General features: G+C 69.9%; 103 protein-coding genes and 2 tRNA genes (1 of these 105 running past the window's edge). 65 read left to right on the top strand and 40 right to left on the bottom strand.

The features are described 5' to 3' along the window. A protein-coding gene (locus tag NDW01_RS31435; RefSeq protein ID WP_252827973.1) for an FAD-dependent oxidoreductase crosses the window boundary here: on the bottom strand, positions 1 to 204 show its 5' end (the start). Its footprint begins 1455 nt before the window's first position; only the first 204 of its 1659 coding nucleotides appear in the window; its start codon is at positions 202 to 204; the stop codon falls past the left edge of the window. A 333-nt stretch (positions 205 to 537) separates the two neighbouring features. On the opposite strand from NDW01_RS31435, the gene NDW01_RS31430 reads away from it, so the two are divergent. From NDW01_RS31430 to NDW01_RS31400, 7 genes are all read left to right on the top strand, one after another. After that, positions 538 to 1377, top strand: coding sequence for a L,D-transpeptidase (locus NDW01_RS31430; RefSeq protein ID WP_252827972.1), 840 nt, complete (start codon positions 538 to 540; stop codon positions 1375 to 1377). Between the two features lie 30 nt (positions 1378 to 1407). After that, positions 1408 to 2064, top strand: coding sequence for a choice-of-anchor P family protein (locus NDW01_RS31425; RefSeq protein ID WP_252777820.1), 657 nt, complete (start codon positions 1408 to 1410; stop codon positions 2062 to 2064). 301 nt (positions 2065 to 2365) lie between these two features. Further along, complete coding sequence (locus NDW01_RS31420) at positions 2366 to 3910, top strand: ATP-binding protein (RefSeq protein WP_252827971.1); 1545 nt, start codon at positions 2366 to 2368, stop codon at positions 3908 to 3910. A 101-nt stretch (positions 3911 to 4011) separates the two neighbouring features. Continuing rightward, positions 4012 to 4431 (top strand): roadblock/LC7 domain-containing protein, encoded by a 420-nt coding sequence (locus NDW01_RS31415; protein ID WP_252777818.1) that lies wholly within the window; start codon positions 4012 to 4014, stop codon positions 4429 to 4431. Further along, the gene (locus NDW01_RS31410) at positions 4428 to 4787 is read left to right on the top strand and encodes a DUF742 domain-containing protein (RefSeq protein WP_252777817.1); all 360 of its coding nucleotides are present in this window, start codon (positions 4428 to 4430) and stop codon (positions 4785 to 4787) included. The genes NDW01_RS31415 and NDW01_RS31410 overlap by 4 nt, the downstream gene beginning before the upstream one ends. Further along, on the top strand, positions 4768 to 5373 hold the full coding sequence (locus NDW01_RS31405) for a GTP-binding protein (RefSeq protein ID WP_252827970.1): 606 nt from the start codon (positions 4768 to 4770) through the stop codon (positions 5371 to 5373). Before NDW01_RS31410 ends, NDW01_RS31405 begins: the two co-directional genes overlap by 20 nt. 87 nt (positions 5374 to 5460) lie before the next feature. Further along, entirely contained in the window at positions 5461 to 6726 is a 1266-nt protein-coding gene (locus tag NDW01_RS31400; protein WP_252827969.1) for a cytochrome P450, read from the top strand. An 18-nt stretch (positions 6727 to 6744) separates the two neighbouring features. Here NDW01_RS31400 and NDW01_RS31395 read toward each other — a convergent pair whose 3' ends face one another. After that, positions 6745 to 7899 carry an ADP-ribosylglycohydrolase family protein gene (locus NDW01_RS31395; protein WP_252827968.1) on the bottom strand — a complete coding sequence of 385 codons (1155 nt, stop codon included), beginning with the start codon at positions 7897 to 7899 and terminating at the stop codon, positions 6745 to 6747. Positions 7900 to 8090: 191 nt separating this feature from the next. Between NDW01_RS31395 and NDW01_RS31390 the strand changes: the two genes are divergently transcribed. Both NDW01_RS31390 and NDW01_RS31385 read left to right on the top strand, forming a co-directional pair. Further along, positions 8091 to 8486: a hypothetical protein gene (locus tag NDW01_RS31390; protein ID WP_252827967.1), complete on the top strand. Its 396-nt coding sequence runs from the start codon at positions 8091 to 8093 to the stop codon at positions 8484 to 8486. A gap of 87 nt (positions 8487 to 8573) precedes the next feature. Continuing rightward, a complete protein-coding gene (locus tag NDW01_RS31385; protein ID WP_252827966.1) occupies positions 8574 to 9632 on the top strand; it encodes a M15 family metallopeptidase in 1059 nt (352 codons plus the stop codon). An 84-nt stretch (positions 9633 to 9716) separates the two neighbouring features. Here the strand turns inward: NDW01_RS31385 and NDW01_RS31380 are convergent, their stop codons facing one another. Further along, positions 9717 to 10289, bottom strand: coding sequence for an SAF domain-containing protein (locus NDW01_RS31380; protein WP_252827965.1), 573 nt, complete (start codon positions 10287 to 10289; stop codon positions 9717 to 9719). 157 nt (positions 10290 to 10446) lie between these two features. Continuing rightward, positions 10447 to 11244 carry an S-methyl-5'-thioadenosine phosphorylase gene (locus tag NDW01_RS31375; RefSeq protein WP_252827964.1) on the bottom strand — a complete coding sequence of 266 codons (798 nt, stop codon included), beginning with the start codon at positions 11242 to 11244 and terminating at the stop codon, positions 10447 to 10449. Positions 11245 to 11418: 174 nt separating this feature from the next. Here NDW01_RS31375 and NDW01_RS31370 point away from each other — a divergent pair, with 174 nt between their 5' ends. Beyond that, entirely contained in the window at positions 11419 to 13512 is a 2094-nt protein-coding gene (locus NDW01_RS31370) for an MMPL family transporter (RefSeq protein ID WP_252827963.1), read from the top strand. 299 nt (positions 13513 to 13811) lie between these two features. Here NDW01_RS31370 and NDW01_RS31365 read toward each other — a convergent pair whose 3' ends face one another. The 4 genes from NDW01_RS31365 to NDW01_RS31350 all read right to left on the bottom strand — a co-directional run bounded on the left by NDW01_RS31365 (position 13812) and on the right by NDW01_RS31350 (position 17493). Continuing rightward, positions 13812 to 14141, bottom strand: a complete 330-nt coding sequence (locus NDW01_RS31365) for an FmdB family zinc ribbon protein (RefSeq protein WP_252827962.1) — start codon at positions 14139 to 14141, stop codon at positions 13812 to 13814. A 95-nt stretch (positions 14142 to 14236) separates the two neighbouring features. After that, positions 14237 to 15757: a potassium/proton antiporter gene (locus tag NDW01_RS31360; RefSeq protein WP_252827961.1), complete on the bottom strand. Its 1521-nt coding sequence runs from the start codon at positions 15755 to 15757 to the stop codon at positions 14237 to 14239. Positions 15758 to 15889: 132 nt separating this feature from the next. Continuing rightward, positions 15890 to 16900, bottom strand: coding sequence for an NAD(P)-dependent oxidoreductase (locus NDW01_RS31355; RefSeq protein WP_252827960.1), 1011 nt, complete (start codon positions 16898 to 16900; stop codon positions 15890 to 15892). After that, positions 16897 to 17493 carry a 5-formyltetrahydrofolate cyclo-ligase gene (locus tag NDW01_RS31350; RefSeq protein WP_252827959.1) on the bottom strand — a complete coding sequence of 199 codons (597 nt, stop codon included), beginning with the start codon at positions 17491 to 17493 and terminating at the stop codon, positions 16897 to 16899. Before NDW01_RS31350 ends, NDW01_RS31355 begins: the two co-directional genes overlap by 4 nt. Positions 17494 to 17595: 102 nt before the next feature. Between NDW01_RS31350 and galU the strand changes: the two genes are divergently transcribed. The 7 genes from galU to NDW01_RS31315 all read left to right on the top strand — a co-directional run bounded on the left by galU (position 17596) and on the right by NDW01_RS31315 (position 22608). Then, the gene (galU, locus tag NDW01_RS31345; protein ID WP_252827958.1) at positions 17596 to 18510 is read left to right on the top strand and encodes a UTP--glucose-1-phosphate uridylyltransferase GalU; all 915 of its coding nucleotides are present in this window, start codon (positions 17596 to 17598) and stop codon (positions 18508 to 18510) included. Beyond that, positions 18494 to 19708 (top strand): molybdotransferase-like divisome protein Glp, encoded by a 1215-nt coding sequence (glp, locus tag NDW01_RS31340; protein WP_252827957.1) that lies wholly within the window; start codon positions 18494 to 18496, stop codon positions 19706 to 19708. The genes galU and glp overlap by 17 nt, the downstream gene beginning before the upstream one ends. After that, the gene (moaC, locus tag NDW01_RS31335; protein WP_252827956.1) at positions 19705 to 20175 is read left to right on the top strand and encodes a cyclic pyranopterin monophosphate synthase MoaC; all 471 of its coding nucleotides are present in this window, start codon (positions 19705 to 19707) and stop codon (positions 20173 to 20175) included. The genes glp and moaC overlap by 4 nt, the downstream gene beginning before the upstream one ends. A 14-nt stretch (positions 20176 to 20189) precedes the next feature. Beyond that, positions 20190 to 20660 carry a MogA/MoaB family molybdenum cofactor biosynthesis protein gene (locus tag NDW01_RS31330; protein WP_252827955.1) on the top strand — a complete coding sequence of 157 codons (471 nt, stop codon included), beginning with the start codon at positions 20190 to 20192 and terminating at the stop codon, positions 20658 to 20660. A gap of 50 nt (positions 20661 to 20710) precedes the next feature. Continuing rightward, on the top strand, positions 20711 to 21325 hold the full coding sequence (locus NDW01_RS31325; protein ID WP_252827954.1) for a GNAT family N-acetyltransferase: 615 nt from the start codon (positions 20711 to 20713) through the stop codon (positions 21323 to 21325). Between the two features lie 341 nt (positions 21326 to 21666). After that, on the top strand, positions 21667 to 22263 hold the full coding sequence (gene sepX, locus NDW01_RS31320) for a divisome protein SepX/GlpR (protein WP_252827953.1): 597 nt from the start codon (positions 21667 to 21669) through the stop codon (positions 22261 to 22263). 271 nt (positions 22264 to 22534) lie between these two features. Then, positions 22535 to 22608 (top strand) — tRNA-Ala (locus NDW01_RS31315). A gap of 162 nt (positions 22609 to 22770) precedes the next feature. Here NDW01_RS31315 and NDW01_RS31310 read toward each other — a convergent pair. Further along, complete coding sequence (locus NDW01_RS31310; protein WP_252827952.1) at positions 22771 to 22908, bottom strand: hypothetical protein; 138 nt, start codon at positions 22906 to 22908, stop codon at positions 22771 to 22773. Positions 22909 to 23291: 383 nt separating this feature from the next. Here NDW01_RS31310 and NDW01_RS31305 point away from each other — a divergent pair, with 383 nt between their 5' ends. Then, positions 23292 to 23867 carry a GNAT family N-acetyltransferase gene (locus NDW01_RS31305; protein ID WP_252827951.1) on the top strand — a complete coding sequence of 192 codons (576 nt, stop codon included), beginning with the start codon at positions 23292 to 23294 and terminating at the stop codon, positions 23865 to 23867. 327 nt (positions 23868 to 24194) lie between these two features. On the opposite strand, the gene NDW01_RS31300 is transcribed toward NDW01_RS31305, so the two are convergent. The 4 genes from NDW01_RS31300 to NDW01_RS31285 form a co-directional block, all read right to left on the bottom strand. Beyond that, positions 24195 to 24773: a DUF3885 domain-containing protein gene (locus NDW01_RS31300; protein ID WP_252827950.1), complete on the bottom strand. Its 579-nt coding sequence runs from the start codon at positions 24771 to 24773 to the stop codon at positions 24195 to 24197. Positions 24774 to 24871: 98 nt separating this feature from the next. Continuing rightward, the gene (locus NDW01_RS31295) at positions 24872 to 25636 is read right to left on the bottom strand and encodes a maleylpyruvate isomerase family mycothiol-dependent enzyme (protein ID WP_252827949.1); all 765 of its coding nucleotides are present in this window, start codon (positions 25634 to 25636) and stop codon (positions 24872 to 24874) included. A gap of 57 nt (positions 25637 to 25693) precedes the next feature. After that, positions 25694 to 26647 carry a hydroxymethylbilane synthase gene (gene hemC, locus NDW01_RS31290; RefSeq protein WP_252827948.1) on the bottom strand — a complete coding sequence of 318 codons (954 nt, stop codon included), beginning with the start codon at positions 26645 to 26647 and terminating at the stop codon, positions 25694 to 25696. 345 nt (positions 26648 to 26992) lie between these two features. Next, positions 26993 to 27280: a hypothetical protein gene (locus NDW01_RS31285; RefSeq protein WP_252827947.1), complete on the bottom strand. Its 288-nt coding sequence runs from the start codon at positions 27278 to 27280 to the stop codon at positions 26993 to 26995. Between the two features lie 301 nt (positions 27281 to 27581). Here NDW01_RS31285 and NDW01_RS31280 point away from each other — a divergent pair, with 301 nt between their 5' ends. The 3 genes from NDW01_RS31280 to NDW01_RS31270 all read left to right on the top strand — a co-directional run bounded on the left by NDW01_RS31280 (position 27582) and on the right by NDW01_RS31270 (position 30783). Continuing rightward, positions 27582 to 28670, top strand: coding sequence for a hypothetical protein (locus NDW01_RS31280; RefSeq protein WP_252827946.1), 1089 nt, complete (start codon positions 27582 to 27584; stop codon positions 28668 to 28670). Positions 28671 to 28731: 61 nt separating this feature from the next. Continuing rightward, positions 28732 to 29820, top strand: a complete 1089-nt coding sequence (locus NDW01_RS31275) for a hypothetical protein (protein WP_252827945.1) — start codon at positions 28732 to 28734, stop codon at positions 29818 to 29820. Between the two features lie 423 nt (positions 29821 to 30243). Then, positions 30244 to 30783, top strand: coding sequence for a hypothetical protein (locus NDW01_RS31270; protein WP_252827944.1), 540 nt, complete (start codon positions 30244 to 30246; stop codon positions 30781 to 30783). A gap of 712 nt (positions 30784 to 31495) precedes the next feature. On the opposite strand, the gene NDW01_RS31265 is transcribed toward NDW01_RS31270, so the two are convergent. From NDW01_RS31265 to NDW01_RS31220, 10 genes are all read right to left on the bottom strand, one after another. Further along, entirely contained in the window at positions 31496 to 32419 is a 924-nt protein-coding gene (locus NDW01_RS31265; RefSeq protein ID WP_252827943.1) for a hypothetical protein, read from the bottom strand. A 374-nt stretch (positions 32420 to 32793) separates the two neighbouring features. Further along, positions 32794 to 33609 carry a DeoR/GlpR family DNA-binding transcription regulator gene (locus NDW01_RS31260; RefSeq protein ID WP_252827942.1) on the bottom strand — a complete coding sequence of 272 codons (816 nt, stop codon included), beginning with the start codon at positions 33607 to 33609 and terminating at the stop codon, positions 32794 to 32796. Then, the gene (locus NDW01_RS31255; RefSeq protein WP_252827941.1) at positions 33606 to 34925 is read right to left on the bottom strand and encodes a family 4 glycosyl hydrolase; all 1320 of its coding nucleotides are present in this window, start codon (positions 34923 to 34925) and stop codon (positions 33606 to 33608) included. Before NDW01_RS31255 ends, NDW01_RS31260 begins: the two co-directional genes overlap by 4 nt. A 116-nt stretch (positions 34926 to 35041) precedes the next feature. Next, positions 35042 to 37015, bottom strand: coding sequence for a DUF4832 domain-containing protein (locus NDW01_RS44035; RefSeq protein WP_252827940.1), 1974 nt, complete (start codon positions 37013 to 37015; stop codon positions 35042 to 35044). Positions 37016 to 37143: 128 nt separating this feature from the next. Beyond that, positions 37144 to 38631, bottom strand: coding sequence for a glycoside hydrolase family 36 protein (locus NDW01_RS31245; RefSeq protein ID WP_252827939.1), 1488 nt, complete (start codon positions 38629 to 38631; stop codon positions 37144 to 37146). Between the two features lie 132 nt (positions 38632 to 38763). Then, complete coding sequence (locus NDW01_RS31240; protein ID WP_252827938.1) at positions 38764 to 40119, bottom strand: ABC transporter substrate-binding protein; 1356 nt, start codon at positions 40117 to 40119, stop codon at positions 38764 to 38766. A gap of 42 nt (positions 40120 to 40161) precedes the next feature. Next, the gene (locus tag NDW01_RS31235; RefSeq protein ID WP_252827937.1) at positions 40162 to 41058 is read right to left on the bottom strand and encodes a carbohydrate ABC transporter permease; all 897 of its coding nucleotides are present in this window, start codon (positions 41056 to 41058) and stop codon (positions 40162 to 40164) included. Between the two features lie 10 nt (positions 41059 to 41068). Next, positions 41069 to 42040, bottom strand: coding sequence for a carbohydrate ABC transporter permease (locus tag NDW01_RS31230; protein ID WP_252827936.1), 972 nt, complete (start codon positions 42038 to 42040; stop codon positions 41069 to 41071). A gap of 244 nt (positions 42041 to 42284) precedes the next feature. Then, the gene (locus NDW01_RS31225) at positions 42285 to 43535 is read right to left on the bottom strand and encodes a Gfo/Idh/MocA family protein (protein ID WP_252827935.1); all 1251 of its coding nucleotides are present in this window, start codon (positions 43533 to 43535) and stop codon (positions 42285 to 42287) included. A gap of 120 nt (positions 43536 to 43655) precedes the next feature. After that, a complete protein-coding gene (locus NDW01_RS31220) occupies positions 43656 to 45752 on the bottom strand; it encodes a hypothetical protein (RefSeq protein WP_252827934.1) in 2097 nt (698 codons plus the stop codon). Between the two features lie 312 nt (positions 45753 to 46064). Here NDW01_RS31220 and NDW01_RS31215 point away from each other — a divergent pair, with 312 nt between their 5' ends. The 5 genes from NDW01_RS31215 to NDW01_RS31195 all read left to right on the top strand — a co-directional run bounded on the left by NDW01_RS31215 (position 46065) and on the right by NDW01_RS31195 (position 53631). Further along, positions 46065 to 46268: an EF-hand domain-containing protein gene (locus tag NDW01_RS31215; protein WP_252827933.1), complete on the top strand. Its 204-nt coding sequence runs from the start codon at positions 46065 to 46067 to the stop codon at positions 46266 to 46268. Between the two features lie 500 nt (positions 46269 to 46768). Next, entirely contained in the window at positions 46769 to 48910 is a 2142-nt protein-coding gene (locus NDW01_RS31210) for an LCP family protein (RefSeq protein WP_252827932.1), read from the top strand. A 257-nt stretch (positions 48911 to 49167) separates the two neighbouring features. Continuing rightward, complete coding sequence (locus NDW01_RS31205; protein ID WP_252827931.1) at positions 49168 to 50646, top strand: LCP family protein; 1479 nt, start codon at positions 49168 to 49170, stop codon at positions 50644 to 50646. 145 nt (positions 50647 to 50791) lie between these two features. Next, positions 50792 to 52288, top strand: coding sequence for an LCP family protein (locus NDW01_RS31200; RefSeq protein ID WP_252827930.1), 1497 nt, complete (start codon positions 50792 to 50794; stop codon positions 52286 to 52288). Between the two features lie 71 nt (positions 52289 to 52359). Further along, the gene (locus NDW01_RS31195; RefSeq protein WP_252827929.1) at positions 52360 to 53631 is read left to right on the top strand and encodes a sensor histidine kinase; all 1272 of its coding nucleotides are present in this window, start codon (positions 52360 to 52362) and stop codon (positions 53629 to 53631) included. Between the two features lie 150 nt (positions 53632 to 53781). Here NDW01_RS31195 and NDW01_RS31190 read toward each other — a convergent pair whose 3' ends face one another. Together NDW01_RS31190 and NDW01_RS44490 are read right to left on the bottom strand one after the other, a co-directional pair. Then, positions 53782 to 54471 carry a response regulator transcription factor gene (locus tag NDW01_RS31190; RefSeq protein WP_252827928.1) on the bottom strand — a complete coding sequence of 230 codons (690 nt, stop codon included), beginning with the start codon at positions 54469 to 54471 and terminating at the stop codon, positions 53782 to 53784. 106 nt (positions 54472 to 54577) lie between these two features. Beyond that, on the bottom strand, positions 54578 to 55525 hold the full coding sequence (locus tag NDW01_RS44490) for a luciferase domain-containing protein (protein ID WP_406567776.1): 948 nt from the start codon (positions 55523 to 55525) through the stop codon (positions 54578 to 54580). Between the two features lie 149 nt (positions 55526 to 55674). Between NDW01_RS44490 and NDW01_RS31185 the strand changes: the two genes are divergently transcribed. Together NDW01_RS31185 and NDW01_RS31180 are read left to right on the top strand one after the other, a co-directional pair. Next, a complete protein-coding gene (locus NDW01_RS31185) occupies positions 55675 to 56616 on the top strand; it encodes a threonine/serine dehydratase (RefSeq protein WP_252827927.1) in 942 nt (313 codons plus the stop codon). Positions 56617 to 56676: 60 nt separating this feature from the next. Further along, on the top strand, positions 56677 to 57273 hold the full coding sequence (locus NDW01_RS31180; RefSeq protein WP_252828059.1) for a Uma2 family endonuclease: 597 nt from the start codon (positions 56677 to 56679) through the stop codon (positions 57271 to 57273). A 6-nt stretch (positions 57274 to 57279) separates the two neighbouring features. Here the strand turns inward: NDW01_RS31180 and NDW01_RS31175 are convergent, their stop codons facing one another. Both NDW01_RS31175 and NDW01_RS31170 read right to left on the bottom strand, forming a co-directional pair. Continuing rightward, on the bottom strand, positions 57280 to 58257 hold the full coding sequence (locus NDW01_RS31175) for a magnesium transporter CorA family protein (protein WP_252827926.1): 978 nt from the start codon (positions 58255 to 58257) through the stop codon (positions 57280 to 57282). Continuing rightward, a complete protein-coding gene (locus tag NDW01_RS31170; RefSeq protein WP_252828058.1) occupies positions 58248 to 59807 on the bottom strand; it encodes a dolichyl-phosphate-mannose--protein mannosyltransferase in 1560 nt (519 codons plus the stop codon). Before NDW01_RS31170 ends, NDW01_RS31175 begins: the two co-directional genes overlap by 10 nt. 150 nt (positions 59808 to 59957) lie before the next feature. On the opposite strand from NDW01_RS31170, the gene rsmI reads away from it, so the two are divergent. Continuing rightward, positions 59958 to 60794 (top strand): 16S rRNA (cytidine(1402)-2'-O)-methyltransferase, encoded by an 837-nt coding sequence (rsmI, locus tag NDW01_RS31165; protein WP_252828057.1) that lies wholly within the window; start codon positions 59958 to 59960, stop codon positions 60792 to 60794. A 116-nt stretch (positions 60795 to 60910) separates the two neighbouring features. Then, entirely contained in the window at positions 60911 to 61210 is a 300-nt protein-coding gene (locus tag NDW01_RS31160) for a hypothetical protein (RefSeq protein ID WP_252827925.1), read from the top strand. A 46-nt stretch (positions 61211 to 61256) separates the two neighbouring features. Here the strand turns inward: NDW01_RS31160 and NDW01_RS31155 are convergent, their stop codons facing one another. After that, positions 61257 to 62759, bottom strand: a complete 1503-nt coding sequence (locus NDW01_RS31155; RefSeq protein ID WP_252827924.1) for a hypothetical protein — start codon at positions 62757 to 62759, stop codon at positions 61257 to 61259. A 304-nt stretch (positions 62760 to 63063) separates the two neighbouring features. Here NDW01_RS31155 and NDW01_RS31150 point away from each other — a divergent pair, with 304 nt between their 5' ends. From NDW01_RS31150 to NDW01_RS31075, 16 genes are all read left to right on the top strand, one after another. After that, entirely contained in the window at positions 63064 to 64455 is a 1392-nt protein-coding gene (locus NDW01_RS31150) for a glycosyltransferase family 2 protein (protein ID WP_252827923.1), read from the top strand. Positions 64456 to 64644: 189 nt separating this feature from the next. Then, the gene (locus tag NDW01_RS31145; RefSeq protein ID WP_252827922.1) at positions 64645 to 66057 is read left to right on the top strand and encodes a hypothetical protein; all 1413 of its coding nucleotides are present in this window, start codon (positions 64645 to 64647) and stop codon (positions 66055 to 66057) included. A 139-nt stretch (positions 66058 to 66196) separates the two neighbouring features. Continuing rightward, the gene (gene metG / locus NDW01_RS31140; protein ID WP_252827921.1) at positions 66197 to 67987 is read left to right on the top strand and encodes a methionine--tRNA ligase; all 1791 of its coding nucleotides are present in this window, start codon (positions 66197 to 66199) and stop codon (positions 67985 to 67987) included. Positions 67988 to 68030: 43 nt separating this feature from the next. After that, positions 68031 to 68867 (top strand): TatD family hydrolase, encoded by an 837-nt coding sequence (locus NDW01_RS31135; RefSeq protein ID WP_252827920.1) that lies wholly within the window; start codon positions 68031 to 68033, stop codon positions 68865 to 68867. Positions 68868 to 69211: 344 nt separating this feature from the next. Next, entirely contained in the window at positions 69212 to 69517 is a 306-nt protein-coding gene (locus tag NDW01_RS31130; protein ID WP_252827919.1) for a plasmid mobilization protein, read from the top strand. A gap of 91 nt (positions 69518 to 69608) precedes the next feature. Further along, positions 69609 to 70472 (top strand): 16S rRNA (adenine(1518)-N(6)/adenine(1519)-N(6))-dimethyltransferase RsmA, encoded by an 864-nt coding sequence (rsmA, locus tag NDW01_RS31125; RefSeq protein ID WP_252827918.1) that lies wholly within the window; start codon positions 69609 to 69611, stop codon positions 70470 to 70472. Positions 70473 to 70483: 11 nt separating this feature from the next. Beyond that, complete coding sequence (locus tag NDW01_RS31120; protein ID WP_252828056.1) at positions 70484 to 71371, top strand: 4-(cytidine 5'-diphospho)-2-C-methyl-D-erythritol kinase; 888 nt, start codon at positions 70484 to 70486, stop codon at positions 71369 to 71371. Between the two features lie 240 nt (positions 71372 to 71611). Beyond that, positions 71612 to 72100, top strand: a complete 489-nt coding sequence (locus tag NDW01_RS31115; RefSeq protein WP_252827917.1) for a hypothetical protein — start codon at positions 71612 to 71614, stop codon at positions 72098 to 72100. 1 nt (position 72101) lies between these two features. Beyond that, a complete protein-coding gene (locus NDW01_RS31110) occupies positions 72102 to 73469 on the top strand; it encodes a hypothetical protein (protein WP_252827916.1) in 1368 nt (455 codons plus the stop codon). Then, complete coding sequence (locus NDW01_RS31105; protein WP_252827915.1) at positions 73466 to 74728, top strand: S8 family serine peptidase; 1263 nt, start codon at positions 73466 to 73468, stop codon at positions 74726 to 74728. Before NDW01_RS31110 ends, NDW01_RS31105 begins: the two co-directional genes overlap by 4 nt. 189 nt (positions 74729 to 74917) lie before the next feature. After that, positions 74918 to 75157, top strand: a complete 240-nt coding sequence (locus NDW01_RS31100) for a hypothetical protein (RefSeq protein ID WP_252827914.1) — start codon at positions 74918 to 74920, stop codon at positions 75155 to 75157. Further along, positions 75154 to 75453: a DUF6317 family protein gene (locus tag NDW01_RS31095; RefSeq protein ID WP_252827913.1), complete on the top strand. Its 300-nt coding sequence runs from the start codon at positions 75154 to 75156 to the stop codon at positions 75451 to 75453. The genes NDW01_RS31100 and NDW01_RS31095 overlap by 4 nt, the downstream gene beginning before the upstream one ends. Positions 75454 to 75468: 15 nt before the next feature. Next, a complete protein-coding gene (locus NDW01_RS31090; RefSeq protein WP_252827912.1) occupies positions 75469 to 76320 on the top strand; it encodes a hypothetical protein in 852 nt (283 codons plus the stop codon). 837 nt (positions 76321 to 77157) lie between these two features. Further along, the gene (locus tag NDW01_RS31085; RefSeq protein ID WP_252827911.1) at positions 77158 to 77595 is read left to right on the top strand and encodes a hypothetical protein; all 438 of its coding nucleotides are present in this window, start codon (positions 77158 to 77160) and stop codon (positions 77593 to 77595) included. 518 nt (positions 77596 to 78113) lie between these two features. Then, entirely contained in the window at positions 78114 to 79853 is a 1740-nt protein-coding gene (locus NDW01_RS31080) for an ABC-F family ATP-binding cassette domain-containing protein (protein ID WP_252827910.1), read from the top strand. Positions 79854 to 79917: 64 nt separating this feature from the next. After that, positions 79918 to 81030 carry an amidase gene (locus tag NDW01_RS31075; protein ID WP_252827909.1) on the top strand — a complete coding sequence of 371 codons (1113 nt, stop codon included), beginning with the start codon at positions 79918 to 79920 and terminating at the stop codon, positions 81028 to 81030. Between the two features lie 52 nt (positions 81031 to 81082). Here the strand turns inward: NDW01_RS31075 and NDW01_RS31070 are convergent, their stop codons facing one another. After that, the gene (locus NDW01_RS31070; protein ID WP_252827908.1) at positions 81083 to 81658 is read right to left on the bottom strand and encodes a GNAT family N-acetyltransferase; all 576 of its coding nucleotides are present in this window, start codon (positions 81656 to 81658) and stop codon (positions 81083 to 81085) included. 128 nt (positions 81659 to 81786) lie between these two features. Between NDW01_RS31070 and NDW01_RS31065 the strand changes: the two genes are divergently transcribed. Both NDW01_RS31065 and NDW01_RS31060 read left to right on the top strand, forming a co-directional pair. Then, positions 81787 to 82902: an amidase gene (locus NDW01_RS31065; protein WP_252827907.1), complete on the top strand. Its 1116-nt coding sequence runs from the start codon at positions 81787 to 81789 to the stop codon at positions 82900 to 82902. Beyond that, positions 82902 to 83672 (top strand): DUF488 domain-containing protein, encoded by a 771-nt coding sequence (locus NDW01_RS31060; protein WP_252827906.1) that lies wholly within the window; start codon positions 82902 to 82904, stop codon positions 83670 to 83672. The genes NDW01_RS31065 and NDW01_RS31060 overlap by 1 nt, the downstream gene beginning before the upstream one ends. Positions 83673 to 83822: 150 nt before the next feature. Here the strand turns inward: NDW01_RS31060 and NDW01_RS31050 are convergent, their stop codons facing one another. Then, entirely contained in the window at positions 83823 to 84323 is a 501-nt protein-coding gene (locus tag NDW01_RS31050) for a MarR family winged helix-turn-helix transcriptional regulator (protein WP_252777745.1), read from the bottom strand. A 120-nt stretch (positions 84324 to 84443) separates the two neighbouring features. On the opposite strand from NDW01_RS31050, the gene NDW01_RS31045 reads away from it, so the two are divergent. Beyond that, on the top strand, positions 84444 to 84818 hold the full coding sequence (locus NDW01_RS31045) for a VOC family protein (RefSeq protein ID WP_252827905.1): 375 nt from the start codon (positions 84444 to 84446) through the stop codon (positions 84816 to 84818). 191 nt (positions 84819 to 85009) lie between these two features. Here the strand turns inward: NDW01_RS31045 and NDW01_RS31040 are convergent, their stop codons facing one another. The 3 genes from NDW01_RS31040 to NDW01_RS31030 all read right to left on the bottom strand — a co-directional run bounded on the left by NDW01_RS31040 (position 85010) and on the right by NDW01_RS31030 (position 87239). After that, positions 85010 to 85318, bottom strand: coding sequence for a hypothetical protein (locus tag NDW01_RS31040; protein ID WP_252827904.1), 309 nt, complete (start codon positions 85316 to 85318; stop codon positions 85010 to 85012). Between the two features lie 131 nt (positions 85319 to 85449). Continuing rightward, complete coding sequence (locus tag NDW01_RS31035) at positions 85450 to 86151, bottom strand: TetR/AcrR family transcriptional regulator (RefSeq protein WP_252827903.1); 702 nt, start codon at positions 86149 to 86151, stop codon at positions 85450 to 85452. A 146-nt stretch (positions 86152 to 86297) separates the two neighbouring features. Then, the gene (locus tag NDW01_RS31030) at positions 86298 to 87239 is read right to left on the bottom strand and encodes an acyl-CoA desaturase (protein WP_252827902.1); all 942 of its coding nucleotides are present in this window, start codon (positions 87237 to 87239) and stop codon (positions 86298 to 86300) included. A 290-nt stretch (positions 87240 to 87529) separates the two neighbouring features. Here NDW01_RS31030 and NDW01_RS31025 point away from each other — a divergent pair. The 9 genes from NDW01_RS31025 (at position 87530) to cysN (ending at position 96835) form a co-directional block, all read left to right on the top strand. After that, positions 87530 to 87601, top strand: a tRNA-Gln gene (locus tag NDW01_RS31025). Between the two features lie 303 nt (positions 87602 to 87904). Further along, positions 87905 to 89353: a bifunctional UDP-N-acetylglucosamine diphosphorylase/glucosamine-1-phosphate N-acetyltransferase GlmU gene (glmU, locus tag NDW01_RS31020; protein ID WP_252827901.1), complete on the top strand. Its 1449-nt coding sequence runs from the start codon at positions 87905 to 87907 to the stop codon at positions 89351 to 89353. A gap of 13 nt (positions 89354 to 89366) precedes the next feature. Then, positions 89367 to 90347, top strand: coding sequence for a ribose-phosphate diphosphokinase (locus tag NDW01_RS31015; protein WP_308211825.1), 981 nt, complete (start codon positions 89367 to 89369; stop codon positions 90345 to 90347). A 296-nt stretch (positions 90348 to 90643) separates the two neighbouring features. Further along, the gene (locus NDW01_RS31010; protein ID WP_252827900.1) at positions 90644 to 91282 is read left to right on the top strand and encodes a 50S ribosomal protein L25/general stress protein Ctc; all 639 of its coding nucleotides are present in this window, start codon (positions 90644 to 90646) and stop codon (positions 91280 to 91282) included. A gap of 220 nt (positions 91283 to 91502) precedes the next feature. Beyond that, positions 91503 to 92090 (top strand): aminoacyl-tRNA hydrolase, encoded by a 588-nt coding sequence (pth, locus tag NDW01_RS31005; RefSeq protein ID WP_252827899.1) that lies wholly within the window; start codon positions 91503 to 91505, stop codon positions 92088 to 92090. A 263-nt stretch (positions 92091 to 92353) separates the two neighbouring features. Beyond that, complete coding sequence (locus NDW01_RS31000) at positions 92354 to 93832, top strand: sugar transferase (RefSeq protein WP_252827898.1); 1479 nt, start codon at positions 92354 to 92356, stop codon at positions 93830 to 93832. Between the two features lie 17 nt (positions 93833 to 93849). Beyond that, complete coding sequence (locus NDW01_RS30995; protein WP_252827897.1) at positions 93850 to 94620, top strand: 3'(2'),5'-bisphosphate nucleotidase CysQ; 771 nt, start codon at positions 93850 to 93852, stop codon at positions 94618 to 94620. Positions 94621 to 94642: 22 nt separating this feature from the next. Continuing rightward, on the top strand, positions 94643 to 95572 hold the full coding sequence (gene cysD / locus NDW01_RS30990; protein WP_252827896.1) for a sulfate adenylyltransferase subunit CysD: 930 nt from the start codon (positions 94643 to 94645) through the stop codon (positions 95570 to 95572). Next, a complete protein-coding gene (gene cysN, locus NDW01_RS30985) occupies positions 95573 to 96835 on the top strand; it encodes a sulfate adenylyltransferase subunit CysN (RefSeq protein WP_252827895.1) in 1263 nt (420 codons plus the stop codon). Between the two features lie 56 nt (positions 96836 to 96891). On the opposite strand, the gene NDW01_RS30980 is transcribed toward cysN, so the two are convergent. Further along, on the bottom strand, positions 96892 to 97353 hold the full coding sequence (locus NDW01_RS30980) for a PPOX class F420-dependent oxidoreductase (protein ID WP_252827894.1): 462 nt from the start codon (positions 97351 to 97353) through the stop codon (positions 96892 to 96894). Between the two features lie 59 nt (positions 97354 to 97412). Between NDW01_RS30980 and NDW01_RS30975 the strand changes: the two genes are divergently transcribed. Beyond that, positions 97413 to 98309 carry a glycosyltransferase family 2 protein gene (locus NDW01_RS30975; protein WP_252827893.1) on the top strand — a complete coding sequence of 299 codons (897 nt, stop codon included), beginning with the start codon at positions 97413 to 97415 and terminating at the stop codon, positions 98307 to 98309. Positions 98310 to 98484: 175 nt separating this feature from the next. Here the strand turns inward: NDW01_RS30975 and NDW01_RS30970 are convergent, their stop codons facing one another. Together NDW01_RS30970 and NDW01_RS30965 are read right to left on the bottom strand one after the other, a co-directional pair. After that, positions 98485 to 100455: a Wzz/FepE/Etk N-terminal domain-containing protein gene (locus NDW01_RS30970; protein WP_252827892.1), complete on the bottom strand. Its 1971-nt coding sequence runs from the start codon at positions 100453 to 100455 to the stop codon at positions 98485 to 98487. Between the two features lie 158 nt (positions 100456 to 100613). Next, complete coding sequence (locus NDW01_RS30965; RefSeq protein ID WP_252827891.1) at positions 100614 to 101684, bottom strand: hypothetical protein; 1071 nt, start codon at positions 101682 to 101684, stop codon at positions 100614 to 100616. Positions 101685 to 101876: 192 nt separating this feature from the next. Here NDW01_RS30965 and NDW01_RS30960 point away from each other — a divergent pair, with 192 nt between their 5' ends. The 6 genes from NDW01_RS30960 to NDW01_RS30935 all read left to right on the top strand — a co-directional run bounded on the left by NDW01_RS30960 (position 101877) and on the right by NDW01_RS30935 (position 109772). After that, on the top strand, positions 101877 to 103304 hold the full coding sequence (locus tag NDW01_RS30960; RefSeq protein ID WP_252827890.1) for an O-antigen ligase family protein: 1428 nt from the start codon (positions 101877 to 101879) through the stop codon (positions 103302 to 103304). Beyond that, positions 103301 to 105013: a lipopolysaccharide biosynthesis protein gene (locus tag NDW01_RS30955; protein WP_252827889.1), complete on the top strand. Its 1713-nt coding sequence runs from the start codon at positions 103301 to 103303 to the stop codon at positions 105011 to 105013. The genes NDW01_RS30960 and NDW01_RS30955 overlap by 4 nt, the downstream gene beginning before the upstream one ends. Position 105014: 1 nt before the next feature. Further along, the gene (locus tag NDW01_RS30950) at positions 105015 to 105917 is read left to right on the top strand and encodes a sulfotransferase domain-containing protein (protein WP_252827888.1); all 903 of its coding nucleotides are present in this window, start codon (positions 105015 to 105017) and stop codon (positions 105915 to 105917) included. A 220-nt stretch (positions 105918 to 106137) separates the two neighbouring features. Next, the gene (locus NDW01_RS30945; protein WP_252827887.1) at positions 106138 to 108213 is read left to right on the top strand and encodes a fibrinogen-like YCDxxxxGGGW domain-containing protein; all 2076 of its coding nucleotides are present in this window, start codon (positions 106138 to 106140) and stop codon (positions 108211 to 108213) included. Positions 108214 to 108311: 98 nt separating this feature from the next. Then, positions 108312 to 109406 (top strand): glycoside hydrolase family 26 protein, encoded by a 1095-nt coding sequence (locus NDW01_RS30940; RefSeq protein ID WP_252827886.1) that lies wholly within the window; start codon positions 108312 to 108314, stop codon positions 109404 to 109406. A 9-nt stretch (positions 109407 to 109415) separates the two neighbouring features. Next, positions 109416 to 109772 (top strand): DUF6204 family protein, encoded by a 357-nt coding sequence (locus NDW01_RS30935; RefSeq protein WP_252827885.1) that lies wholly within the window; start codon positions 109416 to 109418, stop codon positions 109770 to 109772. 470 nt (positions 109773 to 110242) lie between these two features. Here NDW01_RS30935 and NDW01_RS30930 read toward each other — a convergent pair whose 3' ends face one another. The 4 genes from NDW01_RS30930 to NDW01_RS30915 all read right to left on the bottom strand — a co-directional run bounded on the left by NDW01_RS30930 (position 110243) and on the right by NDW01_RS30915 (position 114730). Beyond that, complete coding sequence (locus NDW01_RS30930; protein WP_252827884.1) at positions 110243 to 110497, bottom strand: hypothetical protein; 255 nt, start codon at positions 110495 to 110497, stop codon at positions 110243 to 110245. A gap of 16 nt (positions 110498 to 110513) precedes the next feature. Next, the gene (locus tag NDW01_RS30925; RefSeq protein ID WP_252827883.1) at positions 110514 to 111938 is read right to left on the bottom strand and encodes an amidase; all 1425 of its coding nucleotides are present in this window, start codon (positions 111936 to 111938) and stop codon (positions 110514 to 110516) included. A gap of 193 nt (positions 111939 to 112131) precedes the next feature. Continuing rightward, a complete protein-coding gene (locus tag NDW01_RS30920; protein ID WP_252827882.1) occupies positions 112132 to 112911 on the bottom strand; it encodes a GntR family transcriptional regulator in 780 nt (259 codons plus the stop codon). Between the two features lie 145 nt (positions 112912 to 113056). Continuing rightward, positions 113057 to 114730, bottom strand: a complete 1674-nt coding sequence (locus NDW01_RS30915) for a purine-cytosine permease family protein (RefSeq protein WP_252827881.1) — start codon at positions 114728 to 114730, stop codon at positions 113057 to 113059. Positions 114731 to 115343 lie beyond the last annotated feature (613 nt).

Below are 115343 nucleotides of genomic sequence, written 5' to 3'. Positions count from 1 at the left end.
CATGTTCGGCATCCGGTAGTCGGCCAGGATCGCGGCGACGGCCTCACCGCGCAGCTTGATCTCGCGCAGCGCGTCGAGCGCGTCGGCGCCTGAGTCGGCCCGTACGACGCGGTAGTCGTTCCCGTACCGCCGCCGCAGGTCACGGGCGACGGCGCGGGACACCGACGGGTCGTCGTCGACCGTCATCAGGATCGGCATGCTCATGGGACGAATCATTCCAGTTCGCGGCCGTCCGGGGGAGGGCCGGTCCGCCCGCGCGCACCGGCGCGGCCGTTGCCGTACGCCGGGTGGCGGACACCGCGCCCGGAGCGCGGAACCTGGAGCGGGTTCCCGGGGTGAGGGGTTTGTCACCGTCCGGTGACGGTGCCGATATCCAGCGTTATCTCCGCACGTCGGCATCTGTTGTCAAACGATCTCCGAGAGTTACTGACGGGCGCATGGTTACCTGTGGTAGTTATGTGGCTTCCCTCCGAGATCAACGGTCTCGCGAGATGTTCGCTCGCCTCCCCCCCTGTAACACGATCTTCGGGAGTATTCGTGACCGATCGTTTCAACCGCGTTCGCCGTGACCGTGCGGCGACGGCGCACCCGCCGGTGCGCGCGCGCCGCCTGACCGCGGCCGCCGCGGTCACGGTGGCCGTCGCGCTGTCGGTGACCGGCTGCGGCGGCAAGAGCCACAAGCCGGCCCCGGCCGGCGACGCGCCCGCCGCGAAGTCCATCGGGAAGCTGCCGCAGGCGACGACGTACACGACGCTGAAGGGCCTCGGGCAGGACGCCTCCGACGCGATGGCCGACGGCACGGTCGTGCACCCGAAGGCCGCCGTGCCCGTGTCCGCGACGGCCGGGGGGCCGGCGGTGGCCGCGCTGCCGAGCACCCAGCTCGGCAGCCCCACCTGGGTGCCGGTCGTGGAGACCAAGCCGGGGTGGGACCGCGTCCTGCTGCCCAGCCGGCCGAACCACTCGACCGGCTGGATCCCCACGGAGACGGTCGGCCTGGACACCGCCCACAGCCCGTACCAGATCGCGGTGGACACCTCGGCGCGCCGGCTGACGCTCACCAGGTCCGGCCACAAGCTCGGCACCTGGACCGTCGCGGTCGGGGCGGCGAAGACGCCGACCCCCGTCGGGCGGACCTTCCTGCTGGCCTCCCTGGCTCCGGCCAAGAAGACCTACAGCCCGCTCATCCTGCCGGTGGGCGCGCACTCCGAGACGCTCGACACGTTCGGCGGCGGTCCCGGCACGGTCGCGTTCCACGGCTGGCCGAGCGCGTCCGTCTTCGGCAAGGCGGTCACGCACGGCTGCGTCCGGGTGCCCGCCGACGCGCTGAAGAAGTTGTCCGAAGTCCCCCTCGGCACCCCGGTCGTCGTCACGGCCTAGGGGCCTCCATCCACTTTCAAGGAGTTCGCAATGCGTTCGACACGTCTGGCCGCCTGCGCGGTGGCCGCCGGTGCGCTGGCCGCGCCGCTGGCCCTGGCCCTGACCGGTACGGCCTCGGCCACGACCGGGACCGGCTCCGCCTACGGCCTGGCCGCCAGCGGCCTGGTCGCCATCCCCGCCACCCCGGCCGTCGCCGACACCGCCGACCGGAGCCTGCTGCACCTGCCGGCCAACCCCCTCATCGACGTCAAGGTCCTGCACGTCACGGCCAAGCCCGCCTTCGCGCGGGCCAGCGTCACCGACCTGAGCGTCGCCAAGGCGGCCCTCACCGCGCACCTGGTCACCGCCACCTGCACCGCAGGCACCGGCGCCAGCCGCCTGGCGAACGCCTCCCTCGCCGGGCACCGCCTGGCCGCCGTCGCCGCGCCGAACAGCGCGCTCAGGATTCCCGTCCAGGGGCTCGGCACCGCCTCCGTCACCCTGAACAAGCAGACGCGGAACGCCGACGGCAGCCTGACCGTCACCGCCATCCAGGTGACGCTGCCCCTCGGCCCCGGCCGTACCCAGACCCTCAGCGTCTCCTCCGCCACCTGCTCCGGCGTCCGCGAGGAGCCGCCTGGCCAGGAGCCGCCCGGCCAGGCGCCGAAGCCCAAGCCGGTGCCCAGCGACCTGCCCGTCACCGGCTGAGCGGATCCACGACACGACGGCCCCCGGGCGCATCGCCCGGGGGCCGTCGTGTTGTGTTTTGCGGCTGTTCGTGAAGGGCAAAAGCGACAAACAGTTCCGTAGCAACTACTGAACCACTACTATTTCCGTCCCATACGCGGCTTGGTTCCTACCAGGGACTTCGCCGTCCGCGCCCCGTACGACACTTGCATAGCGAATTATCGGCCATTCCCCACTGCGGTCGTGCGCCCCCGCGGGGACGGCCCGCCCACGGCTCCGGATGACCCCGTCTTCTGCTCCAACCGCGACGAGGACCTGATTGATGTCAGCACACGTTCCTACCCACCAGCGGGTCGAGCGCCCGCCGATGGACCGGGCCCTGCTCGTCCTGCTGGCCGCGGTGGTCGTCACCGGCGGCGTCTGCCTGGTGGTGACGGCCTCGGTCCCCGCCGCGGATCGCGGGCTCGTCGCCGCCTGCACCGGGATCGCGGCGCTCGCCCTGTGCGCCGCGCTGTCGGCCGCGGCCTACGGGTTCCAGAGCGCCCGTGTCCTGCGTGAGCGCGTCGAGACGATGGAGGCGCAGACCGCCCGCCTCGCCGACGAGACCCTGCCGGCGGTCGTGAAGCGGCTGCGCGACGGGGCGTCCGGCGCCACGGCGATGGCCTCGATCGAACAGCCCGCCGCCGCCGAGCACCGGCGGATCCTGCGCGCCATCGTCGACGAGATCGCCCGCGGAGAGCGCATGCGCGCCGCCGCCATGTCGGTCTGCGCGAACGCCGCCGGCCGCGTCCAGGCCCTCGCCACCAGCATGCTCGCCGACCTGCGCGAGATGGAGAACCGCCACGACGAGGAGGTCCTCGGCGACCTGCTCAAGCTCGACCACACGACCGCGCAGGCCGGCCGTCTCGCCGACAGCATCGCCGTGCTCACCGGCGCCCGATCCGGACGGCGCTGGACCAAGCCGATCGTGATGGAGAGCATCCTGCGCGGCGCGGTGGGCCGGATCAGCGCCTACCAGCGCGTCCGGGTGCACTCCACCAGCACCGTCGCGGTCGCGGGCTACGCCGCCGAAGGCGTCATGCACGCCCTCGCCGAGCTGATGGACAACGCGACGAGCTTCTCCCCGCCGTCCGAAGAGGTGCACGTCTACGTCGAAGAGGTGCACGCGGGCGTCGTGGTCACGATCGAGGACGGCGGCCTGGCCATGAGCGCCGCCGCGCTGGAGCGCGCCGAGCGGGCCGTCTCGGCGGAGACGCTGGACCTGACCACCCTCTCCGGTACCCGGCTGGGCCTCGCGGTGGTGGGCTGCCTCGCCCGCAAGCACGGCCTCACGGTCTCCTTCCGGCCCTCCTCCCGCGGCGGCACCGGAGTCGTGGTCCTGGTCCCGAGGTCGCTGATCACGCAGCCGGCGCCGGGCGCCGAACCGAGCGGGTCCCGCGTCGTCGGCCTCGGCGCCCGCCGTACCGAAGGCGCCACGGCCGGGCCGGACACCGCGGCCGCGCCCGCCCGGCCGGTCGCGCTCGCCGAGCCGCCCGCGCCCTTCGCCGCCGCGAACACCTCCGGCACGACGGCGGAGGCCACGGCCGTGACGCCCGCCGGCGAACGCACCGACCCGGCGACCGGGCCGCAGGAGATCATCGACATCGCGAACAAGACCATCCCCGACGGCGCCGGCACGGTCGCCGGGCTGCCACGGCGCCGCAAGGGCCAGACACTGGCCGCGGCCGCCAAGGCGTCCGAGGCGCCGAAACCCCGCGTCGACAAACCCACGACCGACCCCGGAGCGCGGTTCAGCGCCTTCCGGGAGGCCGGTCGCCGCAGGCGCACGAGCGGTGACGCGCCCGCGCCGAAGACGGATCAGAGCTGAACGCTCGGCTCACCCTGCCAGGCCGGAAAGACACGACAACAGATAGGAGGCAGGGGACGAGTCTCCGGTGCCCGCACCCGGATCACCGCCCCGCACCACCCATGAAGACCACAGACCGCGACCTCGACTGGCTGCTGGAGAACCTCCTCGAGCGGACCCCCGAGAGCCGGCACGCCATCGTGCTGTCCAAGGACGGGCTGAAGCTCTGCCACACGTACGGGCTGAGCACCGACCAGGCCGACCAGCTCGCCGCCATCGCCTCGGGCATCCAGAGCCTGTCCTACGGCGCCTCGGCGGAGTTCGGCGACGGCACCGGCGGGCTCCGCCAGTCCATGACCGAGTTCCACGGCGGGCTGCTGTTCATCGTCGAGGCGGGGGAGGGCGCCCACCTGGCCCTCATCGCCGGCGAGGAGGCCGACGTGGGCGTGATCGGGCACAACATGCACGAGCTGGTCGAGCAGCTCGGCGAGTACCTGGTCGCCCAGCCGCGGCGTTCGCAGCAGGGCAGCGCCGCCCGATGACGTCCCGGTCAGTCGACAGGGAGGACCCGGACCGGCTGTACATCGTCACCGGCGGCCGGAGCCGGGTCGATGAGGACTCGATCGACATCGTCTCTCTGATCGTCAGCGAGTGCGATCCCACGCCGGGCATGCAGTCCGAGCACGTGAAGATCCTGCGCATGTGCACGAACCCGATGGCGGTCGTGGAGATCGCCGCCGAGCTCGGGCTGCCGGTCAGCGTGGTGAAGATCCTGCTGTGCGACCTGCTCGACACGGGCCGGATCACGGCGCGTCATCCGACGGCGGCACCCGCCAAGACCAAACTCCCCGAACCCGCCATCCTGAAGCAGGTGCTCCTTGGACTTGAAAACCTCTGACCGGGTCACCGCGCCGCTGCGGAGCACCGCGAGCAACGGACTCAAGATCGTCATCGTCGGCGGCTTCGGCGTCGGCAAGACGACCATGGTCCGCTCGGTCAGCGAGATCCGCCCCCTCAGCACCGAGGAGGTCATGACCCGGGCCGGCGTCGGCATCGACGACGCGGCCGGCGTACGGGACAAGACGACCACGACGGTGGCGTTCGACTTCGGGCGGATCAGTCTGAACGACCAGATGGTGCTGTACCTGTTCGGCGCGCCGGGGCAGCAGCGGTTCTGGTTCCTGTGGGACCGGCTGTTCTCCGGCACCCTGGGGGCGGTCGTGCTCGTGGACACCCGGCGGGTCGAGGACTCCTGGTACGCCATCGACCGGCTCGAGCACCACGGCATGCCGTTCATCGTCGCCCGCAACGACTTCGGCGGCCCCGCCTACCGGCTGGAGGACATCCGGAAGGCGCTGGACCTCTCCGAGGACATCCCGCTGATCGACTGCGACGCCCGCGAGCGCGACTCGTCCAAGAAGGTGCTGATCACGCTGGTCAACCACCTCTACTCCCTGTCGACGGCCCAGACCGGCGGCCGCTGAGCACTCGGGGAGGTCACCCGGTCCCGCTCCCGGGCGAAATCTCCCCGGTGCCCGTCACATGATCATGATCCGTGGCATCCTCGGCACATGATCGAGCCCGAGCCGACGATCCGGCCCCTCGGCCCACCGTCGCCGATCCCGCCCGACTCCGTCCCCCTGTACGGGCCGCGCTACGACAAGGAGAACCCCGCCCGGCTCTACGGCGAGCTGCGGAGCCGGAACGGTGAGGTGCTGCCCATCCTGCTCGAAGGCGACGTGCCGGCCTGGCTGATCCTCGGCTACCGCGAGGTCCACCAGGTGCTCAGCGACTCGACGCTGTTCGCCCGCGACTCGCGCCGCTGGAACCAGTGGGAGAACATCCCTCCGGACTGGCCCCTCATGGCCCTCGTCGGGTACCAGCCCGGATCGATCCTGTTCAGCGAGGGCGCCGCCCACCAGCGGCGGGCCCAGGCGATGACCGAGGCCATGGCGGAGGTCGACCGGTTCGAGCTGCGGGCCCGGTGCGAGCGGATCGCCGACGGCCTCATCGACGAGTTCTGCGGCGGCGACGGCGCCGAGCTGATGGTCCAGTACGCGAGCCGGATCCCGGCGCTCGCGCTCGCCGGGATGTTCGGCCTGCCCGAGTCCGAGGCGTGGAGCATCGCGGAGGACGTGATGGCCGTCCTGGACGGCGGCGAGGGCGCGCTGGAGGCGTACCAGCGGTTCGCGGGCGCGATGGGGCGCCTGCTGGAGACCAAGCGCGCCGAGCCGGGCCCGGACGTCGCCTCCCGGATGCTGCGGCACCCCGCGGAGCTCACGGAGGAGGAGCTCACCCAGGACCTCCTCATCATGATGATCGCGGGCCAGGACCCGACGGCCAACTGGATCGGCAACACGCTGCGGCTGATGCTGATCGACGACCGGTTCTCCCTGACCCTCGCGGGCGGGCGCCGCAGCGTCGGACAGGCGATGAACGAGGTGCTGTGGGAGGAGTCGCCCGCCCAGAACACCTTCCGCTGGGCCACCCGCGACACCCGGCTGGGCGGCCGCCGCATCCGGGCCGGCGACGCCGTCGTCATCTGCCTGGCCGGCGCGAACTCCGACCCGCTCGTACGGACGGCGCCCGGCACCGGGGCGCGGGCCAACCACGCCCACTTCTCCTTCGGCCACGGCGACCACGGCTGCCCCTTCCCGGCGCCGGAGCTCGGCGAGATCATCGCGGAGACCGCCGTCGAGGTGCTCCTGGACCGTCTTCCGGACGTACGGCTGGCGGTGCCGCCGAACGAGCTCGAATGGCGACCGGCCTTCCGGGTGCGCGCGCTGACCGCGCTGCCGGTGAAGTTCTCCCCGGCCCCGGTCAGGGCGATGGCCTGAACCGATCGCTCCCGCCGGTCAGGAGCGGGCGTGCCAGCTCATCGGCACGTCACCGGTCCGCGGGTCGGCCGGCGCGTTCGGGCCGAACTCCAGGGCGGCGTCGGCGGCGATCTGCACGATGACGCGCCGCAGCTCGACCCCGGCCACCCAGTGGCCGGGCAGCGCCGCCGTGCCGTACCGCGCGCCCAGCAGGTTGCCGCAGATCGAGCCGGTGGAGTCGCTGTCCCCGGAGTGGTTGACCGCGAGCCGCAGCGCCCGCCGTACGACGTCGACGGGCGCGCCGTCCCGTACGGAGAGCGCGGCGCACACGCCGATGGCCAGGGCCTCCTCGCCGGTCCAGCCGCCGCCGAGCGTCTCCAACCGCTCGGGGGTGAGCGCGTCGCCCTCCCGGGCCAGCGCCACCGCCGCGTCGAGCGACGCCGAGGTCTCCTCGTGATCCGTGTACGACTCCAGCACCGTACGGGCGGCGTCGAGCGCGTCGGCCAGGTCCGCGCCGCGCAGCAGGCCCCAGACCGTCGCGGCCAGCACCCCGGCCGACAGGTACCCGCTCGGGTGGCCGTGGGTCAGGGCGGCGGACGTGGCCCCCATCGCGAACGCGGCGCGGCGGCAGCCGGCCGCCCCGTCCGGGACGCGCGGGGAGAAGGGGAACCCCGCCGGCGCCGCCCGCATGACGCCGCCGCAGCCCTTCGAGTCGTTGATGGGCTCCTCGACGCTCCCCAGCGGGACGTACGGGCGCCGCCGCGCGGCGATCGTGTGCAGGGCGCTCAGGCAGGTCTGGCCGGGCCCCCGCCGCTCATGCATCTCCGGCTGGGCGAACAGCCAGCCTCCGCCGAAATCCTGATCGGGGAGGTCCTCGCCCTGCGTGCGCAGCCACTGCAGGTACGCGGCCTGCAGCAGGCCGGGCGCGGCCCCGCCGATGCCCTTGCCCCGCTCGCGGACGGACGCCCGGATCAGCGCGTCGGCGGTGAACAGCGACATCTGGGTGTCGTCGGTGACGGCGCCCGCCCGCACCCGCGCGTCGCTGTACTCGGTCAGCCCCGCCGGGCCGTGCTTCGCCCGGATCTCCGCGATCGGCCGGCCTTCGATCGGCGCGCCGAGCGCGTCCCCGATGGCTCCGCCCAGCAGGCAGCCCAGCATGCGGTCAGGGTCCGGAAAAGTCATGCGATCGCCCACGCCGGTAAGTCTGCCAGGGGCCTGTTCCGGACGCGGAGGCCACATGTCGCCCGGTTCCGACTACTCGGAGCGTCCCTTGTCGCTACTCTGCTCCCGTGAATGGCCTATTTGAGGACGCAACGGACAAGCCGCGTGCTACCGTCGCGAGCCGCCTGGTGGGTTGGTTGGAGCTGTTGCCGTTCCGTCGCGGCGTGACGCTGATCGCCGTCCTCATCATCGTGCCGGCCTTCATCATCGGCGGGCTGTTCGCCGTCCGAGGTGGCGGCGGGCACGACGACCCCTCGCGGTCCCAGGCGGCCGCCGCGACGCCGTCGGCGCGGGCGCACGGCGACTCGGGCACCGTCGCACAGACCGAGCGGGCGTTCGGCGAGATCGTCGCCTCCCGCAGCGTCCACCCCACGGCGCGGTCCTCCGCGTCGGCCTCCCCCTCGCACACACCGACCCGCGGCACGACCTCCCGGACGCGCCCGACCCCGAGCACGCGTCCGTCCCCGTCCGCGAACACCAAGTGCCCGCCGGAGCTGAAGAAGTGGCCGTGGATGTGGGACCTGTGCAAACACCGGCGCGGCGGCCACACGACCCCATGAGGTCACGGGCAGAGCACGAAGCACGCCGTCACCTGTAGTACCGTCAACCCGCCGCACATCTTCGCCAGTCCCCCGGAGGATCTCCGCGTGCCAAGCACTCGGTCAGCGGCGCTGATCGCGGCGATCACGGCGGTCATGCTCCTGCTGACGCTCGACGCCGCGAGTGAGTCGTCGGCCGCCCCATCGCCGTCGGCCGACAGCGTCAAGGCCCTTCGCAAGCAGGCCGACCAGGCCAAGAACGAGCTGTCCCAGGCCACCAAGGCCTGGGAGGCGCGCAAGAAGCAGCTCAACGCCTCCGAGGACAAGCTCAAGAGCACCCTCGCCGACCTCGGCACCGCCGACGCGGAGCTCAACAAGATCCGCGAGCCGCTGGCCCAGCTGGCCGCCAGCGCGTACAAGGAGCCGGGGGTCATGGGCATCCCGGCCGTGATCGGGGGCAACGACCCCGACCGGGCGCTGGCCGCCGCGACCGACCTGACGATGCTGACCAACGACCAGAAGGCCCTCATCGACAAGGCGAACCGCCTGCAGAGGCAGCGCGAGCAGCTGGCCGCGTCGGCGCAGGAGCTGCAGTCGAACAACGCGGTCGAGGAGGCGAAGCTCCAGCAGCAGATGAACTCCCTGAAGCAGCGCGCCGGCCGCATCACCGCCCAGCTGACCGCCGCCCTGAAGAAGCTCGACCCGAGCACCCGCCTGCAGATGTCCTGCCAGCGGAGCCTGGTCGCCGAGGCGCGGAAGTTCCCCAACGGGCTCATCCCCGCGCGGTACCTCTGCCCGCTGCCGCAGCCGGGCCGGGAGCTCCGCCCCGACGCGGCACTGGCCTTCTACAAGCTGAACGCCGCCTACAAGGCGCACTTCGGCACGCAGATGTGCCTCACCGACTCCTACCGGCCGCTCGCCGAGCAGCAGCGGATCTACGCGAACCGGCCCGGCATGGCGGCCGTGCCGGGGCACAGCAACCACGGCTGGGGCACCGCCGTCGACCTGTGCGGCGGCGTGCAGAGCCAGGGCTCGGCGCAGTTCAACTGGCTCCAGGCGAATTCGAAGACGTACGACTTCTTCCACCCGGCGTGGGCCTACAGCAGCCCCTTCGAGCCGTGGCACTGGGAGTACACCAAGGAGAACACCCCGGACTCCAGCGACTGACCCCTGCCGCTCGCGGCCGCGGGCCGCGGGCCGCGGATCGCCGTCCGCAGTCGGCCGCCCGCCGGTCATGCGGGCAGCGTGGGGCTAACCGACGATGGTGACCGACAGGCGGGAGTCGACGGCGGCGCGGGCGATGGCCGCCGCCTGAGCGCGGTCCGTGCGCAGCACGACGAGCGCCCCGTCGTCGGTGTCGGGGCCGGGCCGGGGCACCGCGACGACCGGGACCGCGGCGGCGACCGTGCGCGCCGGCAGCGGCCCCTCGGCCCGCGCGGCCAGCAGGTCCACGCGGTCGCCGGCGTGCAGGAGCCGCACGACCGCGGCGTCGGCGAGGCGGACCGGCGTCGCCACGGAGCCCGGCTCCGCGTCGTCGAGCAGCGTGCCGCCGCGCAGCCGTACGTCGGTCAGCGGCTCACCCCGGCGCACCGGCCCGGCCAGCGTGCGCCCGTCCGCCCGGCGGACGGCCCCCGCGGGCACGGCGCGGGCGGGCAGGGCGCGGATCGCGACGTCGGCGGAGCGCAGGGTCGCGCCGCCGGGCAGGTCGCGGGCGGCGATGAGGACCGGCACCCCACGCTGGTGAGGCCGGGCGGCGGCGAGACCGAACGCCGCCGCCGCTGCCGCCAGCACGGCGGCGAGCAGCCGGCGGTGTCGGCTGAGCATCGCTCTCATCGCGGCTTCCGCAGCCGGGTGGGGGCGGTCAGGGCGGCTGGATGAGCACGCCGAGGCCGTCCGGGGACCGCGGGCGTGGCCGGGCCGGTCATGGGAGCTCGGTGAGTTCGGCGAGCCCGCCGGGGAGTCGCGGGCGGGGCCGGCGTGGTCATGGGAGCTCGATGGGCACGTCGAGGCCGTCCAGGGCGTGGGGGCAGGGGCAGTCGCGCTCGGCGGGCAGCGCGCCGATGATGTCGATGACGAGGTCGCGCAGCCGGTCGACGTTCTGCGCGAAGACGCGGAGCACCTCCTCGTGGGTGACGCCCTCGCCCTCCTCGATGCCGGCGTCGAGGTCGGTGACGAGGCAGGCCGGGATGTAGCAGAGGGCGAGCTCGCGGGCGAGGACCGCCTCGGGGTGCCCGGTCATGCCGACGAGGGTCCAGCCCTGGGCGGCGTACCAACGGGACTCGGCGCGCGTGGAGAAGCGCGGCCCCTCGATGACGACGAGCGTGCCGCCGTCGACCGGCTCCCAGTCCGCCGCGCGGGCGGTCTCCAGCGCGGTGCGGCGGCCGCGTGGGCAGTAGGGGTCGGCGAAGGAGAGGTGCACGGCGCCGTCGTCGTAGTAGGTCTGCGCGCGGCCGCTGGTGCGGTCGACGAGCTGGTCGGGGACGGCGAGGGTGCCGGGGCCGTACGCCGGGAGGAGCGAGCCGACGGCGCTGGGCGCGACGACCTGGCGAACCCCGAGGGAGCGCAGAGCCCAGAGGTTCGCCCGATAGGGGATCTTGTGCGGCGGGTAGCGGTGGTCGCGGCCGTGCCGGGGGAGGAACGCGACGCGGCGGCCGGCCACCGTGGTCAGGGCGATGGTGTCGCTGGGCGGGCCGTAGGGGGTGTCCACCTCGATCTCCTCGACGTCGTCGAGGAAGGAGTAGAAGCCGGAACCGCCGATCACGCCGATCTCTGCATGCATGAGCCGGACCCTAGCCGCCCGTCGCGCCGGGCGGCGAGACGGTCTCCCCATCCTGTGGATAACCCGCGTCCGTGGACCGATGCCGGATTCGCGATATGTCTTGTCACGAGGACGTACGCGTAATATCTTCTCGCCGATAGAGAAGACATGTCGCGTTCCCCGGGAAGGTGAACCATGCCCAGCCGACTGGCCGGTGTCCCCGCCGGCCGCCGTACCAAGTGGGTCGTCCTCGTCGCCTGGCTGATCCTGCTCATGGTCGGCGGCGCACTCGGAGGCAGGCTGCAGGGCGTCACGAAGAACAGCGCCGACGCCTACCTGCCCGGCGCGGCCGAGGCGACCAAGGTCATCAAGCTGCAGAAGAGGCTGCACCACGAGGACGGGACCGTCACGCTCGTGTCGTACGAGCGGCGCGGCGGCGTCACGCCGCAGGACGTGGCGTTCGCGCGGTCGGCGGCCGCGGAGCTGAAGGGCGTCTCGCACGTGACGTCGGTGACGGGCCCGATCACCTCGGAGGACGGCCGGGCGATGCAGCTCGTCGTGCCGGTCGGCGGTGACGGGGACGTCGTCCTCAAGACGATCAACGATCTCCGTAAGGTCGTCGAACGCGGACCGCCGGCCGGCCTCGACGTCCGCGTGACCGGCCCGGGCGGCACGATGTCCGACCTGATCGGCGTCTTCATGTCGATCGACGGCACGCTGCTGCTCGTCACCCTGGCCGTCGTGATCGTCATGCTGCTGCTGACGTACCGCAGCCCGTTCCTGTGGGTCGTGCCGCTGCTGTCGGCCGGCTCGGCGTACATGCTGTCCCAGGGCCTGGTCTACCTGCTGGCCAAGGCGGGTCTCACGGTCAACAGCCAGAGCACCGCGATCCTGGCGGTGCTGGTGTTCGGCGCGGGCACGGACTACGCGCTGCTGCTGATCGCCCGGTACCGGGAGGAACTGCACCGGCACGAGGACAAGCACGAGGCCATGCGGATCGCGCTGCGCCGCGCGGGGCCCGCCGTCCTCGCCAGCGCCGCGACCGTGACGATCGCCCTGCTGTGCCTGCTCGTCGCCGAGCTCAACTCCACCAGCGGCCTCGGCCCGGTCGCGGCGGTCGGCATCGTCTGCGCCCTGGCCGCCATGACCACGCTCCTGCCCGCCCTGCTCGTGGCGCTGCCGCGCGGAGTCTTCTGGCCGGTCGTGCCGCGGTTCGACGCCCGGTACGTCGACGAGCCCGACGCGCTGGAGAAGGAGCACGGCGTCTGGGCCGCCGTCGCGCGCTTCGTCAGCGCCCGGCCGCGGATCATCTCGGTCGGCGGCGTGCTGGTGCTGGCCGCCCTGGCCTGCGGGATCCTGTCGCTGAAGACCGGGCCGATCTCCAACGCCGGTCAGTTCGTCGGCACGCCCGACTCGGTGGTGGGCGAGCGCGTCCTGGCGCGGCACTTCCCGGCCGGGACGGGCAGCCCGGCGGTCGTCATCGGCCCGGCGAATCCCGGCCTGCGCGCCACGATCGCCCGTACGCCCGGCGTGTCCGGCGTGAGCGGCCCGGTGGTCGCGGGCGGCTACGAGCAGTACGAGGCGACGCTGTCCAGCGAGGCGGACACCCGCGCGGCCCGTGACACGGTGGACCGGCTGCGCGCCGCCGTGCACCCGCTGGGGGCGAAGGTCGGCGGGAACACCGCGGTCAACCTCGACACCCAGCGCGCCGCCGCGCACGACAACAAGGTGATCATCCCGATCGTCCTGGGCGTCGTGCTCGTCATCCTGGTCCTGCTCTTGCGGGCCCTCGTCGCGCCGCTGCTGCTGATGGCCACGGTGGTGCTGTCGTTCGGCGCGTCGCTCGGCGTCTGCGGGCTGGTGTTCACGCACCTGTTCGGCTTCGAGGGCGCCGACTCCGGGTTCCCGCTGGAGATCTTCATCTTCCTGGTCGCGCTCGGCGTCGACTACAACATCTTCCTCATGACGCGGGTGCGTGAGGAGTCGCAGCGGCTCGGCACGCGCCGCGGCGTGCTGCGCGGGCTCACCGTCACCGGAGGCGTGATCACCTCGGCCGGGGTCGTGCTGGCCGCGACGTTCGCGGGGCTGGCGACCCTGCCGGTGACGGGAACCGTGGAGATGGCGTTCGCGGTGGCGTTCGGCGTGCTGCTCGACAGCCTGCTGATCCGGTCGCTGCTCGTCCCCGCCCTGGCGTACGACGTCGGGCGGCGGATCTGGCTGCCGGGCCGCCTCGCGGGGGACGAGTCCCCCGCCTCGGGGAACCGGCCGATGCCGCAGACCGTGCGCTGATCACGGCGTGAGCGGGCTCCCCGACCGGGCGGGGAGCCCGCTCACGCGCCCTCCTTCGTCGGAGGAGTGACCAGAGGCGCTGTGCTCATGGCTCGCTCGCTGCGCTCGCTCACGCGCCCTCCTTCGTCGGAGGAGTGACCAGAGGCGCCGTGCTCATGGCTCGCTCGCTGCGCTCGCTCACGCGCCCTCCTTCGTCGGAGGAGTGACCAGAGGCGCCGTGCTCATGGCTCGCTCGCTGCGCTCGCTCACGCGGGCGTCTGGAGGACCGGGCGCTCGACGGATCCGCCGCGTGCGGTGGGTCAGGCGACCTTCTCGGAGGAGCCGGAAGAGCCGGACGAAGAACCGGAAGAGGAGTCGGACGAAGACGAGGACGAGGAGGAGGACTCCTTCTTCGCCTCGGTCTTGGCGGGCTCGCTCTTCTTCGCCGAGCTGCTCGACGAGGTGGTCGCCCCGCTGCGGCTGTCGGTGCGGTAGAAGCCCGATCCCTTGAACACGATCGCCGCCGCGGAGAACACCTTGCGCAGGCGCCCGCCGCATGCGGGGCACTCGGTCAGCGGGTCGTCGCTGAACTTCTGCACGACCTCCAGAGGCTCACCGCATTCGGTGCACGCGTACTGATACGTCGGCACGAGTTCCTCCTAGCTGTACACAACCCTCGGGGGCTGGCACTCTCACTCAGTGACTGCTAATGCTACCGGGCGCCGATTGATTCCCGTCGCCCCGTTCACTGATAGCCGTGCTCGCCGTACCAGCCGGCCAGCTTCCCGCGCCGGCTGACGGCGCGCAGGCGGCGTTCGGCCGCCGGCCGGGCGGCGCTGGTCGCCACGACCAGCAGCTCGTCGCCCGCCAGCAGGGCGGTGTCGGGGCCCGGCACGAAGCTGCGGCCCTCCCGCACGATCAGGGTGATCACCGCCCCTTCGGGCAGCCGCAGCTCGAAGATCTCCACGTTGTCGAGCCGGGAGTCCGGCGGAATCCGGATGTCCAGCAAATCGGCGTGCAACTCCTCCAGCGGCGCGGCCTCGACGTCGATCTCCCGGGCGCGATCGGCGACCGCCACCCGCAGCAGGCGTGCGACGAAGGGCAACGTCGGGCCCTGCAGCAGGGTGAACACCACCACGATGATGAACACCTGCGCGAACAGCTCCCGCGCGCCGGGCAGCCCGGCCGTCACCGGGATCGTGGCCAGCACGATCGGCACCGCCCCGCGCAGCCCGGCCCACGACAGGAACGCCTTCGCGCGCAGGCCGAGCCCGAAGAACGGCGTCGACGCCAGCACCGACAGCGGCCGCGCCACCAGGACCAGCGCGAACCCGCAGATCAGCGCCGGACCGACCTGCGCCGGCAGCTCGTGCGGCGACGCCAGCAGCCCGAGCGTGATGAACAGCCCGATCTGGGCCAGCGTGGCCAGTCCCTCGGCGAACCCGCGGGTGGCCGGGCGGTGCGGCAGCGGGCTGTTGCCCAGCACGAGGGCCGCCAGGTAGGTCGCGAGGAACCCGCTGGCGTGCGCCATGGACGCCGCGCCGTACGCGCCGACGGCGAGCGCCAGCACCGCGATCGGGTACAGACCGGACGCGGGCAGCGCCGCCCTGCGCAGGCCGTGCGCGCCGAGCCACCCGACCAGGAGGCCGATCGCCGCCCCGGCGACCAGTTCGTAGACCAGTTCGACCGCCATGAGCACCGGTGACTCGACGTGTCTCGCGCTGAGGGCGACGACGAGGATGACCACCGGCGCGTCGTTGAACCCCGACTCGGCCTCCAGGATGCCGGTCAGGCGCGCGGGCAGCGGCAGCCGCCGCAGCACCGAGAACACCGCGGCGGCGTCCGTCGGGGCGAGCACCGCGCCCAGCAGCAGGGCCGGGCGCCACTCGATGCCGACCAGCCAGTGCGCCGCCGCCGCGACCACCGCGATGCTGACCGCGGTGCCGACGATGGACAGCGAGAGCGCGGCCGGGATCGCGTCCCGTACGCTCGCCCAGCGGGTGGTAAGCCCGCCTTCGGCCAGGATGAGGACCAGCGCCGCCAGGCCCAGCGTCTCGGCGACCAGCATGTCGTTGAACCGGATGCCGATTCCGGACTCGCCCAGGATCAGGCCGAGCGCCAAGTACAGGAGCAGACTGGGCAGCCCGCTTCGATGGGCCAGCCGGACCGCCACGATCGCCGTGATGACCACGATCGAGCCGAGCAACAGCCACAGGTCGAGTTTCACCCACACCCCCTTGAACAGGACTTTCTCACAGTGCGTCACCGATGGCAGCGGAGCGCCGCCGTACGGGACGGGAAGTGCCGACCGGGCGCGCGGATGCGAGAGCGACCGCGACGACGGATCGGCGGTGATGGATCCGCGTCGGCGGATCAGCGATGGATCAGCGTTGGTGGATCAGCGGTGACGGATCAGCGGGTCGAGGCCGTTGACGACGTTCGCCACCGGACGGCCCTCGATCACCGCGCGGACGTTGTCCACGACGGCGGTGATGATGTTCAGCTGCGACTGCCGGGTCGCGCCGGCCGCGTGCGGCGAGAGCAGGACGCCCTCGTGCCGCCGGAGCGGGTGGTCGGCGGGCAGCGGCTCGTCCTCGAACACGTCGAGCGCGGCCCCGGCCAGCCCTCCGCCGTCCAGCGCGGCGAGCACGGCGTCGTCCGGCGCGATGCCGCCGCGCGCGACGTTGATGAGGAACGCGCCCTTCGGCAGCAGCGCCAGCCGCCGCGCGTCCAGCAGCCCGACGGTCTCCGGCGTGCGCGGCAGGCAGACGACGAGAACGTCGGAGCAGGCCAGCAGCTCGTCCAGCTCCAGGTGGACGCCGGTGTCCCGGCGCCGCCGTGACCAGTACGCGACCCGGCAGCCCAGCGCCTCGAACAGCCGCATGACCTCCGCGCCGATCGCACCCATGCCGAGCACGCCGACGCGGCGGTTCGCCAGCTCGTCCGCGCCGCGGGCGGCCGTCTCCAGCTGCGGCCAGCCGCCCTCCCGCATGCGCCGGTCCGCCCACGACAGCTGCCGGGACAGGTCCAGCGCGGCGGCCAGGGCCCACTCGGCCACCGACCGGGCGTTCGCGCCGGCCGTGTTGGCCACCGCCACTCCGGCCGCGGTCAGCGCGTCCAGGTCGAGGCTGTCCACCCCGACCGACGGCATCTGCACGAACGCCAGCCGCGGCGCCGCCGCGACCGCGGCCGCGTCGAGAGTGAGCTCGCCGGTGAAGTCGCCGACGACCAGCTCCGCGCCGGTCAGCGCCGCGTGCAGGGCGTCGCGGCTCCGCTCGGCGGGCACGACGACCTCCGCGCCGAGCGGATCGAACACCTGGTGGATCAGGTCCGCGCCGAGTGGCGGCAGCGCGAGCAGCCGCCAGCCCCGGCCGTCGAGGTCCCGGCCGTTCGCGTCGTGGCCGCTCACGTCGTGGCCCCGGCGAATCTGACCAGGCCGCCCGACGGGGTGACCGCCGCCCGTACGGGAAGATCGTGCGGCTCGGCGGGCAGGGACGCGACCAGCTCGGTGTCGTACACCGGCGCGATCGTGAGGATGGAGGAGGCGACGCGGGTCAGCGCCCGGTCGTACGAGCCGCCGCCGCGCCCGAGGCGCACGCCGGTGGACGACACCGCCAGCGCGGGCACGATGACGAGGTCGGCGCTGCGGATCGCCTCCGGGCCGCGCGCCGGCTCGGTGGGCTCCAGCAGGCCGTACGGCCCGGGCCGCAGCGAGTCGGGGCCCTCGTAGGACGCCCAGTCGAGGTCGCGGTCCGGCAGCAGCCGGGGAACGAGGACGTACGTGCCGCGCTTCCACAGCGCGAACAGCAGGCTCTGGGTGGCCGGCTCCGAGCCGACCGAGACGTACGCGGCGACGGTGCCGGCCATCTCCGCCTCCGGCAGCGTCAGTACGGTGTCGCGCAACAGCCGCCCGGCGGCGGTGCGTTCGTCCGGGGTGAGGCGGGCGCGGGCCGCCAGCAGGTCCGAACGCAGGGCCGTCTTCTCTCCGGTGATGTCGCGCACGCGTCCATTGTCGCGTGAAATCTGCGTGACATATCCCTGAGAACGCACGCTGGAAGGGGGACCGTTCGCAGAACCACCGCGATCGGCGGTTAGGGTCTTGTCATGGCCGACCATGTACCCGTCACCAAGGCGGTCGTTCCCGCTGCCGGCCTTGGCACGCGATTCCTGCCCGCGACCAAGGCGACCCCCAAGGAAATGCTGCCGATCGTCGACAAGCCGGCGATCCAGTACGTCGTCGAGGAGGCCGTCTCGGCCGGGCTGGACGACATCCTGCTGATCACCGGGCGGGGCAAGCGCCCGATCGAGGACCACTTCGACCGCGCGTACGAGCTGGAGGAGGCGCTCCGCGCCAAGGAGGACCCCGAGCGGCTGCACTCGGTCCGGGAGTCCGCCGAGCTCGCCGACGTCCACTACGTCCGCCAGGGCGAGCCCAAGGGCCTCGGCCACGCCGTCCACTGCGCCCGCCGGCACGTCGGCGACGAGCCGTTCGCCGTGCTGCTCGGCGACGACCTGATCGACGAGCGCGACGCGCTGCTGCAGCGCATGCTCGAGGTCCGCGAGACGTACGGCGGCAGCGTGGTGGCGCTGATGGAGGTCGAGCCCGAGCAGGTGTCGCTGTACGGCTGCGCCGCGATCGAGCCGACCGACGAGGACGACGTCGTCCGCGTCACCGACCTCGTCGAGAAGCCGGTGCCCGGCGAGGCGCCGAGCCGGTGGATCATCATCGGCCGGTACGTCTGCGACCCGGCCGTGTTCGACGTCCTGGAGAAGACCCCGCCGGGCCGGGGCGGCGAGATCCAGCTCACGGACGCGCTGCTCACGCTGGCCAAGCGGGACCGCTCCGAGGGCGGCCCGGTGCACGGCGTGCTGTTCCGCGGCCGTCGCTACGACACCGGCAACAAGCTGGACTACCTGCGCACGGTCGTGCAGTTCGCGGCCGACCGGCCGGAGCTGGCCGACGAGTTCCTGCCGTGGCTCCGAGAGTTCGTGGCGAAGCACGATGAAGCGGGTAGATGAGCATCTGGCGGACATCCTGGGGTCGGTACGGGAGCTTCCGCCCCTGGAGCTGGCCCTGCCGGAGTCACTCGGCGGGGTCCTCGGCGAGCCCGTCACCGCGCCCGTCGACCTGCCACCGTTCGACAACTCCGCCATGGACGGCTACGCGGTGCTGGCCGCGGACGTCGCGGCCGCGTCCGAGACATCACCCGTGAGCCTGTCGGTCGTCGGCGACATCGCCGCCGGCGACCAGGGCGCGTACGACATCACCCCGGGGCGGTGCGCCCGCATCATGACGGGCGCGCCGCTGCCCGCGGGCGCGGACGCCATCGTCCCGGTCGAGTGGACCGACGGCGGCGCCGCGAAGGTGACGATCCGCCGGCCCGCGACGCCCGGCCACTACATCCGGCGCGCGGGCGAGGACGTCACCGCGGGGCAGACCGTCCTGCCGGCCGGCACCCGGCTCGGCGCCGCCCAGATCGGCATGCTCGCCGCGGTCGGCCGGGCCCGCGTCCTCGTACGCCCCCGGCCCCGCGTCGCCGTGCTGTCCACCGGCAGCGAGCTCGTCGAGCCCGGCAACGCGGTGGGGCCCGGCCAGATCTGGGACTCCAACAGCTTCGCGCTGACCGCCGCCGTCACCGAGGCGGGCGGCGTGGGGTTCCGGGCGGGCTCGGTCGGCGACGACCCGCGCGAGGTCCTCGCCACGATCCAGGAGCAGCTCGCGTCCGCCGACGTGATCATCACGTCGGGCGGGGTGAGCATGGGCGCCTACGACGTCGTCAAGGAGGTGCTGTCCGGGCTCGGCACGATGCGGTTCGAGAAGGTCGCGATGCGGCCCGGCAAGCCCCAGGGCTTCGGCCTGCTCGACGACCGCGTGCCCGTCTTCACGCTGCCCGGCAACCCGGTCAGCGCGTTCGTCTCCTTCCAGGTGTTCGTCCGCCCGGCGCTGCGCGCGCTGCAGGGCCTGCCGCCCGCGCCGCCGCGCACCGTACGGGCCCCCCTCCGTGTGCCGATCGACTCCTCGCCGGAGGGACTGCGGCACTACCTTCGCGCGAACCTCGGGGAAGACGAGGGTGGGGATCTGTGGGTGGCCCCGGCGGAGGCGCAGGGCTCCCACCAGGTGTTCGCGCTGTCGTCCTCGAACGCCCTGATCGTCGTCCCCGAGGACGTCACCTCGCTGCAGGCAGGGCAGACCGTCGACGTGCTGGAGCTGCCATGAGTGGTTTTTCCCACCTGGACGAGTCCGGAGCGGCCCGGATGGTGGACGTGTCCGCCAAGGAGGTTTCCGCCCGTACGGCCACCGCCACCGGCTTCGTACGGCTGTCCGCGGAGTGCGTCGCGGCCCTCCGCGCCGGGAACGTCCCCAAGGGCGACGCGCTCGCCGTCGCCCGCATCGCGGGCATCCAGGCGGCCAAGCGCACCCCCGACCTCGTCCCGCTGTGCCACCCCATCGCCATCCACGGCGTCACCGTCGACCTGACCGTACGGGACGACGGCGTCGCCATCATGGCGCAGGTGCGCACCGCCGACCGTACGGGCGTGGAGATGGAGGCGCTGACCTGTGTGTCCGTCGCCGGGCTCGCCCTCATCGACATGGTCAAGGCGGTCGACCCGGCCGCCGTGATCACGGACGTGCGCGTCGAGGAGAAGACCGGCGGCAAGACCGGCGTCTGGCGGCGGCCATGACGACGATCAGGGCCATGGCGGTCACCGTGTCCAACCGGGCCTCCGCGGGCGTGTACGAGGACACCTCCGGGCCGGTCCTCGTCCGCCTCCTGCGCGACCTGGGCTGCGAGGTCGACGGTCCGGTCGTCGTCCCCGACGGCGAGCCGGTCGAGGAGGTCCTGCGCGAGGCCGTCGCGCAGGGCTACGACGCCGTCGTCACCAGCGGCGGCACCGGGCTCACCCCGACCGACCGGACCCCGGAGATGACCCGGCGCGTCATCGAGCGCGAGATTCCCGGAATCGCCGAGGCCATCCGGATCGCCGGTCAACGGAAGGTTCCGGCCGCGATCCTGTCCCGTGGTCTCGCCGGCGTCGCCGGCCGTACGCTCATCGTCAACCTGCCCGGCTCCACGGGCGGGGTGCGCGACGGGATGGCCGTGCTCGGCGAGGTGCTGCGACACGCCGTCGACCAGATCGGCGGCGGCGATCACCCACGCACTGCCTGACGAGGATGGCGTAGGACCCGTCACAGGGGAATCATGTGAGTGTGGCAAGCATGCGGGGTTGGCCGGTCAACCTGAACGAGGGGCCGGTCGGGCTGCGGCCCTTGCGGCTGCGCGACGCGCGGACCTGGCGGGATGTGCGGATTCGCAACGCCGAATGGCTGCGCCCCTGGGAGCCGACGAATCCCGAGACGCCGCTGTTCCGCACGGGCCTCGGCCCCTACCTCAGCATGGTGCAGACCATGCGCCGCGAGGCCCGGCACGGCCTGGCCCTCCCATGGGTCGTGACGTACGAGGGGGAGTTCGTCGGCCAGCTCACGATCGGCGCCATCGTCTGGGGCTCGGCCCGGTCGGCGCAGATCGGCTACTGGGTCGACAAGGCCGTCGCCGGTCGCGGCGTCATGCCGACCGCCGTCGCGCTCGCCGTCGACCACGCGTTCTTCAACGTCGGCCTGCACCGCGTCGAGGCGAACATCCGCCCGGAGAACACCGCGAGCCGCCGCGTCGTCGACAAACTCGGCTTCCGCGAAGAGGGCGTCCGACGGCGTCACTTGCACATCGACGGCGCCTGGCGTGACCACATCTGTTATGCGCTGACCACCGAGGACGTTCCCGGCGGCCTGATGACGCGCTGGCGCGCCAGCACCCGCCAGACTTTCCCCCGCTGACGGGAATTCACCGTCCCGTCACCGGGCGGCCGGACCCTAGACGTGGGCGACGGTTGCGGTGGTGGGGGAGCCACGCGCCGAAGGCGGACAGTGGTATGAAAGATGCCTAAATGTGATGTTTGCGAAACCATACTCCGGATAACCGAGAGTTGCGGGTGCCGTACGTCGTGATCATGGTGCCTGGAAACTTTCGGTCAGCAAAGTTTCAGGAAGGATCCGATCTCGCGACACACCGCCCCTAATACTCGTCAACCACTGACGGTGGGTCTTAGCGTGCGGGACGTGAGCGAGCGCGTCTGCCAGGTCAGCCTGCGGCCTGGACGCGCCTACGAGGAGGGCTGATGAGCAGCGCACTCCTCTATCTCGCCATCGTTGTCGTCTGGGGCATCGTCCTGGTCCCCATGTGGCTCCGCCGCGACGGATCCCGCACCCGCAACCGCCGCCTCGACGAGGACACCGACACGTCCGTCGAGGCCGTCGACGGCGCCGAGAGCGTCGAGGACGGCCTGCACGAGGACGACGTCGTCCCGACGGCGGCCCCGGCCCGCGCGGCCCGCCACGCCGCCAACCGGCGCGCGAGCCGCGCCGCCGTGATCGCCCGGCGCCGCCGCCGCACCGTCGGCCTCATCCTCCTCCAGCTGACGGCCGTCGCCGTCGTTGTCGCCGGCGTCACCCCGTGGTGGTTCACCGTGCCCCCGGCCGTCCTGCTCGTCGGCCACCTCACGCTCCTGCGCAGCGCCGTCAGAATGGACGCCGAACGCCGCGCCCGCCACCTGGCCCGGATGCGCGCCATCGAGGCCGACCGCCGCGCCCGCGCGGAGGAAGAGGCCCGCCTCGCCCGCGAGGCCCAGCGGACCGCCGAGATCATCTCCATGCCCGAACGCCCGGAGGAGCAGGTGTACGACCAGTACACCGACCAACGCGCCGTCGGCGACTGACAGCCCCTCCCCGGCTCCGCCGGCCGGTCGGAGCCGACCGGGTCCCTGCGAGAACCGCGGGAATCCAGCGCGTGATCGCTCAGGCGCCACTGGGGGGTGGGTGTTCTCTTCCAGAGGTGTCTACTGAGACGAGCGGTTTTCTCCTCTCAGGAGACACCTCAGGACGAACACCCAGGCTGCTGTTCGCCCCGACCCGACCTGCTGTGATCCGGAACACCGGGGAATCGATGCGCGAGGAGTGCCGAATGTTTGCTAGCCTTACAGCGTCCTTGGGGCTGTAGCGCAGTCCGGTAGCGCACCTCGTTCGCATCGAGGGGGTCAGGGGTTCAAATCCCCTCAGCTCCACTTCGGACCTGGGACCAGTGTGGTCGAGAGCTTCGCTCTCTTCCCGCTGGTCCTTCGTCGTTTCCTCCGGGGGACACCCCCGGGCCCCCGATGGTCAAAGGCCGGTCCCGATCACGGAACCGGCCTTTTTCGATCTCGTACAGCAGCGAAGTACAGCAACGGCTACGAATCGAGCCGCTTGCCGAGCCGCTTGAGCGCCTTCCGCGTGGCGTCCGAGGAGACCTCGCTGTAGACGTTCATCGTGACCGAGATCTGGCTGTGCCGCAGGTTCTGCATCGCCACCCTCGTGTGAACGTCCATCGCGGCCAGGATCGAGGCGCACGTCTGCGCGTCGCGTGAACCGGGATCTTCCGGACGCCGGCCTTCGCGCACGCGGTGGCGAAGCTCCGGTTGAAGTTACGCGGCTCGATCGGCTGCCCGCCCGCTCACCCCCGGCAGCGTCGCGGGCCGCCGTCTGGTCCTTCTCACGCTCGCGGAGCGCGGTGGCGCAGATGTCGACGAGGGCCACGGCGCAGCACCGCCGGTCATCCGGCGCCGACGAGGGAGTCACGGCGGACCGGATGGCGGGGAGCCGAGTCATAGCGGTCTGTCAGTTCCTGTAGGGCGATCGCCGCATCGTTGCTGGGACGTCGCCCGCATTAATCCGTTTCATGTGTCACCACGGCTCTGTCAGCATGAAGCCCATGCGCCACCCTCTTGACACGCTGGACTGGCCGATTTCCACCGGCCGACTGCTGTTGCGCCGGGCTGCCCCCGACGACCTGGACGCGACCTGGGCCTACCGGCAACTACCGGAGACTCACGAATGGGTCCGGGCCGCCACGGTGACGTACGACGACTACCGTGAGCGTTTTCTCCGCGATGAGCAGCTCGCAGACCTGCTCATCGTCGAACTGGACGGCCAGGTGATCGGCGATCTGACGCTGCAGATCCAAGACGCTTGGGCCCAGGAGGAGGTCGCTGACCAGGCGAAAGGCGTCCAAGGAGAGCTCGGGTGGACGTTGGATCCCTCCTACGGAGGCAAGGGCTATGCCACCGAAGCGGTACGCGCCCTCATCGACGTCGCCTTCGGGAGCCTTGGCCTGCGCCGTCTGCACGCGGACTGTTTCTACGACAACGAGCCTTCGTGGCGGCTCATGGAGCGGGTTGGGATGCGCCGCGAACAGCACACGGTGAAAGACTCTCTCCACCGCACCAAGGGATGGATCGACGGTCTCTCATACGCGATCCTGGCCGAGGAATGGCCCGCTTCCGAGTGATGGATCACCCCGCTGTCCGGTTTCACACATCAAGATCGCCGGATCTGGCCAATGCAGGTCAACCCGTCGCGGTCTGGTCGGGCGTGACTCTCCTGCCGTGGTGAATTCGCAGGACCCGGCGGCCCGTCTCCGTACGGGATGTTGCTAACGCCGGTGCTAACAACGGTTCCGAATGATCTTGGACGGTTTGTGCCGACGAGCAGCGCGAAGCGCTCATCACCCTCAACGCCGGCATGCCGAGATGTCTCGGCGGCGAAGACCACCAGGTCCACCAGCCCGGCGCGGCCGGGAACGTCTCAGTCCGAGTTGCTTGAGCTGGATCTTGGTCTAGAGCCCCAATGGGTGGCTCGACAGCCAGGCGCTGTGTCGCTGCTTGAACGCATCGCGTTCTTGGACTGTGGAGGTGATGAGGTCTGCGCCCCCGTCGTAGGGGTGATACAGCCAGCGCAGATCACTTGGGGCGAGGATCACGAAACCGAGTTGGTCATCCGCGACGGCCCGCAGCAGCGGATCCAGCAGAGCCGACTCGTACGGCATCCAGCTCGCGCGAAGTTCGATCTCCGTCGTAGGCCCGAAGTCCGGGTCCTCTTCCGGCGTCAGCGTGTACCACAGCACCGCATCCGGGTGCAGGCTGCTGTCCGGCCGCCAGCGCCACTCAGGCCCGTGGTAGGAGTCGGCGATGACATACAGGCCTTCTGCGGCGCCGAGCTCCCGGAGGATGGTGTGGTGCCGCCCGAGCACGACTTCGAGCTCTTCTTCGGTATCGGGGTACCGCTTCGAACCGGGAAGGCTGTGGAACCTCACCCACCTGTCCCGGAATCGATATTTCAGCCTGTAGGCGGACGGTGTCCCACCCCACCGGTCATTCCACAATGCCGTCAGGGCATCGAGCTGCTTCTGATCCAAAGCCCTCTCCAGGCATCCATGGACGCTCGCAAGCCATCCACTCGCGAAAGTCGGTGACCGGCGCGGGATGGATCATAGAGGCCGACGGCTGGCACGTTTCATGCGAACGGGAAGTATTCGGGCAGCCGTAGGGCGGTTTCAGGGTCGGTGGCGTTCTTGACCTGGATTCCGTGAGCGCCACGCCCAAGCAGCCAGGCCAGCAATTGCCCACCCGCGGCCGATATCTCGGCGTCGGCCGGTCCGTGACCGTGAGCGAGAGAGTCCCGAGTGATGCGCCAGGCCGCTCCGCTGGTTTCATCGTGTAGGCGCCATCGGTAGCCATCCGGTGCGTCCCGGGCACGAGTGGGCAGGCTGCAGATGGCGCGTAGCAGGAACACGGCGACGAACTCCTCCGGCCAGTCTGCGGGCCGGTACCCGGCGGCCAGGTCGACGTGGCGCACCTCGACCTCTCGCCAGCGGGCACGAACTCCATCGCGAAGGGCTTGATGCGTCCGCAACGTGGTGGTCATCAGGTGCCACGCGTGCTCGGGCATGGCCTGCCAGTCGTGTTCCAGCGAAGCCGTAGCGGAGCGAAGATCAGCGAGAAGTTCGGACGCTCGACGGTACGCGCCTTCCTCGATCTCTCGTTCCCGGCCGGATGCGCCTCCGGGATATTGCTGGACCTGCCGCCCGGCGATCGCTCCAGCGAGCATGCGGCGTTGAGCGTCGGCATGGCGCGCCAGATGGGTCAGGACGTGCCCGCGGCTCCACCCAGGAAGGAGCGAAGGACCTCGTACGTCTGCGTCGGTGAGGGACGCGACGCTGTCGAGCAGGCGTCTGGTAGCGAGCCTCACATATTCGAGTTCCTGGGTCGGCGTCGGCATGACTCGATGTCTATCACTCAATCGGTATTCGGATACCACGAGACGGCGTCGCGATACTCAAGGAGAGTCCGGGATGCCGGCGATGATGTCGCGGGCGCCCTTGCGAGCCAGCGTGGCGGCGACGTACGCGCCGAGTTCGGACGCGCGGTCGGGCTTATCAAACTCGTGGGCGTAGGCGAACGTATCGCCCTCACCAGAGAAGACCATGCCGGTGAGGGAGAGCTGCCCCTCCGGCGTGGTGACGCAGTGCCCGGCGATCGGGGAGTTGCAGTGCCCTTGGAGGCCCTGCAGCATCGCGCGTTCGGCCGTCACGTGGGTACGGGTCTGGGCGTCGTCGAGCAGTCGCAGCATCCCGACGATGCCGGTGTCCGCCGTACGGCATTGGATCCCGATGACGCCTGCGCCGACCGCCGGGCACATCATCTCCAGGGGCAGGACCTGCCCGACCCGCTCTTCCATCCCGATCCGGCGCAGGCCCGCACGTGCCACGATCATCGCGTCGAACCGGCGCTCCGCGTCGAGCCGAGCGAGCCGTGAGTTGACGTTGCCCCGGATGCGATCGATGTGGAGATCGGGGCGGGCTCGCAGGAGCTGCGCCTTGCGCCGTACGGCGGCGGTCGCGACCCGCGCGCCGGCGGGCAGGTCGTCGATGCTGCGATACGGGGAGCCGGTGGGGAAGACGACGACGTCATGGACGTCCTCCCGCGGCAGGTAGGCCGCGAAGGCCGTGCCCTCGGGAAGCGGAACGTCGCCAGGGACGTCCTTCATGCAGTGCACGGCGATATCGACGCCGCCCATCACGAGTTGCCGGTCGATCTCCTTCAGGAACGCGCCCTTGCCGCCGAGATCGGCGAGGTCGCCCTGCCAGCGGTCACCGGAGGTCTGGATTCCGACGATCTCGGCCTCGAGCCCCTCGACCATGCCGGTGAGCAGATCGCGCACATGGTTGGCCTGGGCGAGCGCCATCGGCGAGGTCCGAGAGCCGATACGAAGGGGAAGATCGGGCAGCATTTGACCAACGTAGTCCCTTACGGCGGCACTCTTCGTCGCAGCACTGTCCGTTGCGTCGCTGCGACGTACGAACCGGCCATATCTATCTCTGCTTCTATCTGCCACGCCCGACGGGGAGTGGGTCTTGCCCGGCGCCGAGTGTCCAGCGTGCGCCTTGGCGCGGTGCGGGCCAGGGCCACGACTGGGCCTTGATGATCGCGTGGGTCAGCTGATCAGGGTCGGCGGCTTCTATGAGTCGCCATCCGGCGGGAGGTGGGACCATCGCCCACCAGGATCCCGTGCGTACGCCGAACCAGAACACCAACCCCGGGAACCGCCGATGCAGGACGGCGACTGGATCCGTGCTCATGATCGTCCGCCTGGCCCCGTATTACGCCTTTTCAGGTATTCGGCGAGTCGCGCCGCCGCGCCGGCGGGGTCGTTGACCGTGTGATCTTCATAGTCGTCGCGCCGCCATACGAAAGATCCGCGTGAGGCGTCGATCTCCACCCATATCTTCTGTTGGGTGAGATCGTCCCGAAGAGATACGGCCGGACGCGCATCGCTCAGCCCTGGCTTGAGGCCTAGCCGGACCAAGTGTCGGCACAACTCGACCAGCGTCTCAAGCGCCTGTTCCCGGTTGGATCCAGCCACTATGTGCTCCCTTCGTTCGAGGCGGACCGGCTAGGGAACCTGCGTAATCCCTCACTCCATCTGAGTGGAAAGAGGGAGGCTGCAGATCCTCCTGTTTCTGTCGCCAGCCCCACATCCCGTCACTCCACCTGCGGCCGGATGGCTGCAAGTCGTCGCACGTAGAAGCCTGCCAAGGCTCGATGTCCCGTCTCGATATCGGACAAGCGCCGTCTGCGGCTTTTGCTGCTCGGTTGTGTCTCGTTTCGTTCTCGCTCGTGTTACGTTCGACGAGTCTGGGCGGTCGCAGGAAGGGGGCAAAGCGGTGGCCACCACGCTGATACGGCTCAAAGTTGTACTGCGACAAAGGCACCTACAGCCGCATGGGGCGTTCTGTCGGGAATACGACAAAGTGGCACGCACGATCGATCCAGAACTCGTCGGTAGTTGGCCGAGCCGTGCGCAGTTCCATCGATGGCTGTCCGGCGAGTTGAAGGGGCTTCCGCACCCGCATCACTGCCGGGTGCTGGAGAAGATGCTCCCCGGCTACACGGCGACGCAGTTGTTCGAGCCCTATGAACCCGCCGAACCGAAAACCGCGGACAGAGACGCGTCTGACCGGGCGGGGCTGTTCGATGTCATCGAGAGCCGCATCGATCGCCCGGCGGTCAGCGCCATCGAGTGGGGTCCGGAGCAGTCAGAGGTAGGGCGGAGCCACATGGGACTGTCCGCGCGTGACGCCGCGAACCTGAGTGAGAGCACCCAGCGGGTGGGTCAACGGCTGCTCAAGCTGAAGCAGGAGCAGCGCTTAGGCGATGAGGAGATCAGCCAACTCGCTCACCTCGCCGGTTACATCGTCGACCTGGACACCCGCATCGAGATCCATATCACCCGCGACGGAGCGGCGCGCGTCACCTACCGTTACGAGCTGCTGAACCTGACGGACCGCCCGCTGACCCGCCTTGCGAGGGAGTTGTGGTTCGAGCACACGACCGGCAGGCTCGATCTCTACCCGCTGCGAGAGAGCACCAGGCGCATAGCGATCCAGCGCAGACACGACACCCCGAACCTCTCCAAGTTCGCCTGCCAGCTATCGCCGGCGATCCAGCCAGGAGAGTCCGCAGTGATCGGCTACGTCTGCGAAGGCGGCAGGTTCGAAGACGCCTTGTACTGGCGGCAAGGCATCAACCGCTACACCCGTCACTTCACTTTGAACCTCCGGCAGGCGGACGCTGGGGACTTGATCGGCTGCTCGGCCATCGAGGAGCATCAAGATGGCCTGGAGATCTCCGCTACCGAAGAGCTGATCTGGGACTACGAAGGGGACGACGTCATCATCACGCTGACCCGCGACTATCTACGCCCTGGCCAGTCGGTCACGCTGCGCTGGACGGTGACGCGTGAGCGCGCGTGACGCCGTAGAGGACGCTCTCCGAGCCTGGAACCAGCACGAGCTGGGGCGAGGAGCACCTGCCGTGATCGACTTCGACTTCCATCCTCCCGAGGGCGCCCCACCGGCGCCCGTCGACCGGCTGACCACCTTCGAGCGGCTGAGCAAGCTGATAACTGAAGTACAGGACCCTGCCGTCCTCAGACGGATCACCGCCGATCTGGCCTATCTTCGCGCCCTGATGGGCGAGCGCCAGCCGCTGGATGCCTACGTTCGCGCTACTCAGGGGTGCCCCGCAGCCGGATGGCCGGCCGAATACGTCACCGCGAAGGGCGAGCAGGCTCGCGCCTGCCTTGACGCACTTGGCGTCGGCTGGGGACCGACCACCATCACCGACCTCGCCCAGGTGGAAGGACCCATCGACGCCGACGCAGCACCGGATGCGATTCGGCAGGCGGCCACCGAGTACGAGCCTGCGGTCCGCCACATGACCGACAGCAGCGCCCCGTACGAGCTGACGGTGGAGACGACATCCGTCGACGCCTACTGGGCGTATTGGCTGGACGGCGCCGGTCAGCGGGTCCGGCTACGGCTCAACATGCGGAACGCGACGTTCACCAAGGTCCAGGTCCGTCAGTTCGCCCTCCACGAAGTCCTTGGCCACGGGTTGCAAAGCGCGAGCATCGCCATGCGTTGCCAAGCCGAAGACGTCCCATGGGTACGTCTGTCATCGGTCCACGGCCCTCAGCAGGTCCTCCTCGAGGGACTCGCCCAAGCCATGCCCCTGTTCGTCAGCCCCGACGACGAAGCGTTGATCTGCCGTGTCCGTATCGACCACTACCTGCAGCTCGTACGAGCCGAACTGCATCTGGCCATCAACGCCGGGACGCCCATCGAGGAATGCGTACGGCACGCCAGGCAGCGCGTCCCCTGGTGGAGCAACGACCGGATCGCCGGCACGCTGACCGACCGCAGCGTCGATCCCCTACTCCGTACGTACATGTGGGCTTATGCCGCCGGGATCGACTGGTTCGCCAATCTCGCCGAGGCCAGCAGCGCAACGATCACTCGGGTACTACGCGCCGCCTATCGATCACCACTCACACCAGTCGACCTCGCGGCCCTCTGGCCACAAGGCCCTACCGTCGGAGGCCCCGGAAGCAGCCACAACTAGGCGTCCCAACCCGGCCAGCGAACGGCCGTATGCGAGTCGGACCAAGGCATACAGCACCTGCAGCACGCCTCGATTTCGCTCCTCGACCACGCTCAACTCCACCCTGCACTCGGCAGAGTGTCACGCACCTCCTGGGCACGCTGTCTCACGCAGGCCATGAGACCCGACAAAACACCGGTCATTAGGCCGGATGAGGACTTTCATCGCGTCGGACATCCGCCCGCAGCGTTCATTGACGACGAGACGGGACCGCCGCCCGAACCGCCTCACCCGGAACCGGGCCATGAGGCCGTAGAAGCCTGGCCGATCAGTGCTTGGAGGAACCGTTACCGAGAGAGTGGCGTCAAAGCGGTCGCTAGTGCTCATGGCGGACGGCGGCTAAATATTTACCGTTACGAGAAGACTATAGTCATGGAGGTAGGTATGTCCAGTGTGGCGGTTATATCTGTTGTTACGTCAGGCGTTGTAGGCGTTATTGCTGCAATAGTCCCGCCGTTGACTCGCAGATCGGATAGAAAGCATGAGCGCGACATTAAGATAGAAGAAAAGCGATTCTTGCGTCGTGAGCATTATTGGTCTGAGCGAGAAAAGCTATATCTTGAGCTTCTTCGCTTTCATGGCGCCATGATGAGCGTAATGCACCATATTGAAGGCGATGTTGAAGGAGAGCCGCGCGAACTCAAAGAGGGGATTGATGCCGCTCGACTGGCCGCGTACGGAAGTGATGACATAAGACAACTGTCGGAAGCCCTGTATCGGTCATTTATGGTGTGGATCGGAGTGTGGCCAGCAGATCCAGGTGACGAGCAAAATCTCGAAGGCAATTGGTATGGCTTTGCTCAGTGGGCATACGGGCTTCTTGTAGAAACAATAAGAAATGAGCTGATGTCAGGGATGCTTGTTCTTGGACACCCAAAGCTTCCTTCGGTGTTCGAGGAATTCAGTGCCACCAAAGGCTGCTAGATTGTGTCTCGGGCTGACTAAATGATCATCGCCACTCCGATGACATATCGATCTAAAAATGGGTGGTTATTATCCAGTGGCCTCAGTAGGTTAAGCAGCCCTGGACTACCGCACCCGGCACGAGCCATGCATCACCTGATTCGACACCGACCTGGCAACTGAACTGCACCTTGCCGCCGACTCCCACACCTTCATCGAAGGGCTCATGCCAGCCGAAGGCCTGGCCGGCTGACCCCAACGAGGGTCAAAGAACAGCTGTCGCGGCGCTTCCGGTCCTCGCTTCGCTGCGGTCCGGGTCACCTTGCCGCCGATCAACATACGCTCAAGCGTTCTCGACCACAGCAAACACGGTAGGCGGCCAACGTCAGGTTGACTCAGGGAACTGCCGCGCGACTTCCATCCGTTGGCGCCGAGGAATGACCAATGTCCGCATCCAGCCCCTCACTACCGTTCACACAACCTTCCAGCTCCAAACGTCGCAACGTGGCGAGGCGATGAAGGGCTAGGAGCGCCGGGAGTTCGGGACGAGAAGGCATTGGGGTAGCTGGCGAAGCGGGCTGAGCGAATTCTGAAGCGGGAGGCTCGCACCCGCCCCCCCGCGGACCGGCGCACTTACCCGTCCATGACTGTCTGTCGCGGCCTCTCGGCGTTCGCGCGCGAGAGCACTCCGGACAGATGTGCCCGCGATCTGCTGGTCGATTTCGTGCTATCGTTAGGTTAAATCGTTCGTGTCTTCGTCCGGCCCGCTCAACTCGGGCCAGTCGAGCGGGAAGGCTTGTCGGAGCCGGTCCTTGACCCGGGCCTGGATCTCGGCCGCTCCGTACCGGACGATCGGCTTCACGCAATACTCCCGTACGGCCGGATGACGGCGGGGTTCCCGGCACATCAACACCGCCAGAATACGAGCAGGCCAGATCAAGTTGAAGGCGTCCTGGACGGCGATGCCCCCGGTCGCGACCCTCGGCAGATGTTTGAATACCAGTTCCACCGCCCGTTCGATCACATCTTTTTCCGACAGGAGGGCAGTCCAGCCGTCCGGGCGTCGCTCACCAGCGCTGGTCAGTACCGCGGCGACCGCTCTCCTCGCCTGGTTGTATCGACCACGGAATTCGTCAAGAGCATGGGCGGTCTGTGCCAGCAATTCGCACCAGAAGTGCGCCGTGCCGGCCTTTCTCTGGAAGTCCTTAATGCGCTGGTCGCCGAACTCCTTGCGCAGCCCGGGGATCACGTGCGCCTCGACGAACCTCTCCTCCTGCTCGGCGGTGAGACGTCGACGTAGTCCATCCGGGTCGGTGTCGCGAGAGATGCGGAACGGCTCTCCGAGTTGTTTAGTGGCCTGGCGCAGGTTCGGATCGCGCCGTAACCATCGGATTACCTCGGCGACGAACGCCTTGATCGCAGCCTGCCGCCCGGCCGAGGTCTGTGGCCCGGGCTTGCGCTGGTCGGTGCGACGGCGCTCGGCCTGGCTCCATGCCTGGTCGGCCTCTCGCTCAAGCCTGAGTAGGTCGCGGTCGGACGGGGCGGCGGCGATGGCGATCGCACCTTGCCAACCATGCTCGGCTCCCCCGCACTGGCAGGCGCACGGCGGCTTCTCAGCTTTCTCGCAGTTCGTGCTGTGACCGCTGCGTTCCGCCATCATGCGAGCCCAATCGAAAGTTCAGGTCGTTGCCTGTTGGCGTCACAGAAGGTGCTGTCCGGGGTCGTTTCGCGGCTCACGGCTGCTCCTGGGCGTGAGGGGTCCGCCTGCGTGATGCCCTAATCCGCGTACCGAGACGCGCCAGTTACCGGTTGTGGCCGTCAGGTAGCCGGTAACGGCCGGACCAGTTGACGACCCCGAGGTTGCAGACACTCGACATACACTGGCGATCCGGCCGATGTCGTGCAGCTTTCCCGCCGGTGACGTCTGCTCACGCCGCTGGCACCGTCGATGTCGCTGATCTCCGCACGGATATGCCCTGGATGGTCGTGTCTTCGGAGGGTGGCCTCAGGTCCGGGCCTGCGGCCGTGCGGTCAGCCGCGGCCGCTGAGGGTTGCGATTTCGGTGGACAGGCCTCGGTCGCGTAGGCGGCTCAGGGCTGTCTCGTCGGCGGCGTCGCCGGTGATCAACAGGTCGATGTCGCTCAACGGGCAGACCGGGGCCAGGTCGGTGCGGTCGAGTTTCGACGAGTCGGCCAGCAGGATGTGGCGGCTGGTGGCCCGCAGCATGCGGATCTTCATCTCGGCTTCGGCGATGTTGATGTTCGTCACGCCGGTCTCCGGGTGGATGCCGCTGCAGGACAGGAAGGCGATGTCGGCGTGGATGTTCTCCAGGATCCGGCCGCCCATCGGGTCGACGAGGGAGTGTTGCAGGGAGCGGAGCGTTCCGCCGGACAGGACCACGGTGAAGCGCGGGACGGCCGGCTCCAGTTCGTGGGCGGCGCTGAGGCTGTTGGTGAAGACCACCAGATCCGTCAGGTCGCGGCGGGCGACCAACTCGCGGGCGAAGAAGGCGGTCGTGGAGCCGGCGTCGATGACGATGCTCTGGCCGCTGGTCACCAGGGCGGTCGCGGCCTTGGCGATCGCGACCTTCTCCAGGGCCGAGGAGCCCAGGGACTGTTCGAAGGACGGCTCGCTCTGCAGGCCCAGCGGCACCGATCGGGCCCCGCCCCGTACCCGGCGGATCAGGCCTTGGGCCTCCAGGGCGTCCAGGTCGCCGCGTACGGTGACGACCGAGACGCCGAAGGCCTCGGCCAGGGCGGCGATGCGTACGAAGTCCTGATCCTGGACGAGGCTGAGCATGCGTTCGCGACGCACTTCGGCCGGCATCGATTCACTCGTGCTGGTCACGCCTCACCCTTCAGGTCCGGAGTCACGATGCCTGCGGGCAGCAGGTCGCGGTGTGCTTCCATCATCTCGTCACAGAGCTTTGCGATCTCTGGCAGCGGCAGGCTGGCCGCGGTGTTCGGGTCGAGCATCGCCGCGTGGCGGATGTGGCGGGGGTCCGCGTCCAGCACCGCGTGGACGGTCAGCTCCGCGACGTTGACGTATGTCCGGTTGAGCGCGGCCAACTGCACCGGGTAGCTCTCGATGCGGCGGGGGGTGATGCCGTCGCCGTCGACCGTGGCGGGCACCTCGACGAAGCAGTCGTTCCCGAGCGCGGGGATCAAGCCGTCGTTGGCCACGGTGAGGTTGATGCGGCGCGGGGTGGCGGAGAGCATCGCGACGAGCACCTCGGAGGCGATCTCGGGGTCCTGCCAGCGGGTGAGCATCGGCCGTCCGGCGGCCATGCGACGCCGTATCTCCTCGTAGATGTGCAGGTTCTGGCCGAGCCGGCCCAGGTACTCCCCGACGGGGATGCCGAGGCGGCGGATCTCGGCCTCGCGGCTCATGAACCAGGGCACGTACTCGGCGGCGTGCTCGCTGGACTCGGTGGGGAAGAAGCCGAACCGGCGCCAGATCTCCATCCGGACGTGCCTCGCCAGCCGGGGGTCGGCCGCGACGGCGTCGGCGAGCTCCGGGTACAGGGACCTGCCGTCGGCGGCGAACTCGAGGACGAACGCCTGGTGCGGCAGGCCGGCGGTGAGGAACGACACCTGGTCGACGTCCCGGCCGACCGCGTCGGCCAGGAACGCGTGCGTGTCCCGTACGGCGTGGCACAACCCGGCGACGTTCGCCAGGCCGGTCGCGGCGCGTACGGCCCACAGCGACATCACCAGCGGGTCGGTGTAGGACAGCAGCCAGGCGTCGGGGCAGCATTCGGCCATGTCGGCCGCGATGCCGACGAGGACCGGGATCGTACGCAGGCCGCGGAAGATCCCGCCGATGCCGATGGTGTCGGCGATGGTCTGCCGCAGGCCGTACCGTGCGGGGATCTCGAAGTCGCGCAGCGCCGCCTCGAACCCGCCGACCGCGAGCTGGCAGACGACGAAGTCGGCTCCGTCCAGGGCGGCGCGGCGGTCCAGGTGGGCCTCGATGCGCGCGCCGGCGGAGGCTTCGGCGTTGAGGCGGTCGGCCAGCACCTGCGCGGTGTCCAGGCGTTCACGGTCGATGTCGTGCAGCACGACGCGCAGCGTCCCGGCCAGCTCCGGGACGACGAACAGGTCGGACAGGATTCGCCGGGTCAGCTCGACGTTGCCGGCACCGGTCAGCACAAGGGTGGCCATGGCGTCCTTTCCCTGTCTGTCCGAAACTTTGCGTTGCTGTCGGCTTCGCACGGCAGGATACGCCGAACGCGAGCAGGGCAGGGGATACCTGCGCATCCCCTGCCCTCTGGGCTCACTCAGCCGACGACGATGCGGTCGATGTCGGGGGCCCAGTCACTCGGGTTGGCGATGGTGATGGTGTTGGCGGATCCGGCGTTCAGCGGCAGGGTCACGCTGGTGGAGGCGACCGTCTGCCAGTCCGCGGTGGCGGGCGGGGTCACGCTGACCGGGGTGCCGTCGTTCGCGCTGATCTTCAGCGTGCGCGACACCTGGCTGGCGTAGTAGACCGTGACGTTGGTCGCGCCGCCGGTGCCGCCGGCGACGTTGGTGAAGGTCAGAGTGCCGCCGTTGCCGATGTAGCCCGCCTTCTGGCCGCCCGAGCAGCCCGAGCACGACGCCACGACCGCGCCACCGGCCAGCGTGTTGCCCGGGGCCTCCGCCTCGTACGAGACCGGGCCCGATCCGCCGGACGTGCCCACGCCGATGGACCCGAGGCCCAGCCAGCCGTCGGTGCCCTGGGTGGCGTTGGCGAAGCGCAGCGGCTTGGCGGCGGCGTTGACCGTGGACAGCGGGTTCACCACGTTCATCACCAGCTGGTACGAGCCGGAGGCCACGCCGGTGGTGTCGACGCTGGTCTCGAAGTACTGCGGGTAGCCGTAAGGCAGGTAGGTGGGGTCCGCGCCGACCTTCCAGTCCGGGAAGGCCCGGATGCGCTGCGGCATGACCGTGCGCAGGTCCCACGGCGTGCTCCAGGTCTTCACCACCTTGCCGCTGGAGTCCTTCAGGCCCAGCCGTACGGCCCAGGGGTAGTAGAAGGGGGCGACGCCGTCGTTGGAGATGGTCACGCCGATCTTCGCGGTGCCGGAGACCGAGTTCTTGTAGTACGCGTGCGGAACCGTGAAGTCGTAGCCCATCGCGCGTACCGCCGCGCCGACGTTCGCGTCGCCGCGGGAGTAGCCGGTCGAGCCCTGGTCGAGTTTCCAGGTGGTGTGCTCGAGCTCGATGCAGGCCTTCATGTCGTCGTTGATTCCGGAGGCGCCGGTGCTCCAGGTGCCGAAGGCGGTGGACTGGATGTCCGGCCGGACCTCGCCGCCCATGGAGTCAGTGATCCACTTGTTCTCCGTGCCCTCGTTCAGGTCCAGCTGGAGCTGGGCGTAGTCGGCTCCGCCGAGCGACTGCGGAAGGGTGACCCCGGCCAGGGGGCTGCCCTCCCGGTAGCAGAAGGAGTCGTCGTGGTAGCCGATGTCCAGGTTGTTGGCCGCTCCGCCGGCCGAGGTCGGATAGCGGACCTCGATCTTGGTCTTGTGGAAGGCGTTGGCGTACGCCTTGACGATCAGCGCGGCGTTCGCATCGGTCGGCATGAAGTTCGGGTAGCCGCCGGTGCCGTTCTGCGGCCAGGTATGCCATTCGCCCCAGTAGCCGATCAGCCCGAGCTGGATGAACCCGATCCGCGGGTCGCCGTCGTACTTGGCGCCGAACTTGGCGATGAAGTCCTGCAGGGAGCTGAGCAGGAACGGGTTGTCGTAGTCGGGGCTCTGGGTGCTCCAGTAGGTGTCGTTGTTCGTCGGCACCTTGCCGTTCCAGCACGGCGGCATGCCGTTGGTCGGATTGCCGCTCGGGTAGTCGAGGTAGAACCGGATCGCGGCGGTGTTGCCGTACGACGCGGTCTCGCCCAGCATGCTCTCGACCGCGGACCAGTCCAGCGTGCCGCAGTCGGAGGCGTTCTTCATCACCGCCGACAGCGGGAAGTAGCTCCAGGTGATGCTGTGCGGGTAGCCGGTGTTCTGGTTGCTCCCCGCGCTGTAGTAGACGGCGAGGCCCTTGTCGGGGTTGTCCAGCGGCCCGGGGGCGTACGCCAGCGGGTGGTCGGTCAGGGTCGGGTCGGGGCTCGGCGGTGCCGGCGGCCGGGCCGGGACGCCGTGCGGGACCGGGGTGCTCGCGGCCGTGACGCCGTGCGGCTTCGGAGCGTGCGCGGCGCCGTGCGACGCCGCGGTCGCGGGGCCGGCGGCGCCGAGGGTCACGGCGGCGGCCAGCGTGATCGCCGCGATCACGCGGGGGACTCTCCTGCGGTTTCTTCGGGGGTTCTCCTGATGGGACATGCCGACCTCCGTGGCCGATCACAGGGACGAAGAGCCGGGGTGGTCCACGCCGCCCCGGCTCCTGGCGGTGGTGTGCTCTCTCAGCGGGCGCGGCGGAGCGCCGCTGCCGTGAAGTCGACGACGCGTCCGCCCACGGCGACGCGGTAGCGGTCGAGCTGCTTGACCGGCGGGTCGCCGGCCAGGAACGCGGCCAGGTCCTCGCGCTCGGCCGCGTCCAGCCATCCGGGCGGGTCCGAGGTGGCGCGGAAGCCGCACGCGTGCGCCAGGTCGGCCAGCAGCCGGCGCTGGTCCTCGGTGAGCAGGTTGGCGCGGCTCCGGAAGTAGGCGACGTCCGGGTCCAGCTCGACCAGGCCCTTGAGCCACAGCCGGTTGACGGACGCGACGAGGGCGTTCTCCGCCGTCGCGTCGGAGGGGTCGTCGGTGGCGTAGTTGGTCCACTGCGGCGCGACGTCCGGGCCGACCCGGATGCCGTCGCAAACCCCGATCGAGGGCAGCACCGGGGCGCCGGAGCCGAGCAGGTAGACGTCCGGCCCGGCGGTCTCACGGATCAGCTCCATGGCCTGGCGGTAGGCGCTCTCCCGGCCGACGCCGTGGTCGTGGCGCTCGGCGGCGATCGCCGCGGCGTTGACGAAGTCCAGCTTGAGATACCGGAAACCCCAGCCGACCACCCTCTCCACCAGGGTCCTGAGGTGGTCGCGCGCCTCCGGCAGGGTCACATCCAGCGCGTAGTACGGGCCGCCCCAGTTGTAACCGGCGGTGGCCGGATTCCCGGCCGCGTCGCGCAGGAACAGGTGCGGCTTCTCCCGGACCACCTGTGACTCGGGCCGGGCGATGAAGGGCGCGACCCACAGGCCGGGCCGCAGCCCCGCGTCGGCGACGCGGCCGGCCATGGCCCGCATCCCCGCCGGGAACCTGTCGTTGGGCTCCCAGTCCCCGACCATGCGCTCCCAGCCGTCGTCGATCTGGAACACGTCGAACGGCAGCCCGGCCAGCCCGGCCAGGTCGGTGTGCAGGGTCGCCTCGTCGATGTCCTCGTAGTACGCGTACCAGCTGCACCAGACGTTCCCGGCCCTGAGCCGGGGACCGCCCGGGGCGACGCCCAGGTGCTCCCCGAGCAGTTCGGCGTAACGGGCGAAGACGTCGAGTTCAGGACCGTACGCGCAGAACCAGGGCGCGTCGCCGCCTTCGCACCAGCCCGTGACGGTGTCGCGGTCGACGGCCAGCCGGGGCACGTCCAGGCCCAGGCTGCCCAGCAGCAGGACGTTCCCGTCGCCGGCGGTCAGCGCGGTGACCGCCGACGAGTGGTGGCGGGTCGGGTCGTCCCAGACGGTGTCGTCGGCGGTGAGCCGGCGCTGCGGCGCGGCGATGCGGAGCGGGGGCTCGTGCATCGCCCGCCAGCCGGAGGGGCTCCAGGAGTTCCAGCCGTGCCGGTAGACGTCGGCGTCGGGCAGCCGGTGGAGCAGCGCGACGCGGCCGGGCGGGAGGAGCACGCCTGATCGGATGGGGGTCGGAGGTCCGGAGAGTTCCGCGGCGACGCGATGGCCGCCGAGGTCCAGCAGATGAGCCATGTCAGATCGCATTCATGTGAGGCAGGGGCCGTGAACGCCGGGTCGTGGCGGCGTCCCGGTCGCCCCCGGGTGCCGCCGGGGCCGTACAGGTCCGGCCGGCGGCGCGGCTGTCCAGGGCTGAGTCGGGCTCGGTCAGGGTTGGGACATGAATCCGTCGACCGCCTTCTGCGCCTTGGCCAGGGCGTCCGCGGCGGTGGACTTGCCCAGCCACACGCCTTCCAGGTCGGTCTGCACCTCCTGGGTGATCTGGTCGGCGTGGTCGGTGATCGGGTAGGAGAAGGTCTCGCCGGGGGTGGTGGCCTCGTCGACGAACACCTTCACGTTCCGGCCCGCCGCCTGGTGGGTGGCCAGGGCCTTCTGGCTGGAGGTCTTGATCGCCGGGAACACGACGCCCTTCGAGGCGACGATGTCCTGGCAGGAGGTCGAGGCCAGGAACTTCACCCACTGCCAGGCCTGGTCGGGGTGCTTGGTGCCGGTGTAGATCGCGTCCGACAGGCCGTTGATGAAGGTCTTGCGTCCCCTCGGCCCGGCCGGCAGTGGCGCGAACGCGAACTTCTGGGTGGCCGAGGAGCCCAGGTAGGTGTTGATGTTCCAGGAGCCGGTCATCGTCATGGCCGCCCTGCCCGCGTTGAGCACGGCGTCGGGCCCGAGCGTGGAGGCCTTGTCGTACGGGGCGGCGTACCCCTTCTTGGCGAGGGAGGCGAACCAGTCGACGGTCTGGGCGAGCGCGGGGTCGCTGTAGTGGTACTTCGTGCCGAACGGGTTCTTGTCCAGGAAGGTGAAGCCGTTGGCGACCGCGAAGTTGCCCCAGGTGGACTGGCCGGTGGCGCCGTCGTCGTAGATGAGCTCGATGCCGTGGATCTTGACGTGGTTCTTGTCGAAGGACGGGTCCAGCCCGTTGTGCCCCTTCTGGTCGACGGTCAGCTTCGCGATCAGCTGCTCGAAGGTGCCGCCGTCGGTCGGGTTCCACGTCAGGTTCGCCAGGCCGGCCGGGTCCACGTGGGCGGACTTGAGCATGCCGGTGTTGTAGGCGATCGCCACGGTGTCCCAGTCCTTGGGCAGGCCGTAGCGCTTGCCGTCCTTGACCCACAGATCGGCCAGCCCGCCCTGGTACTGGTTCAGGTCGACCTTGTCGGCGGCGACGCGGGAGGTGATGTCCAGGATCTGGTTGTTCTTGACGAACTGCGGATAGTAGGCGACGTGGTCGGTGAACACGTCGGGGGCGTTGCCCGACGTCATCTGCGTGGTCAGGTTCTGCCAGTACTGGTTCCACGCCGACTGAGTGATCTTGACGTGGATGTCCGGGTGGGCGGCGGTGAACGCGTCGGCGCAGGCCTGGTAGGCCGGCTGCTGGTTGTTGTCCCACAGCGCGTACGTGAGGGTGACCGGGCCGTTCGACGAGCCCGAGCCGCCGGAGGAGCAGGCGGTCGTGGCCAGCGGCAGGACGGCGGCGATCAGGGCGGCGGTCCAGCGTGCGCGTGTCCTCATGGCGAGGAGTCCTTCCACAGACGGGGCGAGGCGAGGAGGGGGTTACTTGATGCCGGTGAAGTTCATGGACTCGACCAGGCGGCGGCCGAAGAAGACCATGAGGAGCCCGACCGGGATGACCGTGAGCACCGAGCCGGCCATCAGCCCGGTCCAGTCCGGCGCGGTGTTGGGGGACTGCTGCAGGAAGATGCCGAGCCCGACGGTGAGCACCCGCGTGCCGGGGTTCGGGCCGACCAGCAGCGGCCACAGGTAGTCCTTCCAGGCCCACACGGTGGTGATCAGGCCGATGGTGAACAGCGGGCCGCGGCTCATCGGGATGATCACGCGCCAGAACTGGATCCATCGACCGGCGCCGTCGATGGTCGCGGCCTCCTCGACCTCGCGGGGGATGTTGAGGAAGAACTGCCGCAGGAAGAACACCGCGAACGGGGTCATCAGCATGCTGGGGGCGACCATGCCGGCGAACGATCCGAGCCATCCCAGGCTCTTGACCAGGGCGAAGTTCGGCAGCAGCGTGAAGATCGGCGGGACCATGAGCGCCATGACGAACACCCCGAACAGCGCGTCACGGCCGCGGAAGGCCAGCCGGGCGAAGGCGTAGCCGGCCATCGCGCAGAACAGCGTCTGCGCGGCGGCGATCAGCGTCGAGTAGATGATCGAGTTGCGCAGGTACAGCAGGAAGTTCAGCTGCGCCCCGGAACCACCGGCGGCCTGGTTCTGCGCGACCGTCGTCGCACCGGTCACCCGCCGGAAGTTGATCAGCGTGGGGTGCGCCGGCCACAGACCGGTGTTGTCGGTGGCCAGCTCGTGGGCCGGGGTGAGCGCGGTGCGCAGCATCCAGTAGAAGGGGAAGATCGTCACCACCAGGGCGACGCCCAGGAACGCCCAGGCCAGCACCCTCCCGATCGACCATCGCCGCGCGGTCGTCGTCCGTGCCATCGTCGTCTCCTCAGGCCAGGTCCGAGCGGGAGGCGCGCAGCAGCCGCATCTGCAGCAGGGTCAGTGCGCCCAGGATGAGTACGAGCGACATCGCGGCGGCGCTCGCGTAGCCCATGCGGAAGTGGGTGAAGGCCAGCTCGTAGATGTAGTAGTAGATGACGCGCGTGGCGTTGACCGGGCCGCCGTGCGTCGGGGTGATCGCGACCGTGTCGAACATCTGGAACGACCCGATCACCGAGACCACCAGCACGAGCGCCAGCACCGGGCGCATCAGCGGCAGCGTCAGCCGGAAGAACATGCGGAGTTCGCTCGCGCCGTCCAGCATCGCGGCCTCGTACACCTGCCCGGGGATCTGCAGCATCCCCGCGTACAGCAGCAGCGCCGTGTAGCCGGTGTAGGCCCACGTGTTGGTGAGCGCGATCGTCGGCATCGCCCAGGTCGTGGACGAGAACCAGCCGTGGGTGCTCAGCCCGGCCGCCGATATCAGATGGTTGACCAGCCCGAGGTCGGCGTCGAACAGCCACAGGAACAGCAGGCCCACGGTCACGTTCGGCACCAGCCACGGCACCAGCAGCATCGCGCGGACCACGACGGACCGGGTCAGCCGGAACATCAGCGCCGCCAGCACCAGGGCCAGCACGGTCTGGGAGACGATGTTGAGGACCACGTAGTAGCCGGTGACCTTGAGCGCGTTCCAGAACAGGGCATCGTGCACCAGCGCCGTGTAGTTGGCCATGCCGACTCCGCGCGGCGGCGACAGCAGGTTGTAGTCCGTCGTCGAGTAGTACGCGCCGCGGATCGCCGGGTACACGTAGAACACCGCGAAGCCCAGCAGCGCGGGCGCCAGGAACAGCAACGCGATCCGGCCGTCACCGCGGGGGGCCGCCGCGCGGCGGCGCGCGCGTTCGCGGCGTCGTGGCCGATCCGCGGCCGTGGCGACCGCCAGGCCGGACTCGGCCGCGTCGACGCTGGTCGTGCCCATACCCCACCCCCTTCTCGATCGATCCAGCTTTCTGTTTCTGTCGATTTCCTTCGCTTGAAAGGCAATCATGGTCCAGCGGAAAAATTTGTCAAGGGGGTCATGTGGCCGTAACGCCGCCGTCGCAATCAGCTGGTACGCGCCGTCGCCGCAGGAGTCCGCATGCCGGAGGCATGACTTCGGTCGACCTCGCGCGCCGTCAGCGGCTTTCGAAGTCTTTCTTTTGGCGCCCGAGCGTGAGCGGCGACTACGGCAGGCTGACGACGCTGCCCGAGAGGCGGGCCCGCTCGGCGGCCCAGACGACGCGGTGGCTCGCCAGGCTCGTGGCCGCGTCCGACTTCAGCGCGGCCGCGTCGCCGGTGGCCACGGCGTTCAGGAAGGCATCGACCAGGCCCTGGTCGCCGCCGCCATGGCCGTCCGCCGCGGACGCGCCCGCGGTCGTACTCGTGTCCAGAACCTCATCGGAGCCGGTACGGAAGTCGACGAGCCGGACGGTCGTTCCGTCGCCGTCCAGGAAGCCGTGGGTGCCCAGCAGCCGGGTGCGGCGGTGCTCCATGGGAGTGAAGGCGCTCATGGTGAAGGAGCACGTCGCGCCGTCGCCGAACTCCATGGTGACCACCTGATGGTCGACGACGTCGTTGTCGCAGGCGTACACGCAACGGCCGTACGGCCCGGTGCGCAGCGCCCGCAGCACGCCCTCTTCGGTGTGGTCGTCGGTGACCGCCCACAGCGGCCAGAAGTGCCGCGCCGGGTCGCCGAGGCACTCCAGGTAGAGGCGTTTGGCCGAGTACGGGCAGGTGCTCTCGACGCCGCAGTCCAGGCAGCGGTCCGCGGCTCCGGGCGGAGCGTCCTCAGCCCGGAAGTGGGACAGGCCGCCGAAGGAACCGACCCGCTGGGGCGAGCGGCCGAACAGGTACATCAGCCAGTCGATGTCGTGACACGACTTGGTCAGCAACATCGGCGCGGAGGTGTCGGAGCGCCGCCAGTTGCCCCGGACGAACGAGTGGGCCTGATGCCACCACCCGACCGGCTCCAGATGCTGCACGCTGACCAGCCGGCCGATGCGCCCACTGTCCAGGACGTCCTTGAGCACCCGGGTGTAGGGCGTGTACCGCAGGACGTGGCAGACGGCGAGCATGATCCGGTTGCGCTCCGCCGCGTCGGCGATGGCGGCCGCCTCGGCCTCCTCGGTCGCCATCGGCTTCTCCAGGAGGATGTGATAGCCGAGGTCGGCGAGCCGGACGGCGGGCCCGGTGTGCTGGCGGTCCTGGGTGGCCACGATCGCGGCGTCGGCCAGCCGCTCGTGCGCGGCCAGCTCACTCCAGTCGGCGTACACCCGGTCGGAGGGGACACCGAACTCCTCGGCGGCCGCCGCACGGCGTCCCGGGTCCGGCTCGGCCAGCGCCACCACGCGCCCCACGCCGCCGGCATGGGCGAGACGGGCGTACGACCGTCCGCGCAGTCCCGCGCCGACGAGAGCCAGAGTCACCCGAGCCACGGCCGCCCCTCCCGCTGTCCCCGAGGGAGTTCATCATCCGGCGGGCCGGGCTGTCCAGAGCGTCAATCGACAGCGGACGGGCAGACGCGCGGCGCACCGTTCCTCCGTGGCGCACCGGTCTCATCCCCGGGGACGCTGAGCGGACTGAGGACCGCCGAACCCCTGGCCGCCACCCTGGCCACCCTGACCGAAACCGGGATTGAAACCGCCGGAGCGTTGCGGGAAGCCTTGGCCGCCCTGACCGTCCTGTCCGCCCGGGAAGCCTTGGCCGCCCTGACCGTCCTGTCCGCCCGGGGAGCCTTGGCCGCCCGGGACGAAACCAGAGCCGGGACCGTAAGGGAACTGGGGAAAGCCCTGGCCACCCTGGCTGCCCTGAGCCGAACCAGAACCGGCCCCGTTGGATCGCTGGGGGAAATGCGGAATCTGTGGATTCCCATCCTGCCAAGGGAAGGGTTGAGCGGACTCTCGACGGCCGACGCTCCCACGACCGGTTGTGGATCCGTCACCTGAGGTCGTGGTGCGATGCGGCTTCGGCCTGCGCGTCGGCCGGTCCGGGGACGTGGCCGGCCTGGTCGGCTCGGCGGTGTGGGTCGCCTTCGGCGTGTGGGTCGGCCTCGGCGTGTGGGTCGGCCTCGGGGTGTGGGTGTGGGCCGGACGGGCCGTCTTGCTGGGTTTTGGCGTCTTGCTCGGTTTCGCCGTCTTGCTCGGCTTGGCCGTCGGGGTCGGTTCGGTGGAGGGAGTCGGTTCGGCGCTCGGAGTCGGTTGAGCGGGTGAGCTCGGCTCGGCGGACGGCGTCGGCTTCGCAGACGGAGTCGATTGAGCCGGCGAGGTCGACGCGGACGTGGAGGTCGGCTTGGCCGATGGCGTCGACTTGGTGGGTGACGCCGAGGGCGACGACTTCGAGCCGCCCGCCGAGGCGGTGGTCTTTCGGGGCTTCGCGGTCTTCGGCACCGAGCCGGTACGGGTCGGCGCCGGCGACGTGCTCGGGTGGGACGTGACCGCCGTCGGTGAGGGGGACGTCGGGTCCGCCGAGGAAGGCGGCGGGGCCGGAGGGTTCGGCCGGCCGCTCTGGTGGACGACCTCGCCGGTGTCGTGCGTGTGATGCGAACCGGTCAGCGCGAAGGCCGTGCCCGTCGCCGCGGCGACGCAGGCCACCAGGGCCACGATCGGGAGGAGCCGGCCGCCGCCCGATGACTTCTTCGGCTTGGCGTGCGCACCGCGGGCGGGCGGCTGCTCACCGGTGGACGCGTTCGCGTCTTCGGCCCACGCGGCGTCGATGGCCTCCCAGGCCGCCGCTCCCGAGCCGGCCGGTTCGGCCTCCGCGGACCCGGGCTCGGCGAACGCGGATCCGGCAGGCCCGGCCTCCGCAGGACCGGATCCGGCAGGCCCCGGCTCGGCAGACACGAATCCCACAGGCGTGGTCTCCGCAGGCGCGGAGCCGGTCGGCCGGGAGGCGCCGGGCACGGGTCGGCCCGGTCGCGCGTCAGGAGAGGACCCGACCTGTCCCAGCGGCGTGGTGGCCGTCTGATCCGGGGAGACGGCCGGGATCTGCCGGGTGGCGTCATCGGTCGCCGCGGGGGATCCGCCGAGCGGGGACGCCGTGCCGGCGTCGAGCCCCGTCGCCGACGGCGCGGGCGCGGCCGCGGCACACGAGGCCAGTATCCGGTCCCGCTGCCCTGCCGGAGGCTCGTATCCGAGCGTCACCAGCCGGTGCAGCGCCTCTCCGCTCAGCGGGGCGAGCATGGCCGAGTTCCGCGTCTCCTCACCCCGTACGGAGGCGGCGGCCTCTTCCAGGCGCTGCTGCGCGTCCCACGCGAGCGTCTCGGCGGCGTCCCGCGTCACGCCGAGGACCTCGGCGGTCTGCTCGGGGCTGAGAGCGTTCGTCAGGGCGAGGACCTCACGGTGCCCGGGACTCAGGAGGGCCAGCGCGCGCCGCAACGGGTCGGTCGAGGTGGTCGTCGCGACGCCGCGGACAAGGGCGCCGCGCCGTACGCACTGGGCTCGGGCGAGCGAGTGCAGCCACACCGGAAGCCGCGCGTCGTCATCCGGAACGGCGCCCGGATTGCCGGCGACGGTGACGAAGACGTCGTGCAGCGCGTCACCGGCTTCGACGCCGACCATGACATAGCAGTAGGCGTAGAGCCCTTCGGCGTACTCGTCATAGAGCGCGCCGAACGCCTGCGGAGCACCCGTCCGTAGGGCCTCGGTCAAGGACATCGGTATCCCCGTCCCGCCACATCGTCCCAAGATCGTGACAAAGTTACGTACAACGGCAGGAAACGGATAATATCTGACAAATCAGCTGATAGGTCCTCTGATCAGGCAAAATGTCTCCCGCCGGGGTGGAGGCGGGTCCGCCGAGCCGCTCCGGCGTCGGGTCTGGCGAGCCGGCGCCGGCCCGTGCGGCCGCCGGTGGGCGGTCGATTCCCCGGCTGCGCGGAGCCGGTCCGCGGAAGGGTGTCGCGCGGCGCCGGGTCCGGGCCGTACGGTGACCGCTGCCGGAGATGTACGGGCCGACAGGAGGCACTGGTGGACGACGAGATCGTGCGGACGTTCAAGGAGATCGACTACGACGGCGACGGCTACATCACCGCGATGGAGTTCAAGCTCGCGATGACCCGCCGGCATGAGGCCGTCAGTGGCGACGAGATCAACTCGATCTTCGCCCACGCCGACGACGACGGCGATGGGCGCATCAACCTGGCGGAGTTCGCCAGGGCGTGGAACTCCTGAGGCGGTCGGCCGGTTCCCGGTGATCGCTGGGAACCGGCGCCATCGCGGACGGCCGAGCCGCGCCGACGGCCACCGCGCTTGGCGAGCGGCGCGGGACATCCTCTCCGCCTCCTCTTCTGGTGCGGCCCTGCCGTGCTCGCTTGACGCCGTCGCCTGGCGCACGGCCGTGACCGTCCTTGACCCTCCTGGGGGGATCGTGGAGGAAGCCTTGGCGGGACACGGACTCGCCGCCGTCCGGTGACGCTCGCCGGGTGACTCCGGCACTGGGATCCTTGGGCTCTCGCCGGTGATCTACGAGCCTGGAGAAAATCGATATGACGCCATAACAGCTTCAATCGGCCTATTCCGGGCATTAAGGGATTCTTTGGCGGTGTCGTTCGTTGCCGCAAAGGTGATCGTTCGCACCCCGGTCGTACGGCCGTCTGTGTTCCACCGGTCGTACGGCGGGCCGACTGAATGCCCGGATGATCTAGGCTGGCGGCTGGAACACAGGAGTGCATATGGGACAAGGCGCGGTGGACGGCGTCTCCGACGGCAAGGACGACGCCGCCGGCGGTGAAGCGGGGAGCGACTCCCCGGCCCAGGACGGCGAGGGCGACGCCGGAGGGCGTTCCGAAGAGCAGAGCCCCACGGCCGGAGCAGGCGGCCGGCGCGGCGCGACCGCCGGGGACGGCGTCTCGGTCGTCCAGGCCGCGGCGGCCCCCAAACGGGCGGCGGCGACGCCTGCCGAAGGGGCCGAGACGGCGGCGGGTGACGCCACGGACGGCTCCGCCGTTTCCGGCGCGGACGCTCCCGTGACCGATGGGGTCCGGCCCGAGGATGCCGAGCCGGCATCCGATCCGGCCGCCACCGCCACCGAAAGCCCCGCCGGTGCGCCGTCCGGGACCGACTCGGACGCCGCCGGCTCGGACGACCCGGACACGGTCACCGAGGCGACGGACGGCACGGCCGATGCGGATGCCGCCGGTAGCGATGCCAAAGCGGATCCCGATGGCGAGGCCGCTCCCGATGGCGAGGCCGCTCCCGACGCCGAGGCTGCCTCCGGCGGTGAGAAGGCCCCGGCGAAGGCAGGCGGCGGGCGCGGTCTGCTGAACGCGCTCGGGCTCACGGTCGCCTCCGCGGTGGTCTGGGGCATCGCGCACCTGTGGGCCGGACGACGCGTCGCCGGAATCCTCCTGATGGGGCTGTTCGCGATCCTGGTCGGCGGCGGAGTGTTCGTCGCCCTGAGGTACCAGCACGATGTGAAGCAGATCGCGGTGCGGCGCGACTGGCTCGAGGGCATCACCGGCGGCATCCTGGCGCTCGCGCTCTTGTGGGCCGCGGTCGTCGTCCGCTCGTACCAGGTCGTCCGTCCCACCGGCATGGCCTGGACCGGGCGAATCCTCGCGGGCGGGATGGTCCTCGTACTGGTCGTCGGGGTGTGCTCGCCGCTCGTCTGGGCCGCGCGCAGCACCTACACCCTGCGGGACACGATCGGCACGATCTTCCACGGCGACCAGGCGCGTCCGCAGCCGGTCAACGTGGACGACCCATGGAAGGACAAGCCGCGGGTCACCATCCTCCTGCTCGGCGGCGACGGGGCCGGTGACCGGGTCGGCATCCGTACGGACAGCATGACGGTGGCGAGCATCGACACCAAGACCGGCGACACGGTGCTGCTCAGCCTGCCCCGCAACCTGCAGCACTTCCCGGTGATCCCCCGGCTGCGGTCCCGGTGGCCGGACGGGTTCACCGGCGTGGGCGCCCCGGGCGACGAGGGACTGCTGAACGAGCTGTTCCAGGACGCCGAGGACGACCCTTCGCTCGTGCCGGGCTTCGACAAGGGCCGGCGCGGGCCCGAGCTGGTCCGCGAGGAGATCTCCTACCTCATCGGCCAGCCCATCGACTACTACATCCTCGTCAACCTGTTCGGCTTCGCGGACATCGTCGACGCGATGGGCGGCGTCAAGGTCCACATCGCCCACGACATCCCGTTCGGCGGCCCGGAGGACGGCAGCGCGCCGACCGGGGTGCTCAAGGCCGGCGACCGAGACCTCAGCGGCAAGGAGGCGCTCTGGTACGGGCGGTCGCGGACGGCGAGTGACGACTTCACCCGGATGGGCCGGCAGAAGTGCCTGATGAAGGCGATCGCCGAGCAGGCCGACCCGCAGCGGGTGCTGACCCGGTTCCAGCAGCTCGCGGCCGCGGCGAAGAAGACGATCTCCAGCAACATCCCGGCCGAGCTGCTGCCCGCCCTGATCACGCTCTCCGAGACGATGAAGCACGGCGCGCAGATCAGCAGCCTGATGTTCGTGCCGCCGCAGTTCCACGTCTACCGGCCGGACCTGCAGGTCATGCGGCGTGCGGCCGCAGCCGCGATCGAGGCCGGTGGGGAGCGCTCGGCGACCGCCTCGCCCACGCCGGAGGTGTCCGGAGCCGGGAGCACGTCCGCTCAGCCGTCCGGTACGTCCGGCCCCGTGGCCTCGCCGGCCGGAATGGGCAGCCCCGTCCCGTCGGCGGGCGCCTCGGCCGGGGAGAGCGCGGCGGCGTCTCCGGACGCTTCGGCCGGTCCGAGCGCAGGTGCGGACGCGTCCGGCAGTGCTTCTCCCAAGGCCGGTGCGAAGGACAAGGCCGTCTCGCTGACGGCCGCCTGCGGCGGCTAGTCCGTAACGGATATACGCCATTCACATGGCACTTCGTGAGGTTTTTCCGAATGCCGTGATAACTGGGGCCAGTGTGCCTTACCGTGCTATCGGGCCAGGTAGGGTCACAGGTCGGGTACGATCCTGCAGTCAATGCCAAGGGTTACTGACCGCATCCAAACAATCACTTTGCAAACCGGTCGGCGCGGCCGCACGTCCCTGTTGGGGATGCGCGCCCGGAGCGAGCAGCGCTCGCGAGCAGAGGATCAGGAGACTTCATGGCACGGCAGGTTGGGGGGCGTGAGCCCGTACCCGTCGCCGGTTTGTGGCGGGCGCTGGGGCTGACACTCGCCTCCGCGGTCGTGTGGGGGGTTGCTCACGTGGCGGCCGGTCGCCGGGCCGCCGGATTCACCCTGATGGGAGTCCTCGCGTTGCTTCTCGCGGGGACCGCCACCTTGGGACTGACCTTCCAGGACAAGCTGAAGCAGATCGCCGTTCAGGGCACGTGGCTGAACGTCATCACCGTGGCGATCCTGGTGCTGGCGCTGGCCTGGGCGGCGATCGTGATCCGGTCGTACCAGGTGGTGCGGCCGGCGGGGTTGCCCACGGCGATGCGGGTGGCGTCGACGACGCTGGTCGTGGTGCTGTCGTTGTTGATCTGCACGCCGTTCGTGTACGCGGCGAACACCACCTATGTGCTGCGGGACACCCTGTCGAAGATCTTCCCCGGTGACGACAACTCCGGCGAGAAGGTGAACGCGGACAATCCCTGGAAGAACATGCCGCGGGTGAACGTCCTGCTCCTGGGCGGTGACGGCGGTAAGGACCGCACCGGCATCCGTACCGACAGCATGACGGTCGCCAGCATCAACACCAAGACCGGCGACACGGTCCTGTTCAGCCTGCCCCGGAACCTGCAGCACTTCCAGATGCCGCCGCGGCTCCGGGCGAAGTGGCCGCAGGGCTACACCGGAGACCCGGGGGACCAGGGCCTGCTGAACGAGCTGTACATCGAGGCGCAGCGGCACCCCGACCTGCTGCCGAAGTACAAGAAGGCGTCCCAGCGCGGCCCGCACCTGCTCGAAGAGGTCATCGGCTACCTCACCGGCCTGAAGATCAACTACTACGTGCTGGTGAACCTGTCCGGGTTCAAGGACATCGTGAACGCCATGGGCGGTGTAACGGTCCACATCGAGAAGAGGCTGCCCATCGGCGGCGAGCCGGAGCGGGGCATCCCGCCGTCCGGCTACCTGCAGCCGGGCACCCACCATCTGAACGGCGAGCAGGCGCTGTGGTACGGCCGCAGCCGGCACGCCGACGACGACTTCCACCGCATGGACCGGCAGAAGTGCCTGATGAAGGACATCGCGGACCAGGCCGATCCGCAGAAGGTCGTCACGCACTTCGAGAAGTTGGCCAAGGCGGCGACCAACACGATCTACACGAACATCCCGTCGGCACTGCTCCCGGCGCTCGTGAAGCTGTCCGGCACCGTGAAGGGCGGCGCCGACATCCACAGCCTCGCCTACAACCCGGCCAAGATCCCCGGCTTCCACGTCTACCAGCCGAGCGTCCTGATCATGCGGAACGCCGCGGCCAAGGCCATCGCGGAGAGCGATAACCCGCAGAAGAGCACGCCCACGACGACGGCCAGCGCCAAAACGAACAAACGGAAGACTCCGCGCGTCTCACCCAGTGCGACGGCCACGTCCACCGGCTCCGACAGTGCGGTCTCTCTGAAGAACGTCTGTGGCTGAGCCGGCCGGCTGAGCGGTGACGCTCATCGCCGACCTCAGGTCGGCCTGTGACTGACGTCGCGTCCGACACCGGGTCCCGCCGCTTCGGCGGCGGGCCCCGGACGGGCGTCCGCGGAGCGGCGTCCGTGACAGAGGCGGGAGAGTCATGGCACCGGGTCAGACGAGAGGACACCGGTCCGTTCCGGTCGGCGGGCTGTGGCGGGCGCTGGGGCTGACACTCGCCTCCGCGGTCGTGTGGGGGACCGCTCACGTGGCGGCCGGTCGCCGGGCCGCCGGATTCGCCCTGATGGGTCTTCTGGTGCTGCTCGTGGGCGGCGCGGCGACGGCGGGCGAGCTGTTCCAGGACCAGCTGAAACAGCTCGTCGTCCAGAACACCTGGCTGAACGTCATCATCGCCGTGCTGCTGGCCCTGGCAGTGGTGTGGGCCGCGGTGGTGATCCGGTCGTACCAGGTGGTGCGGCCGGTGGGTCTGCCGGCGGCGATGCGGGTGGCGTCGACGACGCTGGTCGTGGTGCTGTCGTTGTTGATCTGCACGCCGTTCGTGTACGCGGCGAACACCACCTATGTGCTGCGTGACACGTTGTCGAAGATCTTCCCCGGTGGCGACAAGTCCGGTCCGAAGGTGAACGCGGCGAATCCGTGGAAGAACCTGCCGCGGCTCAACGTGCTGCTGCTGGGCGGTGACGGCGGCAAGGACCGTACCGGCATCCGTACCGACAGCATGACGGTCGCCAGCATCGACACCAAGACCGGCAACACCGTCATGCTGAGCATCCCGCGCGGGCTGTACGGGTTCGACATGCCGCCCCAGCTGCAATCGCGGTTCCCGAACGGTTACACGGGCGAGGTCGGATGCGGTGTGGTCGGCAGAGACTGCGGCCTCCTCAACGAGCTGTACCTCTACGGTGAGAAGCACCCCGAGCTCGAGCCGGGCTACGAGAAGGGCCAACGCGGACCCCACCTGCTCGAAGACGTGATCGGCTACCTCACCGGCCTGAAGATCCACTATTACGTGCTGGTGAACCTGTCCGGGTTCAAGGACATCGTGAACGCCATGGGCGGTGTGACGGTCCACATCGAGAAGAGGCTGCCCATCGGCGGGGAGCCGGAGCGGGGCATCCCGCCGTCCGGATACCTGCAGCCGGGCACCCACCATCTGAACGGCGAGCAGGCGCTGTGGTACGGCCGCAGCCGGCACGCCGACGACGACTTCCACCGCATGGACCGGCAGAAGTGCCTGCTCAAGGACATCGCCGAGCAGGCAGATCCGCAGAAGGTCGTCACCCACTTCGAGAAGCTCGCCGAAGCCGCGACCAACACGATCTACACCAACATCCCGTCGGCGCTGCTGCCCGCCCTGGTGAAACTGTCCGGCACCGTCAAGCACGGCGCCGACATCACCAGCCTCACCTACAACCCGGACAAGATCCCCGGATTCCACACCGACCGGCGGGCGGACGCGACGATCATCCAGGTGATGCGCCGGACGGCGGCCAACGCCATCGCCGACAGCGAGAACCCGCACAAGCCGAGTGCGAGCCCGACCGTCAAGCGGCACAAGAAGAAGACGCCGACGACCTCGCCGACGGCCGGGGCGACGGCCTCGAACGGCTCGGTCTCCCTCAAGAACGTCTGCGGCTGACCCGCCCCGGCGCCCCGGGCAGGGGCGCCGGACCGGCCAGGACATCACCGTTCACGATGCACAATGTGCGAATGACCCGCATCCCCCCGCTGCGCCGGCGCGTGCTCGTGGCGATCGTCGGCGTGGCCGCCCTCGCGGTCGTGCTGTTCGCGATTCCGCTGGCGATCGCGCTCCAGCGGCTGTACCGGGACGAAGCGATCAAGTCGCTCGAACGCGACGCGACGCGGATCTCGGCGGCGGTCCCCGACACGATCGCGCGACGCCCGAAGCCGGTGACGCTGCCCACCGGCATGTCCCGGCACCTCAGCGTGGGCATCTACGACCTCGACGGCGACCGCGTCACGGGCCGAGGCCCGGGCAACTCGCCGGTCGCGGGGGCCGCCGGAGACGGCCGGGTCCACGAGGCGGTGGAGAACGGCCTGCTCGCCGTGTCCGCGCCCGTGCCCTCCGATGAGAACATCGTCGCCGTCGTCCGGGTCGCGACCCCGTACAAGCACATCAGCGGCCGGGTCGAACGCGCCTGGCTGCTGATGGTCGCGCTCGCCATCCTCGTCGTCGGGCTCGCCACCGTGGTGGCGCGGCGCCAGGCGGGCCGGCTCGCCGCACCGCTCGAAGGCCTGACGCGGGACGCCCAGGCGCTCGGCAGCGGCGACTTCAGCATCCGGGCACGGTCCGTCGGCGTCCGCGAGGCGGACGCCGCCAGCCAGGCCCTGGAGGCGACCGCCCGGCGCCTCGGCGAACTGCTCGAACGCGAGCGCGCGTTCAGCGCCCACGTCTCCCACCAGCTGCGCACGCCGCTGACCGGGCTGCTCCTCGGCCTGGAGTCGGGACTGGCGGGGGAGGACCCGCGGGCGGTCATCCGCACGGCGATCGAGCGCGGCGAACACCTCCAAGAGATCATCGACGACCTCGTACGCCTCTCGCGCGGCAGCCCCGCCGACCGTGGAGTGCTCAACGTGCCCGCGCTGCTCGCGGAGATCCGCGCACGTACGGACGTCACGGTGCGGATCGAGCCGGGCCTGCCCGAGGTCCGCGCCTCCCTGTCGGCCGTACGCCAGATCGTCAACGTCCTCGTCGACAACGCCGTCACCCACGGCAAGGTGCCCATCACCGTGTCGGCGGTCGACGTCGGCCAGGGACTGGCCATCGAGGTCGGCGACGAAGGGCCGGGCATCCCCGACGGCGCCGACGTCTTCCGCGGCCCCGCGGACGGGCACGGGATCGGCCTCGCCCTCGCGCGCTCGCTCGCCGAGGCCGAAGGAGGCCGCCTGGTCCTGCGGCGCCCCTCACCCCCGGTCTTCAGCCTGCTCCTGCCGACGAGCGACTACCGCTCCGCCGACTGACGCGTACGGACGCGCTCGCGCCTCCGCGGCCACACCGCGCAAGACGCCTCCGCGGCCGCGCCGCGCTCAGGCCTCCGCCGCCGCGCCGCGCGACACGCCTCCGCCGCCATGCCGCGCGACACGGCTCCGCGGCCACGCCGCGCGCCGCGCTCAGGCCTCCGCGGCCATCTCGCGCTCGTACCGGTAGCCGCGCCCGCGCAGCGTGGTGATCTGCCCGTACGGCCCGAGCTTGCGGCGCAGCGTTGAGACGTGCACGTCGAGCGTCTTCGTCGGGCCGAACCAGTTCTCGTCCCAGACCTCGTCCATCAGCTGCTCCCGGGTCACGACCTCGCCCGCACGCGTCACCAGCGCCGCCAGCAGGTCGAACTCCTTCGGCCGCAGCACCACCTCGGCACCGGCCATGTGGACGCGCCGCGCCGGCAGGTCCAGCCGGAGCCGGCCGACGCTGATCACGCGGTCGCCCGGCTCGGCGGCGCGGCGGCGCAGGTGGGCGCGGATCCGCGCGACGAGTTCGGTCAGCCGGAAGGGCTTGGTCAGGTAGTCGTCCGCGCCCGCGTCCAGCGCGACGACCACCTCGAACTCCTCGGTCCGGGCGGTGAGCACGACGATGACGGTCAGGGGGAGCTCCGCCCGCAACCGCCGGCACAGCTCGACTCCCTCGATGTCCGGCAGGCCGAGATCCAGCAGGATGAGATCCGGTGGATGCGCACCCACGTCCGCCAGCGCTGCCGCGCCGGTCGCCGCCAGGCCCGCTTCGTACCCACTCGCGGACAGTGCCTTCAGCAATTCGGACCCGATGATGGCATCGTCCTCCACCACCAGGATGCGTTCCCGCGTCACACGCCCGATCCTAGGGACCCTTCGCAGGTGGTCGTCACGGGAAGCAGGGAAGTGTCCGTTTCGCCGGCGCGATCGTCGATCTTCGGGAGCGCCCGTCCTCCCGCCTCTACCGCTGGCGCAGCGGTCGCATCCGACGCAGGGGCCGAGGCAGGGAACGTTCCGACGCCCGGGCCGCTAATGTTCCCTCGCCGTTCTCCGAGCGGGCAGCCCGTGGGCTGTCCGGGCCGGACACGTCGCCCGACCGCCCGCTTCGCTCGCCGTGCCGGTCTCGCTCCGTGTCGGCGGGTCGCTCACCCTCCTCACTCGCTTCGCGGGCGGTCTCCGTCGTGCCGGAGGCGCGCGAGGGTGTACTGCTCGACCGCCCACTTCGCTCGCTGCGTCGGGTTCGCTCTGTTTCGGCGGGTCGCTCACCCTCCTCACTCGCTTCGCGGGCGGTCTCGTCCCTCGGCCGCCCACTTCGCTCGCTGCGTCGGGTTCGCTCTGTTTCGACGGGTCGCTCACCCTCCTCACTCGCTTCGCGGGCGGTCTCGTCCCTCGACCGCCCACTACGCTCGCTGCGTCGGGTTCGCTCTGTTTCGACGGGTCGCTCACCCTCCTCACTCGCTTCGCGGGCGGTCTCGTCCCTCGACCGCCCACTACGCTCGCTGCGTCGGGTTCGCTCCCAGGTACACGGGCGGGTCGGTGATGCCTGATCCCCGGCGGCCTGGATGGCCAGGCTCATCAGGCTGATGAGCAAGGAGCCCGCGGTGTCGGTGTCCAGACGCACGGTCACCCAGTCGTCGCCCGGCCGGACGACGATCTGCCCGGACTCGGCCAGCACCTGGTCGAGCCGTTCGATGAACGATCGGGTGAGCCGTAGATCGGCCTCGTCTCCGGTGTGCAGGTGGAGGATCTGGGTGCCGCGGTATGCGAAACCGCGACCGGCGCCGCACGACGGTCGACCGGTGGCCAGCCCGGGCCAGGTCGCCAATTGTGCGGCCACTCGTTCGGCTGTGCTCCGGTTCTTCGGAGGGCCCGTCACGGCCCCAGGATCCCGTGCTGCCGCCTTTCTCATAAGGGCCCGCGCCTCAATCGTTATCAATCGATTTACCGTTCTCTTCCTCTTCCCGCCACCACCGCGATGCACACCGGCCGTTTCCACCGACGGGACGTACGGCCCACGGCCGGCGGAAGATCCCTTCACGAAGGCCGTACGGTGGACGGGTGATCTCTCGCAGCGACGTGGAAGCGGCTCGGGCCCGCCTCGGCTCCCGGGTCCGTACGACTCCGGTGTTCGACGACGGCGAGCGGTGGTTCAAGCTGGAGCAACTGCAGCACACCGGATCGTTCAAGGCCCGAGGGGCGTTCAACCGGATCCTCGCGGCCGTCGAGCGGGGCGGCCTCCCGGACGCGGGCGTGGTGGCGGCGTCGGGCGGCAACGCCGGGCTCGCCGTCGCGTACGCGGCGCGCGAGCTGGGCGTTCCGGCGGAGGTCTATGTCCCGGAGACCGCGCCCGCCGTCAAGGTGGCCGGTCTCAAGGCACTCGGCGCCTCCGTCGCGCAGGTGGGACGCGAGTACGCCGAGGCGTACGAGGCCGCGACCAAGCGCGTGGCCGACACCGGCGCGCTGTTCTGCCACGCGTACGACCAGCCGGAGATCTGCGCGGGCCAGGGCACGCTGGCGCTTGAACTCGAGGAGCAGACCGGCGGGGTGGACACCGTCCTCGTCGCGGTCGGCGGCGGTGGGCTGATGGCCGGGATCGCCGCCGCTCTGGAGGGCCGGTCCCGTGTGGTCGCCGTCGAGCCGGACGGCTGCCCGTCCCTGCACGCCGCCCTCGCGGCGGGCGAACCGGTCGACGTGGAGGTCTCCGGGGTGGCGTCCGACTCCCTCGGCGCCCGCCGGGTGGGCGACATCGCCTTCGACGTCGCCCGCCGGACCGGCGTGACGTCCGTCCTGGTGTCGGACGAGGACGTCGTCACCGCCCGGCGAGAGCTGTGGCGGCGGTATCACCTCGTCCTGGAGCACGGCACCGCCGCCGCGTACGCCGCCCTGCTCACCGGCGCCTACCGCCCCGCCCCGGGCGAGCGCCTCGCCCTCGTCTGCTGCGGCGCCAACACCGACCCCTCGGACATTACGGAGCGTGGAACTCGGGTCACTGTCGAGTGAACATTGGTAGATTGGCATCAACAAGGTTCCTTGGAGACCGTCTCCGTAGAGGGAGATCAGATGACGGCGGCGCCGATGCCTGAAATGCCACAAGAGCGTCCGTGGTACATCCCTCCGGCGGAAGGCTTTCGCGCAGAGGACTTGGATCACATTCCGGAGTTGCCACCTCACACAGAGCTAATAGATGGCAGTCTGGTCTTCGTGAGCCCGCAGGCCAACTTCCATCTGTTGACCATGGACGTCCTGGTAGCCGGTCTACGGAGGACCGCCCCGGCCGACGTCAGGGTTCGCCGTGAGATGACGATCACTCTTGGGCCTCGGCAGCGGCCCGAACCCGACGTGTTGGTCGTGCGGGCGAAGAGTGTTACCGGACCGGAGCAGACCACGTATCGGCCGGCTGACGTCCTGCTAGCCGTAGAGGTTGTGTCTCTTGAGTCGGAGGAGCGGGATCGAGAGCGCAAACCGCAGCTGTACGCGAAGGCAGGGATCCCGCATTTCTGGCGAGTGGAAAGTGCCTCCGGGCGGCCGACCGTTTACGTATACGAGCTTGACCCGGCGACGCGCAACTACGCACTGACCGGCATCCACCACGACCGGCTGAAGCTGACGGTGCCGTTCGATCTGGACATCGACTTGACCGAGGTCGACCGGCTCTGAGGGGGCTCAGATCCAGTCGCGTTTGCGGAAGACGGCGTAGAGGGCGACGCCGGTGACGAGGAGCACGACGATGCTCGTCACGAAGCCCCAGTGCTTGCCGAAGCCCGGGTATGGGACGTTCTCGCCGTAGAAGCCGGTGATGGCGGTGGGCACGGCAATGACGGCGGCCCAGCCGGTGAGCTTCTTCATCACCAGGTTCAGGTGGTTGCCCTGCATGGCGATCCGCGTCTCCTGCAGGCTCGTCACCATGTCGCGCAGGCTGTCGGTCCACTCGGTGGCGCGCAGCACGTGGTCGTAGACGTCCTGGAAGTACGGGGCCATGGGCGCCGGGATGACCTCGAGGTCGCGGCGCAGGAGCGTGTTGACGACCTCCCGCATCGGCAGGACGACCCGGCGCAGCAGGGCGAGGCTCTTGCGCAGCCGGTAACTCCGCTGCTGGGTGTCGGGCGGGATGTGGTCCGCGAAGAGATCGCTCTCCAGGTCGTCGATCTTGTCGTCGAGGGCCTGGACCGCGTCGAAGTGCCCGTCGACGATCAGGTCGAGCAGGCCGTGCAGGAGGTAGGCGACCCCGTACTGCGCCAGGTCGGACGAGCCGTCCCAGCGCTTCAGCAGCGCGTCGAGGTCGAAGCCCTCGTCCATGCGGACGGTGACGAGCGCCCGCTCGGTGATGAACGCCGAGATCTCGTGCTTGTCCAGGCCGGTGCCGTCGTCGGTGAGGTGCACGGAGTAGGCGTTGAGGAACAGGTGGCCGTCGTACCGGTCGAGCTTGGGACGTTCGTGACCGCTGACGGCGTCCTCGACCGCGAGCGGCGACAGGCCCAGCTCCTCGCTGATGAGGGCCAGACCCTCGGAGTCGGGCGCGCAGAGGTCGAGCCAGACGACCGTGTCGGATTCGGCCAGGTAGTCGCTGATCTGCCCGGCGGGGAAGTCCTCCTTCTCCAGCCGGCCGTTACGCCAGACCCTGGTCCGGGGCTTCAGATCCATGAGACCAGCCACATGCGGGAGTGCCAGGACTCGTAGGACATGACGTGTCCCGTCAGCACCGGATAGAAGAAGTAGAAGTTGGCCAGCACGGTCAGGACGTACGCGCCGGCGATGGCCGAGCCGAACACCCGGCGGGCCGGTGGCGCCGTCGCGGGACCGATGAGCAGGCCGAGCGCCAGCACGATGGACAGCACCATGAACGGCAGCATCGGCGTGGCGTAGAACAGGAACATCGTGCGGTGGTTCAGGCCGTAGTAGAACCACGGCACCCAGCCGGCGAGGAAGCCCAGGAGGGTGGCGCCCGCGCGCCAGTCGCGTTGCACCAGCCACCAGGCGGCCACGATGAGCATCGTGACGATGGAGACCCACCAGATGGCGGGGGTGCCGATGTCGAGCACCTCCCGCGAGCAGGTGGGGGCTCCGCAGCCGGTCGGCTGGGTGTAGTAGAAGGAGACCGGCCGCTTGAGGATCAGCCAGTTCCACGGCCAGGACTGGTAGGGGTGGTGGGCCGACAGCGTGGTGTGGAAGTGCCACATCTGCTGGTGGTAGTCCCACAGCCGGGGCATCGCCTGGAAGAACGCGGTCACCGGGTTGGAGGCGACGCGGCCGCGGCCCCAGCCGCCCGCGTTGAAGATCCAGCCGCTCCACCAGGCGACATAGGTGATCAGGCTGAGGACGACGATGGACAGGAAGGCCGGCACGGCCTCGAAGGCGAACGCGCCGGCGTACGGGCGGCGCACTCCGGCGGCCCGGCGGGCGCCCATCGACCAGATGAGGACCAGGAGCCCGAACGCCGCGATGTAGTACAGCCCGGTCCACTTCGTGGCGGTGGCCGTGCCCAGGCAGAGGCCGGCGGGAATGAGCCACCAGTGCATGACGAACGGGCCGAGGCCGTCGTCCTCGCCCCGTTCGGCGATCTTACGGGCGAGCCTGGCGCGGGAGACGTCCCGGTCGATGACGATGAAGGCGAACCCGGCCAGGATCCAGAACATCACGAAGACGTCGAGGATGGCCGTCCGGCTGGTGACCAGGTGCATGCCGTCGAGGGCGAGGAGGAGGCCGGCCGCCGTGCCGAGGAGGTTCGACCGCGTCATCCGGCGGGCGACCCGCGCCAGGATCAGCACGGACAGGGTGCCGACCAGGGCGGCGGAGAAACGCCAGCCGAACGGCGTCATCCCGAAGATGGACTCCCCGATGGCGATCAGCCATTTCCCGGCGGGCGGGTGCGCGATGAAACTTCCACCGTCCGCCCAGATGTGGAGGTTCGGCGGATGCTGCAGCAGGAGCTTGTCGGCGTCCTTGACCGTGTTGTGCTCATAACCGAACTTCGTCAGCGCGTACGCGTCTTTGGCGTAATACGTCTCGTCGAAGATGACGGCTCTGGGCCTGCCGAGGTGCCAGAAGCGCAGGACACCTGCGAACAGGGTCACGAGCAGGGGGCCGACCCACCCCATGAGTCTGCTGCCGGGCATGTCCGGGGTGAGCCACTGACGCAAGGACAGTGGCCTTCTTCCCTGCTCGGGCCGTGTCTCGGGTTCGATTCCCGTCATCGCCACCACTCCGACATCGTACGGGCGGAAGCCGTGGAGCTCGTGCACTTCACCGTCAGAAACGATTGGGAACGACGCATTCGGCGTCCGCGGGGGGCCCCGCCCGGACGAGCGGCGCACGGAAGCGTCGAAGATGGAGGCGTGGAGAACATGGGGACGCTGACGCTGGCCGCACCGACCGGAGGAGTGGAAGGCGCGTCGGCGCGGTTGCGCACGGCGCTGGCCGAGGCGGACGTCATCGCCGCGGCGGACCCCGGGCACCTGCGGCGGCTCGCCGCCGACCTGGAGGTCTCCCCGTCCGCCCGGGTGGTCTCGTACCGCGACGCGAACGGGGGCGCCGGAGAGGCCGGGCTCCTCGACGAGCTCCGCGCGGGCCGCGACGTCCTCGTGGTCGCGGACGCGGACCTGCCGGGCGTCTCCGGCACCGCGTACGGCCTCATGGCGGCGGCGGTGAAGGCGGAGGTGCCGGTGACGGTGCTGCCCGGCCCCTCGGCGGTGACGACGGCGCTCGTCGTCTCCGGGCTGCCCGGGGACCGGTTCTGCGCCGAGGGGTTCCTGCCGCCGGAGGACGGGGAGCGCGCCGCGCGGCTGCGCGCCCTCGCCGACGAGCCGCGCACGATGGTGTTCTTCGAGACGCCGGATCGGCTGGCGGGGACCCTGAAGGCGATGGCGGCGGCGCTGGGGGCCGACCGCCCGGCCGCCGCCTGCCGCGCGTCGGCCGGGACGCCTGAGGAGGTGCGGCGCGGTCCGCTGGGGGAGCTCGCCGCGTGGGCCGCCGGCGGAGTGGGCGGGGACGTCACGGTGGTCGTCGCCGGAGCTCCGGAGCGAGCGGAACAGGTGGACGTGGGGGACCTCGCGGCGGAGGTGGAGCGCCGGGTGGGGGAGGGCACCCCGCGCAAGCAGGCGATCGGCGATGTGGCGCGGGAGCACGGAGTTCCGAAAAGAGAACTCTATGACGCTGTCATTGCCTACAAAGCGGATCATTGACCCTTATTTGAACTTAATTTTGCGGCGGCGTCTCCATCAAAAGCACCACTTGGCGGGGAAGATGACTTCGGTGCGTATTCCACGCGTGTACGCCGATTCCCCCGGGGGTGACGCCGATGCACGAATCCATGATCTCGAGTGAGACGTGGACGTACGAATGCCTGGCCTGCCTGCTCGAATGGCACGTCGAATTCGAGGTCGGCCACTGCGCCGACGGACACGGCGGTGAGGTCGTCTACTACCGCCGCAACGGTCAGCGCTGCACCTCTCCGTGGGCGGAGCTGTACTGCCCGTCCTGCGGGGCGTACGACGTCAAGATCCTCCCGCCGGGCCGGCCGCGAAGCCAGGCCGTCCCGCCCCACCGCTACGCCGAACTGGAGATGATCTTCAAGTGCCGTAGGCTTCACGCCTACTGATCGGCCGTCGGGCGTGTTCCCGGTCCCGCACGGGCCGGGGCACGCCCTACGCCGGCACGGCGTCGCCGGACGACGAGGTGTCCTCCGCGTCCGTCCCGCCGCCCCGGCGCCGGACCGTACGGGCGAGCCGCGCCAGCTTCCGGCGGGGCTCGCCGGAGAAGGTGATCGCCGCTGCCATGCAGGCCAGCGGCACGGTGGGCAGGACGTACCGGTAGTCGAACTCGGCGGTGGCCGGCGGCACGAGGAGCAGCCCGGTCGCGGTGACCCACGGCAGCAGTGCCGCCCCGCCCCATCGCCGCCAGAGCGGGATCAGCCCGGCCAGGCCGACGATCAGGATCCCGCCGAGCAGCGTGCCGGGCAGGTGCACGAACCGCTGGTAGGTGCGGATGGTCGTGGCCCACGGATCGACGATCTTCGTCCGGGCGTTGCCCTGCTCGTACGTGTGGGCCTCGGACGCCGCCGTACGGTCCCTGCTCATCCGCCAGGTCGGCAGAGCGGCGGATTTTGTGCTGAACTGGTACATCTCGTACGTCGCGCGGTCCGGGAAGACGGTGCGCTTCCACCGGAACGTGAAGAGGAAGTCCTTTCCGACGACCCGCAGATAGTCGAGGGGCTGCGCGATGATGGCCCGCTTGGCGAAGTCGCTGGCGAGCTGATTCTGGTCGTTGGTGAAGCGCTGATCCGGAATGCGGTGGAACGGCGAGTTGCGGTTCCAGATCGCGTCCTGGGAGAAGACGAGCGGCGTGTGCGAGGTCTTGTTGTTCTTGCACAGGGCGTACTCGGTCACCGGCGGCTTGATCTTGTTGCAGTCCGCGAACGCCGACACCCGCGCGTACAGGAAGACGCCGCTGCTCATCGTCATGCCCGGCTTGCCGTAGTACGACCAGAACCAGCCGGCGTAGGCGGCGAGGGGCAGCGCGCACACCGCGACCGTGGCGACGATCACACGCCACTTGATCCGCCGCACCAGGAAGTAGACGATCACCGCCAGCAGGACCGGCGTGCCGACCGAACGGGTCAGCGTGGCCAGCCCCAGCAGGAGCCCCGCGAGCGCGCCGGTCTTCCAGGTGAGGTCCCGGCCGTGCCACAGCAGCAATGTGACGACCGACACGAGCAGGAAGCCGAACATCGTGTCGGACAGGATCAGGTGCTCGAGCTGGATCTGGTAGCCGTCGTACAGCACCGGGAACGTCGCCAGGCTCGCCCCCCACGCCGGCAGGCCGAACCTCTTGCGCAGCAACGCGTAGATCATCACCGCCGAGGCCAGGCCCATCAGGTGCTGGATCGTCGCGATCAGCATGAAGCTGTGGAACGGCTTCAAGATCCACAGCAGGAAGGAGTAGCCGTCCGGGCGGATCGGGTGCGGGTACGGCGCCATCGCGACGTGCAGGTAGTCGAAGGAGTCGTTGAACCACGACGCGGGCCGGTAGCCCAGGGTGGCGATCATCCGGAGCAGCGCACCGACCGCGAGCACCACGGTGAAGATCTTGTGCCGCCGTACGAGTGCCCGCAGCCCGGAACCACCAACGGCCGGCGTCTTTTCCGTCACATTCTCGTCAACCGTCGTGACCTGCGATTCCTCGTCGGAACGCGTATTGGTCACGACGGTGGACCCGCCCCGCTCTCCGGCGTTCGTCAAGTCCGGACCGACCTTCCTGGACCGCACAGCCCCTATCCTGATATCCCCAGCCTGCCGTCGCATCCGTGCTCCAGGTGGAGTTAAAGGTTGCGACTTTGCAACACGCGGTCGCTCGTCGGCAGGCATCATGGATAACACGCGCCACTTGTCGGAACACGACGAGGTTAGTCGAAAAGCCCCCAAGCCAGTGCTGTGGGGTGATGGAGGACACGACGTGGAACTCTCCGTAGTGATGCCGTGCTTGAACGAGGCCGAGACCGTCGAGACCTGTGTTCGCAAGGCACTCGGCTTCTTCGCCGAGCACGGTGTCGACGGCGAGGTCATCATCGCCGACAACGGCAGTACGGACGGCAGCCGGCAGCTCGCCCGCGACGCGGGCGCCCGGGTGGTCCCGGTGTCCGCGAAGGGGTACGGCAACGCCCTGATGGGCGGTATCCGCGCCGCTCGCGGCACGTACGTCGTGATGGGCGACGCGGACGACTCCTATGACTTCACCGCCCTCATGCCGTTCCTGGAGCAACTGCGGGACGGCGCCGACCTCGTCATGGGCAACCGGTTCAAGGGCGGCATCGCCCCCGGCGCCATGCCGCCGCTGCACCGGTACCTCGGCAACCCGGTGCTGAGCTTCGTCGGCCGGCTGTTCTTCGGCAGCAAGATCGGTGACTTCCACTGCGGGCTGCGGGCGTTCCGGCGCGACTCGATCCTGCGGCTGGAGCTGCAGACCGGCGGCATGGAGTTCGCCAGCGAGATGGTGGTCCGCTCCACCCTCGCCGGCTACGACATCCGCGAGGTCCCCACGACCCTGTCGCCCGACGGCCGGTCGCGCCCGCCGCACCTGAGCACGTGGCGCGACGGATGGCGCCACCTGCGCTTCCTGTGCCTGTACAGCCCGCGCTGGCTGTTCCTGATCCCCGGCCTGCTCATGATGGCGATCGGGCTCATCGCGGGCGTCGCCCTGGCCACCGGGCCGATCCACGTCGGCGACGTCGCGTTCGACGTCGACACCCTCGTCGGGGCCTCGGCGGCGGTGGTGATCGGCTTCCAGGCCGTGATCTTCGCCTTGCTGACCAAGGTGTACGCCATGGAGGAGGGCTTCCTCCCCCATGACAAACGGGTGCAGCGCGTCATCGACAGCTGGAGCCTGGAACGCGGCCTCGTCGTCGGCGGGCTGCTCGCGCTCGCCGGCCTCGTCGGGCTCGTCGCCTCGCTGGCGCACTGGCAGGGACACAGCTTCGGTGAGCTCGACCCCCGGGACGCGCTGCGCATCGTCGTGCCGTCGGCCACCGCGCTCATCATGAGCTTCCAGATGATCTTCGCGTCGCTGTTCGTGAGCATCCTCGCGATCCGCCGCCGCTCGCACCCGCCCGTGATCGACGTGGTCGACGAGGCCACCGACGTGGTCGAGGCCGCGGCGGACAAGGTCCGCAGCGAGACCCTCGACGCCGGGGCTCCCGCGGACCCGCGCGACGACGCGGACACCGACGGAGACGCGCCCGGTGCCGCCGAGGACGCGGCCGAGACGCCCGAGGCGGAGACGGTTCCGGCCGAGGCCGTGTCGGCGGACGCCGGCGCGAGCGCCGAGGGCGCGGCCGACAAGACCGCCTGACGTCGCCCCTCCCCGAGGCCCCGGTGTGACCCACCGGGGCCTTTTCCATGGGCTCCCCAGGCTGTCAAGGGGCTTCCCAGGCGGATTGCGCCGGGTTCTCGGTCGCTGAGGGCTTTCTTCATCGTTCAGCGAACTCTCCACTGATGTGCAGCGTCTAGTTGATCATTACCGATCGATGAGGGCGCCCCCGTGACGAACCTGCTCATCCCGGCACCACCGCGGCCGTACGGCACTTCGGCACCCCGGCGGCCGCTCGGCGGGCACGGGGCGTTCGCGGTCCTGCTCGCGCTCGCCGCCGGCCTGCGGATCACCACGATGCTCGGCTACCGGCCGGCGCGGATCTACTACGGGGACTCTTTCGCGTACCTGTCCCTGGCCGCGCACCCCCGCCCCTCGTGGGGGTTCCAGCCGAGCGGCTATCCGTTCCTCCTCGCGCTGCTGCGGCCGTTCCACAGCGTCACCTTCGTCGTGGCGACGCAGCACGCCCTCGGACTGGCCACCGGCATGCTGGTCTACGCCGTGCTGCGGCGGCACTCGCTGCCCGCCTGGGGCGCGGCGGCCGCCGCCGTCCCGCAGCTGTTCGACGCGTCGTTCCTGCAGCTCGAACACGCGGTGCTGTCCGACGCGCTGTTCATCTTCCTCGTCGTCGCGGCGATCACGGTCCTGATGTGGTCGCCGGGACCGGCCACGCGCGCCGGCGCCGTCGCGGGCGCGCTGCTCGGCCTGGCGGCGCTGACCCGTACGATCGCGCTGCCGCTGTTCCTCCTGGTCCTGGCGCATCTCGTCGTCCGCCGGACCGGCCGGCGGCCCGTGCTGGCGACCGCGGTCGTCGGCGCCCTCCCGATCGTCCTCTACGCGAGCTGGTACGCCTCCGTCTACGGCCGGTTCACCCTCGCCGGTGGCGACGGCGTCGCGTTGTGGGCGCGCACCATGACGTTCGCGAACTGCCGGGTGATCCTCCCTCCCGAGCGGGAGGCCCGGCTCTGTCCGGCCGGGACGCGCCAGGACGCCGCGGGGGAGTACGTCTGGGCGGCCGACTCGCCGATCAACCGCTTCCCCGGTGGCCCGGCCGCCGCCAACGACGTGGCCCGCTCCTTCGCGCTGCGCGCGATCGCCGCCCAGCCGCTCGACTACGCGGCCGACGTCGCGGGAGACGTGTCGCTGGCGTTCCACTGGACTCCGGCGCGTCATCCGAAACGGGTGACCCCGGCCTTCGGTTTCGCGAAGGGCCGGGTGCCGCTGCCGGACGTCCCGGAGGCGAGGAGGGCCCTCGCCTCGTACGACCCCGGGGCGGGCGACTATCGCTCCGTCGAGCCGTACGCGGGATTCCTCCGCGTCTACCAGTACCCGGCCTACCTGCGCGGTCCCGTGCTCGCCGCGATCCTGGCCGTCGGGGCCCTGGGCGTACGGCGGCGCGCCCGCCTGCCGTGGATCGCGGCGGCGGCGCTGCTCGTACTCCCGGTGGCCGTCCTGGACTTCGACCACCGATACGTCCTGCCGGTGGTCCCGGTCGCCTGTATCGCGGCCGCGCTCGCGGTGGCGGACCTGTGGATGGGCCGCCGCCACCCGCTTCCGCCGCGGTCCCCTCTGATCGGGGACTGAGCGGCGTCTCACTCGATCTGCATCTCGCAGACGACGCCCACGCGCTCGACGACGAAGAGGAGCCGGACACGGCATGGTGATCGTGCCGGAAAGGTGATATCGGAGTGAGTCATCGGCGGGCGGCCCTTAGGCTTAGCACATGTCCAGCCGCCACATCCTGACCGCGCCCGCCTGGCCGTACGCCAACGGGCCCCGCCACATCGGGCACGTCTCCGGCTTCGCGCTGCCCGCCGACATGTTCAGCCGCTACCAGCGGATGGCGGGCAACAAGGTCCTGATGGTGAGCGGCACCGACGAGCACGGCACCCCCATCCAGGTCCAGGCCGACAAGGAGGGCGTGTCCGCCCGTGAGCTGGCCGACCGCTACAACAAGGTGATCGCCCAGGACCTGCACGGCCTCGGCATGTCGTACGACCTGTTCACCCGGACGACGACGCGCAACCACTACGCCGTCGTCCAGGAGATCTTCAAGGGCCTGTACGACAACGGCTACGTCTTCACGAAGAAGGCGATGGGCGCGATCTCCCCGTCCACGGGGCGCACCCTGCCCGACCGCTACATCGAGGGGACCTGCCCCATCTGCGGGTACGACGGGGCGCGAGGCGACCAGTGCGACAACTGCGGCAACCAGCTCGACCCGATCGACCTGATCAACCCACGGAGCCGCATCAACGGCGAGACGCCGAAGTTCGTCGAGACCGAGCACTTCTTCCTCGACCTGCCCGCGTTCTCCGAGACCCTCGGCTCGTGGCTGCAGGGCAAGGAGGGCCTCTGGCGGCCGAACGTCTACAAGTTCACCCGCAACCTCCTCGACGACATGCAGCCCCGGCCGATCAGCCGCGACCTCGACTGGGGCGTGCCCGTGCCGCTGCCGGACTGGGTCGACCGGCCGGACAAGCGGCTGTACGTCTGGTTCGACGCGGTCGTCGGCTACCTGTCGGCCTCCGTCGAGTGGGCGAAGCGCAGCGGCGACCCCGACGCCTGGCGCGCCTGGTGGCAGAACCCCGACGCCGAGACGTACTACTTCATGGGCAAGGACAACATCGTCTTCCACGCCGAGATCTGGCCGGCGATGCTGCTCGGCTACAACGGCGCGGGCGACAAGGGCGGCACGGCCGGCTCCCTCGGAAGGCTCACCCTGCCCACCGAGGTCGTCTCCTCAGAGTTCCTGACCATGGAGGGCAAGAAGTTCTCCTCCTCGCGCCAGGTCGTCATCTACGTCCGCGACTTCCTCGAGCGGTACGACGTCGACGCGCTGCGCTACTACATCGCGGTCGCCGGCCCGGAGAACCAGGACACCGACTTCACCTGGTCCGAGTTCGTCCGCCGCAACAACGACGAGCTCGTCGCGACCTGGGGCAACCTGGTGAACCGCTCGATCTCCTTCGCCGCCAAGAACATCGGGGAGATCCCGGCCGCGGGTGAGCTGACCGACCTCGACCGCGACATCCTGGAGCGGTCGCGCAGGGCGTTCGACGCGGTCGGCGCCGAGCTGTCGCGCTCGCGGTTCAAGAACGCCGCGAACGAGGCCATGCGCACCGTCTCCGAGGCGAACAAGTACCTGTCCGAGCAGGCGCCCTGGAAGCTGAAGAACGACGACCCGGAGCGGATGAAGACGATCCTGCACGTCGCGCTGCAGCTCGTCGACGACGCCAAGTCGATGCTCACGCCGTTCCTGCCGGGGTCCTCGGAGAAGGTCCACCGGATGCTCGGCGGACAGGGCGAGTGGAGCGGCGCCCCGGAGATCCGCGAGGTCTCCGAGGAAGGCGGCCCCGACTACCCGGTCCTCACCGGGTCCTACGACACCGAGGCCCGCTGGGAGTCGCGCCCGATCGCGGCCGGCACGCCGCTGGCCCCGCCCACGCCGCTGTTCGCCAAGCTGGACTCCTCGGTCGTGGACGAGGAGCTGGCCCGGCTGGAGCAGTCCTGAGTCCGGGCTCGTACCCGGCCGCGACACCGGGGAGGGTGCTCGTATGAGCGAGGGACCGGAGAACACGTCGGACGGCTTCCGCGGCGCGGCCTTCCCGCCGCTGCCCGAGGCGCTGCCGGTCGAGGTGTTCGACAGCCACTGTCACCTCGACATCCTCGAGGTGCCGATCACGGAGGTGCTCGCCGCCGCCCACTCGGTCGGCATCCGGCGGGCCGTCACCGTGGGCTACGACCTCGCCTCGTCGCAGCACGCCGCCGACGCGGCCGCGACGTACGACGACGTGTACGCCGCGGTGGCGATCCACCCGAACGACTCGGGTGACGCCACCGCCGACGTCCTCGCCGACATCGCCAAGCTGGCCGCGCTGCCCGACGTACGCGCCGTCGGCGAGACCGGCCTGGACTACTACCGCGACTGGGCCTCGGTCGAGGACCAGCAGCGCTCGTTCCGCGCCCATATCGACATCGCCAAGCGCACCGGCAAGGCCCTCGTCATCCACGACCGGGACGCCCACGACGACGTGCTGCGCATCCTGGAGGAGGAGGGCCCGCCGGACACGGTCGTCTTCCACTGCTTCTCCGGCGACCGGGAGATGGCCAAGGTCTGCGCCGAGCACGGCTACTACATGAGCTTCGCGGGCAACGTCACCTTCAAGAACGCCGCAAACCTGCGAGAGGCGGCGGCGGTCGCTCCTCTGGAGCTCATCCTCGTCGAGACCGACGCCCCGTACCTCACCCCGGTGCCGCACCGCGGCAAGCCGAACGCCCCGTACCTCGTCCCCCTGACCGTCCGCTGCCTCAGCGACGTCAAGGGCGTCGACCTCGCCGACCTGTGCGCCGCCATCGCCGCCAACGGCGAACGCGTCTTCGGCCCCTGGTGACCCTGAATACACGAAGTAGCTGAACGATCACGCTCGCGAGTCATACATTCGGCGTCTAGGATGTATGACATGAAGGGCGCGGGCTCTGCTCGTCATCGAAACGATCGAGTGGGACGACGGAAACCTCGACCATGCGCTGCGACGCGTGACGCGAGATGAGGTCGAGCAGGTGTTCGTCAACGGACCGATGATCCGACGCAACAGGCGCGGGCGGCGGCGGATCATCTCGCGGTCGGTGTGACTGACGGCGGGAGGAAGCTCGCAGTGCCCTTCACGTATGACGCCGGTGGACGATCCGCCCGGCCCGTGACGGCTTGGGAGGTATGACGGTGAGCAAGTCAGAGATGTCCGACGCTGACGCGGCCGAGTTCTACTACGAGCAGCGCGACAATCCGGAAGTATGGGGCGAGCAGGTAGAGGCCCGAGTCTCTCGGAAGCTGGACAGCGTCGTCTCCGTCCGTTTCAACTCCGCGGAGATCGAACGGATCCAGCAGGCGGCCGACGCGGCCGGCCTGAGCCTGTCCGCGTTCATCCGCCGAGCCGCGCTGACGGCGCCGGGCGCCGAGGTGATCGACCTGGAACGCGCGCGCAAGGACATGGCCCAGGCCCGGCGTTTCGTCATCGACGCGCTACGGGCCCTGCACGCCTGATCACTGGCATTCGCCGCCCCCTAGCGGCAGCGACCGCCAGGGATCAAGGGACGGTGGCCGGGCGGCCACCGTCGTACGGGAGACTGGGTCCGTGGGTGAACGACTTCTCGGGCCGGCGGATGTCCGCGCGCTGGCCGGCGGCCTGGGACTGCGGCCGACCAAGACACTCGGGCAGAACTTCGTCATCGACGCCAACACCGTGCGCCGCATCGTCCGCGACGCCGACGTCGGCCCGGAGGACGTGGTCCTGGAGGTCGGCCCCGGGCTGGGCTCGCTGACTTTGGCCCTGCTGCCGGTCGCCAGCCGCGTCGTGGCCGTCGAGGTCGACCCCGTCCTCGCCCAACGGCTGCCCGAGACCGTCGCCGAGCGCGCCCCCGACCTCGCCGACCGCCTCGACGTCGTGCCCGACGACGCCCTGCGGGTCACCGAACTGCCCGGCTCGCCGCCGACCGCGCTCGTCGCGAACCTCCCGTACAACGTCGCGGTGCCCGTGGTGCTGCACCTGCTCGGAACGTTCCCGTCCATCCGGCGCGGGCTGGTCATGGTGCAGGCCGAGGTCGCCGACCGGCTCACGGCGGGGCCCGGCGGCAAGGTGTACGGCGTGCCGTCGGTGAAGATGGCCTGGTACGCCCAGGCTCGCCGCGCCGGGAACGTCGGCCGCGCGGTGTTCTGGCCTGCGCCGAACGTCGACTCCGGGCTCGTCGCCTTCACCCGTCGCGAGCCACCGACGAGCGCGGTCTCGCGCACGGAGGTGTTCGCCGTCATCGACGCGGCCTTCGCCCAGCGCCGCAAGACACTCCGCGCGGCCCTGGCCGGCTGGGCCGGTTCCGCCGCGGCGGCCGAGGAGGCCCTACGCGCCGCCGGAGTCGACCCGACGGCCCGCGGCGAGTCCCTCGACGTCGTCGCCTTCACCCGCATCGCCGAACACCGGCCCTCGTCGCCTACGATCGGTTGATCGTGAGTACTGTGACCGTGCGCGTGCCCGCCAAGGTGAACCTCCAGCTGAGCGTCGGCCCCGTCCGCGACGACGGCTATCACGACCTCGTCAACGTCTTCCACGCCGTCTCGCTGTTCGACGAGGTGACCGCCACCCCCGCCGAGGCGCTGAGCGTCACCGTCGAGGGCCCGGCGAACGTGCCGACCGGCCCGGACAACCTCGCCGCCCGCGCCGCCGCCCTTCTGGCCGAGCACATCGGCAGGCGCCCCGACGTCGCGCTGCACATCCGCAAGGACATCCCGGTCGCGGGCGGCATGGCCGGCGGCAGCGCCGACGCGGCCGCCGCCCTGCTCGCTTGCGACGTCCTGTGGGAGGCCCGTCTCGACCGCGAGACGCTGCTCGAACTCGGCGCCCGACTCGGCAGCGACGTCCCGTTCGCCCTGCTCGGCGGCACCGCCGTCGGCCTGGGCCGGGGGGAGCGGCTGACCTCGGTCGAGGTCACGGGGGAGTTCCACTGGGTGTTCGGGTACGCCGACGGCGGCCTGTCCACGCCCGCGGTGTACGCCGAGTGCGACCGGCTGCGCGCCGCGGGGGAGCAGGACAGCGTGTGGCCCCAGGTGTCGGACGACCTGATGACCGCCCTGAAGACCGGCGACGCCGAGGCCCTCGGCCGGGCCTTGCACAACGACCTGCAGCCGGCGGCCCTGAGCCTCCGCCCGTCCCTCCGCGACGCGCTGGCGGCCGGTCGGGATGCGGGCGCCCTCGGCGCGCTGGTGTCCGGCTCCGGCCCCACGTGCGCCTTCCTCGCCGCCTCCCTGGATCACAGCGCCGAACTCGCCGCCGCCCTGAACGAGTCGGGCCGCTTCGCTGCCGTCCGCCCCGCCTCCGGCCCGGTCCCGGGTGTGACCCTGCTGTAGCGCAGTTTCGGTCAGGGGCGGACGGCGTGAACGTTCGTCCCTAATGCCGAATCGTCACGGCTCGGTAAACCGAATGGCTAATGGCCTGGACGTTCCCTGTCAGGATCCGTAAAGTTTTAGGACGTTTTGGGGATCGACGGGGCAAGCAGGGGATGGCGCGATGACGGTTGACCGTCGCATCGAAGCCCCTGCTGGAGCAGTGCATGTACGGGGTGCTCGCATGCGAGGAGGCCAAGACCGATGCCGCCGGTGAACGCGAACTCGGCTCCACTTCAGACGTACAACGACTGGCCGGGAATCGACGACCATGGCAAGCTCCGGGTCGACACCTCTCAGGTCAGAGCGGTCGCCGACCGACTCGAAGCTCACCTCGAAGACCTCCTCGCGGCGAGTGAGCGACTGCAGCCGCTCAAAGACCCGAGCGCGCTCGGCACGTGGGACGCCGCGTTGGAATTGCAGCCGAGCGTCGAAGCCGGTCACCATGCCCTCGCCGAGCAGCACAGCCGCATCCTGCACGCTCTGCTGAGCACGATTCACAAGCTGCATCAAGCTGCGAACGTTCATGACGCGAACGAGGCGAACCTCGCGCGCCGGATCGCTGCGCTGGACAAGCGGCTGAACGTCGCGCCGGGGGGTAGCGCGATGAGCTATGACTTCTCCCCGCCGTCGGCGCGGCCCGAGTCACAGGCACCTGTGGCCAACTCTTTGAACCCGGATGGAAGGCACTGAGATGGCCGAGGGCTTCACGTTCCCCATGCGCGCCGGCGCTCCTTCCGGAACGCCTGGTGAGTACAACAGTCGCAAAGACATCGACGATCTCTTGAAGAAGACGGCTCCGGACGATGTCAAGGCGGCTGGACAGAACTACCAGGACTTCGCTTCCGCGTACGAGAAGGTCACGACCGACTTGGTCACGGTCCGTGGCATGCTTCATGAAGCCTGGGGCGGAACAGACGCCGCCGCCGCACAGTCCGCACTGCGGGAGATTTGGGCATCATCTGCGACCATTCAACGATCCGCGCAGGAATTCGGGTCTGCGATCAATGACTACGGGTCCAACCTGGATTGGTACCAGAAGAGGCCTCCGTCTAAAGACCTAGCCGAGGCACGGAGCTGGATGGCCGGTGCCAACGAACGCGTCTACCAGGCGTGGGCCGGGATGCCCTCAGACGTCAGTACCACCCTCCCGCCGAACAACTCGCTCTACGAACCTTCTCCGACCACCGGCGCGAAAAGGATCGGAGAAACAGCAGGTGGAAGCCCTGCAGGAAACCCTGTTGCGGATGGTAGAGCGCCGGGTGTCGGTGGACACGCGCCGAAGATCCGGAGCGGTGCCTCCGAAGGGTCATCTCACGTTCCGGGCAGCGGTCACCCGGTGTCTGGCGCCGACGGCTCGAATACGCAGCTCGCGGGATCTCCAGCACCCGATCCAAGGACTGAGATGCCCGGCGGCAGGACCGGCCTACTACCTAACGCTCCAGGTAGTCCAGGGATGCCTGGAGCAGGCATCGATGCTCCTCCGCGGGGTGTCATCGGAGGGTTGCTACCAGGTGGTCCTGGAGTCATCAGCCCAGCGAATGGCCCATGGGGGGGAGTTGGAAGCCGTAGGGCTGTGAGCGATGCGGCGGCGAGTGCAGCCGAAGAGGCTCAAGCCGCCGAAACAAGGGCTGCAAGTCAAGCCGCCGAGATGAGGGCTGCGAGCCAGGCCGGTGTGGTGGGTCCTGCCGGTGGAGCGGCAGGCGATCGCCGTGACCGTGAACGTGAGCGTACGACGTGGCTCACCGAAGACGAGGACGTGTGGACCGGCGGCATTGAGGCAGGCTCACACCTCATCGGCGCCAGGGAAGCCAAGGACGAATCAGCGAGTGCCGGCGACGAAGCGCCGGAGCTCGTCCAGATCGATCTATCCAGTGATAGCGATGATCTTGATCAGCTCCTCTACGAGTTGAGCCTCGAAGACAGCGGTGAGGACCCACAAGAGGAGATCGCCCGGCTACGTGCGAAGGTCGAGCAACTGGAGAATCCAACGAATCGCGAACAGGGGCAGGTCGGAGCAGTTGGCAAAGACTCTCCCTGGTACTTCGAGGAAGATGTGTGAAGATCGTCTGGCGCCTCGCTGTAGGCCTTGTCGCCACCTTCGCTGCGGTGATGCCGCCGATGAGGGCCGACGCCCAACCCCAGCCGCGTCAGGATGAATGGTGGTTCTCCGCCTGGGGTATTCAGAGCGATGTCTGGCCGACGACGACTGGTGCCGGTATCACTGTCGCCGTCCTGGATACTGGAGTCAACGCTGAGTTGCCCGAGTTGAGCGGAGCTGTTCTTCCGGGAACGGATACCACAGGGCATGACAGTGATGGCCGTAAGGACTTCGACTTCGATTTTGGTCACGGGACCGCGATGGCGGCGCTCATTGCGGCCCGGGGTGGCGGGCCCACTGGCTATGTCGGTATCGCTCCATCCGTGAAGGTGCTGCCTGTTCATGCCGCAGAACAGCCCGGTGACCGGGCCGACATCGAATTCAAGGGATTCGCCGACGGTATCAGATACAGCGTCGATCACGGGGCCAAAGTAATAAATATTTCTCAGGGATCGGATTCGACCTATATTTCGCAGCATTGTGATCCAGACGTGCAGGCTGCCGTTTCATACGCGCTGCAGCATGACGTGGTGGTAGTAGCGGCTGCAGGGAATTTGGGTGACGGCTCAAATCCGCCAGAGATGCCTGCTTCATGTGTAGGGGTGTTGGCGGTCGGTTCGATTGATGAACATCTGCAACCCCAAGCTGGTTCTGAAAGGCAATGGTACGTTTCCGTAGCTGCCCCGGGTGTCGGTGGAACGATTGGAAAAGACGGGCAAGGCTATTCCGGCTGGGGAACAAGTATGGCTTCAGCGCTGACATCGGGCGCTGTGGCGCTGATTCGAGCACGTAACCCCGGAATGTCGGCGCGTACCGTGGTGCAAAGATTGATCGCGACGGCTCGTCCGTTGGGCTCCTCGAAGTGGAACGATCAGACGGGTTATGGCGCGATTCAGATCACCGCCGCGATGAACCCGCAGCGCTACCCCGTCCCATCGAACGCACCGAACCCCGTCTTCGAAGCGTTCGACAAGTGGCAGGCATCTCATTCGGCTGCGGCTGCTCGGCCTACACCGAAATCCTCTGCAACGCAGACATCGGCGAAATCGGGCCATGCACGTAACGGACTCCTCATCATCTCCCTCACCGCGGCCGGTGCCATCATCGCCATGGTCGTGGTCGGCGGGTTCGTGTGGCGCCGGCGAGTGAACGTGGCTGGCACCGCTTCTACTGGTGACAGGCAGCCACACGAAGGCACATTCGATATACGGAACAAGTGAAGGGTGAGGATGAATTCCCCCAGCCACGGTCCATCATCGGCTCCCCCTGGAGGCCCCAGCTCATCGCCGATGAATGGCCCGGCGGCACGTAGCGCTTACGAAGCCCGAAAGAAGTTGACCGAAGGCGTCGCCTGGATATACGTGCCCACCCTTCCGAGCAAGCCATCTGAAGCCGCCGGCCCTCGGGAGGTGCAGTTCGAGCTGCGAGCTCTCGCAGATGGAACCGGTGTGCTGCCGGTATTCACCGAGCAAGAATTGCTTGTCGAGCAGCTCGGAGAATGGCAACCTTGGGAAAAGATGCCAGTTCTTGAGCTTCTGATTCAGATATCACATGCCCAGGTGCGCGTCGTGGTGAACCCGGTAGTGCAAGAAGACGCCGAGAGGTGGACGGCTGACCGGGTGGCGGCCTGGAGGAGGGAGAATTCGTGAGCAGCGGCTACAAGGTCGTCTTCAACGATCTAGCAAGGGCGTCAGCCGAGTTCTCGCGGCAAGGAGAGGCTTATGCCAACCTAATGACTCAGCTCACCTGCCCATCAGGTGGTGACGCAACAATCGACAAAATGCTCAGTGTGACGCTCGATGCTCTCTATGAGATGCATGTGGTACTCGCCCAAGCTGTAAGTGCACATGCTTACAAGTTGGACTATGCCCGGCGTAACTACCAAGAGGCTGAAGGTAACATTTTTGATTACCTGACAAAGAAGACGCCGCCGCCGAGCTACTGACAGCGGAGACCGGGGATGTCGAAAGCAACATTGCCTCTGCCGACTTTTTCTGCTAACTGGGTTGGTGGCGATATTCAAGGCCTGTCGGGTCTTGCTCAAGTGCTCTACAACTTCGCGGAGGATAGCAAAGAACCTGTTGCTGACTTGAACCGTACGGTCACTCGCCTGGTTCGCGAGAGTGGTGCCTCTGTATACCCCGGCTCGGCCGTAGGGGAATTCAAAGACCAGTTCGGTCAGGACTTGAACGACATAAACTGGTTGTCTCAGCGTGCGACTTCGATCGGCGAGATCGTCGACAATCTTGCACTCAACCTCGCCAAGATCGAATGTTGGCTGGAGAAGCAGGCAGAAAGAGGGGTGGCAGCTGGTTACGTTGTTATCGATCGATCGGGGAACATGAGCCTTCCCCGCGGCTCCTCGAATCCAAAAATACAGACTTTCCTTGGGCAATTTAATCAACGTCGAGCCGAAGCGCTGGCCGCTGCTGAGAAAGTTCGTCGGGCGGCTGCGCAGAAGCTCGCCTCGGAATATAAGATGCTGGCCGCCGGGATGGTCAACTATCGGAATAATCACCGAACTTTGCTGTCTCAGGCAGAGATCAACTCTCTTGCCTCCCAGCTGGCGGGTCTTGAGAAGAGCTTCACGACCGCAGATTACCCGCTTATGGCTGCCCACCCGCCGGACGCTCACAAGAAGGGCGTCATGAAAGACTTGGCAGAAGGGGTCGTGCTGGGTGACTTCACGATTGCTGGTGGCGTCATCGGTACGCTCGTTCCAGCGCCGGGCTTCGGCACAGGTGCTGGCATTGGGGTGGGAGCTGCCGTCGGTGCGGTAGTGGCCCCATTGGTAGGAGCAATTTTTGACTAAGGCAAAGCGATGAGTGGTCATGGTGCCGCGACAGCGGATTTCCTCATCGGATACACGCTCCTTGGTATCCTATATTCGATCATTGTTGTTTTTCTTTCTGCGGGTCCTGCGATTACGTTGTTTGGCACCGGAAATTGGGGCCGCATCCGGCGAACCACGCCACCTTCATTGCGGCTAGCCATCGGTGTTCTGTGGTTGACGATGATTTGCGCCTTCATCGTGGGTATATCCATGCACGAGGTTCTTCGTTTTGCGCCAATTCCGGGGGCAACTGCAACGATCTTTGTTGCGTACCTTTTTAGAAGAGAACAGCGCTCTAGGGAGGCTCATCACTCGGGCGAAGAGGACTCAGTATAGGTGCTCCGTCAAATTCCTGATGAGGTGACTCCGGTGCCGGGCGACGGCATCGAATGGGTAAAGGGAATCTGAGACATGGCGGGACCCGTGGGTCCGGAGCCTCCGACCGACGTCTATGGAGGCCCTCGATCGAAAGGTGAAGGTGATCGGCGCAGTAGGTCGAGTGTAAAGAAGTCCCGGGGGCTTCGTTGGGTCCTAGTATCGCTTTCGATCGGCATGGCTATCGTGGGTGTAGCGATACGGGTTTACCTAGGCGAAGATTCGTCTCATTCGCGATCAGCTCCTAGTCAGTCGCTGCCGGCGGCTCCTGTCGACAAGTTGCCGGACAAGGCTGTTCTGGACTCATCTGGACTGGTCCGCACGTTGCCTAACGTGGCTAGGGCCGTATCTCCGGTGATCACGAATGATGTCACCTCCGGGAAGGTCTTCACTGGAGATGACACTGATAGAAGTCCGGGTGATGGGCAGACTTTCATATGGGTGTCGTTCAACTCTAAGTTTGGTCGGTACTTGCGTCTTTCGGTGAAGCGGAGCGTCGACCCGAACGGTGCGCACGCTGATCTCGCCGCCAGGAGAAACGAGATGGCGAATAAGCGTACTTCGACGGGGAAGTATGCTCTTGAGCAGGGGGCGGCAGAAGCGACCACAGGTATTGGTGATGAAGTGTTCACTCTTCCCGTGAAGGAGCAGGCCGCCGCTCATCCTAGCCAAGACGGCTCTGTAAGAAGTTATGACATTGGCGGTAGCTATGTATGTGCCCGCTTCCGAAACGTCGTGATATCCGTCTTCTTTGAAGGTGCGGATTACTCATCCGCAGCGAACGCCGGCAACCCGGTAAAGGGCCGCAACCTGACGGAAGCTGTGACGCGCCAATACTCTATTAGGCTGATCGAGGCCATCGGCCAGCATCTCCGCTGAAGGACGCGTGGATGCGCGCCGTGCCTGGAGCTCAGGCCAGAGTCAATCGGTGAGCGATCAGCCCGAGCTGGATCGATCTCTAAGCGGGCGATCGTCTCGGTTGCTGCATCCGCAGGGGACTAGCTGATCTTCGAGCCGAGCAAGCGACCGTGGATCCCGGAGTTCACCTCTGCTATCAGCTGAGTTGGGGGCCGTTCGCTGCTCGCCGGCCAGATACGCCTCGCGCTCCGCTCGTTTCCGGGTGATCTCCGCTGCCGCCTCACCAGGGGGAGGGCGGTAACTGTCGTCGCGTCCCTCGCAGTGGATGAGTAGGGCGGCGTTGCGGGGCTCACGGGCCTCGGAACTGGCCGGCCCGCGGCTATGGGCCATGGCGGCGAGGATGTCCGAGTGGTCTCCAGGACATCGCGGGTCTGGATGGCGTCGTTCACGCTCCTTGGATCCAGACGTTCCGTGGTCGCCTGGCTTCGGTTCGGAGTGGGTGGGTGGGGTGTGGGAGAGCCACTAACCTTGGTGGGGTCGTGAATCTGATCAATGTTGAAGGCCTGGGCAAGGCGTACGGGCCGGTTCCGCTGCTCGATGATGTCTCTCTCGGCGTGTCCGCCGGTGACCGGATCGGGGTGGTCGGCCGGAACGGCGGGGGCAAGAGCACGCTGGTCTCGCTGCTCGCCGGCCGTGTCGAGCCCGACAGCGGGCGTGTCACGCATACCCGCGGGCTGCGGCTGGGGTTCCTCACCCAACGGGACGAGTTCCCCGCCGGGGCGACCGTGCGCTCCGTCGTGTTCGGTGATCGGGCCGAGCACGAGTGGGCGGGTGACGCCCGGGCCCGGGACATCCTGGCCGGATTGCTGCCCGACGTCTCCCTGGACTCCCCGATCGAGGGCATGTCCGGTGGTGAGCGGCGGCGCGTGGCACTCGCCCGGCTGCTCGTACCGGAGACCGATCTTCTCGTCCTGGACGAGCCCACCAACCACCTGGACATCGAGGCGATCGCCTGGCTGGCCGGGCACCTGAAGGACCGTACGCTCATCGTCGTCACCCACGACCGGTGGTTCCTGGACGCGGTGACCGAGCGGACGTGGGAGGTGTCCGACGGGCAGGTGCACCGTTATGAGGGCGGGTACTCGGCGTACGTCCTCGCCAAGGCGGAGCGCGCTCGCATCGCCGCCTCCGCGGAGGAGAAGCGGCAGAACCTCCTCCGTAAGGAGTTGGCCTGGCTGCGGCGGGGGCCGCAGGCGCGTACGTCCAAGCCGAAGTTCCGCGTCGAGGCCGCGAACGCCCTGATCGCCGACGAGCCGCCGGCCCGTGACACCGTGGAGCTGGTGCGGTTCGCGACGGCGCGGCTCGGCAAGACGGTGTACGACGTCGAGGACGTCACCCTGCGCGTCGGTGACCGTACGCTCTTCGAGCGCCTGACGTGGCAGCTCGGGCCCGGTGACCGGGTCGGCGTGGTCGGCGTCAACGGCAGCGGGAAGACGACGCTGCTGCGGCTCCTGGAGGGGACGGTCGCGCCGTCCGCCGGCCGGGTGATCCGCGGCAAGACGGTGCAGCTCGCGCACCTGTCGCAGGAGCTCGGCGAGCTGAACCCGGCGCAGCGGGTCCTGGAGTCGGTCGAGGAGATCAAGCGGCGCATCAGCCTCGGGAAACGGGAGTTCTCGGCGAGCCAGATGCTGGAGCGGTTCGGCTTCCGCGGCGACGCGCAGTGGACCCCGGTGGGCGACCTGTCCGGCGGTGAGCGGCGGCGCCTGCAGATGCTGCGCCTCCTCATGGCCGAGCCGAACGTCCTCCTGCTCGACGAGCCGACCAACGACCTCGACATCGAGACGCTCACCGAGCTGGAGGACCTGCTCGACGGGTGGCCCGGGTCGCTCGTGCTGGTCAGCCACGACCGGTACTTCCTGGAGCGGGTCAGCGACCACGTCGTCGCGCTGCTCGGCGACGGACGGCTGTCGCTGCTGCCCGGCGGTGTCGATGAGTACCTCGACCGGCGGCGCCGGTCGGAGCCGGAACCCCAGCCCGTACGGGCGGCGGCCGCCGAGCCGAAGCCGGCCAAGAACTCCTGGCAGGCGAAGAAGGAGCTCGACCGGCTGGAACGGCGCATCGAGAAGCTCGGCGCCCGGGAGGCGGAGCTGCACGAGCTGATGGCCGCGCACGCCACCGACCACGAGAAGCTGCTGGAGCTTGACGCGGAGCTGAAAACGGTCCGGGCCGAGCGCGAGGAGATCGAGGAGCAGTGGCTCATCCTCGCTGATGAGGCGTAGACGACCCGAGCCGGTCGGGATGAGGGGTGTTCTTCGCCGTCCCGGCCCGCCATGATCGCTGTCCATGGCGACATGGATGATGCGGCTGGACGACGCGGGCGACGGGCCGCGGCTGGCGGTCAAGGACGCGATGGACATCAAGGGCACGCCGACGAGCGCGGGCAGCCCTGCCATCGCGGACCGCGCCGAGCCGGCGGCGGCCGACGCCGCCGTCGTGGCGGTCGCACGGTCCCAGGGCGCGCGGATCGTCGGAAAGACGAACCTGACCGAGCTGTGCCTCGGCGCGGACGGCGTGAACCCCTGGTTCGGCACCCCGGTGAACCCGCTCGACCCCTCCCGGGTCCCCGGAGGGTCGTCCAGCGGTTCGGCCGTGGCCGTCGCCACCGGGGAGGCGGACGTGGCGTTCGGCACCGACACCGCCGGATCGGTGCGCGTTCCGGCCGCCTGCTGCGGGATCGCGTCGCTGAAGACGACGTACGGCCGTGTGCCGCGTGACGGTGTTCATCCGCTGGCGCCCTCGGTGGACACGATCGGCCCGATGGCCAGGGACGTCGCCGGAGTGACGCTGGGCATGAGACTGATCGAGCCCGGATTCGCGCCCACACCGTACGATCCGGCGATGACGGTCGGTCGGCTGCGGATCCCGGGAGTGGCCGAGCCGGCGATCGACGCGGCGGTGGACACCGCGCTGCGCCGGGCGTTCACGGTCGTGGACGAGACCTGCCCGCACTTCGTCGACGCCGTCCTGGCCAACGGGGTGATCGTCGGCGAGGAGGCCTACCGGCAGAACGGTCACCTCCTTGCCGACTCGAGCCGGCTCAGCGACCGGATCTACCGGCGCCTCAACGGCCTGTACGCCGACGCCAAGGGCAAGCGCGGCTGGGCCGAGGAGACCCGGCGGGCGATCCGCGCGGAACTCGACAACCTGTTCCGGCGGCACGCGGTCCTCGCGCTCCCGGTCCTTCCGGGGGTGGCGCCGACCCCTCCGGCCGGGGACGACGATCTCCTGCTGTGCGTGCTGACCGCGCCGTTCAACCTGGCCGGGCTGCCGGCGTTCGCGCTGCCGGTGCCGCTGCCCGGCTCCCACCTGCCGGCCGCCGTACAGCTCGTCGGGCCGGCCGGGAGCGAGGAGCTGCTGTGCGGCGCCGCCGCCGCGCTGGAGGCCGCCGTCTCCTGACACGGGGGCGGCCGGAACGCGACGCCGAGACGGGCACGGCCTTGGCGGTCCGTCACGCTTCGGTCGCCTGGCGGGCGAGCCACTTGTGCCGGGTGATCGCGTACTCGACCTCACCGAGATCGCCGCCGGGCAGCGGTTCGTCGTCGTGCAGGTGGAACGTACGGATGTGCCGCATACCGAGTGCGGCCATCGTCGCACGGGAGGCGGTGTTGACGGCCATCGTCTCGGCGAAGATGCGGGTCAGCCCGAGATCTCCGAATCCGTGCCGGATGAGCTCGCGGGCACCCTCGCTCGCCAGGCCCTGGCGCCAGTGGCGACGCAGGAGCCGGTATCCGAGTTCCGCCTGTCCTTCGACCGGCCCCTGGTCGGCGCGCTCCGGGGGCTCCAGGAGCCACCACCCGACGAACCGCCCGTCGATAAAGCCGGCCCAGAAGCCGAGTCCCGGAACACGGCTCGCGGCCGCGAGCCGCCGGCGGTGGAACTCCTCGACCTCCTCACGGGTACGGGCGCGGCCGGCGAGGTAGCGCATGACCTCGGGGTCGGCGTCGAGTTCGACCTCGTACTCGAGATGGTCGTCGGACAGGGGAACGAGCTGGATGCGGTCGGTGCGCAGCGTCGCCTGAGACATGGGACGCATTCTCGTGTTAGATCCATTCGCCTGGCGCCCGCGCCCAGGCGGTGCGATACGACACGGAGGGCGCGGGAGGAGCAAGATGGGTCCGTGACCTTGATGATCGTGAGCGAGCGAGGCGGATCGTGACGACGTGGCTCTTGCGGATGGAGGCGCCTGGAGACGGCCCGAGGCTCGCCGTCAAGGACGCCATCGACGTCGCGGGAGTGCCGACGACGGCGGCCTGCCCGGTGATCGCGGACCGGGCGGAGCCGGCGGACGCGGACGCCGCGTGCGTCGCCGCGGCCCGCGCGCAGGGCGCCCGGATCGTCGGGAAGACCAACCTCACCGAGCTGTGCCGGGCCGCCGACGGGATCAACCCGTGGACCGGGGTCCCGGTGAACCCGGTCGATCCGGAACGCGTGCCCGGCGGTTCGTCGAGCGGCTCGGCGGTGGCCGTGGCCAACGGCGAGGCGGACGTCGCACTGGGCACCGACACGGGCGGCTCCGTGCGGATCCCCGCGGCGTGCTGCGGAGTCGTCGGCCTGAAGACCACCCACGGCCGGGTGTCGCTGGAGGGCGTCTTCCCGTTCGCGCCGTCGCTGGACACCGTCGGACCGCTCGGCCGTGACGTGGCGGCGATCGCGCTGGGCATGCGGCTGATCGAGCCCGGGTTCACGCCCGAGCCGTACGAGTCCGGGATCATCGTGGGGCGGCTGCGCCCGGAGGGCGTGGCGGTGGATCCGGCGTTCGACGCCGCCGTCGACGCGGCGCTGCGCGCGGCCGGGCTGGCGTTCGCCGACGAACCCCTCGACAACTGGCAGGAGGCGCTGTCCGCCGGCAACACGCTGATCCGCGGAGAGGGCCACCGGGAGCACCGTCACCTGCTCGCCTACCCGGACCGGATGAGCGCCCGCATCCGCCGCCGCATCGAAGGCGGCGTCTCGGTCACCGACGGGCTGTTCGACGAGGCGTACGCCGCCAAGACGGCGACGCGCGAACTGTTCGACAAGCTGCTCACGCGGTATCCGGTGCTCGCGCTGCCCACGATCTCCCAGCCGCCACCCCGGATCGGCGCCGAACGCGAGGTCGACCTGACCGAGCTCACCGTGCCGTTCAACCTCTCCGGCCACCCCGCGCTCGCGCTGCCCGTTCCGGTGGCCGGTACGGACCTGCCCGCCTCCCTGCAGCTCGTCGGGCCGTCCGGAGGTGAGGAGCGGCTGCTGGCCGTCGGCGCGGTGGTCGAGGCGGCGCTGCGCTGATGCCCGTCGTCACGTTCGGGCACGGCACCGCGTCGGCGGACCGGATCGCCGAGCTCCTGGGCGGGGCGGGCGTCGAACTGCTCGTCGACGTGCGTACGGCGCCGGGAAGCCGCCGCAACCCGCATGTCGCGCGGCATGAGATGGAGCGTTGGCTGCCCGAGCGTGGGATCGACTACCGGTGGGACAGGCGCCTCGGCGGTTTCCGGCGGGCGCCCGCCGACTCGCCCGACGTGTACTGGCGGGAGGTGATGTTCCGCGGCTACGCGGCGCACATGCGCACCGAGGAGTTCGGCACGGCCGTCGACGAGCTGCTGGCCGAGGAACGCCGGCAGGCCGTCATGTGCAGCGAGAGCGTGTGGTGGCGCTGCCATCGCCGGTTGATCGCCGACTACCTCGTCCTGGTCCGGCAGGTGCCGGTCGTCCACCTGATGCACGACGGGCGTCTCACGCCGCACCCCCCCCGCACCGGGCGCCCGCGTCCGCGACGACGGGCTCCTCGTGTACGACGGCGGCCAGGAGCCGCTGATCTGACCTCCAGCGGCCCCGCCGGATCCGGGCGTGGGATCGGCCGTCGTACGGAACGGCGGGGGGCCCGGGCCCGGGCGGGCCGTTCGGTGACCGGGCACCGAGCGCGACGCCGGTCCGGGGGCCCGGGCCCGGGCGGGCCGTCCGGTGATCGGGCGCTGGGCGCCGGGCGCCGGCGTCCGGGGTGCGGGGGCACGGGCTCCCGAAGGTGCGGGGGCGCGAGCTCCCGGCGGGCCGTTCGGTGACCGGGCACCGAGCGCGACGCCGGTCCGGGGGTGCGGGCTCCCGATGGGCGGTTCGGTGGTCGGGTGCCGGCCACCGGGGGAGCCTGAGCCCCGGCGGGGCGTTCGGGTGCCGGGTGCCGGGTCCGGCGGCGGTCGGCGCGGTGAATCCCGTCAGGTGGGCGGGTCGGTGTCGAAGGGGACGAGGAGGGAGCGCAGCAGGCTCGCGAGGGTACGGCGGTCGCCGGGGCTGAGGGAGCCGAGCAGCTCGCGTTCGCGGTCGACGAGGTCGGCGAACGCGGCGTCCACGCGAGTACGGCCGGCGTCGGTCAGCCGGACGAGGACACCGCGCTTGTCCTGCGGGTCGGGGCCGCGGCGGACGAGGCCGGCGGACTCCAGCCGGTCGATCCGGTTGGTCATCGTCCCGGACGTCACGAGCGTCGCGCGCAGCAGCCGGCCGGGGCTGAGTTCGTACGGCGGGCCGGCGCGCCGCAGCGCGGTCAGCACGTCGAACTCCCATGACTCCATCCCGTGCGCGGCGAACACCGCCCGCCGGGCGCGGTCGAGGTGGCGGGCGAGGCGCGAGACCCGGCTGAGGACGTGCAGGGGCTCCACGTCGAGATCGGGCCGCTCCGCGTGCCACGCCTCGACCAGCCGGTCCACCTCGTCCTTCACAATCGATCACCTTACCTTTCTTGACATCGAGATATCGATGCCGGGAGCATCTCTCTTGACGTCAAGAGATATGTGGCCATGCCGCGCCCACCCCGGCGCCGGGGCCGGAGGGAGTGGAGGATGAGCCTGCTCACCGGACTTCACCACGTACAACTCGCCGCCCCGCCGGGCTCCGAGCCGCGGATGCGGGAGTTCTACGCCGGGGAACTCGGCCTCACCGAGGTGCCCAAACCGCCGGTCCTGGCGGCGCGGGGCGGAGTGTGGTTCCGGGCGCCGGGCATCGAGATCCACATCGGTGCCGAGGCCGGCTTCCGTCCCGCCGGGAAGGCGCACCCGGGAATCATCGTGAGCGACCTGGACGCGCTCGCGGACCGGCTCCGGGCGGCCGGTCACCGGGTCCGGCCCGATGACCTGCTGCCCGGATATCGCCGCTTCTACGTCGACGACCCCGTCGGGAACCGCCTTGAATTCCTCCAGCCGGTCGCGACGGCCTGACGCCGTCACGGGCCCGGATCCTGCCGCGTCACTGACCCCGCGTGCCGCGTCACCGGCCCGGCGTGCGGCGTCACCGGCATCGCCCGGCGCGTCGCCGGCCCGGCGTGCCGCGTCACCGACCCCGCTCGGTGGGTCACGGACCCGCATGCCGCGTCAGGGGCTCCGCGCCTCTCGGTCGGCCGCATGCCGCGTCAGGGGCCTCGCGCCTCTCGGTCGGCCAGCATCTCCCAGTCGGCCAGCACGTCGAGCAGGATGCCCAGGATCCGCCGCAGCTCCTCCACGTGATCCGCCTTGCGGACGGCGTCCTCGAAGCCGGCCGGCTGGGCGTCGAGCGCGAGGACGGCGTCCTCGAGACTCTCGGTGAGCCGGATCGCGCAGGCATCACCCGACGTGTCGGGCGCTCGGCCCGCCTGCTGGGGGACCCCGGGCCCCTCGGCCGCCACAGAGGGACGCCTCCGGCCCTCGTGGCGCTGATCGGAGTCGCCGGATCGGTATCGCACTGCCCACCTCCTGCTTCGCCGACGGCGGATCGTCGCCCCGTGAGGGCCGAGATCCATGCCGGGCGGGCCCCGTCACCGTCGCCTGTCGCCGGAACGATAGGGGCCGGGTGTGACAGAACGGCTACGCAGGGTCAGGCGGCGGTGGGATCGACGCCGTTCTTGCGGGCGGCGCGGGCCTGCTCCTTGGCCTCCTTGGCCGCCTCCTTCGCCCGCACCTTCATCTCCTTCTGGCGGGCCTTGTGGTCCGTCGTGAGGTACGGCCTCGGCTCCAGCCCCGACAGGCCGTTCCACGCGAGGTTCACCAGGTGGGCGGCGACCTCCTCGCGCTTGGGCTTGCGCACGTCCAGCCAGTACGTGCCGGTCATCGCGACCATCCCGATGAGCGCCTGGGCGTACAGGGGGGCCGCCTTGGGGTCGTACCCCTTCTCCTTGAACTCGTCGCCGAGGATGTGCTCGACCTGGTTGGCGATGTCGCTGAGGAGGCTGGCGAACGTCCCCGTCGCCGAGGCGGCGTGGGAGTCGCGGACGAGAATGCGAAAGCCCTTGCTGCTGTTCTCGATGTACTCGAGGAGGGCGAGGGCCGCGCGTTCGATCTTCTGCCGCGGGTGCCCGCCGACGAGGGCCTGTGTGATCAGGTCGAGCAGTCGTGCCATCTCGCGGTCGACGACGACCGCGTAGAGGCCCTCCTTGCCGCCGAAGTGCTCGTAGACCACCGGCTTGGACACTCCCGCCACGCTGGCGATCTCCTCTATGGAGGTGCCGTCGAAGCCGCGTTCGGCGAAGAGTGTCCGGCCGATGTCGAGCAACTGCTCCCGTCGTTCTTTTCCGGTCATACGCTTCCGGCGTGACCGTGGGGGTTCGCTCACGTCCTCAATTGTTGCGGTAGCGGCCGAATCGTTGGCTACGCTCACTGCTGCTCTTCCCTGGCGGCCCTGGACTCCCGACCGCAGGCGGCGCCGTGTGAGACTGTTAGTTTGGCTTACGATATCCGCTTCGCGGCGAGACGTTGGGCGTTCGGCCAACGAACGTCACGGACCCAACCGAACTTCTCGAAGATCCAGATGAGCCGTGCGCTGATGTCGATCTGACCCTTGAGGACGCCGTGCCGGGCGCACGTCGGGTCCGCGTGGTGCAGGTTGTGCCAGGACTCGCCGAAGGACGGGATCGCCAGCCACCAGACGTTCCGCGCCTTGTCGCGGGAGTCGAACACCTCCTCGCCCATCACGTGGCAGATGGAGTTGATGGCCCAGGTGACGTGGTGCAGCAGGGACACGCGCACCAGCGAGCCCCAGAAGAAGGCGGTCAGCGCGCCCCACCAGGACATCGTGATCAGGCCGCCCAGCAGGGCGGGCAGGAGCATCGAGACGGCGACGAGGCCGGGGAAGACCCGGCTGATACGGCGGATGTCCTTGTCCGCCACCAGGTCGGGGCAGAACTTCGCCGGCGAGGTGCGGCGGGCGTCGAACAGCCAGCCCATGTGCGCCCAGACCAGGCCCTTGGTCAGCGCCCTCCAGTCGCCGCCGAACCGCCACGGCGAGTGCGGGTCGCCCTCCTTGTCGGAGTACTTGTGGTGGCGGCGGTGAGTGGCCACCCAGTCGATCACGCTCATCTCGATGGAGAGGCTGCCGGCGAGGGCCAGTGCGATGCGCAGCGGACGCTTGGCCTTGAAGGACTTGTGAGTGAAGTGCCGGTGGTAGCCGACGGTCACTCCCAGGCCGGTCACCGTGTACATCACCACGGTGATCGCCACGTCGCTCCAGCCGAGACCCCAGCCCCAGGCGAACGGCACGGCCGCCGCGACGGCGAGGAGCGGCACCGCGATGAAGAAGGCCAGCAGGACGCGTTCGAAAACGCCCTTGGGCTTCGCTTCGAACTCGGACTGGACCTGCGGTCGAGGTGGCGCGGTCGGGGCTACGGTCATGCGGTTCCTCCTCCTCATCGGGAAACTTACGGCTACGCAACCGTAACCTACGGCCGCGTAAGTTAGGTAGATACCCGGCAGGATTTCCGCAAACATGTCGTGTCGGTCACACGAGGGTTGCCATATCGCAAGGCGCCCCTTGGTCCCCGACGGTGACAAAGGCCCGGCGTCCGCGCACGGGAACGGCCGGGGCGTGCCTCCCGTGGCTTGATCGGAACGAGCGCGCCGCCCGACGGGGCAACCGCTATCGTTAGGGATGCCGGGGCGGCAGGGTCATGCCGCGGCGGCGATCCGGCGTGGTGAAATCGGCATCACGGAGGGTTTTGGTCCCTTTATTTCTGGTTCGAATCCAGGCGCCGGAGCCCTCTTCTCCGTCGAGCCTCCGCGTCCCGTACGGGCCCGGTGACCTCGGCTTCGACGCCCCGCGTCCCCGACCGGGGCGCGTGCGGCACGCGGGCGGGCGGTATCCTTCCGGTGTCGGGCGGGTAACGGACCTGCGACCCCGCCTTCGCAGGCCGACACCCTCACCGGAGGTCCCTCCAGACGTCCGCGCCCGGCTTCGAACCTGTCAGCGACGCCGAGGAGCCTCCTCCAGTGAGCGGAGCGAGCCACCGGGCGATGCCATGTCACCAGCACACCACCGAGCCGTCCGGTGAGGTGGTCGCGTGACCATGAGCCGCCCCGCAGCCGTCATCGTCCTCGCCGCGGGCGAGGGCACCCGGATGAAATCCCGCACCACCCCCAAGGTCCTGCACGAACTGGGCGGGCGCAGCCTGGTCGGGCACGTGCTGGCCGCGGCCCGCGACCTGCGCCCCGAGCGCCTCGTGGTCGTCGTCGGGCACGGCCGGGACAAGGTCGTCGAGCACCTCGCGGAGATCGCGCCGGACGCGGTCGCCGTGACCCAGGAGCAGCAGAACGGCACCGGCCACGCGGTGCGGATCGTCCTCGAGGCGGTCGGCGCCCTCACCGGCACCGTCGTCGTCACCAACGGCGACCACCCGCTGCTGCGCGGGGAGACCCTCACCGAGCTCGTCCGTACGCACGAGGCCGACGGCAACGCCGTCACGGTCCTGAGCACCGACATCCCGGACCCGACCGGATACGGCCGGATCGTGCGCGGCCCGGCCGGCGAGGTGGCCGGGATCGTCGAGCACAAGGACGCGGGGCCGGACGAGCGCGCGATCAACGAGATCAACGTCGGCATGTACGTCTTCGACGGCAAGCTGCTGTCGGACGCGCTGGGCCGGGTCACCACCGACAACGCCAGCGGTGAGGAGTACCTCACCGACGTCGTCGGGATCCTCCGCGGCGACGGGCACCGGGCCGGCGCGTACAAGGCGGCCGACTGGGTCGAGACGCAGGGCGTCAACGACCGGGTCCAGCTCGCCCAGGCGCGGCGGCAGCTGAACGACCGCGTGCTCGAGGAGCACATGCGCGCCGGCGTCACGATCGTCGACCCGCTGTCCACCTGGGTCGACGTGCAGGTGACGCTGGAGCCCGACGTGGTCGTCGAGCCGAACACCCAGTTGCGCGGCGGCACCCACGTGGCCGCGGGCGCGCGGATCGGCCCGAACTCCACGCTGACCGACACGTCCGTGGGCGAGGACGCCACGGTCGTGAACGCCGTGTGCGTCTCGGCCGAGATCGGCCCGGAGGTCAGCGTCGGCCCGTTCGCGTACCTGCGGCCGGGGACCCGGCTGGCCCGCAAGGCCAAGATCGGCACCTACGTCGAGACGAAGAACGCCGTCGTGGGCGAGGGCAGCAAGGTGCCTCACCTGACCTACGTCGGCGACGCGGAGATCGGCGAGGGCTCCAACATCGGAGCGGCGTGCGTCTTCGTCAACTACGACGGCGTGAACAAGAGTCGCAGCGTCGTGGGGAACCACGTCAAGGTCGGCAGCGACAACATGATCGTCGCTCCGGTGACGATCGGCGACGGTGCCTACACCGCGGCGGGCTCCGTGATCACGAACAACGTCCCGCCGGGGGCGATGGCGGTCGCCCGCGCCCGCCAGCGCAACGTGGAGGGGTGGGTCCAGCGCAAGCGCGCCGGCACCCCGTCCGCGGAGGCGGCGCAGCGCGCCCGCGAGCAGGATGGCCAGGACAGCGAGTGAGGGGACTGTACGCGTGACAGGGATCAAGGCGACCGGCGAGAAGAAGCTCATGCTCTTCTCCGGCCGGGCATATCCCGAACTCGCCGAAGAGGTGGCCGAGGCTCTCGACATCGAGCCGACGCCCACCTCGGCGTACGACTTCGCGAACGGTGAGACGTTCGTGCGGTTCAACGAGTCGGTGCGCGGTTCCGACGCCTTCGTGCTGCAGAGCCACACCGCGCCGATCAACCAGTGGATCATGGAGCAGCTGATCATGGTCGACGCGCTCAAGCGCGCGTCGGCCAAGCGGATCACGGTCGTCGCGCCGTTCTTCGGGTACGCCCGGCAGGACAAGAAGCACCGCGGCCGCGAGCCGATCTCCGCGCGCCTGATGGCCGACCTGTTCAAGACGGCCGGCGCGCACCGGCTGATGGTGGTCGACCTGCACACCGCGCAGATCCAGGGCTTCTTCGACGGCCCGGTGGACCACCTGTTCGCCCTGCCGATCCTCACCGGGCACCTCGGGGCCAAGCTGGACACCGAGCAGGTGACCGTGGTCGCCCCGGACGCCGGGCGGGTGCGCGTCGCCGAGCGGTGGAGTGACGAGCTGGGCGGCTGCCCGATGGCCATCATCCACAAGCGTCGCGACCCCGAGGTCGCGAACGAGGTGAAGGTCTTCGACGTCGTCGGCGAGGTCGCCGGGCGCACCTGCGTCGTCGTCGACGACATGATCGACACCGGTGGCACGATCGTGAAGGCGGCCGACGCGCTGTTCGAGGAGGGCGCCGAGCGCGTCGTCGTGGCCGCGACGCACGGCGTGCTGTCCGGGCCGGCCGTCGACCGGCTCAAGAACTCCCGGATCTCCGACGTCGTTCTCACCAACACGCTGCCGATTCCGGACAACAAGCGATTCGACAAGCTGACCGTGCTGTCGATCGCGCCGCTGCTGGCCCGCGCGATCAGCGAGGTGTTCAGCGACGGCTCGGTGACCAGCCTCTTCGGCGGTCACAGCTGAGTTCGCGGCCGCCGTTCCCGGCGGCCACGATCGAGCCCGGTCACCGGCCCTTTCGGCCGTCGTGGCCGGGCTCGGTCACCGGTCTCCTCGGCGGCCCGAGGCGGACCGGAGCTGGATTCGCGGTCCTCCGCACGAACCGGAACGCGGATCGGCTAAACTTGGGAGACCGTGTGCGTCCGACGCTGCGTTCAAGGGCTCGCCCACTCTGGGCCCGGCCGCGAGGAGCACCGATGATCTTCGACGTTACGCGCGTCGACTTGTACTGACAAGCTTCATTTGAGCGAGGAGTTTTCGCCGTGTCCGAGGTACGCATTGCCGCCGAGCCCCGCACCGAATTCGGTAAGGGCCCCGCACGGCGCGCTCGCAGGGCCGGCAAGGTGCCCGCTGTTCTGTACGGCCACGGCACCGACCCGAAGCACATCACGCTGCCCGGCCACGAGCTGATGCTCGCCCTCAAGACGCCCAACGTGCTGCTGCGCGTGGAGGGTCTGGAGAACGGCGCCGAGCTGGCGCTGCCGAAGGACGTCCAGCGCGACCCGCTCAAGGGCTTCCTCGAGCACGTGGACCTGCTCGTCGTCAAGCGCGGCGAGAAGGTCACCGTTGAGGTCCCGGTCCAGGTGACGGGCGAGGTGGCGCCGGGCGGCATGCTCGACCAGCAGCTCGTGCAGGTGGCCCTCGAGGCCGAGGCCACCCACCTGCCCGAGGCGGTCGAGGTCGACGTGGAGGGCCTGGAGGTCGGCACCCAGGTGCTCGCCAAGGACCTCAAGCTGCCGGCGGGCGCGAGCCTGGGCGCCGACGAGGAGGCCCTCGTCCTGCACGTGCTGGCGGCGCCGACGGCCGAGCAGATCGAGGCCGCGACCACCGGTGAGGGCGAGGCGGCCGCCGCCGAGGCTCCCGCCGCCGAGGGCGAGACCGAGCAGGGCGGCGAGGAGTAACACTCCTCCCGCTCCAGCACGCCCCGGGACGCGAGGAGTGACAGTGCCTCCCCAGCCCCCGGGACGGCCGTCGCGGCGACGCGGCGGCCCCCTGCGCGGTACCGCGTGGTCCATGAGTCGTGTGCGCCCCGGCCGGGGCGCGGTGAGCCCGTGCGGAATGGGCGCCGGACAGGCCCGGCGGTCCCCGCGCGGGCTCTGATGCGTCGGAGGGTGGTCGGTGATGGCGGACGCGGGCGCGGACGCTCCCTGGCTCGTCGTCGGGCTCGGTAACCCGGGCCCCGAGTACGCCGGCAACCGGCACAACGCCGGCTTCATGGTCCTCGACCTGCTGGCGGCGCGGATGGGCGGCCGGTTCAAGGCGCACAAGGCGCGCGCCGAGGTCGTCGAGGGACGGCTCGCGGGGCTCCGCGTGGTGCTCGCCAAGCCCCGGTCGTACATGAACGAGTCCGGCGGCCCGGTCAAGGCCCTGCGCGACTTCTACAAGGTGCCGCTCGAGCACGTCATCGTCGTCCACGACGAGCTCGACATCCCGTACGGCACGCTGCGCCTGAAGCGCGGCGGCGGCGACAACGGGCACAACGGCCTGCGCTCGATCACCAAGGCGCTCGGCGGGCGCGACTACCTGCGGGTCAGGTTCGGGATCGGCCGGCCGCCCGGGCGGATGGACGCCGCGGTGTTCGTGCTGCGCGACTTCTCCGGGACCGAGCGCAAGGAGCTCGACCTCAACACCGAGCGTGCCGCCGACGCGACGGAGGCGCTGCTCACCGACGGCCTGGACCGCGCGCAGAACGTCTTTCATACCGCTTAGAAAGACCTTCTCCCAGCGGAGAGGCCACGTGCGGTCGATTACGTGGTTTCCGCCCCTCTGTGCGCTCTCTGTCTCTATCGTGCCTCGTGTACCCCCAGGAGCGCGGCGCCGTGTCCGTGGTCGCCGCCGGAAAGATCACTGTTTCGGCGCTCACCGCCCCCGGAGTGACACGAAGGGCGATTTCTTCCGAAACCTGTGAACCTCCGGTGACCCCTGGGCGTCCTGCTTCAGCAGAGGTCTCGTGTTGCTCGGCGAGGGGTGAGATGGCGGTCGTCGGAAAGGCGTGGCCGGAGGCCCAGGCCGCCCACAGCAGTCGTTCCCAGGTCGAGGCCTGGACCTCCGGTTATGCCCGGCAGGCATGGTGCGTCGACTTCCTCGTCGCCCTGCTCGCGGGCCTGTTCGCCTTCGTCGCGCGGTTCCGCTATCCGACGTTCGGCGACCCGTGGAGCACGCCGTACATCGGGCTGAGCCTCTTCCTGCCCTTCCTGTGGACCGGCGTGCTCGGCATGGGCCGCGCGTACGAGCAGCGGCTCTTCGGCGTCGGCTCGGAGGAGTTCCGCCGGATCATCCAGGCCGGGTTCTCGCTGACGGCGACCGTGGCGATCCTCGCGTACGCCACCAAGATCGACGTCGCCCGCGGCTACGTCATCGTGGCGCTGCCCCTCACGACGGGCCTCGACCTGGTCGGGCGGTACCAGCTGCGCAAGCGGCTGCACCGGCGGCGGAAGGCCGGCGAGTGCATGCGCCGGGTCGTGGCCGCCGGCCACCGCGCGGCAGTGGCCGACCTGGTGCGGCAGCTGCGCCGCGAGCCCCAGCACGGCATGGAGATCGTCGCCGCCTGCCTGCCGCCGATGCTCGCCGCGGGCGACGACGCGGTCCGTGAGATCGAGGGCGTACGGGTCGCGGGGGACTTCGCCCGGATCGCCGGAACCGTCGAGGCGGTGCACGCCGACACCGTCGCCGTGCTCGCCTGCCCCGAACTGGACGGCGTGGCGCTGCGCCGCCTCGCATGGCAGCTGGAGAAGGACGACGTCGACCTCGTCGTCGCCCCGGCGCTCATGGAGGTCGCCGGTCCGCGTACCTCCATCCGCCCGGTCGCCGGGCTGCCGCTCCTGCACGTCGAACATCCCGAGCTGAGCGGCGCCCGCCGGCTCGTCAAGAACGCGTTCGACCGCACCGTCGCGACCGCGGCGCTGATGGTCCTGTGGCCACTTCTGGCCGCCATCGTGATCGCCATCCGGCTGGAGAGCCCCGGTCGCGCGCTGTTCCGCCAGGTCCGGGTCGGTCAGGACGGCCGCGAGTTCACGGTGCTGAAGTTCCGGACGATGGTCGTGGACGCGGAGCGGCGCAAGGCCGAGCTCCTGCAGCTCAACGAGCACGACGGCGTCCTGTTCAAGATCAAGAACGATCCGCGGGTCACCCGGATCGGGAGCTGGCTGCGGCGCTACTCCCTCGACGAACTGCCCCAGCTGTTCAACGTGCTGTGGGGCGACATGTCGCTGGTCGGCCCCCGCCCGCCGCTGCCCGACGAGGTCGCACAGTACGGTGATGACGTGCGCCGCCGCCTCGTCGTACGACCGGGCATGACCGGTCTGTGGCAGGTGAGCGGACGGGCGGACCTGACCTGGGAGGAATCCGTGCGCCTGGATCTGCGTTACGTCGAGAACTGGTCCTTGACCCTCGACCTGCAGATCCTGTGGAAGACCTGGGCGGCCGTCCTGCACGGTTCCGGTGCCTACTGACGTGTAGAGAGAAGTACGTGATCCACGACGACCACGCCCTCGCCAGGGACCTGGCCACCGAGGCGGGAGCGCTCCTGCTCCGCCTGCGCGCAGAGTCCGGCTTCGCCGACGTACGAACACTGCGGGACACCGGCGATCGAGAGTCGCACGTGTGCATCACCGAGGCGCTCGCCCGGCAGCGCCCCGGCGACGCGGTCCTCAGCGAGGAGGGCAAGGACGACCTCGGCCGCCTCGACGCCGACCGCGTGTGGATCATCGACCCGCTCGACGGCACGTACGAGTACGGCGAGGAGGGGCGGTCCGACTGGGCCGTTCACGTCGCGCTCTGGGAGCGGGACGCCGACGGCACCGGGCGGCTCACCGCCGGGGCCGTCGCACTGCCCGCCCAGGGCCGCACCCTCTCCACGGCCGAGCCCCTGACGCCGCCTCCGCTGCCCGACCCGTCGCAGATCCGGATGACGGTCAGCCGCACCCGCCCGCCCGCGTTCCTCGACCGGCTGGTCGAGGAGGTGGAGCCGGACGTGCGCGTCATGCCGATCGGATCGGCCGGCGCGAAGGTCGCCGCGGTGCTCCTCGGCGACGTCGACGCCTACGTGCACGCGGGCGGTCAGTACGAATGGGACTCCGCGGCGCCGGTCGCGGTCGCCCTCGCCGCGGGCGCCCACGCCTCCCGCATCGACGGGTCAGCCCTGACCTACAACAATGAGAACACCCTGCTGCCGGATATCCTGGTTTGCCACCCGGATTTGGCGCCAACGCTGCTCGCCGGAATCCGGGCGGTCTCGTAAACGAACCCGGGAGCGGCTCCACATGCAGCGCAGTACCGCGGACACCCGTGACTACCGGACGTCTCAGCTCGGCGTCCTGGAATCCGAATCGATCCACATCATCCGGGAGGTCGCGGCCGAGTTCGAACGGCCCGTCCTGCTCTTCTCCGGTGGCAAGGACAGCATTGTCATGCTGCGCCTGGCCGAGAAGGCGTTCTGGCCGGCGCCGGTCCCCTTCCCCGTCATGCACGTCGACACGGGGCACAACTTCCCCGAGGTCATCGAGTTCCGCGACCGCCGGGTCGCCGAGCTCGGCGTCCGCCTCGTCGTCGCGTCCGTCCAGGAGTCCATCGACAAGGGGCGCGTGGTCGAGGAGACCGGCCGGCGGGCCAGCCGGAACCGCCTGCAGACCACCACGCTGCTCGACGCGATCGAGGAGCACCGGTTCGACGCCGCGTTCGGTGGCGCCCGCCGGGACGAGGAGAAGGCCCGCGCGAAGGAGCGCGTCGTCTCCTTCCGCGACGACTTCGGCCAGTGGGACCCGAAGAACCAGCGGCCCGAGCTGTGGAACCTCTACAACACCCGGATCCGCCAGGGCGAGCATGTCCGGGTCTTCCCGCTGTCGAACTGGACCGAGCTCGACATCTGGGACTACCTCCGGATGGAGGGCCTGGAGATCCCCTCCATCTACTTCGCGCACACCCGCACGGTCTTCGAACGCGACGGCATGCTGCTCGCCGACAGCCCGTACTCCAACCGGGGTGAGGACGAGCCGGCCTTCGAGGCGACGGTCCGGTACCGCACGGTCGGCGACATGAGCTGCACGGGCGCCGTCGAGTCGACCGCGACCGGCCTCGACGAGGTGATCGCCGAGATCGCCGCCACGCGGATCACCGAGCGCGGCCAGACCCGCGCCGACGACCGCACCAGTGAGGCCGCCATGGAGGACCGCAAGCGGGAGGGCTACTTCTAAATGGACATCTTGCGGCTCGCGACCGCGGGCTCGGTCGACGACGGCAAGTCCACCCTCATCGGGCGCCTGCTGTACGACTCAAAGTCGATCTTCGAGGACCAGCTCGAGGCCGTCGAGCGCACCAGCCGCGACCGGGGCGAGGAGTACACCAACCTCGCGCTGCTCACCGACGGCCTGCGCGCCGAGCGGGAGCAGGGCATCACCATCGACGTGGCCTACCGCTACTTCGCCACGCCCCGGCGGAAGTTCATCATCGCCGACACTCCCGGGCACATCCAGTACACCCGGAACATGGTGACCGGCGCCTCGACCGCCGACCTGGCGATCGTCCTCATCGACGCGCGCAAGGGCATCCTGGAGCAGTCGCGCCGGCACGCCTTCCTGGCGACGCTGCTGCGGGTGCCGCACCTCGTGCTCGCGGTCAACAAGATGGACCTCGTCGACTACGACGAGGCGACGTTCGAGCGCATCAAGGACGAGTTCACGTCCTTCGCGGCGAAGCTGTCGGTCGGCGACCTGACGTTCATCCCGATCTCGGCCCTGCACGGCGACAACGTCGTCGAGCGGTCGGCGAACACCCCGTGGTACGACGGCCCGTCGCTGCTGCACCACCTGGAGAACGTCCACATCGCCTCCGACCGGAACCTCATCGACGTGCGGTTCCCGGTGCAGTACGTCATCCGGCCGCACAAGTCCACCGACCCGGAGCTGCACGACTACCGGGGCTACGCCGGGCAGGTCGCGGGCGGCGTGCTCAAGCCCGGCGACGAGGTCATGCACCTGCCGTCCGGGCTGACCACCCGGATCAAGCGGATCGACACGGCCGACGGCCCGGTGGACGAGGCGTTCCCGCCGATGTCGGTGACGCTCCTGCTGGAGGACGACATCGACATCTCCCGGGGCGACATGATCTGCCGGCCGCACAACCGGCCCCAGGTCACCCAGGACGTCGACGCGATGGTGTGCTGGATGTCGGACGAGCGCCCGCTCGTGCCGCGCGGCAAGCTGGTCATCAAGCACACGACCCGCACCGCGAGGGCGATGATCAAGGAGCTGCAGTACCGGCTCGACGTCAACACGCTGCACCGGCACGAGGACGCCGAGCGCCTGGATCTGAACGAGATCGGGCGGGTGCGGCTGCGCGTCACCCAGCCGCTGTTCGCCGACGACTACTCCCGCAACCGCGCCACCGGCGGCTTCATCCTCATCGACGAGGCCACCAACGCCACGGTCGGCGCCGGCATGATCATGGAGAACCGCTAGATCGAACGGGGTCGGGCCCGGCTCCCCAGGGGCGCCGGGCCCGTACGCCGCTCGGATCAGGACTGCTCGGGCGGGAAGCCGCCGGTCGCGATCGGCCCCCACTCCTCGATGTGGATGCGGATCAGCGACTTGCCCTGCCGCCGCATCGCCTCGCGGTACTCGTCCCAGTCGGGATGCTCGCCGGCGATGCAGCGGTAGTACTCCACCAGCCCGTCCAGCGCCTCCGGCATGTCCAGCACCTCGGCGCGCCCGTCGACCTGGACGTACGGGCCGTCCCAGTCGTCGGACAGCACGCAGATCGACACCCGCTCGTCCCGGCGCAGGTTTCGCGCCTTGGCCCGCGCGGGGTAGGTCGAGATGACGATCCGCCCGTCGGAGTCCACGCCGCAGGTCACCGGCGACATCTGCGGCCGGCCGCTCGCCCGTACGGTGGACAACATCCCGTGGTGCCGGGGCCGTAGAAACTCCAGCAACTGGTCACGGTCGACCCGCTCGGCGGTCGCGATCCTCGGAGCCACCTGAAATCACCCTTCCGGACGCTGCTCATGATTACGCACAGCAGCCTAAACTTTCCCGGGTGCTGCCCTCTGTGGGAGTGGTCATCCCCACTCACAACCGTCCCCGGCTGCTGCGCAAGGCGATCGAGTCCGTGCTGGCCCAGGACTACGACGGATCGGTGCGCGTCGTCGTCGTGTACGACCGGGCCGAACCCGACCCGAGTCTGGCCGGCGACCGGGTCGAGGTCATCGCCAACACTCGTACGCCCGGCCTCCCCGGCAGCCGCAACACCGGCATCCTCGCGCTCGACACCGATCTGGTGGCCTCCTGCGACGACGATGACGTGTGGCTGCCCGGCAAGCTGGCCGCTCAGGTGGCGGCGCTGGAGACCGAGCCCGAGGCGGTCCTGGCCAGCTGCGGCATCCTCGTCGCGTTCGACGGCCGGGAGCTGCCCCGACTGGCCGGCGCCGACCGGGTCGGCTTCGACGACCTGGTGGGCGACCGCGTGGTGAGCGTGCACTCCTCGACGTACGTCGCGCGGCGCGAGGCGCTCATCGACATCGGCATGGTCGACGAGACGATCCCCGGCGGCCAGGGCGAGGACTGGGACCTGGCGCTGCGCGCGGCCCGGCGGCATCCGATCGTCAACGTCGACCGGCCGTACGTCCGCGTGCTGTTCGGGCAGACGTCCTATTACGCGCAGGCCTGGGAGACGAAGGTCGAGGCCCTGCGGTGGTTCCTCGACCGCTACCCGGAGATCGGCCGGTCCCCCGAGGCGGCCGCGCGCGTGTACGGGCAGATCGCGTTCGGCTGCGCCACCATCGGCCGGCGCCGGGAGGCCGTGCGCTGGGCGGGCCGGGCGATGCGGGCGAACTGGAAGGAGCGGCGGGTGCCGTTCGCACTCGCGGTGGCCAGCGGCGCCGTCTCCGGCAAGCGGGTCCTGCTCACCCTGCACGCCCGCGGCCGGGGCATCTGACCCGCGCAGAGTCTCACCCTCGGGGATCCGGCCTTCGAGGAGTCCGGCCTGCAGAGGGCCCGGCCTTCGAGGGGGCCGGCCTTCGAGAGGAGCGCGCCTTGCGCCGTCGGCGCTCGGCGAAACCGTGACCACCCGGCGCGCGGAGGTCTGCCTTCGCGCGCCGGACGGTGGTCGCTCAGGTCGTCCAGGTGACCTTGGGGTTGGCGGCCGTCTCCGCCGAACTGTTGTCGGCCGGCGCCGGCCGTGCCGACTCGGCGGTGTCGGTCCGCGGTGCCGCCTCGGCCGGGCGCGGCTGGGCGGCCGGGCGGGACGGCTCCGCGGGACGTGCCGATTCAGCCGGGCGCGCCGCGTCCGCAGGGCGGGCCGGGTCGGCGTGGCGCGAAGGCTCGACGGACCGGGCCAGCTCGGACCTCGCCTGAGCCGTGGAGCGCGCCGACGCCGAAGGCCGGGCGGGCTGCTCACCGGACGCGGGCGGGAGCGGCTCGGGCCGGTGCCGGCGGCCCTTCGGGGGAGGGGCGCCCTCGTCGGACACGGCCACCATGTCGAGCACCGTCGGCGCGTCCTCGATGGCCTGGTACTTGCCCTGCGGCGTCGCCGTGCCCGCCGTCATCGTCGGGGGATGAACCGGCCGCTCGCGCAGCGGAGGCGGGGTCCGGGCCGGCAGCGGCCGGGGCGGCGGCGCGGACACCTTGTCGTCCTGTACGGGCAGCACGACCGCGCCCATCACCGCGGCGCCCATCCGGTCGATGCGCCGGACGCCGTCCCGTACCTGGGCGTAGCGCGCGAGCGGGACCTCGACCACCATGATCGCGGCGTCGGCCAGGTCCGCCAGCGCCTGGGCGTCCGCGCCCAGCTCCGTGGACGGGGCCTCGATGATCGTGAAGCGGTAGTTCTCCCGCAAGGAGCCGATCAGGCGGGTCATCTGCTCGCGCTGCAGCAGTTCGGCGGCCAGTTCGCTGTTCGCGCCGTCCGTGATGGCGCTCAGCGTCGGCGCGCCGTGGTTCTTGCGGACCACCTCCTGCGGCTCGGCCCAGCCGAGCAGCACCTCCGACAGGCCCGGCCCCTCCGGAAGACCGAGGATCTCACCGGCCAGCGAGGAGCCCAGGTCCGCGCAGACCAGCAGGACGTCCGAGCCCGTACGGGCCAGCGCCGCGGCGAGGTTGGCGGCGACGAGGCTGCCGCCGCGGCCCGGCGCCGCGCCGGTGACCAGGAGGACGTGGTTGCCGTGCCCCAGCGTGGCCGTGAGCACGTGGGAGAGCTCGTGGAAGCTCTGCCCGGTACGGCTGCGCGCGGGCAGCAGGCCCAGGCCCTCCCGGCCGCGCTTGGCCGGGATGTCCACCAGGACCGGCAGGTCGAGGACCCGCTCGATGTCCTGCGCGGTGCGCACCCGCTTGTCCGTACGGTCCAGGAGGATCGCCAGGACCACGCCGAGCAGCAGGCCGCCGACGAACCCACTCGGCAGGTACCTCATCAGGCTCGGGTCGGACGGCGAGCCGGGCAGCCGCGCGTCCGTGATGATCTGGCCGGGGTTGACGTTGGCCGCCGACACGCGCAGGTCGGACGACTTGTTGTTGAGGGCCTGCATCTGGGCGACGACCAGGTTCTTCTGCACCTTGTCGGTCATCGTCCGCAGCTGCTTCGACAGCGAGTTGATCTGCCGCTGGAGGGCCCCCAGCTGGGTCATCAGGACCCCGGTGGCGCTGTCGCGGCGGTCGTCGAGGTAGGCCTGGGCGAAGGCGTGCGCACGGTCCCGCGCGCCCTGGGCGGTCGCGGCGTTGACGGTGATGTAGAGGACCGTCGAGTTGTTAGGGACGTTCACCGACACGGACGAGCTCAGCATGGTGGGCGTCTGATTCGAGTGCAGGTTCCGGGCGACCCGCTCGGCCACGTCGTACGAGCGGACGCGCTGCGCCTCGGTCTGCAGGTTGATGTCCTGCTGCTTGCCGGACTGGCTGCCGCTGTCCAGGGTCGTCGGCGTGACGTTCACGACCGTGAAGGCGGAGTAGGTCTTGGGCATCACCACGACGAGCATCGCCGCCACCGCGATCCCGAGCGCGGCCGCGGCGACAACCACCCACCAGCGGCGTTTGAGCATTGCGAGGTAGTCCGCGAGCTCGCGCGAGCCCCCCGTGGCCGTGGCGTCCATCTGACTGCGTGGCCCCTTCGCCGAAGGTCTATGAGACCGCCATAACATACCTTGCCGGGCTTGGCCGATCCGTGTGCTTGCGCGGGTCTCGTCAGGCGCCGGCGCCTGACGTGCGCGGGACCCGTCAGGCGCGGCGGCCGACGAACGCGCGGGACTCGTCAGGCGCGGCGTCGGACGTGGAAGCCGATGAGTGCGACCGCGAGGACGAACGCCGCACCGCCGATGGCGAGCGCGACGAGGGTGGTGTCCTGGCCGCCGCCGGTGTCGCCGGCGCTCTGCCGCGCGGGCAGCGGCGTGGTCATCGCGTTGACCGAGCTCGGCAGCGGCACCCGCCAGATGGGCTGGTCGACGCCCTCGGAGTTGACCAGCAGCGAGTGACCGTCCGGCGTGAACGTGACCCCCTCGCCCTGCTTCTGCTGGGGCAGGAGGACCGCCGTCGGCTTGTCCGCGAGGGACTTGGCCACGTCGCCGTCGTTGATCCACCAGACGTACGCGGTGTCGTCGTCGCGGATGACGACGCGGTCGCCGGTGGGGGAGAAGTCGCCGCCGGAGGCCCGGGTGACCGGGACGTCCATGACCTTGCGCAGCAGGTTGACGCCCTGGGGGTTCAGGCTCGCCGGCGCCTCCCACAGCGACGCCTGCTGCTGCGCGGTCTCGGTCTTGGTGACGACGAAGACGCGGCCGGTGCCGGGCTGGACGAGCAGCGACTCGGCGTTGCGCCCGGGGACGCCGTCGGCGTACCGCAGGTGGTACGTCTCCAGGCCGGCCGGGGTGACCTGGCCGGTGGAGTTCGCGGGCGGCTCGTCGAACTTCAGCACCGCGTAGTCCCGCCGGCTCGACTTCTTCGCCGCCTGACGGGTCCTCAGCGCGTCGCCGATGTCGCCGACGTAGATGGCCCGCTTGCCGTTGCGGAGCCGGACCGCGGCGATGTCCTCCCAGTCCTGGTTGGACCCCGCCGGCAGGCGTACGGTGAACTGCGGTCTGCCCTTGGCGTCGAGCCCGAAGACGTCCGTGGAGCGGCCCGAGTCCTCGTGGCTGTAGAGGATGCGGCCGTTCTCGCTGGTCGCCAGCCCGCTCGCCTGCGTGATGCGGGTGTCGGTCACGGTCTCGACGACCTGGGCGTCGATCGGTCCCGGATCTCCGTCGACGCGCGCGGTGGCGGTGGTCGGCCAGAAGGCGCAGAGCGCGGCCAGAAACACCGACGACGCGCGGTACAGGCGGATGGGCATGCTGTTCCCGGCTCTCCCCACTGAAGTCTTTGAGAAGGTAAGGCCCGGGGCCGCCCCCGGTAAACTCCTGCCGGCGTGGCGGCGGGACAAGCAGTCTAAGGAGCTGTCGGTGTCGAACGGATACGAAGGCGGTTCCGGCGGCCGGGCGCGCCCCGTCGAGCGCGGCTCCCGGCCTGCGGGTCTGATCGCCGCGTGACCGCCGTGAGCTCTTCGAACGCGCGGCCGGGATCCCGGCGCGTCTCCGACGCCCCCTCCTCCGAAGAGGAGTCATGGGGGCAGGACCTGCCCCGGTGGCCGTTCGCGGTGTTCTTCGCGGGCTACCCGGTCCTGTGGGTGCTGGGCCTCGGCGGGTTCGCCGCCGATCTGGCCGCGCTGCCGATGTTCGGCGTTCTGCTGCTGCGGCGCGGCCTCCGTGTGCCGCCCGCGTTCGGGCTGTGGCTGCTGTTCCTGATCTGGATGACGTTGTCGGCGACCCAGCTCGACAGCGCCGGCCGCATGATCGGGTTCGTCTTCCGGTTCATGAACTACGCCGCGGCCACCATTTTCTTCCTCTATGTCTACAACGCCTCGCGCCGCGCGCTGCCGCTGTCCCGCGCCATCGGCCTCATGGTGCTGTTCTGGATCTGGGTGGTGGCGGGCGGCTACCTGGGCGTCATCCTGCCGAACGGGTCGATCAGCACGCCCATGCAGAGTCTGCTGCCGGGCTCGATCGCCGGCAACGACTACGTGAAGGACCTCGTCCACCCGAAGTTCGCCGAGGTGCAGCGGCCATGGGGGGCGCCGCGCGCCTACAACCGGCCGAGCGCGCCGTTCCCGTACACCAACACGTGGGGGAGCCACTTCGCGCTGCTGGTCCCGTTCGCGATCCTGTACATGCGGACGGCGGCGGTCCGGTGGCGGCGGCAGGCGGTCACCGTCCTGCTCCTCGCCTCGCTGGTCCCCGCCTTCAGCACGCTGAACCGCGGGATGTTCCTCGCGGTCGGCGTCGGCGTCGTGTACGCCGCCGTCCGGTTCGGCTTCCGCGGGCAGGTGAAGTGGCTGGCGGCGGTGCTCGTCCTCTTGGGCATCGGCCTGGCGACGGCCTCGGCGCTCGGGGTCGGGCAGAGCATCGGCAGCCGCACCCAGTACAGCTCCACGAACGCCGGCCGGGCGACCATCTACCGGGAGGCGTTCGAGCGCACGCTGGAGTCGCCGTTCATCGGATTCGGCGCGCCGCGTCCGTCGCTCACCCTCAGCATCTCGGTCGGCACCCAGGGCCAGTTCTGGAACGTCATGTTCTCGTTCGGCTTTGTGGCGCTGACCCTGTTCTGTGCCTGGCTGTGGCTGCTTCCGCTGCGGACGCGAGCCGCGCCGGGCGCGCTGCTGTGGCTGCACGTCGTGACGGTCATGGCCTCCTTCATGATGTTCTACTACGGCCTGGACGGCTCCCAGCTCGTGGTGATCTTCGTGGCGGCGGCGCTCGTGATGCGTGAGACGGCGGGCGGCCCGGAGGTGGCGCCGCTCGGGCCGCCCCGCCGGCGGGCCGGGTCCGGCCTCGCCCGGTCGGACGTCCGCACCCTGTCCGGCTGGGTCCGCTACACCCCGGGGCCGACCTGGAGCCAGGGAGAGGACGACGATTGACCACTCAGGCCGAGGCCGCGCGGGACGACCGCGCCGGGCGCTCGCACGTACGGGAGTTCGCGCGCGGCGGGGCGATCGGGCTGGTCGGCTCCGGCGTCGCCGCGGTGGCGGGCTTCCTGCTGACCGTCGTCGTCGCGCGGGTGCTGGGCCCGGCGCAGACGGGCGTCTTCTTCACCGTGGTCGCGCTCTTCATGATCCTCACGGAGGTCACCGAGCTGGGCGCCGACACGGGCCTGGTACGCACGACGGCGCGCCTGCGCGCCCTCGGCCGGGTCGGTGACCTCCGCCGGGTCGTCGTCGCCGCGCTGGTCCCCGTGCTGGCCGTCGGCGCGGTCGCCGGGCTCGCGGTGTTCGCGCTGGCGCCGTGGCTGGCCGGGCTGCTCGTCGACTCCGCGCACCATGACGACGCGGTGTTCCTGCTGCGGGTCTGCGGACCCGTCCTGGCCGTGTCGGCCGCCCGCAACGTCGCGCTCTCGGGCACCCGCGGCATGGGCAGTCTCGCCGCGTTCACCGTCCAGGCGAACGTCGTCACGCCGCTGAGCCGCCCGGTGCTCGTCATCGCCGTCGCCGCCGTCGGCTACGGCGCCGGCGGGGTCATGGTCGCCTGGTCACTGCCCATCGCGCTGACCTTCGTCGCGGCGGTCGCGATCCTGTGGCGGCTGCTCCGCCGGGCGGAGTCGGAGGACCATGCGGCGGCCGGAGCGGCCCGGGTCGCGTCCACGGCGGCCGGACCGGATCAGGTCGCACCCGCGGCGGCCGGAGCAGGCCCGATCGCACCCGCGGTGGCCGGAGCAGGCCAGATCGCACCCGCCTTGGCCGGAGGGGACGGGATCGCGTCCGGCGGCGCGGCGTCTTCGGCGGTCCGGGAGTTCTGGGCCTTCTCGGGGCTGCGCGGCGTGGCGGCCATGCTCGAGATCGTCGTCACCTGGCTCGGCGTTCCGCTCGTCAGCGCGATGGTGTCCAGCCACGACGCGGGCATCTACGCCACGGCCGGCCGGTTCATCACGACCGGGACGCTCGTGCTGGCGGCCACCCGGCTCGCCGTCGCGCCGCAGATCGCCGGCCTGCTCGCGCGGGGGGAGACCCGGCAGGCCGAGGACCTGAACGCGGTCGCGACCGGCTGGATCGTCGCCGCCTCCTGGCCGCTGTACCTCGCCCTCGCGGTGTTCGGGCCGTTCGTCCTCACGCTGTTCGGCACGGACTTCCGCGGCGGCGCCGGGGCGATGGCGATCCTTGCCTGCGCCATGGCGCTGGTGCTGGCGACCGGGAACGTGCAGACGGTCCTGCTGATGGGCGGCAAGAGCTCGTGGAACCTGATCGACAAGGCCGTCGTCGTGGTCCTCATGGTGGTGCTGCACCTGCTGCTGGTGCCGTCGTTCGGCATCATCGGAGCCGCCACCGCGTGGGGCGTCTCGATGCTCGTGGACAACCTGCTGGCCGTGGTGCAGGTTCGCTACCTCATGGGCCTGCGGCTGCGGACACGTACGCTCGCTCCCGTCGGGGCCTGGGCGCTGGTGTGGTTCGGCGGCCTCGGCATCGTGCTGCGGATCCTCCTGGGCACCGGCCTGCCGGCGTTCGCCGCGTACGCCGTCCTGGCCACCGGCGGCTACGGTGCCGTGCTGTGGCGGCTGCGGCACGTGCTGCAGGCCGACGTGATGTTCGGGGCGCTGCGGTCACGCGGGCGCGCCGGGGAGAAAGAGGAGGGCTGACGTGCCGACCGGGTTCGTCGGGTGGGCGAAGGACCGCTCGCCACGCTGGGTGAAGGACGCGGCCAACGCGACGACGCGCGCGTACGCCGTGCGGACCGCCGGCCGGCGGCACCTGCCGGACTTCCTCATCATCGGCACCAAGCGCGGCGGCACGACCTCGCTGTGGAACTACCTCATCCAGCACCCGCTGGTCATGCCGATGTATCCGGAGTCGCGCGGGGTCAAGAGCCCCGGCTACTACTACGTCAACTACGACCGGGGCGACGACTGGTACCGCTCGCACTTCGCCACCGAGGAGGAGCTCGACCGGATCCAGCAGCGCCTCGGCGGCCCCCGGCCCGTCACCGGCGAGGCCTGCCCGTACTACATGTACTACCCGCCGGTGCCGGAGCGGGTGCGCGCCCGCACTCCGGACGTGAAGATCATCGTGACGCTGCGCGATCCGGTGAAACGGGCCTACTCCCACTACTGGGAGCGGGTCGGGGACGGCGTCGAGGACCTGAGCTTCGAGGACGCCCTGGCGGCCGAGCCGGAGCGGCTGCGCGGCGAGCGCGAGAAGATGGCCGCCGACCCGATGTACTACAGCCGGGCCCACGACTTCTACACCTACCGGGACCGCGGCATCTACCGGCCGCAGCTGGAGCACTGGTTCTCGGTCTTCCCACGCGAGCAGTTCCTCATCATGCCGGCGGAGGACCTGTACACGAACGAACAGGCGGCCGTGGACCGGGTCACCGAATTCCTGGGACTTCCTGCACATCCGCTGAAGATCGCCGAGCGGCACAACCATCTTCCGGCGCCGCCGATGAATCCGGCCACCAAGGAGGAGCTCACCGAGTTCTACCGGCCGCACAACCGGGCCCTGTACGAGCTGCTGGGCGAGGAGTACTCCTGGCCGGCCTGACGCGGCGGCGTGGGGCGACGCGCAGCCCCCGTGGGAGGTTTACTCGCCTCAGCAGCGATTTTTCTCGCGCTAATCACCGGCAATAGCGAAATGATTACTCTCGTTGACAACGAGTGCACGTTGCACTAATTTTGCCACGTTCCTGCGCCAGCTTCTCTGTGCCGCAGATTGATTATCCCCGAGCCCCTCTGCTCGCCGCTTTATCTCCGCGGGAGAGTTCATGGCATTCCGTCTGCCTGCGCGCAAGGCCCCCCTGGTCGCCGGTGCGGCCGCCTTGGTCGCCGCCGGCGTCATCTTCGTCCCCAACTGGGCCAGTGCGGGCGCGCCGGACGGCAAGTCCTCCGGCGCCGCCGCGCTGTCCTGCTGGGCCGTCAAGCAGGACTATCCGAAGAGCACGACCGGCCTGTACTGGCTGAAGACGCCTCGGATGAGCAGCGCCCAGCAGTTCTACTGCGACATGACCACCGACGGTGGAGGCTGGATTCTCGTCGGCCGTGGCCGCGAGAACTGGAACTTCCACTACGCCGGCCAGAGCAGCGCGTCCAACGTGCGCAACACCCCGACCGGCACCGGCGCCTTCTCACCGGCCACGGTCCCCGGCGACACCATCAACGGCCTGTTCAACGGTGGTTCGATCGACGAGGTGCGGCTTCACCGCGCCAAGAACGCCGAGGGCACCTCCTGGCAGGACGTCTCGCTCAAGTACAAGGACCTGGCCGACTGGTCGTGGACCTTCGACGGCGGGCTCCCGCTGAGCTCGGCGTCCTTCGACGGCACGACCTACGACGGCGGGTACACCGACGCGATCAAGAAGTCCGACTTCCTGCACCCGTACAACGGCCTGTCGACCGTCAAGGCCCAGGCCGACTCGTGGAAGAAGGGCTTCGCCTACACCACGAGCATCTCGGGCGCGTCGACCAGCTCGAGCAGCTACCTCTGGAAGGCGACCTCCAGTGGCCTGCCCACCCCCTTCACGCAGGTCTGGATCCGTCCAAAGATCACGACCTCGACCGGCGGTCCGGCCCCGGCCACGCCGAAGCTGCTCAGCGGCAAGACCTCGCCGAGCCCCTGGGGCGTGACCGGCGTGGTCAGCGGCCTCAGCGGTGAGAACCACATCGAGGTGCACGCCCTCGGCGTCGTCGGGAGCACCCTCTACGTCGGTGGCGAGTTCAAGTACGTGCAGAAGGGCGCCAACCCGGCGGCCGGCGACAAGGTCCAGCAGTCCTACCTCGCGGCGTTCGACACGAGCACCGGCGAGTGGAAGACCGGGTTCCGGCCCAAGCTGGACGGTGAGGTCTGGGCGATCAAGGGGACCAGCGACAAGCTGTTCGTCTCCGGTGACTTCACCAACGTGAACGGCGTCGCCAACACGTCGGGCCTCGCGGCACTCGACCTGAAGACCGGCGCGCCGCTGTCCACCTGGAAGTCCAGCCTGATCCGCGGCGGTAAGGACGCCAACGGCAACCCCAACATCCCGCGCGGCCGGGCCATGGACATCCAGGACGGCTGGCTCTACATCGGTGGCACGTTCGACCACATCAAGGGCGGCACGACCATCAGCAAGTCGCCGTTCTGGGTCGGCGGCGCCGCGCGCGTCAAGGTGACGGACGGGACCCCGGACACCACCTGGAACCCGTTCTTCGACGCGGGCGTCTACTCGCTCGACGCCAGCTCGCAGGGTGACCGCGTCTACTTCGGCGGCCGCATGCAGCACATGGGCAAGCAGAAGGAGGTGTCGCTCAAGGACTTCGCGATCGTCAGCACGGCGGCACCGGGCGGCCACATCTCGGGGCTGGGCGACACCAAGTGGATCCCCAGCACCGACGACCCGAGCAAGCCGTACCGCAACACGATCCTCGAGGTCGGCGACCGCGTCTGGATGGGCGGGTCGGAGCACGACCTGCAGGTCTACGACCGGGACTTCGACAAGAAGATCGGCGGCAACCTCGCCCGCTCCGGCGGTGACTTCCAGTCGTCCGTCGAGATCAACGGCGTCCTGTACGCCGGGTCGCACGGTTTCGACTTCGACTACACCGACGGCTGGACGTACCCGGACCCGAAGACCGGCGGCTACTCCAACGTGCACCGCCTCAACATGGTCGGCGCCTGGGACGCCAAGACGGGCAAGTACCTGCCCGACTGGAACCCCTCCTTCTCGTCGCGGGCCGGCAACGGCGTCTGGGCGCTCGTGAAGGACAACAACGGGTGCATGTGGGCCGGTGGCGACCTGAGCCAGGGCTCCTGGACCGGCTCCGGCTACCAGTGGCTCGGCGGCTTCGGCCGGTTCTGCCCCTGATCCGAAATCACCTTCCGCATCATCGTGATCGGGGAATCACCCACCGGGTGATTCCCCGATCCCGCGTTGGGGGCCTGGGGAATGGGAGGCTTTGGCACATGAGGATCGTCAGAGCACGCGGGCGCGTCGCCGCCCTGTCGGCGGTGCTGCTGGTCGGCGCGGGCGCCGTGCTGTCCGCCTGCGGCTCCGCGTCCGGCAACGACGGCAAGGGCGGGAAGACGCCCGCGAGGGCGGTCGCCCTCGCGGAGGGCCGGTCGGCCACACCGGGCGGAGACTGCGGCGCCGACGCCAAGCTCATGCCGAAGTGCGGCGCCTACTGGGGCATCTACTCGGTGCAGGGCAAGTCCCTCACCTCGGCCGTGACCGACATCGAGAGCAAGATCGGCCGGCGCTTCGACCTCACCCTGCGCTTCCACGACTTCTCGAACGCCCCCGGGCCGGGACGTTTCCCGGACGCCTCCGAACGCGTGCTCGGACAGAACCGGCTGCTCTTCTTCGCCTGGGAGAGCAAGGTCTACCAGACCCAGCAGAGCTACAAGTGGCGTGACATCGCGGCCGGCACCTACGACCGCTCCGTGATCGAGCCGGTCGCCGAGCGCGTGAAGGCGTACGGCAAGAAGGTCTTCATGTCCTTCGACCCGGAGATGGACCGGCACCAGAACAAGGGCGAGATGAAGGGCAGCGCGGCGGAGTACGTCGCGGCCGCCCGGCACGTCCACGACGTCTTCCAGAAGGCCGGCGTCACGAACGTCGTGTGGGTCTGGGTCGTCACCGGCACGATGAGCGGAGTCAACCCGCAGCGGATGCTCGACTCCTACCCCGGTGACGCGTACGCCGACTGGGTGGGCTGGGACCCGTACAACTTCTACAAGTGCCACAACGGGCCGTGGCACACGTTCGACGAGAAGGTCGGCCCGACGTACCGCTTCTTCCAGCAGCACGGGTTCGCCAAGAAGCCGTTCATCCTCCCGGAGTACGGCACGCAGTACGACCCGGCCGATCCCAAGCGCTCGGTCGAGTGGTACCGCGCGATTCCCGGCGTGCTCCGGAGCAAGTACCCCAACATCGCCGGGCTCGTCCGGTTCGACGCGGGGCCGGGCTGCAACCTGAAGGTCGACAACGGACCGGGCATGCTCACCTCGTACGCCGCGGCGGGCCGAAATTCCTACCTGAACCCGACGGCGGCTCACTAGGGTCAGAGGATGAGTACGCGCACCTTCCGCATCATGGTCCGGGGCGTCTTCGACGGGCTCACCGCCGAGCAGCGCGCCGAGCTCCTCGCCGAGGCCGAAGAGCATGACGTCCTGACCGCGGCCTTCACCCCCGAAGGCCACCTCAGCTACGACCTCGCCGCCCGGCCCGCCTTCACCTTCCGGTTCCAGGAGACGGGAGAGGCGGCGGAGGACATCCTGGTCGCGACCGAACGCGCGGAGGAGGCGGCGCGGGCGTGGCTGACCGGGCGCGGCTACGGCTACAAGAACCTGAGGTCCAGCGCCGAGGACCTCTCCCAGGCGCCCCTGGGCGCACGGCAACGCCGCGCCGCCCGCAAGAACGCCTGAGGAGCCCACAGGGAGGCGCGATGCCGCCCTGTCGTGTCGGCAGGTCGATCCGGCGTTCCCGGGCGGGGAGCCCGAGGCCGGCTCGGCCCGCCGGACCGGGACCGCGGGGCCGAGGGCCTGCGGCGGCGGCCGATCGTCGGTGAGGATATCGGCCGGCGTAACTGGCACCCGGTGAACGGGTCGGGGCCGTTCTCCCAAAACAAAGGCATGCCAGCAGGGCTGGACCTGCACAACGATCTCGACGCCCGCGGACGGCACCTCGCGGTGCGAGCCGTCGAAGTACGCCCAGCGCCCGCACGCCTACCCGAAGCTGTGGAAGCGTCCCGCGTAACGGCGATGCAGCATCGTTCCTCGCAGGGCGCAGCCGATCTGTGCAGGGCGCGGCCGATCTGTGTATTCGTCTGACAGAGATACTCGCGCCGCCGGTCGGAATGGCTGACGCCGCTCCGACCGGCGGGGCGCCGACCGGTTCAGTCGGCCCAGTCGACGATCCGGGCGTCGGCGCGGAATCGGAGCGCGGGGTCGACGTAGCGGGCCTCGGATACCGCATACAGCAGGGCAACCCCGGCGTTCTGTGCCTCATATCCGGCGGCCAGTAGGGCGGTCTCCGGCTCGCGGACGGTCAGGCCGGCACGCGTCAGCAGTACGCCGACGTCGGCGAGCGCCTGCGCGTCCGGTGCGGCGGCCGGGCCGGGCGGTGCGATGGGCGACGGGGTGGTGGTCATCTGTGTTCTCCTCGGATCAGGCGGTGGCGGTGGTGAGGGCGGCGGCGAGTTCGGGCACGCGGCGGTGCCAGTCGGTGACCTGCTGGAAGGCGTTGCCGGCGGCGAGGATCGCGGCCTCACCGAATGCCGGGCCGGCGAACTGGATCGACAGCGGCAGGCCGGATGCGGTGAAGCCCATCGGCGCGGCCAGGACGGGGTTGCCGATGCAGTCCCAGTACTGCGTGAAGATGTACTGGAACAGCCCCTCGATGTTGATGTTGCCGTCGGCGTCGGTCACGTCCTCATAGCGCGGCGCGCCCATCGCCGTGGTCGGGCAGACGATGACGTCGACGTCGTCGAACAGCCGCGCCACCGCGTCCTGCGCGACCCGCCGGACGCGCTGGGCCTGAACATAGTCAGCGCCGGACACCAGCGCGCCGCGGGCCAGCATCAGCCGGGTCGCCGAGAAGTAGTCCTCCCACCGGCCGACCAGGTCGTTGCGGTGGTAGGCGAACGCCTCGGAGGCCATCGTGACGATGTTGGCGACCAGCATCTCCGACCAGTACGGCAGCGAGATCTCGGTGAGCGTCGCCCCGAGCCCGGTCAGTGCGGCGAGCGCCCCGTCGAACGCCGGGGCGAGCGCAGGGTCCGCGTCCGCCGGAAAGTGATGCTCACGGACGACGCCGATCCGTACGCCCTCCAGCGAAGCGTCCAGGTCCGGCATGGTGAACGGCTGGTCGACGCAGTCCGGGTCGCTCGGGTGGTGGCCCGCGATGATCTCGAGGATGGCGGCGCAGTCGCGGGCGCTGCGAGCCAGCGGGCCGACGTGGTCGAGGCTGTAGCCGAGCGGCGCGCACCCGGACTTCGGCACCCGGCCGAACGTCGGCATCAGCCCGGTGACCCCGCAGAACGCCGACGGGATGCGGATGCTGCCGGCGGTGTCGGTGCCGAGCCCGGCGAAGAACATGCCGGCCGCGACACCGCTGCCCGTACCGGAACTCGACCCGCCCGGCCAGGTGGCGGTGTCCCAGGGGTTCCGGGGGATCGGGAACGGCTTATTCGGGTCGGGCATGCCGCAGGCGAATTCCATGGTCGTGACCTTGCCGGTGATCACCGCCCCGGCGGCCTTGAGCCGGGAGACCACCGGAGCGTCCTTGCCGGCCCCCCACTCTAGGGCGAGGACCAGGCTCTGCGCCGTGGTCGGCCCCTCGGACGCGGCGAGGATGTCCTTTACCCCGAACGGAATGCCGTGCAGGGGTCCGCGGTCGATGCCGTCCGCGAGTTCCCGGTCGGCGCGTTCGGCCGCGGCGAGCGCGGTCTCGTCGAAGCGGGTGAGGTACGTGCCGAGTTCGCCGTCGAGCCGGTCGGCTTGGGCGATCGCCGCGCGGGTCAACTCGGTGCTCGTCACCGCTCCCGCGCGCAGGGCCGCCGCGGCCTCGGTCACGGTCAGGGGTGTCTCCATAGGGGTCTCCTCCAAGGGGGATGCGACCGCCCGTACGGGCGGTCGGGGGTCAGGGCCCGCGCGGCCGTCCGTACGGCGGACGGTGCGGGTCCGGGCTCTTTCAGCCGGGTCGAGTGCAACGACGCCGGCTCAGTGCTCGATGAGACGGCTCGCCCCGGACTCGGCGGGGCGGCTCGGGCGCCACGAAGCGGAGTCAGGACTCGAGGGGACGTCCGGGACGCGATGCCGTGGTGTGGGTCCGTACGGCGCGGGACACGAAGAGGAAGCGGTCGCCGCGCGTGTGAATGTGCGCCAGGTTGAACGGCCGCCCGTCCGGATCGCGGATCACCTGCTCGAACGTGATCAACGGAGCGCCTGCGGCGACGGCGAGCAGCGACGCCGTGGCCGGATCGGCGGCAGAACAGCCCATGATGAACTCCGACTCGCCGAAGCGGAGACCCGCCTCGCGCAGCAGGGCGTACCAGTCGGAGTCGAAGGGCGGGGCGAGCAGCCGCTCACCCTCCGGGAACAGCACGTAGTTGGTGGCCAGCGCGGTCGGTTCGTCCTCGACCAGGGCGACGTACTCCAACCGGAGGCACGGCGCGCCGGGAGGCGCGCCGAGGCGTTCGGCGGCGGCCGCGGGCAGCGGAACCTCCGAGCGGTCGAGCACGCGGGGGCGCATCCGCCGGTTGAAGATGCTGTCCGCCATCGGGTCGGCCGCGCCGTGCGCCTCGGCCATCCGGGCCAGGACGGCGTTGACGACGACGTGGGTGCCGACTCCCTGCCGCCGGTCGATCAGCCCTTCGCGGCGGAGCAGGTCAAGGGCCTCGCGTACCGTCGCCCGGGTCGCACCGTACGAGGCCATCAGCTCCGCCTCGCCGGGCAACTGCCCGCCGTCGAAGCGGCCGCGCAGGACCGCCGAGCGCAGCAGGTCGCGCAGCCGACGGACCTGGGCGTCCTGCGCTCCGCCCAGTCCATACCCCCGAGCCGCCATGGGCGGGCACATTACGGTCGGTCCATTTCGCCGTGATTCCCGGTCCATCACCCGGGTGTTACGCGGCCTGATCATGAGCGACCTCGTCACGAGCCCTCCTTCGCCGGAGAGCCGACCGTGCTTTCGCTTCCCTCGCTCCGCTCGGTCATCGCCGCCCCATCTCCTCGGTGGACGCGGTGACCGCCGCGGGCAGGGCCGCCGTGCGCTTCTCCGGCATCCCGAGGAGAGTCGGCTCCCCGACCGGGCGCCAGGCGTTCGGTTTACACCGGTCGCGGCACGAGCCCTCGGTCGAGCAGCACAGTGAGCAGATCGTCCCGTCGTGGAACGGGCAGGCGGCCATGTCCGCGGCGTCGTACGAACCGGCGCAGACCGTGCACGGCAGCACCTCCACGTCCGCCGGCAGGTCGCTCGTACGCGCGATGTACCAGCGACCGCGCGTGGCGGCGGCGACGATCGGCGGCAGCAGGAACGCCAGGACCAGCGCGATGAACGGCGAGAGCGCGGCGGCGGTCGCCCCGAACGCCCCGTAGTAGGCGGCGATCGCGACGACCGCCGCGACCGCCATCGAGCCGAAGCCGACCGGGTTCACGTTGTAGAGGTGGGCGCGACGGAACTCCACGCCCGCCGGGGACAGCTTGAGCAGCCGCTTGTTGATGAGCAGGTCGGAGCCGACGGCGGCGATCCAGGCGATCCCGAGGTTCGCGTACCAGGAGAGGACCGTGACGATGTGGTGGTAGACGTCCAGCTCCATGAGCAGCAGCGCGAGCGCCACCTGCAGGAACACCCACGCCGCCCGGCCCGGGTGACGGTGCAGCAGCCGGGAGAAGAAGTTCGACCAGGACAGCGACCCCGAGTAGGTGTTCATGATGTTGATCTTGATTTGGGAGAGCAGGACCAGCAGGCCGGCGAGCAGGAGCGCGACCGTATGGCTGCCGGTCATCCGCTGGTAGACCACGGTGAACAGCTCCACCGGTTCGGCCGCCCGGTCCGGCGTGGTCTGCGTCTCGGCGTACCCGACGAGGAGCGTCGACGCGAAGAAGATCACCACCGCGAACAACGTCAGGCCCGGCCCGCCGAAGATCACCGCGAGCTTCCACCGGCCGGCGCGGCCCGGCCGTGGATCGGGCATCAGCCGCAGGTAGTCGCCCTGCTCGCCGACCTGCGCGGCGAGCGAGAGTTGGGCGGCGGCGATCGTGAACACCGCCAGCACGGTGACCCCGGTGGCCGCCGCCGCGGGAACGTGCGGCCTGACCATGTCGTGCACCGCGTGCGGCGCGGTCGCCGCCGACCAGAGCGCCAGCCCGATCAGCGCGACCCAGATCGGCCATGTCCATGCCTGGAACTTCGCGCTGAACGTCATGCCGTACACCGTCAGCGGGATCATCACCAGGGCGACGACCGCGTACGAGACGTGGAGCTCGAGGTGCGTCAGTGCGGTCAGCGCCTGCGCCATGATGGCGCCCTCGTACGCGAGGAAGATCAGGGTGTAGGTGGCGTAGACGAGCGAGGTGAGCGTCGACCCCAGGTAGCCGAAGCCGGCGCCACGGGTGAGCAGGTCGATGTCGATGTGCCGTCGCGCGATGGCGAACGCGGCGACGAGGGTCAGCGGGAAGGTCACCGCAGTGGCGACCGCGAAGCCGATGAGCGCGTTGCCGAATCCGAAGGCGTTCACGAACGCGGCGTCGAGCGCGTAGCCGGCCATGGCCGACAGGCCGACCAGGCAGCTCAAAAAGACCATCCATGGCGACCAGGAACGGAAGGCGCTGGGTGCGTAGCGGAGGGAGTAGTCCTCCAGCGCCGGATTCTCCGCCAGATCCATGTCTCTCCTTCGTTGCGTCGATCCCCGCCGGGGACGCTAAGAAGGACGAGTTGCCGCGGAATGACGGAGCGATTGCGCCCTGTTACGCCGCAGCTCGACCATCGGCCACAGGTGCTGAGCTGCGTCATCGCGGGCAGGACCGTGCGTTTCGCCGGATATTGCTGGATAGCGCCGCATGTTGCAGCGGACGGCCCCGGCGGCGACCGCAGGGCGCGACGACGGGAGGCGACTGTGGAGCGACATGGGAACGGTGCGCCACCGGCCGGAGGCGGCGAGGTGCGTCCCGCGAGCCGCCATACACGGCTTGGCCTAGTTCTCCACGCTACCGGCGATCCGCCGGCTGTTGATCAAGCTGATCATCCACGGCGTTCACATCACCGAACATGTCTGGGCCTGGTCGATCTGGCGCCGCCGACGCCAGTACCAAGCCCGCCTCAGCCATTACCGACGACGCGGTTATCCACTCACATAAGTGCCGTTGCAGTACTAGGGCGTGTCCGGTAGATCTTGGCGTTCGGCTGAGGTCGATCTTGTGACGGGCTTTGATGGTGTGTCATGGTCCGGCGACATGAGTTAACCGATGCGGCCTGGCAGCGGATCGAGCCGTTGCTGC

This window comes from Actinoallomurus soli (genome assembly GCF_024055715.1).
GTDB classification, from domain to species: Bacteria; Actinomycetota; Actinomycetes; order Streptosporangiales; family Streptosporangiaceae; genus Actinoallomurus; species Actinoallomurus soli.
Note: the sequence above shows the minus strand (reverse complement) of the source record. Positions and strands in the feature narration are given on the sequence as shown.

What these genes read in the sequence shown, in the direction of transcription:
- NDW01_RS31425 (WP_252777820.1), top strand. Translation starts at nt 1,408, where the DNA reads ATGCGTTCGACACGTCTGGCCGCCTGCGCGGTGGCCGCCGGTGCGCTG.
- NDW01_RS31420 (WP_252827971.1), top strand. Translation starts at nt 2,366, where the DNA reads ATGTCAGCACACGTTCCTACCCACCAGCGGGTCGAGCGCCCGCCGATG.
- NDW01_RS31415 (WP_252777818.1), top strand. Translation starts at nt 4,012, where the DNA reads ATGAAGACCACAGACCGCGACCTCGACTGGCTGCTGGAGAACCTCCTC.
- NDW01_RS31410 (WP_252777817.1), top strand. Translation starts at nt 4,428, where the DNA reads ATGACGTCCCGGTCAGTCGACAGGGAGGACCCGGACCGGCTGTACATC.
- NDW01_RS31400 (WP_252827969.1), top strand. Translation starts at nt 5,461, where the DNA reads ATGATCGAGCCCGAGCCGACGATCCGGCCCCTCGGCCCACCGTCGCCG.
- NDW01_RS31380 (WP_252827965.1), bottom strand. Translation starts at nt 10,289, where the DNA reads ATGCTCAGCCGACACCGCCGGCTGCTCGCCGCCGTGCTGGCGGCAGCG.
- NDW01_RS31375 (WP_252827964.1), bottom strand. Translation starts at nt 11,244, where the DNA reads ATGCATGCAGAGATCGGCGTGATCGGCGGTTCCGGCTTCTACTCCTTC.
- NDW01_RS31370 (WP_252827963.1), top strand. Translation starts at nt 11,419, where the DNA reads ATGCCCAGCCGACTGGCCGGTGTCCCCGCCGGCCGCCGTACCAAGTGG.
- galU (WP_252827958.1), top strand. Translation starts at nt 17,596, where the DNA reads ATGGCCGACCATGTACCCGTCACCAAGGCGGTCGTTCCCGCTGCCGGC.
- glp (WP_252827957.1), top strand. Translation starts at nt 18,494, where the DNA reads ATGAAGCGGGTAGATGAGCATCTGGCGGACATCCTGGGGTCGGTACGG.
- moaC (WP_252827956.1), top strand. Translation starts at nt 19,705, where the DNA reads ATGAGTGGTTTTTCCCACCTGGACGAGTCCGGAGCGGCCCGGATGGTG.
- NDW01_RS31330 (WP_252827955.1), top strand. Translation starts at nt 20,190, where the DNA reads ATGGCGGTCACCGTGTCCAACCGGGCCTCCGCGGGCGTGTACGAGGAC.
- NDW01_RS31325 (WP_252827954.1), top strand. Translation starts at nt 20,711, where the DNA reads ATGCGGGGTTGGCCGGTCAACCTGAACGAGGGGCCGGTCGGGCTGCGG.
- sepX (WP_252827953.1), top strand. Translation starts at nt 21,667, where the DNA reads ATGAGCAGCGCACTCCTCTATCTCGCCATCGTTGTCGTCTGGGGCATC.
- NDW01_RS31310 (WP_252827952.1), bottom strand. Translation starts at nt 22,908, where the DNA reads ATGGACGTTCACACGAGGGTGGCGATGCAGAACCTGCGGCACAGCCAG.
- NDW01_RS31305 (WP_252827951.1), top strand. Translation starts at nt 23,292, where the DNA reads ATGCGCCACCCTCTTGACACGCTGGACTGGCCGATTTCCACCGGCCGA.
- NDW01_RS31295 (WP_252827949.1), bottom strand. Translation starts at nt 25,636, where the DNA reads ATGCCGACGCCGACCCAGGAACTCGAATATGTGAGGCTCGCTACCAGA.
- hemC (WP_252827948.1), bottom strand. Translation starts at nt 26,647, where the DNA reads ATGCTGCCCGATCTTCCCCTTCGTATCGGCTCTCGGACCTCGCCGATG.
- NDW01_RS31270 (WP_252827944.1), top strand. Translation starts at nt 30,244, where the DNA reads ATGTCCAGTGTGGCGGTTATATCTGTTGTTACGTCAGGCGTTGTAGGC.
- NDW01_RS31265 (WP_252827943.1), bottom strand. Translation starts at nt 32,419, where the DNA reads ATGGCGGAACGCAGCGGTCACAGCACGAACTGCGAGAAAGCTGAGAAG.
- NDW01_RS31255 (WP_252827941.1), bottom strand. Translation starts at nt 34,925, where the DNA reads ATGGCCACCCTTGTGCTGACCGGTGCCGGCAACGTCGAGCTGACCCGG.
- NDW01_RS31245 (WP_252827939.1), bottom strand. Translation starts at nt 38,631, where the DNA reads ATGGCTCATCTGCTGGACCTCGGCGGCCATCGCGTCGCCGCGGAACTC.
- NDW01_RS31240 (WP_252827938.1), bottom strand. Translation starts at nt 40,119, where the DNA reads ATGAGGACACGCGCACGCTGGACCGCCGCCCTGATCGCCGCCGTCCTG.
- NDW01_RS31235 (WP_252827937.1), bottom strand. Translation starts at nt 41,058, where the DNA reads ATGGCACGGACGACGACCGCGCGGCGATGGTCGATCGGGAGGGTGCTG.
- NDW01_RS31230 (WP_252827936.1), bottom strand. Translation starts at nt 42,040, where the DNA reads ATGGGCACGACCAGCGTCGACGCGGCCGAGTCCGGCCTGGCGGTCGCC.
- NDW01_RS31220 (WP_252827934.1), bottom strand. Translation starts at nt 45,752, where the DNA reads ATGTCCTTGACCGAGGCCCTACGGACGGGTGCTCCGCAGGCGTTCGGC.
- NDW01_RS31210 (WP_252827932.1), top strand. Translation starts at nt 46,769, where the DNA reads ATGGGACAAGGCGCGGTGGACGGCGTCTCCGACGGCAAGGACGACGCC.
- NDW01_RS31205 (WP_252827931.1), top strand. Translation starts at nt 49,168, where the DNA reads ATGGCACGGCAGGTTGGGGGGCGTGAGCCCGTACCCGTCGCCGGTTTG.
- NDW01_RS31200 (WP_252827930.1), top strand. Translation starts at nt 50,792, where the DNA reads ATGGCACCGGGTCAGACGAGAGGACACCGGTCCGTTCCGGTCGGCGGG.
- NDW01_RS31195 (WP_252827929.1), top strand. Translation starts at nt 52,360, where the DNA reads ATGACCCGCATCCCCCCGCTGCGCCGGCGCGTGCTCGTGGCGATCGTC.
- NDW01_RS44490 (WP_406567776.1), bottom strand. Translation starts at nt 55,525, where the DNA reads ATGAGAAAGGCGGCAGCACGGGATCCTGGGGCCGTGACGGGCCCTCCG.
- NDW01_RS31180 (WP_252828059.1), top strand. Translation starts at nt 56,677, where the DNA reads ATGACGGCGGCGCCGATGCCTGAAATGCCACAAGAGCGTCCGTGGTAC.
- NDW01_RS31175 (WP_252827926.1), bottom strand. Translation starts at nt 58,257, where the DNA reads ATGGATCTGAAGCCCCGGACCAGGGTCTGGCGTAACGGCCGGCTGGAG.
- NDW01_RS31170 (WP_252828058.1), bottom strand. Translation starts at nt 59,807, where the DNA reads ATGACGGGAATCGAACCCGAGACACGGCCCGAGCAGGGAAGAAGGCCA.
- rsmI (WP_252828057.1), top strand. Translation starts at nt 59,958, where the DNA reads ATGGGGACGCTGACGCTGGCCGCACCGACCGGAGGAGTGGAAGGCGCG.
- NDW01_RS31160 (WP_252827925.1), top strand. Translation starts at nt 60,911, where the DNA reads ATGCACGAATCCATGATCTCGAGTGAGACGTGGACGTACGAATGCCTG.
- metG (WP_252827921.1), top strand. Translation starts at nt 66,197, where the DNA reads ATGTCCAGCCGCCACATCCTGACCGCGCCCGCCTGGCCGTACGCCAAC.
- NDW01_RS31135 (WP_252827920.1), top strand. Translation starts at nt 68,031, where the DNA reads ATGAGCGAGGGACCGGAGAACACGTCGGACGGCTTCCGCGGCGCGGCC.
- NDW01_RS31130 (WP_252827919.1), top strand. Translation starts at nt 69,212, where the DNA reads ATGTCCGACGCTGACGCGGCCGAGTTCTACTACGAGCAGCGCGACAAT.
- NDW01_RS31115 (WP_252827917.1), top strand. Translation starts at nt 71,612, where the DNA reads ATGCCGCCGGTGAACGCGAACTCGGCTCCACTTCAGACGTACAACGAC.
- NDW01_RS31110 (WP_252827916.1), top strand. Translation starts at nt 72,102, where the DNA reads ATGGCCGAGGGCTTCACGTTCCCCATGCGCGCCGGCGCTCCTTCCGGA.
- NDW01_RS31090 (WP_252827912.1), top strand. Translation starts at nt 75,469, where the DNA reads ATGTCGAAAGCAACATTGCCTCTGCCGACTTTTTCTGCTAACTGGGTT.
- NDW01_RS31075 (WP_252827909.1), top strand. Translation starts at nt 79,918, where the DNA reads ATGGCGACATGGATGATGCGGCTGGACGACGCGGGCGACGGGCCGCGG.
- NDW01_RS31070 (WP_252827908.1), bottom strand. Translation starts at nt 81,658, where the DNA reads ATGTCTCAGGCGACGCTGCGCACCGACCGCATCCAGCTCGTTCCCCTG.
- NDW01_RS31060 (WP_252827906.1), top strand. Translation starts at nt 82,902, where the DNA reads ATGCCCGTCGTCACGTTCGGGCACGGCACCGCGTCGGCGGACCGGATC.
- NDW01_RS31045 (WP_252827905.1), top strand. Translation starts at nt 84,444, where the DNA reads ATGAGCCTGCTCACCGGACTTCACCACGTACAACTCGCCGCCCCGCCG.
- NDW01_RS31035 (WP_252827903.1), bottom strand. Translation starts at nt 86,151, where the DNA reads ATGACCGGAAAAGAACGACGGGAGCAGTTGCTCGACATCGGCCGGACA.
- NDW01_RS31030 (WP_252827902.1), bottom strand. Translation starts at nt 87,239, where the DNA reads ATGACCGTAGCCCCGACCGCGCCACCTCGACCGCAGGTCCAGTCCGAG.
- pth (WP_252827899.1), top strand. Translation starts at nt 91,503, where the DNA reads ATGGCGGACGCGGGCGCGGACGCTCCCTGGCTCGTCGTCGGGCTCGGT.
- NDW01_RS31000 (WP_252827898.1), top strand. Translation starts at nt 92,354, where the DNA reads ATGGCGGTCGTCGGAAAGGCGTGGCCGGAGGCCCAGGCCGCCCACAGC.
- cysD (WP_252827896.1), top strand. Translation starts at nt 94,643, where the DNA reads ATGCAGCGCAGTACCGCGGACACCCGTGACTACCGGACGTCTCAGCTC.
- cysN (WP_252827895.1), top strand. Translation starts at nt 95,573, where the DNA reads ATGGACATCTTGCGGCTCGCGACCGCGGGCTCGGTCGACGACGGCAAG.
- NDW01_RS30970 (WP_252827892.1), bottom strand. Translation starts at nt 100,455, where the DNA reads ATGGACGCCACGGCCACGGGGGGCTCGCGCGAGCTCGCGGACTACCTC.
- NDW01_RS30965 (WP_252827891.1), bottom strand. Translation starts at nt 101,684, where the DNA reads ATGCCCATCCGCCTGTACCGCGCGTCGTCGGTGTTTCTGGCCGCGCTC.
- NDW01_RS30945 (WP_252827887.1), top strand. Translation starts at nt 106,138, where the DNA reads ATGGCATTCCGTCTGCCTGCGCGCAAGGCCCCCCTGGTCGCCGGTGCG.
- NDW01_RS30940 (WP_252827886.1), top strand. Translation starts at nt 108,312, where the DNA reads ATGAGGATCGTCAGAGCACGCGGGCGCGTCGCCGCCCTGTCGGCGGTG.
- NDW01_RS30935 (WP_252827885.1), top strand. Translation starts at nt 109,416, where the DNA reads ATGAGTACGCGCACCTTCCGCATCATGGTCCGGGGCGTCTTCGACGGG.
- NDW01_RS30930 (WP_252827884.1), bottom strand. Translation starts at nt 110,497, where the DNA reads ATGACCACCACCCCGTCGCCCATCGCACCGCCCGGCCCGGCCGCCGCA.
- NDW01_RS30925 (WP_252827883.1), bottom strand. Translation starts at nt 111,938, where the DNA reads ATGGAGACACCCCTGACCGTGACCGAGGCCGCGGCGGCCCTGCGCGCG.
- NDW01_RS30920 (WP_252827882.1), bottom strand. Translation starts at nt 112,911, where the DNA reads ATGGCGGCTCGGGGGTATGGACTGGGCGGAGCGCAGGACGCCCAGGTC.
- NDW01_RS30915 (WP_252827881.1), bottom strand. Translation starts at nt 114,730, where the DNA reads ATGGATCTGGCGGAGAATCCGGCGCTGGAGGACTACTCCCTCCGCTAC.